Origin of the sequence: Acidovorax sp. Leaf191, from assembly GCF_001424425.1 — a bacterium.
GTDB lineage: Bacteria > Pseudomonadota > Gammaproteobacteria > Burkholderiales > Burkholderiaceae_C > Acidovorax.
Genome location: NZ_LMPT01000007.1, coordinates 1 through 84828, shown reverse-complemented (window position 1 = coordinate 84828; position 84828 = coordinate 1). Strand labels below are relative to the sequence as shown.

General features: G+C 66.0%; 78 protein-coding genes and 1 pseudogene. 41 read left to right on the top strand and 38 right to left on the bottom strand.

Annotation, left to right across the window (positions count from 1 at the left end; genetic code table 11):
* The 3 genes from ASG27_RS07530 to ASG27_RS07520 form a co-directional block, all read left to right on the top strand.
* The coding region (locus ASG27_RS07530; protein ID WP_200912410.1) for a dihydrodipicolinate synthase family protein at nucleotides 1–534 on the top strand (534 nt) is incomplete at its 5' end.
* 120 nt (nucleotides 535–654) lie between these two features.
* Nucleotides 655–1116 (top strand): nuclear transport factor 2 family protein, encoded by a 462-nt coding sequence (locus ASG27_RS07525; protein WP_056414869.1) that lies wholly within the window; start codon nucleotides 655–657, stop codon nucleotides 1114–1116.
* An 81-nt stretch (nucleotides 1117–1197) separates the two neighbouring features.
* Nucleotides 1198–2157, top strand: a complete 960-nt coding sequence (locus ASG27_RS07520) for a 2-hydroxyacid dehydrogenase (RefSeq protein ID WP_056414866.1) — start codon at nucleotides 1198–1200, stop codon at nucleotides 2155–2157.
* Nucleotides 2158–2227: 70 nt separating this feature from the next.
* Here ASG27_RS07520 and ASG27_RS26580 read toward each other — a convergent pair whose 3' ends face one another.
* From ASG27_RS26580 to ASG27_RS07505, 6 genes are all read right to left on the bottom strand, one after another.
* Entirely contained in the window at nucleotides 2228–2641 is a 414-nt protein-coding gene (locus ASG27_RS26580; RefSeq protein ID WP_156370784.1) for a hypothetical protein, read from the bottom strand.
* Nucleotide 2642: 1 nt separating this feature from the next.
* Nucleotides 2643–3530 (bottom strand): DUF6402 family protein, encoded by an 888-nt coding sequence (locus tag ASG27_RS26575; protein WP_156370782.1) that lies wholly within the window; start codon nucleotides 3528–3530, stop codon nucleotides 2643–2645.
* A 275-nt stretch (nucleotides 3531–3805) separates the two neighbouring features.
* The gene (locus tag ASG27_RS25840) at nucleotides 3806–4591 is read right to left on the bottom strand and encodes an NPP1 family protein (RefSeq protein ID WP_082486008.1); all 786 of its coding nucleotides are present in this window, start codon (nucleotides 4589–4591) and stop codon (nucleotides 3806–3808) included.
* A gap of 330 nt (nucleotides 4592–4921) precedes the next feature.
* A complete protein-coding gene (locus ASG27_RS07515) occupies nucleotides 4922–6871 on the bottom strand; it encodes an acid phosphatase (RefSeq protein WP_056414863.1) in 1950 nt (649 codons plus the stop codon).
* Between the two features lie 324 nt (nucleotides 6872–7195).
* Nucleotides 7196–8485 (bottom strand): M20/M25/M40 family metallo-hydrolase, encoded by a 1290-nt coding sequence (locus tag ASG27_RS07510; RefSeq protein ID WP_056414860.1) that lies wholly within the window; start codon nucleotides 8483–8485, stop codon nucleotides 7196–7198.
* Between the two features lie 87 nt (nucleotides 8486–8572).
* On the bottom strand, nucleotides 8573–9460 hold the full coding sequence (locus ASG27_RS07505; protein WP_056414856.1) for a LysR family transcriptional regulator: 888 nt from the start codon (nucleotides 9458–9460) through the stop codon (nucleotides 8573–8575).
* A gap of 96 nt (nucleotides 9461–9556) precedes the next feature.
* Between ASG27_RS07505 and ASG27_RS07500 the strand changes: the two genes are divergently transcribed.
* From ASG27_RS07500 to ASG27_RS25835, 8 genes are all read left to right on the top strand, one after another.
* Entirely contained in the window at nucleotides 9557–9967 is a 411-nt protein-coding gene (locus ASG27_RS07500; protein ID WP_056414852.1) for a nuclear transport factor 2 family protein, read from the top strand.
* Between the two features lie 115 nt (nucleotides 9968–10082).
* The gene (locus tag ASG27_RS07495; RefSeq protein WP_056414849.1) at nucleotides 10083–10424 is read left to right on the top strand and encodes a TA system antitoxin ParD family protein; all 342 of its coding nucleotides are present in this window, start codon (nucleotides 10083–10085) and stop codon (nucleotides 10422–10424) included.
* Between the two features lie 23 nt (nucleotides 10425–10447).
* Complete coding sequence (locus tag ASG27_RS07490; RefSeq protein WP_056414846.1) at nucleotides 10448–11089, top strand: zeta toxin family protein; 642 nt, start codon at nucleotides 10448–10450, stop codon at nucleotides 11087–11089.
* Between the two features lie 217 nt (nucleotides 11090–11306).
* Entirely contained in the window at nucleotides 11307–11837 is a 531-nt protein-coding gene (locus tag ASG27_RS07485) for a MarR family winged helix-turn-helix transcriptional regulator (RefSeq protein ID WP_056414845.1), read from the top strand.
* 85 nt (nucleotides 11838–11922) lie between these two features.
* On the top strand, nucleotides 11923–13404 hold the full coding sequence (locus ASG27_RS07480) for an efflux transporter outer membrane subunit (RefSeq protein WP_235503975.1): 1482 nt from the start codon (nucleotides 11923–11925) through the stop codon (nucleotides 13402–13404).
* Nucleotides 13405–13604: 200 nt separating this feature from the next.
* The gene (locus ASG27_RS07475) at nucleotides 13605–14972 is read left to right on the top strand and encodes an HlyD family efflux transporter periplasmic adaptor subunit (RefSeq protein WP_056414842.1); all 1368 of its coding nucleotides are present in this window, start codon (nucleotides 13605–13607) and stop codon (nucleotides 14970–14972) included.
* Nucleotides 14973–14984: 12 nt separating this feature from the next.
* Nucleotides 14985–16628 (top strand): DHA2 family efflux MFS transporter permease subunit, encoded by a 1644-nt coding sequence (locus ASG27_RS07470; RefSeq protein ID WP_056414839.1) that lies wholly within the window; start codon nucleotides 14985–14987, stop codon nucleotides 16626–16628.
* A gap of 367 nt (nucleotides 16629–16995) precedes the next feature.
* Complete coding sequence (locus ASG27_RS25835) at nucleotides 16996–17154, top strand: DUF3309 family protein (RefSeq protein ID WP_007856361.1); 159 nt, start codon at nucleotides 16996–16998, stop codon at nucleotides 17152–17154.
* A 105-nt stretch (nucleotides 17155–17259) separates the two neighbouring features.
* Here ASG27_RS25835 and ASG27_RS07465 read toward each other — a convergent pair whose 3' ends face one another.
* The 5 genes from ASG27_RS07465 to ASG27_RS07445 form a co-directional block, all read right to left on the bottom strand.
* The gene (locus tag ASG27_RS07465) at nucleotides 17260–17832 is read right to left on the bottom strand and encodes an EF-hand domain-containing protein (RefSeq protein WP_056414836.1); all 573 of its coding nucleotides are present in this window, start codon (nucleotides 17830–17832) and stop codon (nucleotides 17260–17262) included.
* Nucleotides 17833–17973: 141 nt separating this feature from the next.
* Entirely contained in the window at nucleotides 17974–18351 is a 378-nt protein-coding gene (locus ASG27_RS07460; RefSeq protein WP_056414834.1) for a PH domain-containing protein, read from the bottom strand.
* A gap of 51 nt (nucleotides 18352–18402) precedes the next feature.
* Nucleotides 18403–18864 (bottom strand): YiiD C-terminal domain-containing protein, encoded by a 462-nt coding sequence (locus ASG27_RS07455; protein ID WP_056414831.1) that lies wholly within the window; start codon nucleotides 18862–18864, stop codon nucleotides 18403–18405.
* Nucleotides 18861–19385 carry an NUDIX hydrolase gene (locus ASG27_RS07450; RefSeq protein WP_056414828.1) on the bottom strand — a complete coding sequence of 175 codons (525 nt, stop codon included), beginning with the start codon at nucleotides 19383–19385 and terminating at the stop codon, nucleotides 18861–18863. The genes ASG27_RS07455 and ASG27_RS07450 overlap by 4 nt, the downstream gene beginning before the upstream one ends.
* Before the next feature lie 79 nt (nucleotides 19386–19464).
* The gene (locus ASG27_RS07445; RefSeq protein ID WP_056414825.1) at nucleotides 19465–20355 is read right to left on the bottom strand and encodes a LysR family transcriptional regulator; all 891 of its coding nucleotides are present in this window, start codon (nucleotides 20353–20355) and stop codon (nucleotides 19465–19467) included.
* A gap of 162 nt (nucleotides 20356–20517) precedes the next feature.
* Between ASG27_RS07445 and ASG27_RS07440 the strand changes: the two genes are divergently transcribed.
* The 6 genes from ASG27_RS07440 to mmsB all read left to right on the top strand — a co-directional run bounded on the left by ASG27_RS07440 (nucleotide 20518) and on the right by mmsB (nucleotide 26434).
* Nucleotides 20518–22041: a CoA-acylating methylmalonate-semialdehyde dehydrogenase gene (locus ASG27_RS07440; RefSeq protein ID WP_056414821.1), complete on the top strand. Its 1524-nt coding sequence runs from the start codon at nucleotides 20518–20520 to the stop codon at nucleotides 22039–22041.
* Between the two features lie 311 nt (nucleotides 22042–22352).
* Nucleotides 22353–22700: a lysozyme inhibitor LprI family protein gene (locus ASG27_RS07435; RefSeq protein WP_156370780.1), complete on the top strand. Its 348-nt coding sequence runs from the start codon at nucleotides 22353–22355 to the stop codon at nucleotides 22698–22700.
* 192 nt (nucleotides 22701–22892) lie between these two features.
* A complete protein-coding gene (locus ASG27_RS07430; protein WP_056414819.1) occupies nucleotides 22893–24059 on the top strand; it encodes an acyl-CoA dehydrogenase family protein in 1167 nt (388 codons plus the stop codon).
* Between the two features lie 322 nt (nucleotides 24060–24381).
* Nucleotides 24382–24900: a TfoX/Sxy family protein gene (locus ASG27_RS07420; RefSeq protein ID WP_056414812.1), complete on the top strand. Its 519-nt coding sequence runs from the start codon at nucleotides 24382–24384 to the stop codon at nucleotides 24898–24900.
* 60 nt (nucleotides 24901–24960) lie between these two features.
* Entirely contained in the window at nucleotides 24961–25362 is a 402-nt protein-coding gene (locus ASG27_RS07415) for a DUF488 domain-containing protein (protein WP_056414809.1), read from the top strand.
* Nucleotides 25363–25540: 178 nt separating this feature from the next.
* Nucleotides 25541–26434, top strand: coding sequence for a 3-hydroxyisobutyrate dehydrogenase (gene mmsB / locus ASG27_RS07410; protein WP_056414807.1), 894 nt, complete (start codon nucleotides 25541–25543; stop codon nucleotides 26432–26434).
* Nucleotides 26435–26630: 196 nt separating this feature from the next.
* On the opposite strand, the gene ASG27_RS07405 is transcribed toward mmsB, so the two are convergent.
* Nucleotides 26631–29282: a toll/interleukin-1 receptor domain-containing protein gene (locus ASG27_RS07405; protein ID WP_056414804.1), complete on the bottom strand. Its 2652-nt coding sequence runs from the start codon at nucleotides 29280–29282 to the stop codon at nucleotides 26631–26633.
* 288 nt (nucleotides 29283–29570) lie between these two features.
* On the opposite strand from ASG27_RS07405, the gene ASG27_RS27130 reads away from it, so the two are divergent.
* The 7 genes from ASG27_RS27130 (at nucleotide 29571) to ASG27_RS07370 (ending at nucleotide 38147) form a co-directional block, all read left to right on the top strand.
* Nucleotides 29571–29963 (top strand): DUF2946 family protein, encoded by a 393-nt coding sequence (locus ASG27_RS27130; RefSeq protein ID WP_056414801.1) that lies wholly within the window; start codon nucleotides 29571–29573, stop codon nucleotides 29961–29963.
* A 184-nt stretch (nucleotides 29964–30147) separates the two neighbouring features.
* On the top strand, nucleotides 30148–32328 hold the full coding sequence (locus tag ASG27_RS07395; RefSeq protein WP_082486037.1) for a TonB-dependent receptor: 2181 nt from the start codon (nucleotides 30148–30150) through the stop codon (nucleotides 32326–32328).
* Nucleotides 32329–32448: 120 nt separating this feature from the next.
* Complete coding sequence (locus ASG27_RS07390; RefSeq protein WP_200912408.1) at nucleotides 32449–34053, top strand: ABC transporter substrate-binding protein; 1605 nt, start codon at nucleotides 32449–32451, stop codon at nucleotides 34051–34053.
* Entirely contained in the window at nucleotides 34050–35015 is a 966-nt protein-coding gene (locus ASG27_RS07385; RefSeq protein ID WP_082486005.1) for an ABC transporter permease, read from the top strand. The genes ASG27_RS07390 and ASG27_RS07385 overlap by 4 nt, the downstream gene beginning before the upstream one ends.
* Complete coding sequence (locus ASG27_RS07380) at nucleotides 35012–35860, top strand: ABC transporter permease (protein WP_056414795.1); 849 nt, start codon at nucleotides 35012–35014, stop codon at nucleotides 35858–35860. Before ASG27_RS07385 ends, ASG27_RS07380 begins: the two co-directional genes overlap by 4 nt.
* The gene (locus tag ASG27_RS07375; RefSeq protein ID WP_056414793.1) at nucleotides 35857–37335 is read left to right on the top strand and encodes an ABC transporter ATP-binding protein; all 1479 of its coding nucleotides are present in this window, start codon (nucleotides 35857–35859) and stop codon (nucleotides 37333–37335) included. Before ASG27_RS07380 ends, ASG27_RS07375 begins: the two co-directional genes overlap by 4 nt.
* On the top strand, nucleotides 37332–38147 hold the full coding sequence (locus ASG27_RS07370) for a glutamine amidotransferase (protein ID WP_056414790.1): 816 nt from the start codon (nucleotides 37332–37334) through the stop codon (nucleotides 38145–38147). Before ASG27_RS07375 ends, ASG27_RS07370 begins: the two co-directional genes overlap by 4 nt.
* A gap of 30 nt (nucleotides 38148–38177) precedes the next feature.
* Here ASG27_RS07370 and ASG27_RS07365 read toward each other — a convergent pair whose 3' ends face one another.
* From ASG27_RS07365 to ASG27_RS27975, 6 genes are all read right to left on the bottom strand, one after another.
* Entirely contained in the window at nucleotides 38178–41813 is a 3636-nt protein-coding gene (locus tag ASG27_RS07365) for an EAL domain-containing protein (protein WP_056414787.1), read from the bottom strand.
* Nucleotides 41814–41828: 15 nt separating this feature from the next.
* Nucleotides 41829–42230 (bottom strand): response regulator, encoded by a 402-nt coding sequence (locus ASG27_RS07360; protein ID WP_056165663.1) that lies wholly within the window; start codon nucleotides 42228–42230, stop codon nucleotides 41829–41831.
* Entirely contained in the window at nucleotides 42227–44077 is a 1851-nt protein-coding gene (locus ASG27_RS07355) for a PAS domain S-box protein (protein ID WP_056414783.1), read from the bottom strand. Before ASG27_RS07355 ends, ASG27_RS07360 begins: the two co-directional genes overlap by 4 nt.
* A gap of 560 nt (nucleotides 44078–44637) precedes the next feature.
* A complete protein-coding gene (locus tag ASG27_RS07350) occupies nucleotides 44638–45537 on the bottom strand; it encodes a hypothetical protein (RefSeq protein WP_156370778.1) in 900 nt (299 codons plus the stop codon).
* Between the two features lie 413 nt (nucleotides 45538–45950).
* On the bottom strand, nucleotides 45951–47210 hold the full coding sequence (gene icd / locus ASG27_RS07345) for an NADP-dependent isocitrate dehydrogenase (RefSeq protein ID WP_056414779.1): 1260 nt from the start codon (nucleotides 47208–47210) through the stop codon (nucleotides 45951–45953).
* Nucleotides 47211–47284: 74 nt separating this feature from the next.
* Nucleotides 47285–47662, bottom strand: coding sequence for a hypothetical protein (locus tag ASG27_RS27975; protein ID WP_442854085.1), 378 nt, complete (start codon nucleotides 47660–47662; stop codon nucleotides 47285–47287).
* Between the two features lie 245 nt (nucleotides 47663–47907).
* On the opposite strand from ASG27_RS27975, the gene ASG27_RS07340 reads away from it, so the two are divergent.
* Nucleotides 47908–48396 (top strand): DUF192 domain-containing protein, encoded by a 489-nt coding sequence (locus ASG27_RS07340; protein WP_056414777.1) that lies wholly within the window; start codon nucleotides 47908–47910, stop codon nucleotides 48394–48396.
* A 97-nt stretch (nucleotides 48397–48493) separates the two neighbouring features.
* Here ASG27_RS07340 and ASG27_RS07335 read toward each other — a convergent pair whose 3' ends face one another.
* Together ASG27_RS07335 and xseA are read right to left on the bottom strand one after the other, a co-directional pair.
* The gene (locus ASG27_RS07335; RefSeq protein WP_056414774.1) at nucleotides 48494–49075 is read right to left on the bottom strand and encodes a superoxide dismutase; all 582 of its coding nucleotides are present in this window, start codon (nucleotides 49073–49075) and stop codon (nucleotides 48494–48496) included.
* A gap of 245 nt (nucleotides 49076–49320) precedes the next feature.
* Entirely contained in the window at nucleotides 49321–50649 is a 1329-nt protein-coding gene (gene xseA / locus ASG27_RS07330; protein ID WP_056414770.1) for an exodeoxyribonuclease VII large subunit, read from the bottom strand.
* 362 nt (nucleotides 50650–51011) lie between these two features.
* Between xseA and ASG27_RS07325 the strand changes: the two genes are divergently transcribed.
* The 6 genes from ASG27_RS07325 to adk all read left to right on the top strand — a co-directional run bounded on the left by ASG27_RS07325 (nucleotide 51012) and on the right by adk (nucleotide 55594).
* Nucleotides 51012–51656: a MotA/TolQ/ExbB proton channel family protein gene (locus ASG27_RS07325; protein ID WP_056414768.1), complete on the top strand. Its 645-nt coding sequence runs from the start codon at nucleotides 51012–51014 to the stop codon at nucleotides 51654–51656.
* 171 nt (nucleotides 51657–51827) lie between these two features.
* On the top strand, nucleotides 51828–52262 hold the full coding sequence (locus ASG27_RS07320) for an ExbD/TolR family protein (protein ID WP_056414765.1): 435 nt from the start codon (nucleotides 51828–51830) through the stop codon (nucleotides 52260–52262).
* A gap of 178 nt (nucleotides 52263–52440) precedes the next feature.
* The gene (gene lpxK / locus ASG27_RS07315; protein WP_082486004.1) at nucleotides 52441–53511 is read left to right on the top strand and encodes a tetraacyldisaccharide 4'-kinase; all 1071 of its coding nucleotides are present in this window, start codon (nucleotides 52441–52443) and stop codon (nucleotides 53509–53511) included.
* Between the two features lie 98 nt (nucleotides 53512–53609).
* Nucleotides 53610–53792, top strand: coding sequence for a Trm112 family protein (locus ASG27_RS07310; protein WP_056165650.1), 183 nt, complete (start codon nucleotides 53610–53612; stop codon nucleotides 53790–53792).
* Nucleotides 53789–54616 (top strand): 3-deoxy-manno-octulosonate cytidylyltransferase, encoded by an 828-nt coding sequence (gene kdsB / locus ASG27_RS07305; protein WP_082486003.1) that lies wholly within the window; start codon nucleotides 53789–53791, stop codon nucleotides 54614–54616. Before ASG27_RS07310 ends, kdsB begins: the two co-directional genes overlap by 4 nt.
* 321 nt (nucleotides 54617–54937) lie before the next feature.
* Nucleotides 54938–55594 carry an adenylate kinase gene (adk, locus tag ASG27_RS07300; protein WP_056414764.1) on the top strand — a complete coding sequence of 219 codons (657 nt, stop codon included), beginning with the start codon at nucleotides 54938–54940 and terminating at the stop codon, nucleotides 55592–55594.
* A gap of 232 nt (nucleotides 55595–55826) precedes the next feature.
* On the opposite strand, the gene ASG27_RS07295 is transcribed toward adk, so the two are convergent.
* The 3 genes from ASG27_RS07295 to ASG27_RS07285 form a co-directional block, all read right to left on the bottom strand.
* The gene (locus ASG27_RS07295) at nucleotides 55827–56297 is read right to left on the bottom strand and encodes a DUF6152 family protein (RefSeq protein ID WP_056414761.1); all 471 of its coding nucleotides are present in this window, start codon (nucleotides 56295–56297) and stop codon (nucleotides 55827–55829) included.
* Between the two features lie 92 nt (nucleotides 56298–56389).
* On the bottom strand, nucleotides 56390–56812 hold the full coding sequence (locus tag ASG27_RS07290) for a hypothetical protein (protein ID WP_056414758.1): 423 nt from the start codon (nucleotides 56810–56812) through the stop codon (nucleotides 56390–56392).
* A 51-nt stretch (nucleotides 56813–56863) separates the two neighbouring features.
* Nucleotides 56864–57796 carry an asparaginase gene (locus tag ASG27_RS07285; RefSeq protein WP_082486002.1) on the bottom strand — a complete coding sequence of 311 codons (933 nt, stop codon included), beginning with the start codon at nucleotides 57794–57796 and terminating at the stop codon, nucleotides 56864–56866.
* A gap of 112 nt (nucleotides 57797–57908) precedes the next feature.
* Here ASG27_RS07285 and lexA point away from each other — a divergent pair, with 112 nt between their 5' ends.
* The 3 genes from lexA (at nucleotide 57909) to ASG27_RS07270 (ending at nucleotide 60550) form a co-directional block, all read left to right on the top strand.
* The gene (lexA, locus tag ASG27_RS07280) at nucleotides 57909–58583 is read left to right on the top strand and encodes a transcriptional repressor LexA (protein WP_056414752.1); all 675 of its coding nucleotides are present in this window, start codon (nucleotides 57909–57911) and stop codon (nucleotides 58581–58583) included.
* 132 nt (nucleotides 58584–58715) lie between these two features.
* Entirely contained in the window at nucleotides 58716–59222 is a 507-nt protein-coding gene (locus ASG27_RS07275; RefSeq protein WP_056434589.1) for a hypothetical protein, read from the top strand.
* 320 nt (nucleotides 59223–59542) lie between these two features.
* The gene (locus tag ASG27_RS07270; RefSeq protein WP_056414746.1) at nucleotides 59543–60550 is read left to right on the top strand and encodes a D-2-hydroxyacid dehydrogenase family protein; all 1008 of its coding nucleotides are present in this window, start codon (nucleotides 59543–59545) and stop codon (nucleotides 60548–60550) included.
* Between the two features lie 283 nt (nucleotides 60551–60833).
* On the opposite strand, the gene ASG27_RS07265 is transcribed toward ASG27_RS07270, so the two are convergent.
* The 4 genes from ASG27_RS07265 to ASG27_RS07250 form a co-directional block, all read right to left on the bottom strand.
* Nucleotides 60834–61961 carry a branched-chain amino acid ABC transporter substrate-binding protein gene (locus ASG27_RS07265; protein ID WP_056414743.1) on the bottom strand — a complete coding sequence of 376 codons (1128 nt, stop codon included), beginning with the start codon at nucleotides 61959–61961 and terminating at the stop codon, nucleotides 60834–60836.
* 130 nt (nucleotides 61962–62091) lie between these two features.
* Entirely contained in the window at nucleotides 62092–62844 is a 753-nt protein-coding gene (locus ASG27_RS27490; protein ID WP_235503974.1) for a hypothetical protein, read from the bottom strand.
* Nucleotides 62844–63278, bottom strand: coding sequence for a DNA polymerase III subunit chi (locus ASG27_RS07255; protein WP_056414740.1), 435 nt, complete (start codon nucleotides 63276–63278; stop codon nucleotides 62844–62846). The genes ASG27_RS27490 and ASG27_RS07255 overlap by 1 nt, the downstream gene beginning before the upstream one ends.
* 19 nt (nucleotides 63279–63297) lie before the next feature.
* Nucleotides 63298–64887, bottom strand: a complete 1590-nt coding sequence (locus ASG27_RS07250; protein WP_056414737.1) for a leucyl aminopeptidase — start codon at nucleotides 64885–64887, stop codon at nucleotides 63298–63300.
* A gap of 45 nt (nucleotides 64888–64932) precedes the next feature.
* On the opposite strand from ASG27_RS07250, the gene lptF reads away from it, so the two are divergent.
* From lptF to ASG27_RS07220, 6 genes are all read left to right on the top strand, one after another.
* Complete coding sequence (lptF, locus tag ASG27_RS07245; RefSeq protein ID WP_056414734.1) at nucleotides 64933–66039, top strand: LPS export ABC transporter permease LptF; 1107 nt, start codon at nucleotides 64933–64935, stop codon at nucleotides 66037–66039.
* Nucleotides 66036–67142, top strand: coding sequence for an LPS export ABC transporter permease LptG (gene lptG, locus ASG27_RS07240; RefSeq protein ID WP_056414872.1), 1107 nt, complete (start codon nucleotides 66036–66038; stop codon nucleotides 67140–67142). The genes lptF and lptG overlap by 4 nt, the downstream gene beginning before the upstream one ends.
* A 29-nt stretch (nucleotides 67143–67171) precedes the next feature.
* Nucleotides 67172–67549 carry a sirohydrochlorin chelatase gene (locus ASG27_RS07235; RefSeq protein WP_056414731.1) on the top strand — a complete coding sequence of 126 codons (378 nt, stop codon included), beginning with the start codon at nucleotides 67172–67174 and terminating at the stop codon, nucleotides 67547–67549.
* 71 nt (nucleotides 67550–67620) lie between these two features.
* On the top strand, nucleotides 67621–68562 hold the full coding sequence (locus ASG27_RS07230) for a CysB family HTH-type transcriptional regulator (RefSeq protein WP_056165626.1): 942 nt from the start codon (nucleotides 67621–67623) through the stop codon (nucleotides 68560–68562).
* Nucleotides 68563–68715: 153 nt separating this feature from the next.
* The gene (locus ASG27_RS07225; protein WP_056414728.1) at nucleotides 68716–69867 is read left to right on the top strand and encodes a pyridoxal phosphate-dependent aminotransferase; all 1152 of its coding nucleotides are present in this window, start codon (nucleotides 68716–68718) and stop codon (nucleotides 69865–69867) included.
* A gap of 10 nt (nucleotides 69868–69877) precedes the next feature.
* Nucleotides 69878–70294, top strand: a complete 417-nt coding sequence (locus ASG27_RS07220) for a hypothetical protein (RefSeq protein WP_056414724.1) — start codon at nucleotides 69878–69880, stop codon at nucleotides 70292–70294.
* 114 nt (nucleotides 70295–70408) lie between these two features.
* On the opposite strand, the gene ASG27_RS07215 is transcribed toward ASG27_RS07220, so the two are convergent.
* The 11 genes from ASG27_RS07215 to ASG27_RS07165 all read right to left on the bottom strand — a co-directional run bounded on the left by ASG27_RS07215 (nucleotide 70409) and on the right by ASG27_RS07165 (nucleotide 84505).
* Nucleotides 70409–71314, bottom strand: coding sequence for a DMT family transporter (locus ASG27_RS07215; RefSeq protein WP_056414721.1), 906 nt, complete (start codon nucleotides 71312–71314; stop codon nucleotides 70409–70411).
* Nucleotides 71315–71797: 483 nt separating this feature from the next.
* Nucleotides 71798–73333 carry a RimK family protein gene (locus ASG27_RS07210; protein WP_056414717.1) on the bottom strand — a complete coding sequence of 512 codons (1536 nt, stop codon included), beginning with the start codon at nucleotides 73331–73333 and terminating at the stop codon, nucleotides 71798–71800.
* Nucleotide 73334: 1 nt separating this feature from the next.
* Entirely contained in the window at nucleotides 73335–74453 is a 1119-nt protein-coding gene (locus ASG27_RS07205) for a GNAT family N-acetyltransferase/peptidase C39 family protein (RefSeq protein ID WP_082493164.1), read from the bottom strand.
* Nucleotides 74454–74659: 206 nt separating this feature from the next.
* Nucleotides 74660–74998: a hypothetical protein gene (locus ASG27_RS07200; protein ID WP_056414712.1), complete on the bottom strand. Its 339-nt coding sequence runs from the start codon at nucleotides 74996–74998 to the stop codon at nucleotides 74660–74662.
* Between the two features lie 176 nt (nucleotides 74999–75174).
* Nucleotides 75175–75879: a two-component system response regulator KdpE gene (gene kdpE / locus ASG27_RS07195; RefSeq protein WP_056414708.1), complete on the bottom strand. Its 705-nt coding sequence runs from the start codon at nucleotides 75877–75879 to the stop codon at nucleotides 75175–75177.
* Between the two features lie 7 nt (nucleotides 75880–75886).
* Entirely contained in the window at nucleotides 75887–78658 is a 2772-nt protein-coding gene (locus ASG27_RS07190) for a DUF4118 domain-containing protein (RefSeq protein ID WP_056414705.1), read from the bottom strand.
* 45 nt (nucleotides 78659–78703) lie between these two features.
* Nucleotides 78704–79276 (bottom strand): potassium-transporting ATPase subunit KdpC, encoded by a 573-nt coding sequence (kdpC, locus tag ASG27_RS07185; protein WP_056414702.1) that lies wholly within the window; start codon nucleotides 79274–79276, stop codon nucleotides 78704–78706.
* A gap of 10 nt (nucleotides 79277–79286) precedes the next feature.
* Nucleotides 79287–81386 (bottom strand): potassium-transporting ATPase subunit KdpB, encoded by a 2100-nt coding sequence (gene kdpB / locus ASG27_RS07180; RefSeq protein ID WP_056414699.1) that lies wholly within the window; start codon nucleotides 81384–81386, stop codon nucleotides 79287–79289.
* Between the two features lie 9 nt (nucleotides 81387–81395).
* Nucleotides 81396–83201 carry a potassium-transporting ATPase subunit KdpA gene (gene kdpA / locus ASG27_RS07175; protein ID WP_056414697.1) on the bottom strand — a complete coding sequence of 602 codons (1806 nt, stop codon included), beginning with the start codon at nucleotides 83199–83201 and terminating at the stop codon, nucleotides 81396–81398.
* 1 nt (nucleotide 83202) lies between these two features.
* Nucleotides 83203–83301 (bottom strand): potassium-transporting ATPase subunit F, encoded by a 99-nt coding sequence (locus ASG27_RS07170; protein ID WP_056414695.1) that lies wholly within the window; start codon nucleotides 83299–83301, stop codon nucleotides 83203–83205.
* Nucleotides 83302–83530: 229 nt separating this feature from the next.
* Complete coding sequence (locus ASG27_RS07165; protein WP_056414692.1) at nucleotides 83531–84505, bottom strand: magnesium and cobalt transport protein CorA; 975 nt, start codon at nucleotides 84503–84505, stop codon at nucleotides 83531–83533.
* A gap of 173 nt (nucleotides 84506–84678) precedes the next feature.
* Between ASG27_RS07165 and ASG27_RS27970 the strand changes: the two are divergent.
* Nucleotides 84679–84828 (top strand): annotated as a pseudogene (locus ASG27_RS27970) (TorF family putative porin); the annotation flags it as partial.

Genomic DNA, 84828 nt, shown 5'->3' with positions numbered 1-84828 from the left:
GTGGCCCAGGTGTGCAACAGCGTGAAGTTCGGCGTCATCGTCTACAACCGCGACCGCACCAAGCTCACGGCCAACTCCCTGGCCATCCTGGCCGACCGCTGCCCCAACCTGATCGGCTTCAAGGACGGCGTGGGCAACATCGAGACCATGTCTTCGATCTTCATGAAGATGGGCGACCGCTTCTCCTACCTGGGCGGGCTGCCCACGGCCGAGGTCTATGCGGCTGCCTACAAGGCGCTGGGCACGCCGGTGTATTCGTCCGCCGTCTTCAACTTCATCCCCAAGACGGCGATGGAGTTCTACAAGGCGGTGGCAGCGGACGACACCGCCACGCAGCACAAGCTGCTCAAGGAGTTCTTCATGCCCTACCTGGCCATCCGCAACCGTGTGGAAGGCTATGGCGTCTCCATCATCAAGGCGGGCGCCAAGATCGTGGGCCACGACGGCGGCCCGGTGCGCGCACCGCTGACGGACTTGAAGCCCAGCGAGATGGAAGAGCTCAAGGCGCTCATCGACAAGCTCGGCCCGCAGTAATACCCACGCCCCCCCAGAAACAGGAAATCCCCCGCGTCCGGCCGTGCACGGACGCGGGGTTCTGTAGCGGCACGCCTTTGCACTCTTCATCCATCACACATAACAACGGAGACAGACAAGATGTTCAGAACGCTCATTCTCGCCACGGCCACCATCGTGGCTGTCGCGGCCCTCGCGGGCTGCGCCAACCACGCACCCGCCACGTCGTCGGCATCGGCCGAGCAGGCCGTGGCCGCTGCGGCCGAGCGCCTGCGCATGGCCATGATCGACCCGACGCCTGCGGCCCTGGCCCAGCTGGTGGCTGATGACCTGAGCTACGGTCACTCTGGCGGCCGCGTGGACACCAAGGACAGCTTTATCGGTGACCTCGTGGCCGGCAAGTCGGACTTCGTAACCATCGCCATCACCGAGCAGACCATCAAGGTCGTGGGCAACACCGCCATCGTGCGCCACACGCTGACGGCCGACACCAACGACTCAGGCAAGCCCGGCAAGGTGCAGATCAAGATTCTGGGCGTGTGGCAGGATCAAGGCGGCACCTGGAAGCTGCTGGCCCGCCAGGCCGTGCGCGTCGCGGCTTGAAGCCCAGACCCGACCAAGGGCCGCCGATGCGGCCCTTTTTTCTTTAAGGGCCGTTTGCGCCCACCATTCTTTCCCGTACCCATGACCACCACCGCCCTGCCCCGCATCCTGCAAATCGGCCGCCTGCCCCTTCCTGCGCTGGAGACAGAACTGGCCGCCCGCTACCACGTCACCTGCCTGGCGGACCAGGCCGACCCGGCCGGCTACTTGGCGTTGCGTGGGGCGGAGTTTTCGGGCGTGGTCACCACCGCATCCATCGGGCTCCAGGGCGAGGTGATTGCCGCCCTGCCCCACCTGCAGGTCATCAGCAGCTTCGGCGTGGGCTTCGACGCGCTGGACATCGACGCCGCCAAGGCGCGCGGCGTGCAGGTAGGCTACACGCCCGGCGTGCTCAACGACTGCGTGGCCGACATGGCCTTCGCGCTGATGCTGGATGTGTCGCGCGGCATCGCCGCCAGCGACCGCTTCGTGCGGCGCGGCGCATGGACGCAGAGCCGCTTCGCCCTGGGCAGCCGCGTCTCGGGCAAGCGCCTGGGCATCGTCGGCATGGGCCGCATCGGCCAGGCCGTGGCCGAGCGCGCCAGTGGGTTCCGCATGGAAGTGGGCTACCACAACCGCCGCCGCGACCCCGGCATCGCGCAGCAGTACTTCGAGTCACTGGTCGAACTGGCGCGCTGGGCCGACTACCTGGTGCTCACCGTCGCCGGTGGACCGGCCACGCGCCATCTGGTGGACAGCACTGTGCTGCAAGCGTTGGGCCCGCAAGGCTTCCTCATCAATGTGGCCCGCGGCAGCGTGGTGGATGAAGCCGCATTGATCGATGCGCTGACACACCGCCGCATCGCCGGCGCCGGCCTGGACGTCTTCGAGGACGAACCCCGCGTGCCCGAGGCATTGATGGTGCTCGACAACGTGGTGCTCACGCCCCACACCGCCAGCGCCACGCACGAAACCCGCCGAGCCATGGCCGACCTGGTGCTGGAGAATCTTGACGCGTTTTACACACAGGGCGCGGTGAGCGTGCCCGTGCCTGGGACTTGATGCAACAAATCAGCGGTTTGGATCCTGTGTCAGCTGGGTTTTTGCATTCTTTTATAGAGCGATCGCCTGCCTAAACAGCAGGCTTCTTTGTGTGGGATATTATCCACCCCCAAAACATTGCCGTCAACAGCAGAAATCCGCCGAATAAAATAGAGGCGATGAGTTCATCGGGAGATGGATTCAAAACAGCACCGTTATGCAAGTAAGTCTCTTCGCGAGGATAAATTGCCAGCGAATGAATACTTATAACAGACCCAAGCAAACCACACAGCCCAACAATTATTCTGGAAAATTTTACCGCCAAAACTAGGGAAACCATCAAACCTGCAAATCCCATACCAGATAATATCAAAAGAAATTGCTGAAAGCCGAATGCACCAAAATGCTGACCGATAACATCATGCACCACACTCCAAGCCAACCAACCAAAAATAAAAACAATCGCAGAAATTATCAACAGTAATAATTTTAAAATTTTGATCATGCTATATTTCTACCAAAATGGGGCGAGGTAGATTTTTTTGATAGACGTCAGAAAATATTATAAAGTCCCCACCTCGACCATGTCTTTCACGCCACAATCGAAATTGCCTATTTTCGACATAACTCATTCCCACATGAAAGACAGATGCCGAAGCACCCTCTCGGCCCCAATAGCCTAGAGGCTCATCCTCGGTGTTAAAGTCATAGCTATCCCGCACATAAAAATTCAATCTTTCAATGGATATTCTATGACTTTTCTGGTTCGGCATAGCGCCGGCAAGAGGCTCCGCAGTTCCACTGACTGCAACATGCATGGTGAAAGCCGCCAGGCCACAATCAAGTGGATCCACTCCGCCACCGTAGGCGACCGCTACAGAATTCAAATGGCTCGTTTCATGTAGCACAACAGCACTTTCAGCTTGGCCAATTTTTTCTTTGCCGTTAGTCAAAAAATGCTGACGTTTTAGAACTCGCCTCAATTCTTTCAGTGCCAACGCCGTATTAAGTCGTCGCTCGAGCGTGGAAATCGCCACATTGGCACGGGTAAATCTCCGAACCCAGTCCATCTTTACTATAGCTGTATCAAGATGCTGGCTTGGAACCGTGAGAAAATCCTTATCTCCCGCGCGCCAGTTCTCGGGCAATACGAATTTCGGAGAGGCAAACCATCGCCTCATTAATGCAGCACCTACGCCAGCCTGCATCTTTTTCTCCATGACCTCGGGAATTTCAATCAATTGAAATTGGTCGAAGCAGGCACTTTGACTTTTTGCGGTATAAGCTGCTTCAGTAGAAATAGTTCTGGAAACTGAGGCATAAGAACTCCGCAATGCATCGTATGCATCTTTTTTTACGGAAGCAAGTGTACCCTCCGGCATGTAATTGGCCATATTTTCTGGGATAATCGATAATCACAATGCCAATTCAAGATTTCGCATCAACAGTCGCACATTGCTGCAGTCAGCGCTGGGCAGCAAGACGCCCATGCAGGTCATGAAAAAGTAGTACCAGGAGCGCCCGGATCCAACCGACCGCATACTAGAAAATAACTGGCAGCAATCGCCGAAGCCACGCCACAGCGGCCTGCCAGCCAACGCAAATGGTCGCACCCAAATAAAAATTTGGCTGATATTAAATATTCATTAATATGAATTTACTATCACGACTAATTGACATCGAGCGGTTGAAATCGACTTTCCCACGCCTTGTCAAGACTGTGTTGAAAGGTACTATCTTTGAACGGAACAATCGCCGCCCCGAAATCAGCATCGGAGAGGGCCTGGCGAGCAGCTGGTGTCAGTCGAGACCAGGCAATGGCGGGTTGAGAGCCGCCCAGATGGTCCGTATAGGTCAAGCTGTGGTTGAAAGGGAAATCTGTCTCTGTGTATTTCACCAGTGGCCTCGACCCGTAAAGAGGTGGACGGAAAAGCGTTTGATACCCGCCATGTGCCGAGTAAGAAACTGCATTGATTTGGGCTTGCGAAGAACATTGGCTCAGCCAAACGACGACGGCCTCCCAATCATGGGTATGTCCCTGACCGAGAACAACGATATCCTTGGGAAAATACCATGCATACATGACAGCACATTCATTGTGGTAAGGCTCCGCCCGAACATATACCTGGCCAATGCTTTGTGAACACCCCCCATTGACGGGATAGGTAGGACGCAAACCCCGGCCTACATTGCCGTATGCATCCACGGCAGGGTACGGTACACAGCCTCCATCCACAAAAAGCCTGGGCTTGAAAGTGGCTTCAAACTCATCCACGCTCTCCGGGAAGCTCACAATTTGGTTATGGGGCAGGCTATGAAAATAGACCGATGCTCCACCGTCTTCAAAAAATTCGTCGGCTTCGTCCAATCCACTTTGCGCGTGCGCGGCTCCACAAGACATCGCCGCGATACATGCGGAAAATATAATTTGGGTAAAATTGCGATTTTTGACCATGATCCGCCTCCAAATGAAGTGGTGTAGGAAAATTCAGGGCTCAAGCATCCCGGATAAAAACCGGCCAAATCTTATAAGCAATCCATCAATATTTAATATTCAAGATCAACCTACTCATACCATTAAATACTCTTTTCAAGCCCGACGACAGCTACATTAACCATAGGTCCCGCATCGCAATGCGCTGCGCTGCACGGCGGGTCCATAGCAGGTCACCACCCACCTACCAACGGATTCGCCCCACTGTGCGTGCGCCCTGCAGCCAATTCAATTTCAAACTACAACCATCCCGCCGATGGGGCTGCGCGCGAGAGGGTGATAGCGACAAACTCAGGATATGGCGTCTATGTGCAGCTGCACCGAATCATTCAGGTACACCGGCGTCACCTTGAAGCCCTTGACCGTGACCGAGCCGAACGTGCCACGCACCATGCTGCCCCGCACGATGGTGATGGTGGAGCCCACTGCGGGGGTGTAGCCCGCCCGGAAGCTGACCACCAGCGAACCTGCAAGCGTCGCGGGGCCGCTGGCGTTCAGCTGGCCCGCGCCGTTGGCGCCCAGTCGCAGGTCCAGCGTGCTGCTGCCGCCTTGGGTGTACGCACCGCCAATGACCACCGCGGAGGCTGCGTTGCTGATGAAGGTGCCGCCGCTCAGGTACACGTCGCCCTTGCCTGCTGCATTGGCGGAGTCCGCCTGCACGGCGCCAGCCGCGACCTCGGTGCCACCGGTGTAGGTGTTGGCCCCTGACAGCGCCAGCGTGCCGCTGCCGCGCTTGGTCAGCTTGCCGGCGCCGGCAATGTCGTTGCGCCAGGTGTCCAGGGCGTGGAAGCCGCCTTGCGCGGCGTCCATCGCCACCGCCACATCGCCGTTGAAGTTGCCGTAGCCGTCGCCTGCCGCAAACAGGTTCAGGCGCCCCCAGCCTTCGGCGTCGTCCATCACCGGGTAGCCCGAGGCGATGGCCGTCGTCTTGAGCACCACGCGGCGCTGGCTGGCATCCAGGTACGGAAAGCGGGTTTCGAGCAGCACTTCTGCGCCCTTGGGCACCACGGCAGCGCGCGTGGTGTCGCCGATCGGTGCGAAGCCGAAGGTCATGCGGCGCAGGTACTCGGCCTTGTTCGTGGCGCGGTCGGCAAAGCGGTCAGTGCCCACGGGCTGCGAATGTGCGAACTGCTGGAACTCGGCGGGCGTTTTCGCGCCGACGGCAGCCATCAGCGTGCCGCGGGCCTGCGCCAGCGCGGCGGCCTTGCGCGGGGCGTTCACGCCGGTGGCGATGCTGGCGGCAGCCACGGCCTGGCCGTGGATGCGGCCGCTGATCACGTCCAGGGGCGAATGCATGCCGGCCAGGATGCGGCTTTCGCCCAGCTCCAGCCCACGGGCGAGCATTTCCTGGAAGCGTTCGGGCACCACGTACGCCATGGCGATGGCGTCGCGCACGCCCTCGGCCGTGTGGCCGCTGGTGAAGCCGCCATCGGTGGCGGGGGTGGTGCTCTTGGCGGGGCCCAGGGTCGGCAGCACCATCACGCTGGCGCTCCAGCGCCAGGGGCGTGCGTATTTGTAGAACCGCTTGGCAGGTTCGGTGGAGCCGTTGTCGCCGATGCCCCCCAGAAAGTCCACCACCGTGCCGAAGCTGGTGTTGGCACTGCCGCCCACGCCCACGTTGTTGCCGATGTCGTTGTATACGACGCTGGTCGCGTCGGTCGGAACGTTGTTGATGGAGGTGGTCTGCTGCGCGGCGGTGCGCCACGCGCTGGTGAGCGGGCCCAGGCCATCGGTCACGCTGTAGCCCTTGCCACGGCGGTCATCCAGGTAGGCCTGTTGTTCCTGCGCGGCGGTGCGGCGCGTGGTGGCATCCACCACGTACTGGATGTTGCGGGCATGCACGTCCCGGTTCAGCACCGTGCCGTCCGTGGCGTCGCCCGGGATGCCGCTCCAGCTCGATGGGGCAATGGCCGGGAAGGTGCCGTTGGCCGGGGCAGTCACGCCGGCGTCCACCAGCTGGGTGCTCGGCTTCCAGATGTCGAGGAACCCGCCCAGCACGCGCACCCCCGCGTTGGTCGCCAGCGTGGCGTAGCGCGCGTCGCCGCGCTGGTTGGTGAATGCGAAGTCGACGAACGGCGGGGTGCTGGCCTCGTTGGGCACGGGGGCCGTATCGGCACGGCCCAGGCCGACGGGTGCTTGCGGGGCGGCCGGTTCTGCGTCGCCTCCCCCTCCACAGGCGGACAGGGCCAGGGCGGCGGCAAGGGCAATGACAAGGGGGCGGTAGGTGGGAAGCTGCAACATGGCGGAGGACACGGGTTGGACGGGCAAAGGCGGTCGCTGCAAACAGCGCCGGTGCAGGCCCACGCGGGCCGGCTGCGTCGCACTGTAGAAACGGCCCATGACACTTGCGTGACGGCTGCTGGACGGTCAAACGGGTGTCATGTGCAGCTGAAACCCACGCCTGCAGAGGGCTGCCGGGGCGCGCGCCCGTCCCCGCGCTTCTTCGATGGCCTACAAAGCGCTTTTGGTGCACCCAACAAAGAATAAAACCCCGCAAGTCGCGACGACTGCGGGGTTTTCAGCGGCAGGCCGACACGCCGACAGGCCGGCAGAGCGGCCGCGGCGTTACTTCACGGCACCGCGGGAGATGTCCATGATCATGCGGGTGGCCAGGTACAGGCGCGGCACGATGGTGTTGACCTGCACGTACTCGGCGTCATTGGAGTGTGCGCCGTAGCCCGACAGGCCCATGCCCTCCACCACCGCGCCCTTGGTCTTCAGCGCCGCAAAGGCGGCATCGGTACCGCCGCCCGTGGCCTTTTCAACCACGTTGAGCGGCAGGCCCAGCTCCTGGTAGATGACCTTGCCGTAGCCGGCCACTCGGCGCGATGCCTCGCTCGCTTCGAGCGGCGGGCGGCGCACCTCGAACTTCACGTCTACCTTGGAGGCCGGCAGCAGCTTGGCCTTGACCTTCTCCTGCAGCGTCTTTTCCAGGCCGTCGAAGTCGGACACCTTCAGGGCACGTGCATCGGCCTGGGCGGTGGCCTCGGCCGGGATCACGTTGCGGTTGGTGCCGGACTTGGACACCGTCCAGTTGAGCTTGAGGCCTTCGTCGTTCTTCGACAGGTCCTTCATCTGCAGCAACTGGTGCGACAGCTCGTACAGCGCGTTCACGCCGTCTTCGGGCTTGGCGCCCGCGTGCGATGCCTTGCCCTGCACCGTGAGGTAGGCCGCGCCGATACCGCTGGTCGCCAGGCGCAGCGAGCCATCGGTGCCGCCGCCTTCAAAAGAAAACACCGCGTCGTGCTCGGCCGCCACGCGGGTGATGGTGCTGCGCCAGCCGGGCGAGCTGATTTCCTCGTCGCCATTGATCAGCACCGTGAGGGTGCCGTAGTCCTTGAAGTTGAGCTTTTGCAGCAGGGCCACGGTGTGGATGATCAGCGCCACGCCCTGCTTGTCGTCCGAGATGCCCAGGCCGTAGGCCTTGTCGCCCTCGATGCGAAACGGCTGGGCCTTGAGCATGCCCTTGAGGTACACCGTGTCCATGTGGGCGATGAGCATGATCTTCCGGGTGCCAGTGCCCTTGAACACGGCCTGCACGGCGGGCCCCACCTTCTCGGGCGTGTCGTCCAGGCGGTAGATGTCGCTGGTCTGCAGCACGTCCACCGTGCCGCCCAGTTGCTTGAGCTGGCTGGCGATGCGCTCGGCGATCTGGTTCAGGCCCTCGATGTCCTTGCTGCCCGATTCGATGTGAACCAGGTCGCGCAGCGTGTCCAGCAGCGGCTGCTGCTCCTTCTGGGCCAGGGCATGCACATCCGCCACGGGCGCGGCCTGGGCTGCGCTGGCGCACAAGGCCAGTGCGATCGATGCGATCAACGGACGGACGAAGGACGGAGCGGAGTGCGGGTGTTGCATGGTGCGGCGGGGCCTGAAAAAAGGAAAAGCCATTATGGAGCGTTGCAACGCCTGTTTCAAACATTTCGGCCGCTTGCAACGCCTGTATCACACCACCGGTTCGCCGGCCGCCACAAGGTCGGCCCACAGCTGCGGGCCGATGCGCGGCGCATGGTGGCGCAACTCGAACAGCCACATGGCATACAGCGGCAAGGCTTCGGCCAGCCGAAGCGCTGCCACCTGCGGCGCGGCGGCGCCCAGCAATGCGGGGTGTGGCACCACGGCCAGCAGGTCCGACATTGCCACCAGGTTCAGCAGGCTGGCGAAATCAGGGCAGCGCACTGCCATGCGTGGCGCGGGCATGCGCCGCACGCGGTGTGCCTCGGTCAGCACATCCACCGGCCCGCTGACGCTCGGCCCCACGCAGGCCCAGGCCGCGCCCTGGAGCTGCGCGAGCGACCGGGCTTGGACCAATGGATGGCGGCGGCGCGCGTAGACCAGCGGCTGCAGGTCGTACAGCCGCCGGGCGGACACGTCCGCATGGTCGAACTTGCGCGGCCGGGGCGCAATGACCGCGTCGAACCGCCCCTGCAGCAATCCGGCCAGCAAGCTGCCCTCATCTGCCGTCGCCATGGCCAGCGAACGCCTGCCTTGCGGCACGCACCAGCCCCGGTACAGCACCGGCCCGCACACTATGGCTGCAGACGAGGTGAGCCCCACGCGCAGCTGGTGGCGTTCCGCCGTGCCTGTGCCCAGCCGAGGCAGCGCGTCGATGCGCTCTCCGACTGACGCCGCCTCCGCCGACACCGCTCGGGCCAAGTCGGTGGGCAGGTAGCGGCGCCCCTGCCGCACGAGCAGCGGGGCGGCAAAGTGCGCCTGCAGCGACTTCATGCCCTGGCTGATGGCCGGTTGCGACACGCCGCAGGCCAGCGCGGCCCGTGCAAAGCTGCCGTGTTCGATGATGGAACGCAGGTACTCAAGGTGGCGAAGATACATAAGCCGCATTTATGTATGGAGCCCCATTGTCGCTTGCCGGACGGCGCAGACGGCGCGAAGCTCAGGCATCCATCCCACCCCAGCGAGATACACCCCGTGACCCAGCAACCGATTGACACCGTACGCACCTACCTCGGCCACCTGCATGCGAGCAACACCGAGGGGCTGATCGCCTGCTTCGAGCCCGATGGCGTGGTGCACTCACCCTTTCTCGGCACCATGCGCGCCAGCGACTTCTTCAAGAAGCTGGCCCAGGCCTCCAGCGGCAGCGTGATCACCGTGCTGGACCTGTTTGGCTCGGTGCTGCCTGGCGCTGACGGGGGCGCCGTGCGCGTTGCCGCCTACTTCCGCTATGACTGGACGCTGAACGACGGACGCGAGGTGACCTTCACCTGCGTGGACGTGTTCACCTTCGGTGCGGGCAGCGCGCTCATCCGCGACATGAACATCGTCTACGACACCCACCCCCTGCGTGAAGAGGTGGGCGACAAGTACGCGCCGGACTGATGCGCGCGCTTGGGCCCAAGCTTGGGCGGTGGACGCTGCGCACCGCGCGCGGCGTGCTGGGCGGCGTTGCGGCTTTAGCCTGATTGGCGCAAAATGCGCCAATCAGGAGACCACCATGTCCGCCACCGCCTTTTCTTCCGTCAAACTCCCCGCGCACCTGGTGGAGCAGGCCCGCCAGGCCGCGCAGCCCATGCGCCGCTCGGTGGCCAGCCAGATCGAATACTGGGCCACGCTGGGGCAGGTCGTGGAACACACGGGTTTGAGCGTGTCGGAAGCCCGCAGCGCCATCGAACAGTACGAGGCGGCAGCCTTGCGGCACAACACCCTGGCGGCCCCGGCGTCGGTGGACGCCCTCACCGCCCGCCTGCTGGCAGCCCAAACACGCGGCACGCTGGCCCAGCGGGTGCGTGAGGTGGTTCAGGAAAACCAGACCAAGGCCGGCGCCACCGCCGCTTGACAGCCGGATGGCGTGATGGCTTGATGACTTCTTCGCAGTCTCGCTCTTCACCACCCGGCATCGCCACCCCAGCCCGCTGGTTCCACCTGCTGGCCGGCCCCAACGGCGCAGGCAAATCCACGCTGTACCGCGCGCTGGTGCGCGAAGGCATCCTGGGCCCGCCGCTGGAATTCGTGAACGCCGACCTGCATGAACAGGCCCACCTGCAGCACATCGCCGACCCCGAGACCCGGTCCGAAGCCGCCCGACAATGGGCCGATGCGCGCCGGGCCACGCTGCTGCGCAAAGGTGCTGATTTCGCCAGCGAGACCGTGTTCTCGCACCCCTCCAAACTCACGCTGATTGAAGACGCCCAGCGATGCGGCTACACAGTGGCCCTGTACATCGTGGCGCTGGACGACCCGGCACGGCTGCTGCCCCGCGTGGCGCAGCGCGTGCGCGAAGGCGGGCACGCCGTGCCGCCAGACCGCATCCTGGCGCGCTACCCGCGCACCATGGACAACCTGGCCCTGGCCGTGCGCCGGGCCGACGTGTCGTACCTGTATGACGCTGCCGAAGCCATGGACACCGGGCCACAACTGGTGGCGATGTGTTCCCCCACGCAGACCACGCCGCTGGTCACACCGCTGCCCGCATGGGCCCGGCGCCTGGTCGAGCACCACTAGCTGGTTGAGGCGCCGGCCCTCTGGGGGCGTCAACGGCGGACTGCGCCGAGCGTGGGCGGCCAACATCAGGCTAAAAATCTGCCCCTACCGCTTGACCACATTGCGCCAGCAGCTATTCATTTCATAGCAAATCGGCCGCACAAAAAATCCCTCATGCCGTTGTGGGCGTTTCTCATTGCCAAGACAATCATTGTCTAGTCAATTAAATTCCCTACCCATGACATCTCAGCCTTCCGATTCTTCCGCCCAAGGTTTCTACAGCCCCAGCCACCTGGAGCCTGAGGAAAGCGTGGGCTACCTGATGCGCAAGGTGATGTCGTCGATCCGCACGCAGGCTGACGCGCAGCTGTCTACGCACGACCTGACGTATGCGCAGTGGCTGCCGTTGTTCAAGATCTCGCGCTGCGACCAGACCACCGTGGCCAGCCTGGCGCGGGACCTGGAGACCGACCCGGCCTCGATGACCCGCGCGATGGACCGCCTGGAGGCCAAGGGCCTGGTGGTGCGCGAGCGGTCCACCACCGACCGCCGCGTCGTCCGCCTGACGCTCACGCCCGATGGCGACCAGGTCGCATCGCGCGTGCCGGCGGTGCTGGCCGACGTGCTCAACGTCCACCTCAGCGACTTCAGCCACGCGGAGTGGCAACTGCTGCTGAGCCTGCTGCGCCGGATGCTGGTGAACGGCAAGCCGCCTTCAACGGCGTCAACGCCTTCAACGCCGGCTGCATCTTCGGCGCCGTCAGCATGAAGGAACGCCCGGGGCCTTGACCCCACCGATGCAACCGCCTTCGCCCTCCTCCATACAACACACCAAAACCATTCTGGAGAACCCCGTGACCACCACCGCCACCACTCCCCTGCCCTCGGTCCGCTCTGCCTTTGCCGCCCATTTCGCCGTGTCGGCACTGGCCCTGGCCGCCGCCATCCTGCTGGTCGGCTGCGCCAGCCCCGGCGCGCCGCACACCCCGCTGGCGCAGACCACGCCCGCCGCCGTGGGCCTGAATGCATCCACCGCCAGCGCCACCGCCGCACCCAGCCAGTGGTGGACCACGCTGGGCGATGCACAGCTCAACACCCTGATCGAACAAGCCCTGCAGGGCAGCCCCAGCCTGGCCGTCAGCCGCGCCCGGCTGGAGCAGGCGGTTGCCCTGAGCCAGGTGCGCGAAGCGGCCAACGGCCCGCAGGCCAACCTGGGTGTGGATGTGACCCGCCAGCGCTACACCGCCAACGGCCTGGTGCCCGCGCCCATCGCCGGCAACACCTACAACAGCGGCACGGTGCAGGCCACGCTGTCGTGGTCGCCGGACTTCTTCGGCCAGCATGCGGCAGAGCTGCAGGCCGCGCTGGGCCAAGCCCGCGCTGCACAGGCCGATGCGGCCGCCGCCGCCAACACGCTGGCCGCGCAGGTGGGCCGCAGCTATGTGGCGCTGGCCCGGCTGGTATCCCAACGCGACGTGGCCGCCCGCGCCCTGGCGCAGCGCGAAGAGCAGCAGCGCCTGACGCAGGAACGCGTGTCCGCCGGCCTGGACAGCCAAGTCGAGCTGACGCAGGCCCAGGCCGCCGTGCCCGACGCACGCACCCAGATCGAAGCGCTGGAAGAACAGATCACCCTGGCCCGCCGCCAGATCGCGGTGCTGAGCGGCCAGGCGCCCGATGCGCTGCCGACGCTGGCCCCGCAGTTGTCCCAGCTGCAGCGCAACACGGTGCCGGACGTGCTGGGCGCCGACCTGCTGGGCCGCCGCCCCGACGTGGTGGCCGCACGCTGGCGCGTCGAAGCCGCCACGCAGGGCGTGAACAGCGCGCGCAGCGAGTTCTACCCCAACATCAACATCGCAGCGTTCGTCGGCCTGAACTCGCTGGGCCTGGACAATCTGTTCAACGCCGGCTCGCGCCAGATGGGCGTGACCCCGGCGCTGCGCCTGCCCATCTTCGACGGCGGCCGTCTGCGCGCGCAGCTGGGCGGCCGCCAGGCTGAACTGGACGCCGCCATCGCCCAGTACAACGGCGCGGTGCTCGATGCCGTGAAGGAAGCCGGCGACGCCATGGCCTCCATCCAGTCGCTCACCCGCCAGCAAACGCTGCAGGACGACGCCGTGGCCAGCGCCGAGAAGGCCTACCGCTTTGCGCAAGAGCGCTACCGCGCGGGCCTGGGCAACTACCTGGTGGTGCTGTCCACCGAAAGCCAGGTGCTGGCCCAGCGCCGTCTGGCCGTGGACCTGCGCGCCCGCCAGATCGATACCCGCCTGCAGCTGATGAAGGCGCTGGGCGGCGGCTGGACGGATGACACGGCAGTCCTGCAGACCGCGGCGCGATAGACATCCACTGAGGCTGCATGCATGCCGGTCCCCCAACCGTTCACGCTGAGCCTGTCGACGCGCCGCGCAAGGCTTCGACAGGCTCAGCCCGAACGGTCGGGGTGACGCCCGAACGCTGACCAGCGCAACAGCCCCGAGCCTGCCCCGAGCCTGCCCCCTACAAAAACCACATAACAACGCATTCCTGAAAGACCACTGCCATGAGCGAACCCCTTGCCACCCCCAAAGCCACCAACCCCGCCCGCCGCCGCGGCCTGACCGTGATCGCCGCTGCCGTGGCGATCGCTGCCATCGCCTGGGGCGGATGGCACTGGGCCAACGGCCGCCATGTGGAGACCACCGACAACGCCTACGTGGCCGGCAACGTGGTGCAGATCACGCCCCAGGTGGGCGGCACCGTCGTCTCCATCGGCGCGGACGACACCGACTATGTCAAGGCCGGCCAGTTGCTGGTCAAGCTCGACCCTGCCGACGCCCGCGTGGCGCTGGAGCAGGCCGAGGCCCAGCTGGCGCAGGCCGTTCGCGAAGTGCGCACGCTGTTCGCCAACAACTCCACGCTGAAGGCCCAGGTCAGCCTGCGCAGCGCCGACCTGGCCCGCGCCCAGGCTGAAGCCGCACGCCTGCAGGACGACGTGACCCGCCGTGCCCCGCTGATGGCCAGCGGCGCTGTGGGCAAGGAAGAGTTCCAGCACGCCACGGCCCAGTTCACGGCCGCCAAGAGCACCGTGGCCGCCGCGCAGTCGGCCGTGGTGGCCGCGCAAGAGCAACTGGCCGCCAGCCAGACGCAGACCGAAGGCACCTCCATCGAGCAGCACCCCAACGTGCAGCGCGCCTCGGCCCGCGTGCGCGAGGCCTATCTGGCCGTGCAACGCGCCCAACTGGTCGCGCCGCTCGACGGCCACGTCGCCAAGCGCGGCGTGCAGGTGGGCCAGCGCGTGCAGGCCGGCGCACCGCTGATGACGCTGGTGGCCCTGAATGATCTGTGGGTGGACGCGAACTTCAAGGAAAGCCAGCTGCAAAGCCTGCGCATCGGCCAGCCCGCCGAGCTGGAAGCCGATGTGTACGGCACCAAGGTCAAGTACCACGGCACCGTGACCGGCCTCGGTGCCGGCACCGGCGCAGCGTTTGCGCTGCTGCCCGCGCAGAACGCCACCGGCAACTGGATCAAGGTGGTGCAGCGCGTGCCCGTGCGCATCGCGCTGGACGCCAAGCAGGTGGCCGAGCACCCGCTGCGTGTGGGCCTGTCGATGGAAGTCAAGGTGGACACGGCCGACCAGAGCGGCAAGACCCTGGCCGACACGCAGCGCTCCACCCCCGTGGCCGCCACCGCCGTGTTCGACGAGCAGTTCAAGGCAGCCGACGATGAAGTCGCGCAGATCATCGCCGCCAACCTGGGCCGCAGCAGCAAGGCCGCCGTGGCCGCGGCGTCGCCCAGGGTGAGCGCGGCTGGCACAGGCACTGCAAAGGCTCCGGCACTCGCCACGACGCTCCCTGCGCCCCGTGTCGAAAAACATGCGTCAGCCCCCGCAGCGTCGTCACAGCCACTGCAGTCGCCAGCGGTGCAGTAAGCCGGGGTTCGCATGACTGCCGCCAACCCCACTGCAGACACCGCAGGCCAGGCCCCCGCCGCGCCAGCGGCCCCTGCTGCACCGCCGCCTTCGGCCCCCTCGGGCCCACCGGCCGCGTACCCGCCACTGCAGGGCACCGCCCTGCTGCTGGGCACGCTGTCGCTGTCGCTGGCCACGTTCATGAACGTGCTGGACTCGTCCATCGCCAACGTCTCCATCCCCGCCATTGCCGGCGACCTGGGCGTGAGCCCCGGCCAGGGCACCTGGGTCATCACCAGCTTTGGCGTGGCCAATGCCATCTCGGTGCCGCTCACCGGCTGGCTCACGCAGCGCTTTGGCGCCGTGCGCCTGTTCACCATGAGCGTGCTGCTGTTCGTGCTCACCTCCTGGCTGTGCGGGTTCGCCTCGTCGCTGGAGATGCTGGTGTTCTTCCGCGTGCTGCAGGGCCTGGTGGCCGGGCCGATGATCCCGCTGAGCCAGACGCTGCTGCTCGCCAGTTACCCCAAGGCGCTGGCGGGCACCGCCCTTGCCCTGTGGGGGGTCACCACGCTGGTCGCGCCGGTGGTGGGGCCGCTGCTGGGCGGATGGATCACGGACAACATCTCCTGGCCCTGGATCTTCTACATCAACGTGCCCGTGGGCCTGCTGGCCGGTCTGCTCACCTGGGGCATCTACCGCAAGCGCGAGACGCCGATCCGCAAGCTGCCCATCGACACGGTGGGGCTGTCCCTGCTGGTGCTGTGGGTCGGTGCGCTGCAGCTCATGCTCGACAAGGGCAAGGAGCTCGACTGGTTCGCCTCCGGCGAGATCGTCATCATGGCCGTGGTGGCCGTGGTCGCGTTCGCAGTGTTCCTGGTGTGGGAGCTGACCGAAAAGCACCCGGTGGTGGACTTGAAGCTCTTCAAGGGCCGCAACTTCACCTTCGGTGCACTCGCGCTGTCGGTGGCGTATGCCCTCTTCTTCGGCAACGTGGTGCTGCTGCCGCTGTGGCTGCAGCAGTGGATGGGCTACACCGCCACCTCGGCCGGCATGGCGCTGGCGCCGGTGGGCGTGTTCGCCATCCTGCTCACGCCACTGGTGGGCAAGAAGGTCGGCCAGTGGGACCCACGCCGCATGGCCACGGGCGCGTTCATCGTGTTCAGCACGGTGCTGTGGATGCGTTCGCAGTTCACGGTGCAGACAGACTTCATCCACATCCTGATCCCCACCCTGCTGCAGGGCGCGGCCATGGCGTTCTTCTTCATTCCGTTGACGACGCTGACCTTGGCAGGCATCCCGCCCGAGCGCATACCGGCGGCTGCGGGGTTGTCCAACTTCGTGCGGATCACCGCCGGCGCCATGGGCACGTCGATCGCCACCACGCTCTGGGAGAGCCGCGCCGCCATGCACCACGCGCACCTGACCGAAGGGCTGGTGCAAGGCCAGGGGGTGTTCGGGCAGACGCTGGACAACCTGACCGCATCGGGCCTCACGCAGATGCAGGCGCTGGCGCAGATCAACCGGCTGATCGACCAGCAGGCCTTCACGCGGGCTGCCAACGACATCTTCCTCGGGTCGGCGTTTTTGTTCCTGCTGCTCATCGGGCTGATCTGGCTGACCAAGCGGCCGCCACGGGCCGCGGGCGGCGGCGCGGCCGACGCCGGTGGGGCGCACTGACAGCGGGGCCTGCGCCCGCAGTGCCACAGCGCGAAGAACCGGCCCCCAGGCCGGTTCTTTTTTTGGGGCCACGCATCGCGCGGCAACTGCAGGGCTCGCCGCACGCCACGCTGACGACTCAACTCCAAAATGATCGCTACCGCTTGCCTGGATTGCGCGAGCAGCTACCCCATTGATAGCAATCACATGGCCGTTCGCCCAGCGAGCAACGGCAGATGCCATCCTCGCCCGCGGGCCGCCACGCGCCCCTGCAATCCCACACTCCCTGTCGGAAATTCCTGACCCGGGAGCAGGCGCAGCACCTTCGGTCACCTACAGGGTACGGGCCCAACAATGCATTCACCGTAACCCATAACAAGGAACTGCCATGTCGCTCTCGCTGATTCTGCTGATTGTCCTGATCCTCATCCTCGTTGGCGCACTGCCAACCTGGGGCCACAGCCGCTCGTGGGGCTACGGACCCAGCGGTGGTATCGGCCTCGTGGTGTTGATCCTGGTGATCCTGCTGCTCATGGGCAGGATATAAAAGTGCGGCACCAGGGTGGCGCGGGCGGATAACGCCCGCAGCATCCCGTTGTCACACCTTCCAGAAAAACGCGGCCCTCGGGCCGCTTTTTCGTGGGCGCTGTACTTACACCGTGCCCACGCGCTTTTCTGCGCCGGCGAACGCGGTGGTGAACGCTGCGAACTCGTTCTGGTTCACTACGCCATTGGCATCGCCACCCTTGTCCATCAACTGAAGCACCGCTTGCGAGAAATCGGTGCCCTGCTTCTGGATCGATGTGCTGGCCATGCCCTTCAAGAACTCGTCGTGCGAAATGCTGCCGTCCTTGTTGGCATCGAAGCCCGCCGTGATCTGCTGCTTTTGCGCATCGTCGGCGCCAAAGCGGGTCAGGATCTCCTGAAAGTCCTGCACCGACAAGGACGAGCCATTGCCGGCAAGACCTGCACTTCCCCCGCTCTGCGCGCCACCGCGCTGGACGGCACCCAAGGCGCCATCAAGCTTGCCTTGCGACACCAGAATGCCCTTGCCGGCGAACCCGGCCAGCGCCTCGGCCTGCGGGCTGAGCGTGACGACCGCAGAGGGCTGCGCATCGGCCGTCTCGCTGCTGCGGCGCGTGGCCGCTGCCTTGGAGGATCCGCCCGAGGCGGCGTTGAAGACCATCGACGCGACGGACGCCAGGCCGGAAATGAGAGGTGACATCGCCATGAACTCCTGTGTGGCGACACCCCGGTGCCGTGGGACGACCATCGACGGGCCACCGTTTCGCCTTGCCCCGCCAGGGTACCCGCACCGTGCACCTGGCAAAGGCCTGAAAAGCGGCGACATCGCCCCCCACCTTGCCTACTTGAGCACGTAGCCCGCCAGCACCGACTGCACCTCGTAGATGCTGAGCCGCTTGTTGAACTGCTTTTGAAACGGCGCGGCGCTGCCCGATATCCAGATTTTCAACTCGGCATCCAGATCGAAGGTTCCGCCGGTCTCGATGCTGAAGTGCGTGATGCTCTTGTAGGGCAGCGAGTGGTATTCGACCTTGCTTCCCGTCATGCCCTGCTTGTCCACCAGCACCAGCCGCTTGTTGGTGAACACGAAGTAGTCGCGGATGAGCTGGTAGGCATGCTCCACCACCTCGCCGGGCGCGAGGATGCGCCCGAACTCTTCCTGGATCTTCGCTGCATCGATCTTGGATGCATTGCCCATGACGCCGTCAAAAAGTCCCATCGTGTTCTCCTGCTGTTGTGATGTCCCGGTGGCCCGTCAAGCCCCGGCCCTTCAGGCCAGCGACTGGTAGCCCTGCCCGAAGGCGACGAACTCGCCCTCCAGCCGCCCGGCGGGCTGGCCCTCGTAGTGCAGCACCGACGTCTGCACGATGCGCCCGATGCCCTTGCGCTGCAGCATGCGGGTGAAGGAACTCCACACCGCGGCCGACGGGGCGTCGGCCAAGGCAGTGAAGGTGCCGGCCATGGGCGCCAGGTAGTCCATGGTGTTGCGCTGGATGACCAGCCGGCTGCCCAGCCCTTCGGCCGACAGCCGCACATGCAGCATGCTCCACGCGGCCAGGATCGCCACGGCCGACGCGCTGCCGCCGAACACCGTGTCGCGGTGGTTGATGTTGGGCGCCAGCGGCGCAGTCAGCACCACGCGCTGCGGTGATGCGTCCACCACCGACACGCCCATGGCACGGGCCAGGGGGATGTGGTCGTGCAGGTAGGACTCCAGGTCGCGAGGATTCATGCGGGGGCTTTCGGGTCGGTGGGTGCGAGGGCCGGGTCGCGGTGCACGAAGTGCGGCACAGGGCCAGGCACGTCACCCAGCGTTGCCAAGGCTTCGCCAAGGAAGGCCGGGCGCAGGTCCAGTTGGGCCAGGCTGGCACGGGCAAACCACGCAAACTCCAGCCCGCGATGGCCTTCGGCGCCCACATACGGGCCGGGCGTCTGGTCCAGAAGGCTGCCGGGCTGCGGCTGGGCGTGCAGGTACAGACCCATCTCGTGGTAGTCCACGCCGCCATAGGCAAAGAAGTTCTCGACCACGCAGGCCAGCGCGCCCGGCTCCACCGCCACGCCCAGTTCTTCGTGCATCTCGCGCACCAGCGCTTGGGCGGCGCTCTCGCCCGGCTCGATGCCGCCGCCGGGCAGTGCCCAGAACATGTCGCCTTCGGCACGGTGCAGCAGCACCTGCCCGGGCCGGGTGATGACTGCCGCTGCCCGCAGGCGAATGCGCGGCGCGATGGGGGTGGACGGTGCTGTTGGGTTCATGCCGCCGATCCTATCGCGGCATGGTGACAGGCACCGTGTGCGCGACGCGGGCCGGGCCCGACAGCGACGTGCGCCCGGCTCAGTCGGGCAGCAGCAAGCCCTGCTGGGCGGCCACCGTCTCGCGCAGAAAGGCCCAGGTGGCCTGCATACGGGCCACGTGCTTGTTCTCTTCAGGCATCGACATCCAGAACGTGCGGGTGAAACGCGCCGTGCCGGGCAGCACCGCCGTGAGCGCCGGGTCTTGCGCCGCAACGAAGGCCGGCAGCACTGCCAGCCCGGCACCGGCGCGCACCGCCTCGTACTGCGCCAGGATGCTGGTGCTGCGCAGCGCAAACCGCGCGGGGCGGTGCAGCTCGTCCAGGATCTGCAGCTCTTTGGTGAACAGCAGGTCGTCCACATAGCTGATGAAACTGTGCCCTTGCAGGTCGTCCGCCGTGCGGATGGGCGCATGGCGGGCCAGGTAGCTGCGCGTGCCGTACAACTGCAGCACGTAGTCGGTGAGCTTGACCACCAGCACCGCCCCGCGCGCAGGCCGCTCCAGCGATATCACGATGTCCGCCTCGCGCCGCGACAGGTGCACCAGGCGCGGCAGGGCCAGCAGGTCCAGCACCAGGCCCGGGTGCTCCAGCGCAAAGTGCGCCAGCTGCGGCGCCAGCACCAGGTTGCCGAAGCCTTCCGTCGTACCGATGCGCACCAGGCCCTGCAGGCCCTGGCGCGCGCCGGGCGCGGCGTTCTCCACCGCCAAAAAGGCGGCCTCCATGGCCTCGACCTGGGGCTGCAGCGCGCGGCCCGCCTCGGTCAGCCGGTGGCCCCCGGCCTCGCGGGCGAACAGGGCCGAGCCCGCCTGCTTTTCCAGCGCCTGGATGCGCCGCGCCACCGTGGTGTGGTCCACGGCCAGGCGGCGCGCAGCGCCCACCAGCGTGCCGGCGCGGGCCAGCTCCAGGAAGTAGCGCAGGTTGTCCCAGTCCATAAGCCCTCTCTGTACGGCGTCTCGCGAGGCCCATCGCTCGCGACCGATCTGCATTTTTGCAAACCTTGTGCGCAGTATTGTCTATTGTATTCACAAATTTGCACAGCTACCATGTGCTGGTTACCCGCTGCGGCGCCCTATTCCATTCAGGAGACAACACCCATGAACGCACCCACCTCGCAGGCCGTGCTGGCCCCCACCGTCAAGCTGCTGATCGGCGGCCAGTTCGTCGAGTCCAAGACCACGGAGTGGCGCGATGTGGTCAACCCCGCAACGCAAGAAGTGCTGGCGCGCGTGCCGTTTGCCACGGCCGACGAGATCGATGCCGCAGTCGCCTCGGCCAAGGAAGCCTTCAAGACCTGGAAGAAGACGCCCATCGGCACGCGCGCCCGCATCTTCCTCAAGTACCAGCAACTGATCCGCGAGAACATGGCCGAGCTGGCCGCCATCCTCACCGCCGAACAAGGCAAAACCCTGCCCGACGCCGAAGGCGACGTGTTCCGCGGCCTGGAAGTGGTCGAGCACGCCGCCAGCATCGGCAACCTGCAGTTGGGCGAGTTGGCCAACAACGTGGCCGGTGGCGTCGACACCTATACCCTGCTGCAGCCGCTGGGCGTGTGTGCGGGCATCACGCCCTTCAATTTCCCGGCCATGATCCCGCTGTGGATGTTCCCGATGGCGATCGCCACCGGCAACACCTTCGTGCTCAAGCCCTCCGAGCAGGACCCGATGGTCACCATGCGCCTGGTGGAGCTGGCGCTCGAAGCCGGCGTGCCTGCGGGCGTGCTCAACGTGATCCACGGCGGCGAGATGGCCGTGAACGCGATCTGCGACCACAAGGACATCAAGGCGATCAGCTTCGTGGGCTCCACCAAGGTCGGCACCCATGTCTACAACCGCGCCAGCCTGGCTGGCAAGCGCGTGCAGTGCATGATGGGCGCCAAGAACCACGCCATCGTGCTGCCCGATGCGAACAAGGAGCAGACCCTGAACGCCCTGGCCGGTGCGGCCTTCGGCGCTGCAGGCCAGCGCTGCATGGCGCTGTCGGTGGTGGTGCTGGTGGGCGAGGCGCAATACTGGATCCCCGACCTGGTGGCCAAGGCCAAGACGCTGAAGATCAGCGCCGGCACCGAAAAGGGCACGGACGTGGGCCCCGTGGTGTCTTGCGCCGCCAAGGACCGCGTCGAAGGCCTGATCGCGCGCGGCGTGGCCGATGGCGCGAAGCTGGAGCTCGATGGCCGCAACCCCGTGGTGGCCGGCTTCGAGAAAGGCAACTTCGTGGGCCCCACGGTGTTCAGCGGCGTCAAGCCCGGCATGAGCATCTACGAGCAGGAAGTCTTCGGCCCCGTGCTGTGCCTGTCGGCCGCGGCAGACATCGACGAAGCCATCGCCTTCATCAACGACAACCCCAACGGCAACGGCACCGCCATCTTCACCCAGTCGGGTGCCGCGGCGCGCAAGTTCCAGGAAGAGATCGACGTGGGCCAGGTCGGCATCAACGTGCCGATCCCCGTGCCGGTCCCGCTGTTCTCGTTCTCGGGCTCGCGCGCGTCCAAGCTGGGCGATCTGGGCCCGTACGGCAAGCAGGTCGTGCTGTTCTACACGCAGACCAAGACGGTGACCGCGCGCTGGTTTGACGACAGCACCGTGTCGCACGGTGTGAATACCACGATCAGCTTGAAGTAAGTGCTGCCGGGGGTTGGTACGTGCCACGTGCCATGCTGGCCGCGACCCAGACACCCGTTCATGCTGAGTGGGGGTCGAAGCGCTGCGCAGGGCTTCGACGGGCTCAGCCCGAACGGATGTGAGATGGCGGCCGGTGTGACAACACCCGGACCAACCCCAACCCAACCGCGACCGTTCAGCCTGAGCTTGTCGAAGGCCCCCATGCTGCGCAACGACGGTGTTAAAACCAGGCCATGCAACTCCACCTGCCAAAGATCAAAGTGCCTGCCTGGGCCTTCGCTGTTGTGCTGCCCTGCTCGGTGCTCTTGACCATGCCGCAAGCCCACGCCCAGGCCGGCGCTGCCTGCAACCCCGGCGGCACAGTGCCAGAAACCAATGCCTGCGCCGTGCAAGCCTTCCAGGCGGCGGACACCGAGATCGCCATCCTCTACGGCGACGTGATGCGCGCCCTGTCGGCCCACGAGCGGCCCCAGCTGCGCCAGGAGCATTCGGCCTGGCTGCGCGAGCGCACCACGCGCTGCAAGCAGTCCACGCGCAGTGCCGAGTCAGAGCCCACAGGGCCGCGCGTGTACCACGAGTGCCTGACCGCCGAGACCCAGGCGCGGCGCAAGGCGTTGATGCGCTGGCTGACGCTGGACCACCCTTCCGCCAAGCCATGAAAGCCATGCGCACCATGGATTCAGAGCCTTAGAACTCGACATACCTGTTCGGGCTGAGCCTGTCGAAGCCTCGCGCGGCGCACCGTCCCTTCGACGAAGCTCAGGACAGGCAAGCTCCGCGTGAGCAGTGCATTTGCGCAAACCCTGTCCCCCAGAAAAACACAACGACAACCAGCGACCCCGAGACACACCATGGACTTTGAACTCACCGAAGAGCAGCGCGCCTTTGCCCAGACCGCACGCGACTTCGCCCAGGCGGAGCTGGCACCCCACGCCGCGCACTGGGACGAGGAAGGCATCTTCCCGCGCGAGGCCATCGCCAAAGCCGGCGAACTGGGCTTTTGCGGCCTGTACGCGCCCGAGGCGGCCGGCGGCCTCGCGCTGCCCCGGCTGGACGCCACGCTGGTCTTCGAAGAGATGGCGGCGGTAGACCCATCGACCACCGCCTTCATCACCATCCACAACATGGCCACCTGGATGCTGGGCACCTGGGCCACGCCCGCGGTGCGCGACCACTGGGGCCCGCTGCTCACCACCGGCGAAAAGCTCGCGTCGTACTGCCTGACCGAACCCGGCGCGGGCTCCGACGCGGCCTCGCTCAAGACCCGCGCCGAACAGGTGGGGCACGAGTACGTCATCAACGGCAGCAAGGCCTTCATCAGCGGCGCGGGCGCCACCGACGTGCTGGTGCTCATGGCCCGCACGGGCGATGCAGCATCGGGCGCAGGCGGCATCAGCGCGTTCGTGGTGCCGGCCGACGCGCCGGGCATCAGTTACGGCAAGAAGGAACAGAAGATGGGCTGGAACAGCCAGCCCACGCGCACCATCAGCTTCGACAACGTGCGCATCCCCGCCGACCACCTGCTGGGCCGCGAGGGCGAAGGCTTCAAGATCGCGATGAAGGGCCTGGACGGCGGCCGCATCAATATCGCCACCTGCTCGGTGGGCGCGGCCCAGGGCGCGCTCAACGCCGCCCAGCAGTACATGCAGGACCGCAAGCAGTTCGGCAAGCCGATCGCGAGCTTTCAGGCGCTGCAATTCAAGCTGGCCGACATGGCCACCGAACTCGTCGCCGCGCGCCAGATGGTGCGCCTGGCCGCGAGCAAACTGGACGCCGGTGCGCGCGACGCATCCACCTATTGCGCCATGGCCAAGCGCTTTGCCACGGATGCGGGTTTTACCGTCATCAACGACGCACTGCAGCTGCACGGCGGCTACGGCTACATCCGCGAATACCCGCTGGAACGCCTGCTGCGCGACGCCCGCGTGCACCAGATCCTGGAAGGCACGAACGAGATCATGCGGGTGATCATTGCGCGGCGCATGCTGGATGGGGATGCGACGGAGGCGATTCGATAGCTGGTGAAAATACCGCTCCATGACACACAGTCCCGTCCGCTATTCTCACTTTCCACGCTTTGAGGAAACCACGCTGCCGCGATGTCCGGGGTGCCAATCGGAGCGACTGCAGGCAGGGCATCTTCATATGGGCGAAGGCGCGGGCGAGTTCATTCCGGCGGGATACAAGTGGAAGTTTTTTCGGGCGTCTTATGGCGTGGCTGTTCACTCGAACCAATTCCAGATGTGCAAAGACTGCGGCTTGCTCTTCCGGCACGAAGACCCGCGCGCTCTCCAATCCTACATAGACCGCAACGCCAAGACCTGAACACCCGGATACGCCATGCCCGCCCGCCCCCTCTCCGACGAAACCCTGCACCTGATCGACGCCGTGCGCACGGCGCTCGCCCAATGCAGCGATGTGGAAGAACGCCCGCTGTTCGGCACCCACGCGTTCTTCGTGGAAGGCAAGATGTGCATTGCGGTCAAGGGCGAAGAACTGCTGGTGCGCCTGCCGCCCGAACGCCATGGCGAGCTGCAGGAGATGCAAAACACCCGCGAGCTGTCGCCCGGCGGGGGCATGAAAGGCTACTTCTGGGTGGAGCCCAACGGCTACTCCACGCGGGCGCAGTGGAGCTTCTGGGTCGACGAAGCCCTGGCGTACAACCCGCTGGCCAAGGCCAGTCCGCGCAAGAAACGCGCGCCCGCCGTGGCAGCCGGTAAGGCGGCAACCACCGCTGGCAAGAAGCCAGCCGCCAAAGCGGCCGCCAAGAGTGCGGGCGCGAACAAGCCGCCAACGAAGACCGCGGCAACGAGGACAGCTGCAGCCAAGAAGCACAGCATCTTCGAAGCCGACGACTGAGCCGCCCTCGCCCCGCGCAAGCACACTCCATCACCTCCAGCCCACCCCGGAGCCACCACCATGCCCATCCGCATCGTCCGCCTCGGCACCCCGCGCGCCACCGGGGAAGGCACCCGCATCGGCACCGTGCGCCGCCCGCCGCGCGGCGTGCCCAAGGCCGAGTTCGCCAGCCGCGACTATTACGACGTGTGGTACCCGCTGCTCGCCCCCACGCAAGAGCTGATGACCCAGGGCCAGCAGGTCCCCGCAGGCCCCGAGGGCAACAAGGATTGGCAGGCGTTCGTCCAACATTACCGCAAGGAGCTGGCCCAGCCCGAGGCCAGCCGCACATTGGACCTGCTGGCCGCGCTGTCGCAGCACAGCGCGATGTCGGTGGGCTGCTACTGCGAGCACGAGTCGCGCTGCCACCGCTCGGTGCTACGGGCCGAGCTGCTGGCGCGCGGCGCCCGTGTGGAGGGCTGAGCTTGAAGCTTCTTCGGCCTCTACCGCTGAATAGGTAAGCGCCAGCAGCTACAAATTTGATAGCAAGCCTTTTCTAACCAATCACACCGTTCTGCACGGCCCCGCCATCCCAGGCGTTGCCAGCATCACCCTTACCCCCTGACCCCCTCATCACAACGACATCAAGGAGCAACACAGCATGAAGATCGCATTCATCGGCCTCGGAAACATGGGCGGCCCCATGGCCCTGAACCTGCACAAGGCCGGCCACGACGTGGGCGCCTTCGACCTCTCCAAACCCGCCTGCGATAAGCTGGCCGCTGACGGCGTGCGCATTGCCGCCGACGCCGCCACCTGCGTGCTGGGCGCCGAAGTCGTCATCAGCATGCTGCCCGCCAGCCAGCATGTGGAATCGCTCTACCTGGGCAACGACAAGCAGCCCGGCCTGCTGCCCCAGCTGGCCGAGGGCGCGCTGGTGATCGACTGCTCCACCATCGCCGCCGCCACCTCGCGCAAGGTGGCCGGTGCGGCCAAGGCCCGCGGCCTGGCCTTCATCGACGCCCCCGTCTCGGGCGGCACCGGCGGCGCCATCGCCGGCACGCTGACCTTCATGGTGGGCGGCGACACCGCAGCGCTGGAACGCGCCCGCCCCATCCTCGAAAAGATGGGCGCCAACATCTTCCACGCAGGCGACGTGGGCGCCGGCCAGACGGCCAAGATCTGCAACAACATGCTGCTGGGAATCCTGATGGCCGGCACCAGCGAAGCCATCGCACTGGGCGTCGCCAATGGGCTGGACCCCAAGGTGCTGAGCGAAATCATGCGCCGCAGCTCGGGCGGCAACTGGGCGCTGGAGAAGTACAACCCCTACCCCGGCGTGATGGAGACTGCGCCTGCAAGCAAGGGCTATGCGGGTGGTTTTGGGACGGATCTGATGCTCAAGGACCTGGGCTTGGCGCAAGAGAACGCGGCGGCGGTAAAGGCCGCCACGCCGTTGGGGGGGATGGCGCGAAATCTGTATGCGGTGCACAGCTTGGCTGGGCATGGGGGACTGGATTTTTCCAGCATTATTAAAATGGTGCAGAAGGGGTAATCGCTCTTCCTTTACAGAAAAGCGCCAGCGTCTGCTGGCGCTTTTATTGCAATGGTCGATTTCAATAAATTAATTCAAATAATCAGTGCGAAATTGAATTTTTTCATTACCACAAGAAAAGACGATAGGAAATTTGCCGCAATTATTTAACGCCAATTAACCATTGCCAGAAAATCTATCAAACTACAGCATTCAATCAAGATGCGAGCGCTTGATTAGCAAAAGCGACAAGATCGGGATCCTGCAGATTTTTATCTACGATTTCCGCCCCTATCTCCCACGCTAACTTTTTTCTCAGCTGCCGATGAGCCCATGGAGCACGATTTAGCTGCTCAACGGCGGCTCCGACATTTCCCTTAGCCAACTCGTATCGGACGCGAAGTTTTGCAAGGAGGGCGCCATGAGACTTTGCTCCTTTGGACTCATCCGCGATAGATTGAATGTGTTTGATGTCTACATCCACCGAATGGAAGAGTTTCGTATCGGTTTTTACGCGAAGCTTGATCTCAGCACGCATCACATAACCTCCAACTTTCCCCGGAGCCCTGTGCACCGCAGCGTCTGCCCACCGCATAGCCTCTGAAAAATCCTTCAACGCCGCAAAATAGTGAGCACGCCTCAGATTGGTAAAGTCCGACTGCTCACGACGGTCAGCAATCTGCAACTGCGCGAAAAGATCTTCAAGTTCCTCATCTGCCGCTAAACGGGGAAGATTTTGTTTGCCGCGTTCAACGAGACACTGGATCAGCACATCGAGAATGAATGGGTTTCCAGGATTTCTCTCCAGAGCGTCGCGAGCATATCGCTCCGCCTCCTGATACTCCTCCCGACCCACCAAGAGTTGCGCCAATTCCCTGAGTGCGTGGACGTCGCGAGCATTGAACTTCAAAACCTCGACGAACTCTGCTTCGGCCCTCTCGTAGCTGCCATTCCATCGATGCTCGAAACCTTGAATAAAATGCACGTGACGAGCCGCCTGTGTGGTACCGATCTTGTTCAGTTCCTCAATCGCACGTGCAAGGCTCTCGGCTCCTTCGGTTCCGATACGAACTGAAGCCATTCCAAGAAGTCGCAAGGATTCCACCACAGCCTCATTGGTGAGCGTGTGTCGCTTGTCGAGCGCAGCCATCGCGAATCGAACAGTGTCAGGGTAGCGCTCCCTGTCGTAGTTGCTACGCGCCACCCGCAGGTAATGGGAGCCTACAACTGCCCTTTCGCCGAAAAGGTCAGATACACGCTTTCCCATGGCAATAGAGTTAATCAATGCCACATCGATAGTTTCGAACGATATCTCGTCTTCATCCTGGTAACTGGAAGTAATTCCAACTAAACGCCTCCGGGCATCCGCGACGAACTCCTCTGTTTCAGTCGCAAATTGTTTACGGAACCGAGCCCTCCTGAAATATGAAGCGATGCGAAGGTGGTCACCTTCGGATTCCAACAGGCCCAAACTAACGAGTCTCGTTACTGATTCGGCGATCTCCTGATCATGCCCACCGCAAATTTCAAGCAGATCTGTTGGATCTATCGCATTGAATTCATCGAACAACGCCAACAGCTTCTTTGCGGTGGACGTAAGCGCTAGACCCTCGACTAAGCTAACGGACAAACCGCGCAGTGCCTCCATTAGTTCTCTGGGATTCGCTTCGACCGCAGCCCGGCCCGAAGAAGCAACGTATTCAGCAGCTGTCCAGATCATTGCGGGATGCCCGCTTACTTCGCCGCGCAAGAAATTCAGGAACTGTGGTTCGAGATCGTCAAACTCCAGATGCTCCAATGCGAACGTCCAAACGCGGGCAGACTCTTCCTCGGTTAGACCTTCCACTTTGAAGAAGCCAACATTCTCCGCCCGCCTCTGAGCAGCGACGCGTGGCAATCGCTTGGCGCAGATCACGAGAGTAGGCCGCTTGTTCGTCAAACCTTTCAGAAGCGCGGCCAGGTCCTGCTGAGGGTTCCCGTCGTCGTCCAGGATGTCGTAGTCGAATCTTAGCCAGACAAACATTCTTTGCTCATCTATTAATCTCAATAGTTCACAGGTCTTCTCGACTAGCTCATCTCGACTCATCGCAGCCGACTCATCGAAGACGCTACGGGCTTCGGCAGTTGTAGGCCTCCGCCAAGCGAAATACATCTTTCGATAGGCTTCAAGAACCCCTTCGCCATCCGCAACGGATATATCAATTCCACTCACGTCACGTCCGGGGAACAGCGGTTCCAGAGTACGCGTGCCTACAGTTCGTTTTCCAATCCCGTCAACTCCACTCAAATAAATGGCCTGAATCGGTAGCCGAAGATCTGCGATTCGCCGTTCCATCTCGCCTTGCAATTTGCTCCGCTGTACGTATGGTTTCGGCTTGACGCCTCGCTTGGTATCAAGCTCTACAAGCTTGGAACGAATTAAGTTGGTGATGCGAACGGGATTGGATGTGCGAACGAAGACGCGCATCCTCAGCCATTCGGGGAGCGCTTCCGCCTGCGTCCCATCAACAATGAAAGCGACAACCCCCCCCAGCTTGCCCGCATACAAGAGATGCTGGGCGATCTCCAACTCAGACTTTACCCACTCTGAACTCATCGAATGAGCAGACGCGATCAGGACGAAGAGATCGGATCGTCCCAAAGCGGCGGTGATTTCCCCAGCGCTGTAATTACCTTCTTCAAATGTGTGGCTGTCGATCTCCCACCTCGCCGCAGAAACTGCTTTGACGACCTGTTCAACCAGTGGCTTGTCGATGCTGGAATGCGATACGAAGGCTTTTGCGAAATTTGCCATGACTCCTCCAATGTTTGAAATCTGCGCTTTGTGCTGGACGCCCCACTCGAAAATCGTAGCGATATCGGGGCACATGAAAGGTCATTATGGATGGTCTATGGCTCGTTCCGAAGTGAAAAATGACATGCACGCACCACCTCATCCAAGAGAACATCAACAAGTATGCGGGCATCGATGCCCAGCAATAGTTAACTTGAGTTCACAGCCGAAGATGGAGAATTTTGCCTCGGGAGACAGGCTACTGATCACAAAGATTCTTATTCAGCCCCAGATTTCTCGCCGCGCTGAGTAGCGAATATCCAAACCCGTTCTCACTTACCCACCAAGCTACCACCCGCACTTGAGTATGATTCGCATCCCCTCATGCTGCGCAGCACCATCCCCGCCCTACCTCTCCACATCGTGCTTCTGCTGGTGGCGTTTTTCAACGCCTTGGCGGGCGTGCCTCTGCATGAGGCACGGCACATCCAGGAGGTAGTAGCCAGCGCCACGGCATCGACAGCCGCAGGCGATGTGGATGCGTATGCCACAGACACCCCAGCCACGGGCGAGCACAGCGAAAGCACACCCACCACCTGCGCCTGGTGCCTGAGCCACGCACTGGAGGCGGGCCTGGCACATGCACCGGCGGCCGGCCAGCTACCGCTTCCCGCAACACCCAGCACACTCAGGCCGCAAAGCGCAGACCCGTTCACGGTCCAGCAAGTGCGATGGCCGTTTGCCGCACGCGATCCTCCGCCAGCCCAGCGGGCCTGACACGCGTCAGGCCCTAGCCAGCTCGCGCTCTCAAGCGCACCCCCTCTTTTTTCAGCCATGTATTCACCCCGCCGGGGTGGGTACGGGCACGCGGCTTTGTGCGCCCGCCTTGACCACTTGAATCAGGCGGGTGTGGGCCACGTTGCTCCTGGCTTTGCATTCATCGCTTTTGGACTGGTTTGCCATGCGTTCTTCGTCTTCTTTTCTTTCGTCTACACGCCCAGCGGCCTTGCCACGCCCCAGGTTGTCGGCCGTGGCGGTTGCGTCGCTCTTCGCCTCCATCAACCCCGCCTTCGCCGCAGACGGCGATGGGATCACCACACCCACCCTCTCCGCCGTCGACGTCGTCGGCCGCAGCGCCTCCGGCGCCTACTACGCCGACGAGGCCGAGGGCGCCAAGACCACCCTGCCGCTGCGCGAGCTGCCGCAATCCGTGCGCGTGATGTCGCGCCAGACGCTCGACGACCTGGGCGCCACGCGGCTGGACGATGTGCTCGACTACGTGGGCGGCGTCTCGCGCCAGAACAGCTTTGGCGGGCTGTGGGACAACATCGCCATCCGGGGCCTGCCGGGCAACGAGAACACGGGCATGGCGACCTTGCTCAACGGCTTTTCGTCCAACCGGGGCTTCAACGCGCCGCGCGATCTGGCGGGTGTCGAGCGCATCGAGTTCCTCAAGGGCCCGGCTGCCGCGCTGTACGGCAGCAGCGAGCCGGGCGGCACGCTCAACATCGTGAGCAAGAAGCCGCTGTGGAAGGCCGCCCACTCGGTGGAGGCCTATGCCGGTAGCAACCGCCTGGGCCGCGCGGCGCTCGATACCACCGGGCCCATCAACGATCGGCTGGCGTACCGCCTGAACGTGGCGGTGGAAGACCGGGGCAGCTTTCGCGACCATGTGGATGCGCAGCGCCAGGTGGTGGCCCCCGCGCTGACCTGGAAGCTCACGCCCGACACGGTGCTGGAGTACACGGCCGAGTTGCTGCGCCACGCCACGCCGCTCGACCGGGGTGTGGTGGCGGTCAACAACCGGCTGGGCGCCATCCCCGTGAGCCGCTTTCTGGGCGAGCCGGCCGATGGCGACGTGACCGTGCGCAACCAGACGCACCAACTGGTGCTGTCCCACGAATGGAACCCCGACTGGCGCAGCCGGGCCGGGCTGTCGTACCGCGAGACGGGCCTGGAGGGCTTTTCGACCGAGCCCACCGCGCTGCGGCCCGACAACCGCACGCTCACGCGCCAGCGCCGCTACCGTGACTTCCAGTCCGACGACATCGCGCTGCAGGCCGAGCTGCAGGGCACGGTGCGTGCCGGTGCGCTGGAGCACGAGGTGCTGGCGGGTGTGGAGAGCTTTCGTTTCAGCATGGATTCGCTGATGCTGCGGGCCAACCCCAGCACGGCCGCGCCGTATGCCATCGACATCCTGAACCCGGTGTATGGCCAGCCCCAGCCCACGCCGGGTCGCAATACCGACACGCTGGAAAAGCAGCGCAACACCGCGCTGTATCTGCAGGACACCATCAAGCTGGGTGCGCAGTGGCGCGTGATGGCCGGCCTGCGCGCCGACAATTACGACCAGTCGCTCAACAACCGCCTCACGCAGCGCACCACCGCGCAGAGCCCCTCGGCCGTGTCGCCCCGCCTGGGCGTGAGCTGGCTGCCCACCGATGCGTGGACGGTGTACGCCAACGCGGGCCGTTCGTTCCGCCCCAACACCGGCTCCGACGTCGCAGGCAATGGCTTCGACCCTGAAAAAGCCCGCGCGCTGGAGCTGGGCGCCAAGTGGGAGAGCAGCGACAAGCGCATCGGCGCCACCGCCGCCCTCTTTGACATCCGCAAGCGCAACGTGCTGACCAGCGACCCGGCCAATGCCGGGTTCTCGGTGGCCGCCGGCGAGGTGCGCAGCCGCGGGCTGGAGCTGGACCTGGCCGGCCGGCTCGACGCGCACTGGCGCGTGAACGCCAGCCTGGTGCTCAACGACGTGAGCATCGCCCGCGACAACCTGCTCGAAGTCGGCGGCCGGCTGTTGAACGTGCCCCGCATCAACGGCAGCGTGCTGGCCGTGTACGAAGACACCCTGGCCAACGGCCAGCGCTACGGCGTGGGCGGCGGCATCACCCACATGGGCAAGCGTCTGGGCCAGGCGCGCACGCAGGCAGAGGCCAATGCGGGCGCGGCCAGCTTCGATCTGCCCAGCTACACCACCGCCAAGCTGGTGGCGTACTGGCGCCTGAGCCCCACGCTGAGCGTCACGCTCGACATGGACAACCTGTTCAACGCCAAGCACTACACCAGCTCGTACAGCCGGGTGTGGGTCACGCCAGGCACGGCGCGCACCCTCACCGCAGGCCTGCAGGCCAAGTTCTGACACCCAGCTGCTTCCCAAAATACCCGAACCGTTCACTGGGCGCAGTCGAAACGCCGCGCGAGGCTTCGACAGGCTCAGCCCGAACGGATTGGGGTATGGAGTGATTCGGCGCGAACCCGTATGACGACATTGCACCAGCACCACACCTTGATTTCCGAAGAGTCCCGCATCACCCGGCGCAGCACCCTGCAGTGGCCTGCCGCTGCGCTGGCCGGGGCCGCCCTGCCAGCGCTGGCCCAGGCTCAGCCGAAAGCGCCCCATAGCACCACCCCGCTGCGCATCGTGGGCCCGTGGGAGATCAGCGGGCTGGCGCCTGCGCAAAGCGGCTACATGTTCACCCGCCTGCAGGTCGCCGAAACGCTGATGGGCGCCGGCGATGATGGCCGCCCCGAAGGTGCGCTGGCCCAGCGCTGGCGCACCTCGGCCGACGGGCTGGCGTGGCAGTTCGACCTGCGCCCGGGCGCACGGTTTCACGATGGCAGCCCGGTGACGGCCGCTGCCGTGGTGCGCTGCCTGCAGGACGCGCAGGTGCCGCCCGCGCTGCTCAGCCATGCGCCTATTGCCGGCATTGCAGCGCAGGGCGATCACACCGTGGTGGTGCGGCTCAACCGCCCCCACGCCGCCCTGCCCGCCCTGCTGGCGCACAGCAGCACCATGGTGCTGGCACCGGCCAGTTACGGGCGCGGCGGCAAGGTGCAGTCCATCGTGGGCAGCGGGCCCTACCGCATTGCGGTGCTGGTGCCGCCGCAGCAGGTCGAGACGGTGGTGTTCGACGGCTTCGACGGGCCCCGGCCCGCCATCGCCGCCGTGCAGTACCTGGCCGCCAGCCGGCCCGAAACCCGGGCGCTGATGGCCGAAGGCGGCCAAGCCGACCTGGGCTACGGGCTGGACCCGGCCAGCCTGCGCCGGCTGCGCCGCCACCAGAAGGTGGGGCTGGCGTCGGTCACGCTGCCGCGCACCGTCATCATCAAGCTCAATGCCGGCCTGCCCGCGCTGCGCGACGTGCGCGTGCGACAGGCGCTCAGCCTGGCCATCGACCGGGGCGGCATCGCCCATGCGCTGATGGGCGACGAGAACCTGGCCGCCACCCAGTTGCTGCCGCCCACGCTGGCCGCCTGGCACAACCGGGCGCTACCCCCGCTGCGGCACGACCCCGAAGCCGCCGCGCGCCTGTTGCAGGACGCAGGCTGGCAGCGCCATGGCGACGGCCTGCGCAGCCCTGACGGCCAACCGCTGGCACTGAGCATCCGCACCTTTCTCGACCGGCCCGAGCTGCCGCTGATCGCCACCGCGTTGCAAGAGCAGTGGCGCCTGGCCGGCATTGCCGTCAAGGTGAGCATCGGCAACTCTGGCGACGTACCGCTGGGCCACCGCGACGGCAGCCTGCAGCTGGCACTGGCCGCGCGCAACTACGCCAACGTGCCCGACCCCACCGGCACGCTGGCGCAGGACTTTTCGGCCCAGGGCGGCGACTGGGGCGCCATGGGCTGGCACAGCGACGCCGTGGTGCAGTCGCTGCAAGAGCTCGCCCGCACCGCCGCCACGCCCGAGCGCGCCACGCTGCTGCGCCAGCGCATCACCCACACCCTGCAGGACGAGCTGCCCGTGATCCCCGTGGCCTGGTACCGCCAGCACGTGGCCGTGAACCCGCGCGTGCGCGGCGTCACGCTGGACCCGCTGGAGCGCTCCTACCGCATCACTTCCATGGAATGGCAAACGACATGACCCGCCCGCTCAACCCTTTGTGGGCCCTGGCCGCGCGCCGCCTGGCGCAGGTGGTGGCCTTGGCGCTCATCATCGGCACGCTGTGCTTTTTGATGGTGCGCTCGCTGCCCGGCGACCTGGCCACCCGCATCGCGGCGGGCCGCTACGGCTACGACCTGGTGAGCAATGCCGCCGCCGACACGGTGCGCGCCGAACTGGGGCTGAACCAGCCCGCCGCCTGGGCCCTGCTGCACTGGTGGCGCGACATCGCGACGCTGAACCTGGGCCTGTCGCTGGTCACGCAAGCGCCGGTGTGGGAAGAAGTGGCTCACCACCTGGCCGCCACCCTGCGGCTGTCGGCGGCCGCGCTGGGCCTGGCCTTCGTCCTGGGCGTGCCCATGGGCCTGTGGGCCGGCCTGCGGCCTGGCGGCTGGGTGGACAAGACCAGCTGGGTGCTGAGCGTGGTGCTGCGCGCCACGCCGCCGTTTTTGCTGTCGGTGCTGCTGATGCTGCTGGTGGCCGTGCACTGGGGCTTTCTGCCTGTGGCGGGCGATGAAAGCCACGCCAGCCTGGTGCTGCCCGCGCTGACACTGGGCCTGGGCCTGGCCGCCGGGCTGGCCCGCGTGACGCGCGCGGCCATGCAGGACGTGGTGCAGTCGCCATCGTTCGAGTTTGCCCGCACCAAGGGCCTGTCGGACCTGCAGGCGCTGGTGCGCCATGGCCTGCGCAATGCGGCAGTGCCTGTGGCAGCCTACCTGGGCGTGCAGGCGCTGTTCTTGGTGGAGGGCGCGGTGGTGGTGGAGACGCTGTTTGCCTGGCCCGGCATCGGCCACGCGCTGGTGCATGCCGTGTTCGGACGCGACATTCCGATGATCCAGGGCGCGGCCCTGTGCATGGGGCTGCTGTTCGTCACGTTCAACCTGGTGGTGGATGCGGCCTGCGTGGCGCTCGATCCGCGCCATGCCAAGGGGGTGTCGGCATGAGCGCGATCCCCACGCCTTCCACGATGCCGATGGCACCTGCGCAGGGCCTGCCCCGCCCCCGCGTCCGCTGGCGCACGGCTCTGGGCCTGGTGCTGCTCGGGCTGCTGGCTGCGTTTGCAGCGTTGGGCCCCTGGCTCATCGGTGCCAGCCCGGTGGCGCAAGACCTGCGCAACCAGCTGGCACCGCCCAGCGCGCAGCACTGGCTGGGCACCGACGTGCTGGGCCGCTCGGGCCTGGCGCGGCTGGCGCATGCGGCGCAGCTGTCGCTGGGCATGGCGCTGCTGGCGGCCTTCAGCGCGGCCATTCCCGGCACGCTGCTGGGCATTGCGGCCGCGTGGCGCGGGGGCCGCACTGAGCGGGCGCTGGTGATGCTGTCCGACGCGGCGCTGGCCATACCAGGCCTGCTGCTGGTGCTGCTGATCGCCGCCATCGCGCCGGGCCAGCTGGCTGCGCTGTACGTGGGGCTGGCCCTCGCGCTGTGGGTGGAGTACTTCCGCGTGAGCCGCGCCGTGGCGCGCCCCGTGCTGGCGGGCGAAGCGGTGCAGGCGTCGCGCCTGCTGGGCTTTGGGCGCGGCTACGTGCTGCGCCGGCACCTGCTGCCGGCGCTGGCGCCCACGCTGGGCACGCTGCTGGCCTTCAGCACGGCGCAGGCCGTGCTGTCGCTGGCGGCCTTGGGATTCGTGGGCGTGGGCATTCAACCGCCCACCCCCGAGCTGGGCTTGATGATGACCGAGTCGATGCCCTACTACCAGGAAGCGCCGTGGCTCATCGCCGCGCCGGTGGCGCTGCTGGTGTGCCTGGTGGCGGCCATGATGCTGCTGCAACCCGAGCGGGAGACTGCATGACCACCACCATCTCGTCATCACCCGCCCTGCTGGCCGTGGACGGCCTGGGCATTCAGGTCAACGGCAGGCACCTGCTGCGGGACATCGCGTTCACGCTCCAGCCCGGCGAAGCGCTGGCCCTGGTGGGCGAAAGCGGCGCGGGCAAGTCGCTGCTGGCCCAGGCCATCATGGGCAACCTGCCGCCCGCGCTCAAAGCCACCGGCAGCATCACCATCGAGGGCACCACCACCCGCGCCGACGACGCTGCAGCGCGGCGCGCGCTGTGGGGCCGGCGGCTGGCGCTGCTGCCGCAGGAGCCGTCGCTGGCGCTCAACCCCCTGACCCGGCTGGCCCCCCAGCTGGCCGAGGTGCATGCGCTGCTGCATGGCCAGGGCTGGCCGCAAGCGAAGGGGCTGGCCCAAGCCCAGCTGGCTGCAGCGGGGCTGGGCGAGGCAACGCAGCACTACCCCTGGCAGCTGTCGGGCGGCATGGCCCAGCGCGCGGTCGCGGCCATCACCCTGGCCGGCGGCGCGCAGGTGCTGATGGTGGATGAGCCCACCAAGGGCCTGGATGCCCATTGGCGCGACCGCACGATCGACCTCTTCCGCGGTGTGCTGGCCGCGGGTGGCTGCCTGCTGACCATCACGCACGACCTCGCGGTGGCCCAGGCGCTGGGCGGCAAGGTGATCGTGCTGCGCGAAGGCCAGGTGGTGGAGCATGGCGACATCGCCACCGTAGCCACCCGGCCATCGCACCCCTTCACCCGGCAGTTGCTGGCGGCAGATCCCGCGCGGTGGGATGCCTTTGCGGCGCCCACGCCTGGAGACACCGTGGTGCGGGCGCGCGGCATTGCCAAGTCCTACGGTGGCCGCAGCCTGTTCGCAGCCATGGACCTGGACCTTCACGCTGGCGAACGCATCGCCGTGCAGGGCCCGAGCGGCACCGGCAAGAGCACGCTGGGCAATGTGCTGCTGGGCCTGCTTGTGCCGGACACCGGCAGCGTGCAGCGCGCGCCGCAGCTGCGGCCGCATGCTTTTCAAAAGCTCTACCAGGATCCGGTATCGTCGTTTGCGCCGCACGCCAGCCTGGCGCAGTCGCTGCGCGATGCGGCCCGCCTGCACGGCCACGCCTGGGCTGCGGTGCTGCAGCGGCTGCAGCAGCTGCGCATTCCCGAAAGCCTGCTCGCACGCAGGCCCGAGCAGGTCTCTGGCGGCGAGCTGCAGCGCATCGCGCTGGCGCGCGTGCTGCTGGCACAACCCGCGCTGCTGTTCGCCGACGAGCCGACATCGCGGCTGGACCCCATCACCCAGCAGGAGGCCTTGGGCGTGCTGCTGGCGGCGGTGCGGGAGACCGGCGCCGCGCTGATGCTGGTGACGCACGACGAGCACATTGCCGCGGCGGTCGGCACGCGGACGCTGGATTTTTCCGCGAACGCCAGGGCAGCGATGCCGCGCGCACCTGCGGCTGCCGGGGTGCTTCACAATGCAGCGCCATGAGCCACCCTGTAGAAGCATCCCCTGTGCCAGCGTCCACCGCCCCAGCGCTGTGGATCATCAAGACCGGCGCGGCCCCGGCGCCTTTGCGCGCGGCGCATGGGGACTTTGAAGACTGGATCGCACAGGGCCTGCGCGCGGGCCCCGGCGGCAGTGCGCTGCAGATCCGTACCCTCGACGCGCGGGCGCTGCCCGAATGGCCTGCGCAGGACGAGATCGCCGGGGTGGTCGTCACGGGCTCTCCGGCCATGGTGACCGACCGGGAGGCCTGGAGCGAACGCACGGCGCAGTGGCTGGTCCGGCTGGTGCAAGGCGCCACCCCGCTGCTGGGCATCTGCTACGGGCACCAGCTGCTGGCGCACGCGCTGGGCGGCGAAGTGGCGCACCACCCGGCGGGCCTGGAGATCGGCAGCGTGGCCGTGCAGTGCCTGCCCGCAGCCGCAGGCGACCCGTTGCTCGGCGGGCTGCCCCGGGAGTTTGCGGCCCACACCGTCCACGAGCAATCGGTGCGGCGCCTGCCGGCTGGCGCAGTGCCGCTGGCCGCCAACGCCCACGAGGCGCACCACGCCTTTCGCGCCGGGCCCTGTGCCTGGGGCGTGCAGTTCCACCCCGAGTTCAGCCAGACGGTGATGCAGGACTATGTGCGGCTGTTCGCGCCGTCGCTGCACCGCGGCGGGGTCGATGTGCAGGCGCTGCACGCCGCGGTGGCTGCCACCCCGGCCGCCAACGGCCTGCTGGCGCGGTTTGCGAGCCTGGCACAGGGTTCTGGCTCTGGCTCTGGCTCTGGCTCCGCGTCGCAGAGTCAGGCGGGCTGAGCCACACCCCTCACCAGGGGCGGCGTCAGGTCAGAGCGACGGCGGCGCCGGGTGCGCGCCCAGGAACTGCTGCTCGAACGCCTCGACCGGCAGGGGGCGGCTCAGCAGGTAGCCCTGGATTTCATCGCAACCCAGCAGTGCCAGGCGGCGCAACTGGTCCTGTGTCTCGACCCCTTCGGCCACCACGTTGAGCGCCAGCGAGTGCGCCAGGTTGATGATGGTGGACACCAGCACGTGGCCTTGCGAGGTGGTGTCCATGCCCATGACGAAGGACCGGTCGATCTTGAGCGTGTCCGCGGGCAGCGTGGCGAGGTAGCTCAGCGACGAGAAGCCCGTGCCGAAGTCGTCGATGGCCACGGTGATGCCCATCTCGCGCAGCGCGTGCAGGCTGCGGCGGCTGTGCTCCACATCGTCCATCACCATGCTTTCGGTGAGCTCGAGCTCCAGCCCCGCACCGGCGCCGGCATCGAACGCTAGGGCCTGCCGCACTTCGGCGATGAAGTTGCGGTGGCGCAACTGCAGGGCCGACACATTGACCGCCACGCGCAGCGCCGTGTGGCCCGCGTGGCGCCAGCGCTGGTTGTCCTGCAGCGCCTGCTGCAGGGCCCAGCGGCCCACGTCGTAGATGAGGCCGGTCTCCTCCAGCACCGGGATGAAGAGCCCCGGCGGCACCAGGCCGCGGCGCGGATCGTTCCAGCGGATCAGGGCTTCGGCGCCCACGATCTGGCCGTCCGCCAGGCGCTGCTTGGGCTGATAGTGCAGCACGAACTGGCCCTCTTCCAGGGCCTGGCGCAGGCGCCCTTCCAGACTCAGTGTCTCGGCCACGCGGGTGTTCATGCCCGCGGTGTAGAACAGCAGGCTTTCTGCCGATGCCTTGGCCTTGTTCGCCGCGGCCTCGGCGTTGCGCAGCAAGGCCTCTGCATCGGCGCCGTCCAGCGGGTACAAGGCCACGCCGGCCTTGGCGGCCATGCGCAGTTCGGTGTCGCCCAGAACGAAGGGCGCATCAAAGCAGCTGCGCATCAGGTGGTCCACCGCCAGGGCAACGGCATCAGCGTCGCGGGCGTCGGTGACCGAGATGCCAAAGCTGTTGATGCCGATGCGCGCCACGCCATAGGCCTCGCCAGCGGCTTTCTGCAGCCGCTCGCCCACCTGCCGCAGCAGCTCATCGCCCCGCTGGCGCCCCAGCGTGTCGTTGACGAAGCGAAACCGGCTGATGTCCATGAGTGCCAGGCCCTGCAGGGCCCGAGAGCCCTCGCGGCAGCGCAGGTGCTGGGCGCTGCGCTCCAGGAACAGCGTGCGGTTGGGCAGGCCGGTGATCTCATCGTAGAAGGCCAGGTAGCTCAGGCGCTCTTCCTTGTCGAGGTGGTCGAGCGCAAAGCCGATGTCGCCGGCCAGCTCCATCAGCAGCTTGACCTCGACCGCGTCGAAGAAGCCCACTTCTTCGGAGAACAGCGCGAGCACGCCCACCACCTTGTTCGCCACCATCAGCGGCAGCATGGCCAGCGATGCCACGCCGTGCTGCGCGAGCAGGTCGGGCAGCACGATGCGGGGGTCGCCGCGCACGTCGTCGCACACCGCCGGCTGCCCGGTACGGGCCACCTCGGCGCTCAACGCCTCGCCCGCGGTGGGCTGTGCGTACAGGCCCAGCCGTTCCCGCACGCGCACCAGGAACTCGGGCTCGGCGCCGGCCAGCGCCACCGGCACGAGCTTCATCTGCGCCTCGTCCACGCGGCCCACCCAGGCGATCTTGAACTGCCCGGCTTCCACGGCCACGCGGCAGGCGCCCTGAAAGAGCTCTTCACGGTTGCGAACGCGCACGATCAAGGTGTTGATGCCGCTGAGCATGGCGTACACGCGGTTGAGGCGCTTGATCTTGCGCTCGGCCTCCTTGCGCTCGGTGATGTCCTCGCCCAGTGCCGCGACGCCCGTGACCTGGCCGCCCACGGACCGCAGGACGGTGTTGTTCCAGTGCACCAGCCGACGCTCGCCCGAGCGGGTGACGATTTCGTTGTCGTAGTGCCAGGTCGAGGACCGCCCCGCCAGCACGTCGGCAAACACCTGGCGGATGTGCGTCTGCTCGGGCGGCAGGAACAGCGCGAACCAGCTTTGGCCCGCCACCTCCTCGTGCTGCCAGCCGGTGAGCTTGAGCAGGTAGTCGTTGCAGTAGGTGACGCGGCCTTCGTTGTCGAGCATGACGGAGATCATCTCGACCTTGTCCAGCATGTCGTTGAAGCGCCGGTCGCTCTCGCGCAGGGCCTCTTCGGCGCGCTTTTGTACGCTGATGTCCTGGATGGTGTTGAACCAGCGGAACTTCTCGGGCGCACCGTCTTCGGGAGGCAGGGGCTCCATCACCTGGCGCAGGTGGAGCAGCGCGCCATCGGCACGCACCAGCCGGTAGGTGAAATCCATGCGCACGCGTTGCCGCCCGGCCTGCTGGGCCCGTGCGCGGTACAGGGGCTGGTCGTCGGGGTAGACCCGGGCCAGCCACTCGCGGGCCGACTGCGGCATGGCCTCGGGCGTAACGCCCAGCATGGCAGGACAGGTATCGGGCCAGCTTTCGAAGACGCCATCGCGCCCGCTGATCACGTGCGTGATCTTGGCCAGCACCTGCGCGCGGTGCAGGCCGGCCTCGCTGGCCCGCAGTTCCTCGATGACGCGCTTGCGCTCCAGCACCTCCAGCTGCAGCCGGTCCGCGTGCCGCTGCACCTCGGCGTAGAGACTGCCGTTTTCATAGATGCGGCCCACCTGCGCGCCCAGGATGGACAGGATCTTTTCATCCTCAGCACTGAACTCCGCTGCGCCCAGCTTGTTGACCAGGCACAGCCAGCCATACGAAAACGACAGCGAGGTGATGGGCGCGATCACCGCGGTGTGCAGGGCCGGGTAGCCCGCAGGCAGCCCCACGGACCGCGGGTCGCCGCCAGCTTGCACAAACCGCTGGGCGCGGCGCTGGGCGCGCACCTGCCCGAGCAGGCCGTGCGAGACCACCGGCAGATCCGGCGCACCGGTGGTGGCGGCCTCGATGCCGCTGGTGCACACGAGCGATGCGTGGATGTCCTTGCGCACCACGCACAGCACCACATACTGCGCCCCCACCAGCTCCCGCGCGCCACGGCAGACGTTGGCCAGCAGCACCTGGGGGTCGCGCTCGGAGGCCAGTTGCAGGTTCAGGTCGGTGAGCGCCGCCAGGCGGCGGTTCATGACTTCGAGCTCGGCCACGTTGCCGTTGAGCTTGTCGGTCATCAACTGCAGGTGCTGCGTCTGGAAGCTGCGCTCCAGATGTGGTGCCGGCGGGGCCACCTCGGTCAGCGCCTGCTCGATGGCCGCCAGGATGTCCTGCGGCTCGCAGGGCTTGGCCAGCACCTGGCGCACGCCGCAGGCTGCCGCGAGGTTGCGGGCCTCCTGCTCGCGGTAGTGCGCGCTGTAGAAGATCACCTGCGTGCCGGCCAGTTCGGGGTCGGCACGCATCTGCCGCACGAACTCGAAGCCGTCCATCGTGGGCATCAGGATGTCGGAGATCACCAGATCGGGCCGCTCGGCGCGCACCATGGCCAACGCCTGGGCGCCATCGGACGCCTCCAGCGCCTGGTGGCCGCTGTGCCCCACCAGCGTCACCACCAGCGCCCGGTTCACCGGGATGTCGTCGACGACGAGAATCTTGGCCATGCGCGCTCCGCCGTGTCAGGCCGCGCCTGGCGGTGAGTGGAAGGACGGGCCGAGAAACGCCTCGATCTGGCGCACGAAGGTCTCGGGCGTGATGGGTTTGGAGAGGTGGTCGTCAAAGCCCACCTCCAGCGCCTTCTCGCGGTCGCCGGGCATGGAGAACGCCGTCACCGCGACCAGGGGCACCACGCGCCAACTGGAGTTGGAACGCAGGTTGTGCGCCACCTCATAGCCGTTCATCACGGGCATCTGCAGGTCGCACAGAATCACGTCCGGCCCCTCGGCCAGGGCCATCGCCAGGCCCAGCGCACCGTTTTCTGCGGCCAGCACGCGGTGGCCCGCGTCCTCCAGCAGGTAGATGACCAACTGGCGGCTGGCCTCATCGTCCTCGATGACCAAAATCGTGGCTCTCTGTGTCATGCGCTGCTCTCCGGAATTTCCACGGTAAAGACGCTGCCCTGACCTTGCGTGCTTTCAAAGTCCACGCTCCCGCCCAGCGCCTCGGCCAGCTTGCGGCTCAGGTGCAGGCCCAGGCCCGTGCCCTCCTGGTGCCTGCGCTCCGCCGTCTCCACCCGGGAAAAAGCCTCGAACAGGCGCGACTGCTCTTGCACAGGGATGCCGGGCCCGGTGTCCCGCACGCTGACACGGACCGTGCGCCTCGTGGCCTGGGTGGCGGTCTCCAGCGTCACGTCCACGCTGCCCCCAGACGTGAACTTGATCGCATTGCCCACCAGGTTGATGAGGATCTGGCTGACCGCCCTGCGGTCGGTGTACAGCGGCACGGCACCCGGGGGCAGGTGCACGGCAAAGGCCAGGCCCTTGCGCCGGGCCTCGGGCTCGAGCGTGGCGGCGACTTCTTCGACCAGGCTGCGGCCGTCGAGCGCCTCCAGGTTGAACGATGCCTTGTTGGCGCTGAGCTTGGCCACGTCCAGCAGGTCGTTGATGAGCGACAGCAGGTGGCGCGCTCCGGTCTGCACGATGCGCAGCTGCTTGTCCTGCTCGGGGTTGAGCGGGCCGGGCAGCTGCATGATCAATGTGCCGGTGAAGCCGATGATGGCGTTGAGCGGGGTGCGCAGCTCGTGGGACATGCTGGCCAGGAAGCGGTCTTTGACCAGCGCCGCATTTTCAAGCTCCAGATTCTTCTCGCGCAGCGCCCGCTCGATGAGCTTGCGCTCGGTGACATCGCGGATCGCGCTCGACACGAACAGGCCCTCCTCCGTGTCGAGCGGGCTCAGGCTGATCTCCACCGGGAACTCGCTGCCGTCCTTGCGCAGGCCGTACAGGTCGAGCCCCGCGCCCATGGAGCGGGCGCGCGGCTCGGCGAAGAAGCCGTGGCGGTGCTCGGGGTGGCGCTGCGCGAACCGGCGGGGAACCAGGAGTTCGACCGGCTGGCCCAGCAGTTCCTCGCGGCTCCAGCCGAACAGCTTCACGGCCTGCGAGTTGACCAGCACGATGCGCCCGTCCCGGTTGACGATGACCATGGCGTCCGGCGCCGCTTCCAGCAGGTCCTTGAACTTCTGGTCGGCCCGCTTGCGGTCGGTGATGTCGCGGATGGCCGTCATCGCCATCGTGCCTTCCTCGGTGACGAGCGGGCTCAGGCTGATCTCCACCGGGAACTCGTCCCCGCCCTTGCGCAGCCCGTACAGCTCCAGCCCCGCGCCCATGGTGCGCGTGCGCGGCTGGGCAAAGAAGCCGCTGCGGTGGCCCAGGTGCGCTCCGCGGTAGCGGTGGGGCAGCAGCGTCTCGATCGACTGCCCGATCAGCTCCGACCGCACATAGCCGAACAGGCGCTCGGCCTGCGAGTTCACGAGCACGATGCGGCCGGTCACGTTGACCATGACGATCGCATCGGGCGTGGATTCGAGCAGGTCGCGAAAACGCGCTTCCAGCAGCTTGGCATCCCGCTGCACCTTGAGCTGGGTGACGTCCTTCTTGCTCGACAGGAAATAAAGCACTTCTCCGTCCGCATCGCGCACCGCCTTGGTCGAGACGTTGACGTGCACGAGCGAGCCATCCTTGCGCCGGCGCACCGACTCGTGCACGGTGGTCGAGCCGCGCAGCGCCTGGGCGCGGATGCTTTCTTCCTCCCGCACCTGGTCGGCGGGCACGATGAGCTCGGCAATGGGCCGGCCCCGGGCCTCGGACTCGGTGTAGCCAAAGATCGCCTCGGCCGCCGCATTCCAGTGGAGCACTGCGCCCTGCGGGGACAGCACCAGCAACGCATCGGGGTTCTGTTCCCAGTATCCGACCGAAAAATCAGATCCCATTGAGCCCTCCGGGCGATCGGTCCGTCATTTGCAGGCAGGTCGTGCCAGCAGGTGCGCTGGCAGCCATGAACGGCCGTCGAAATGTTCGTTGTGTGCACGGCCTGCCGGGGTGCATGCGCAGGCCGTGCCCCTGCCGAAGCGGCAGGTCGAAATCATCTTAGAAGCATGCCGCAGAAATGCCAACCCGCAAATGTCCATGCCAGCGTGTCACGGGGCAGGGATTGCCTGGCTTGCGCCCACCCGAAAAAAGCCCCTGTGGCCGGCAACGGCAACAGGGGCTCATCGGTGCGTGGCACCTGCACAAGGCGCAGGGCAGCTTACATGTGGTCGATCATGACCTCAGTATCGTCTTGCAATTTATGCCCAGCTTGGTGCTGACGTGCTTGCAGGTGTTCGATGGAACAGATTCTGGAACAGGGGCGGCGGAACGCGGTGGAACGAGCTCTCGCGGGTGGGTGTTTTATCGCCTGCTTCAGCGGGCCATCAAGCAGCCCTCACAGACCAGCCCCGCGAGGAAGCTGATCCATGGTTCTCTGAGCGAGGGCCGAGGCCCTCATTGATTACCAGCCGCGCCAGGCCTTCACTTGGATGGCCACCGCATTGGCGATGGCGTTGTGGGTGCCCAGCGTTGGGTGCAGACCCTCGTGGGTTGCACCGGGGCTCATTGGCACGGCGCCGTTGGACCAGTAGTTGACGCGGGCGGCGTAGCCTGGGTACACGGCGTTGACAGCATTCACCCCGTTCGTGATGCCACGGTTCACACCTGTGAAGTGGGTCGTCAATTGGTTGTACTTAGCCTGCACTTGTGCGACGCTCGCAAGCGGTGGGGAAGGGGTCAGAAACGCAGCGATTGCGTCTTCTGGCACTACGTACGGCGCCTCGATCACAACCAGTCGGCGACCTTCGGCCGCCAGGGCTAGGCCCAGGGCGGCGATGCGCTGGCCGGTCTTGTCTTCGGAGTCGTAGGCGCTGTTTTCGGGGATGCCCTCGTTCACACCATCGTTGCCACCCAAGTGGATGATGACGGTATCAGCTTGGATGGCTGCCGCGTGCTGCACCAGCGTCAGGCCGCCGAAGGGATACAGAGTGCCGGCAGGGTCAGTGGAGAGGTCCGGGCGCACGCCGTTCATCATGCCCCAAAGCGTGCTGGCGCCGAACTGCTGTGCGTCATAGTCCGACGAACCGGCGCCCTGATGGATGCGAAGCGCAAGGTTGTAGTCGCTCGGGCTGTTGCTGTAGCCTGGGTAGCTAACGTATTGCGACACCACCGAACCTCTCGGGATGTTTGCGGTAGTGGCGTTGCGGCCAACGTTGCCGCCATCTCCGATGGAGTCGGTGTAGACGGCAATCTTCTTGGGAATAATTTGGGCGTGTAGCGGGCTGGCCAGCGCGAGGGCCGATACGGCAGCGGCAACACCCTTCAACAACGAGCGACGGGCGAAAGAACTAAGGATATTCACGCAGACTCCTCCTAAAAGTTGAGTAGGCATTAGGTGAATTTCTGCGACATTTGGTCAAGACGAATTACGCCGACTAAACACAAATAACTCTCACTTACAGCTCTGCGGTTGACGTAGAGCGATCTGGCCTTACCTGAGGCTGCGAGCAAGTGCACACAGTCCAAGGGTGGCTTGGAGCTGAGCCCGAACCCTATGCACCTGGCATCTCCACCACCCGGCTGCAGCGCGGTCACGAGCTGAACTCGCGCCTTTAGTTGTCGACGTGGATGAAAAGTACGTCCTCCACCAGACCGCACAGCCGCGGCAGCAGGACAGGCACCCAGAACGCCGGGGTCGCTCCAGAAGCTATGTGCGCCGGGCTTCAGGTAGAAAGCATTGGCTCGCGAGCACCGGCGATCTCGATGCCCATGCGTTCACATGTGGTCGATCATGACCTGCCCGAAGCCGGAACAGCTCACCTGCGTGGCACCTTCCATCAGGCGGGCGAAGTCATAAGTGACCTTCTTGGAGCCGATGGATTTTTCGAGCGAGCTCAAAATCAGGTTGGCGGCCTCGACCCAGCCCATGTGGCGCAGCATCATCTCGGCCGACAAAATTTCGGAGCCGGGGTTCACGTAATCCTTGCCCGCGTACTTGGGCGCCGTGCCGTGTGTGGCCTCGAAGCACGCCACCGAGTCGGACATGTTGGCGCCCGGCGCAATGCCGATGCCGCCCACCTGCGCCGCAAGTGCGTCGGAGATGTAGTCGCCATTGAGGTTGAGCGTGGCCACGACCGAATACTCGGCAGGCCGCAGCAGGATTTGCTGCAGGAAGGCATCGGCGATGCTGTCCTTGATGGTGATGTCCTTGCCCGTCTTGGGGCTCTTGAGCCTGCACCAGGGGCCGCCGTCGATCAGCTCCGCACCGAACTCCTTTTGCGCCAGGGCGTAGGCCCAGTCGCGGAAGCTCCCTTCGGTGTACTTCATGATGTTGCCCTTGTGCACGATGGTCACGCTGGGCTTTTCATTGTCGATGGCGTACTGGATGGCCTTGCGCACCAGGCGCTCGGTGCCTTCGCGCGAGACGGGCTTCACGCCCAGGCCGGACGTATTGGGGAAGCGGATCTTCTTGACGCCCAGTTCCTCGCTCAAAAACTTGATGAGCTTCTTGGCCTTGTCGGATTCGGCTTCGAACTCGATGCCGGCATAGATGTCTTCGGAGTTCTCGCGGAAGATCACCATGTTGGTCTTCTCGGGCTCCTTGAGCGGCGAAGGCACGCCCTTGAAATACTGCACCGGGCGCAGGCAGACGTACAGGTCGAGCTCCTGGCGCAGTGCCACGTTGAGCGAGCGGATGCCCCCGCCCACGGGCGTGGTCAGCGGGCCTTTGATGGAGACGACGTATTCGCGCAGCACCTGCAGGGTTTCGTCGGGCAGCCAGACATCGGGGCCGTAGACCTTGGTGGCCTTTTCACCGGCGAAGACCTCCATCCACCGGATCTTGCGCTGGCCGCCGTAGGCCTTGGCCACGGCGGCGTCCACCACCTTGATCATCACGGGCGTGATGTCGCGTCCGGTACCGTCGCCTTCGATGAACGGGATGATGGGCTGGTCCGGCACATTGAGCGACATGTCGGCGTTGACCGTGATCTTCTGCCCTTCGGCGGGCACGGTGATGTGCTGGTAGCTGGTCATGAAACGGTGGTCTCCAGTGGAAGCTGACAGGAATCAGCAGGTGATGCCTTGCCGGCATTCAGAACCGAACAATTCTAATGACAAAAAAAATCGCAAAAGACCCTGTCAACGCGCCCGCCACTGCTATCGTTGCGAGTGGAGCTGTGCGATTTTTGCGCATGGCCCTCAACCCTTCGTTCAACAACACTGGAAACGGCATATATGAAAAAACTCCTCGCTGTCCTGGTGGCTGGCCTGTTCGCTGCAGGTGCTTTTGCACAGGCACCCGCAACGGCTCCAGCCCCCGCTCCTGCCCCCGTCGCCGCACCCGCAGCTGCAGCACCGGCCCCCGTAGCGAAGACCAAGGCCGCCCACACGGCCAAGAAGAAGACCGGCAAGAAGGTCGCCAAGAAGAAAACCGCCCATAAGGCAGCCTGATCTGGGCCTTCAGGGTCCTCTCCGGCCCTGAACACCACCTCGAAATCGCCCGCATTTGCGGGCGTTTTGCTTGGTGGGCCGCACGGCGGGCTTGCGGCACGCCCAGCGTTTTGCCAGCATGCGCGCCCTGCCGTGGAATTTTTGCGGCCCGGGCGCCTCCATCGTCAGGCAGGCGCGCTGGCTCCAGCGGCCTGCTTTATTCAGCCCGTGCAGCGCCACTGCACGCAACCCCTGCCCCATACTCTCGCCGTCCAGTCCTGTTGAACCGAAAGCATCTCCCATGAAGACACCGCTGTTTGCAATCGCCGCCGCTGCACACCCCACGCTGGCGGCCACCCTGTTGCTGGCCCTGGGCCTGGTGAGCACTGCGGCCACGGCCCAGGAGGGCCCGCAGCTCAACCTGCAGCGTGTGGAGCTGACGTCGGGCATGCACCGCATCGATGCCCAGGTGGCGGCTACGCCGGAGCAGCGCCAGACCGGGCTCATGCACCGCAAGGAGATGCCCCAGCACGAGGGCATGCTGTTCGTCTTCGAGCAGCCCGCGCAGCAGTGCTTCTGGATGAAGAACACCCTGCTGCCACTGACGGCCGCCTTCGTGGCCGACGACGGCACGGTGGTGAACCTGGCGGACATGAAGCCGCAGACGCTGGACTCGCACTGCTCGGCCAAGCCGGTGCGCTATGTCCTCGAGATGAACCAGGGCTGGTTCGCCCAGAAGGGCATCAAGGCCGGTGCCAAGCTCAACGGGGCCCCGTTTCGCCGCCAGTGACGCGAGCGGCCCGCGCACCATGAAAAAAGCGGCCCCGGGGCCGCTTTTTTTGTGGGCCCCGCCGCGCGATGCAGCGGGATGGCCTGATCGCGACGGATCAGGCGAAGTTGGCTTCCGCGAACTTCCAGTTGACCAGCTTGTCGAGGAAGGTCTCGACGAACTTGGGACGCAGGTTGCGGTAGTCGATGTAGTACGCGTGTTCCCACACGTCGACCGTCAGCAGTGCCTTGTCGGCGGTGGTCAGGGGCGTGCCAGCGGCACCGGTGTTGACGATGTCGACGCTGCCGTCGGCCTTCTTCACGAGCCAGGTCCAGCCCGAACCGAAGTTGCCCACGGCGCTCTTGACGAAGGCTTCCTTGAATGCAGCGTAGCTGCCCCACTTGGCGTTGATGGCTGCTGCCAGCGCGCCCGATGGCTCGCCGCCGCCTTGGGGGGCCATGCAGTTCCAGAAGAAGGTGTGGTTCCAGATTTGCGCAGCGTTGTTGTAGATGCCGCCGCTGGACTTCTTGACGATCTCTTCGAGCGTCAGGTTTTCGAACTCGGTGCCCTTTTGCAGGTTGTTGAGGTTCACCACATAGGCGTTGTGGTGCTTGCCGTGGTGGTACTCCAGCGTTTCCTGGCTGTAGTGCGGTGCCAGGGCGTCGATGGCATAGGGCAGCGGGGGAAGGGTATGTTCCATGGTGTTTTCCTCGTGGTTTGAAATTCTGGGATGCATGCCACCTGCAGCGCTCACCTCGGCAATGCAGTCGGACACAGCGCGAAAGGGGCATTGTAGGAACATCGGATGACCTGTGCAGGCTCCTGCCCGGCCCCGCCCCCAAAAAGCTTCAGATGGCGCGCACGTCCTACAGCGGCGACCGAACCTGCTGCCCTCACTGCGCCATCACGCGCCCTGTGCCGCGGGCCGGGCACCCACCCACGGGCCTACAGCAGGCGGGGCTGGGCGGCCACGGTCACATCCACCGCTCCATCGGCCAGCGTGGCGCGCAACGCATCGCCGGGCTGGGCCTGCCGCACGCTGGTCACGGCGTGGCCCTGGGCGTCCGTCAGCAATGCGTAGCCGCGCTGCAGCACCAGCCGCGGGTCGAGCAATTGCAGCCGCAGGGCTGCGCGGTCCAGCCGCTCTGCCTGCTGGCCGATGCGGCGCTGCATCTTGACAGGCAGATCGGCCTGTAGCGCCTGCTGGGTCTGCGCCAGCCGCTGCAATTTCAGGAGCATTCCGTGGCGCATGTGCTGCGACAGACGCGCCAGTTGCAGTTGCTGGCGTGCGACGAGGCCCGAAGGGCGCCCCAGGCGGCCCGCGGCCTGGTCCAGCCGCTGGTGCCGGCTGTCCAGTTGGCGCTGCAGGCTGTCTTCCAGGCGCTCGGCCATCAGGTCCAGCGCCCCCAGCCACACGGCGCGCGGCTGGGAGACGAGTTCGGCGGCCGCCGTGGGTGTCGGCGCGCGCAGGTCCGCGCAGAAGTCGGCGATGGTGAAGTCGGTTTCGTGGCCCACGCCGCAGACGAGTGGCACCGGGCTCTGGACGATGGTGCGCGCCAGTTGCTCGTCGTTGAACGACCACAGGTCTTCCATGGCGCCCCCACCGCGCACCAGCAAGATCGTATCGATGGGCGGCGTGGTGCCGTGATCGGCCCCTGGCGCTTGCCCCGCCTGCGCGAGCCGATACAGTTTTGATAGCGCCGCCACCAGCGATGCAGGCGCTGCACCGCCCTGCACCTGGGCCGGGACCAGCACCACCGGGATGTGCGGCACGCGGCGGCGCAGTGCGGTGACCACGTCGTGCAGCGCCGCTGCGCCGAGCGACGTGACCAGCCCGATGCCGCGCGGCATCAGGGGCAGCGGGCGCTTGCGGGCGGCGTCGAACAGGCCCTCGGCCTCCAGCTGTGCCTTCAGGCGCAGGAACTGCTCGAACAGGGCGCCCTGCCCTGCACGCTGCATGCTTTCGACAATGAACTGCAGGTCGCCCCGGGCCTCGTACACGCCGATGCGCCCGCGCAGCTCGACCAATTCACCATCGCGCGGCGAAAAGTCAAGCAGGCTGGCGGCACGCCGGAACATTGCGCAGCGCAACTGACCGTTCGCGTCCTTGACCGAGAAGTAGCAATGACCGCTGGATGCGCGCGAGAAGCCCGTGATCTCGCCGCGGACCGCGACAGGATTGAACCTTGCCTCCAGCGCATCAGCAATGGCGCGGCACAGCGCGCCAACTTCCCAGACGCGCGGCGTCGCAGCGAGGCCTGGACGCTCAAGCATCGGCCACAGCGGGGTTTGGCGGCGTTGTCACCGGGGAAGTACTCCACAGAACGGAGGGAGCGACCGTAACGCCGGCCAAGCCTGCGCAAAATGGCCGCATAGCACGGTTGCACGTGCAAGCTGTTGATTTATAAGGATTTTTCACTGCACAATTTTTCATCAATCTGTTGCAATCACGCAGCGACGCCACTTTGCGGGCTGCCGGGGACGGGTTTCCCACAAAGTTATCCACAGTTTTTGTGGGTGAGCGGCAGGCCGTGGTGGGCGGGCAGCAAGGTAACTGTTTGTGACGCAAACTGGCGCCGGAGGGGGCGGGAAGCTGGGCCATAATCGCCGATTGCTTCATCTGCGCGGAGAGAGATTTGCTGTCCATCATACAAGCCGCAGGCTGGCCGATCTGGCCCCTGATTGCGTGTTCCGTCCTGGGACTGGCGCTGATTTTCGAACGTTTCCTGGCCCTGAAAACCGCCCGCGTCGCCCCGCCCAAGCTGCTGGATGAAGCGATCACGGTGTCCTCCAAGGCCATTCCCACGCCCGACGTGGTGAACCAGCTGGCGCAGAACTCCGCGCTGGGCGAGGTGCTGGCCAGCGGCCTGCGCACCATCAACAGCAACCCCCAGTGCAGCGAAACCGACCTGCGCGCCGCCATGGAAGGCACGGGCCGCGCCGTGGCGCACCGGCTGGAAAAGTACCTGGCAGCCCTGGCCACCATCGCCTCTGCCGCGCCTTTGCTCGGCCTGCTGGGCACGGTGATCGGCATGATCGAGATCTTCGGCTCGCAGTCTGGTGGAGGCGGTGTCGGCCAGGCGATGGGCGGCGGCAACCCTGCCCAGTTGGCGCACGGCATCTCGATTGCGCTGTACAACACGGCGTTCGGCCTGATCGTGGCCATCCCGGCACTGATCTTCTGGCGCTACTTCCGCGCCCGCGTCGATGCTTATCTGCTCACGCTGGAGCTGGCCTCCGAGCAGTTCGTGCGCCACATCCTGCGCCTGCGCAAGAAGTGAACTCCCCCTTGAGACGCCATCGTTCCATTCCCCCGTTGTTCAGCGCTGAGCACCAGGGGCCAATGGATGCCGCCGGTGCAGCGGGGCGGCCATTGAACGGCGGCCGCTCGCAAGGGCCGCGCCGGTTTCCAAAGCCCGCTGTCACGGCGTGCAGCAGATTGGATCGTTGACATGAACTTTCGCCCCCGCACCAAGGAAGAGCCCGAGATCAACCTGATCCCGTTCATCGACGTGCTGCTGGTGGTTCTCATCTTCCTGATGCTGACCACCACCTACAGCAAGTTCACCGAGCTGCAGCTCACGCTGCCGGTGGCCGACGCCGAGCAGCAGCGCGACCACCCCAAGGAAGTCATCGTGTCCGTGGCGTCGGACGGGCGCTATGCCGTCAACAAGACCGGCGTCGAAGGCAAGAGCGTGGACGCCATTGCGCAAGCCCTGCGCACCGCGGCCACCGCCGGCCAGGGCAGCGTCGTGATCATCAGTGCGGACGCGATGGCGCCGCACCAGTCCGTGGTGTCCGTGATGGAAGCGGCCCGCCGCGTCGGGCTGACGCAGATCACGTTTGCCACGCAGTCCTCCGCAGCGGGGCGCGCGGCCAGCCGCTGACCCGCATGGCGGGCTGGGTGCCAACGGTTCTCGATCTGGCTGCGGGCTCGCCTGAGCGCCATGGGCTGAAGGCCCCCCACCCAGTGCACCGCAGCGCCCCCCATGCAACCCTAGGCGCCACAAGCCGGAACGCCAGGGCCCAGGCCTTGCCCCGCCGCAACGCGGCCGACAGCACACCATGAGCCGGCCGCCCGGGCAACCAGCGCCCGCCCCCTCTTCTCTCACTTCCTCATCACCCCGCGCACAGCCCGTTCCTGCCGCGCAAGGCCTGCAGAAAGCCTGGCAGTCACGCGGCCCCGTGGCCTGGGCGCTGTGGCCCGTGTCGATGGTGTACCTGGCCTTGGTGTCGCTGCGGCGCTGGCTGTACAAGGCCGGGGTGCTCGCCTCCAGCCATCCGGGCCGGCCCGTGATCGTGGTGGGCAACGTGATTGCTGGCGGTGCCGGCAAGACCCCCGTGGTGATCGATCTGGCCCGGCACCTGCAGTCGCGGGGGTTGCGCACAGGGATCATCTCGCGCGGCTATGGCCGGCGCACCACCGATTGCCGCGAGGTGCGTGGCGACAGCCTGGCCGCCGACGTCGGCGACGAGCCTGCGCTCATCGCGCGCCATCTGGCGGCCAACGCCCACGCCCCCGTGCCGATCTTCGTGGCGCGGCAACGCACTGAGGCGGCGCACGCCCTGCTGGCGGCTTACCCCGAGACCCAGGTGATCATCTGCGATGACGGCCTGCAGCACCTGGCGCTGCGCCGCGATGTGGAGATCTGCATCTTCAACGACCAGGGCATCGGCAACGGCTTCCTGCTGCCCGCGGGCCCTTTGCGCGAGCCGTGGCCCCGGGCGGTGGACATGGTGCTGTACGCCGGCCATGCGCCTCCCCGCAGCGACGCGCCCGGCTTTCGCCTGGACCGCCGCCTGGCCGACTACGCGCTGCGCGCCGATGGCAGCCGGGTGCCTTTGCCGGACCTGCGGGGCCAGCCCCTGCACGCGGTCGCCGCGGTGGCGCGCCCGGGCGACTTCTTTGCCATGCTGCAAGCGCAAGGGCTGGCGCTGGCGCATGCCGAGGCACTGCCCGATCACTATGATTTTGATAGCTGGCAGCGCTTACAGGACAAGCGGTACCTGCTCATTTGCACTGAAAAAGACGCCGTCAAACTCTGGCCGCGCCACCCCGACGCGCTGGCGGTGCCGCTGCAACTGCACATCGATCGGGAATTCTTCAGTGCACTGGATGCACGCCTGCCGGTCTGAGCCGCAGCCTTGATGCAATACCCTGATCACGGCGCTGCCCCACCGCTATCATCCCCGCCTGCCTGCCCGACGAACGCCCTTTTCCCGAGAGCCACACCATGGACCCCAAACTGCTTGAACTGCTGGTCTGCCCCGTCACCAAGGGCCCGCTGACGTACGACCGCGAGGCGCAGGAACTCGTCTCGCGCAGCGCACGCCTGGCCTACCCGGTGCGCGACGGCATCCCGGTGCTGCTCGAAAACGAGGCCCGCACGCTGACCGACGAGGAACTGGAGCGGTGAGCGCGCTGCCCGCCACGCTGCCTGGAGGTGACGAGGCCTTCACGGTGCTGATCCCGGCGCGCATGGCGTCGAGCCGCCTGCCCGACAAGCCCTTGGCAGACATCGGCGGCCTGCCGATGGTGGTGCGGGTGGCGCAGCGCGCCGCACACAGCGCCGCGAGCCGCGTGGTGGTGGCCGCAGACGATCCGCGCATCCTCCAGGCCTGTGCCCAGCACGGTGTCGAGGCCATCCTCACCCGGGCCGACCACGCGAGCGGCAGCGACCGCCTGGCAGAAGCCTGCACCCAGCTGGGGCTGGACGGGGATGACATCGTCGTCAACGTGCAGGGCGACGAACCCCTGATGGACCCGGCCCTCATCGACGCAGTGGCCGCCCTGCTGCCCGCGCGGCCCGAAGCCAGCATGGGCACCGCAGCCCATGCACTGGCCACGTTGGCCGACTACTCCAACCCCAATGTGGTCAAGGTGGTGCTCGATGCCCGAGGCCTGGCGCACTACTTCAGCCGCGCGCCCATCCCGTGGGCACGCGACCATGCAGGCACGGCCTGGTGGCAGGACGGCGCCGCGCAAGCGGCAACACCCGGCGTCGCCGCACTGGCGGGTTTTGCGCCGCTGCGCCATGTGGGCATCTACAGCTACCGTGCGGGTTTCCTGCGGCAGTTTCCCACCCTCGCACCCGCGCCGACCGAGGCGGTGGAGGCCCTGGAGCAACTGCGTTCCCTGTGGCACGGCCACCGCATTGCCGTCTATCTGGCCGGGGAAGCACCAGGCCCCGGCGTGGACACGCCGCAGGACCTGGAGCGCGTGCGCGCGCTTTTCCGCTGACCCCCGGCTCGCTGCGCTGACGCGCGTGCGACTCGCCGGGGTGGTGCCCACCGAACGCGTGCGCCGTATCCACCCCACCCTGGCAGACCACGGTGCAGAGCCGCCCGGGCCCTGAGCTGGCAGGGATGCGGGCCCCCAGGAAAACACGCCCATAAACGGTGCGCCGTGTAAGTCAGGGCAAGGTTGTCACATGCTATCCTCGACTGTAACGAGAGAGAGCATCGCACCCCGGGAGTACTCTGGCCACCGCTGACTTCACGCGGTGGCCTTGGCGCGCCCCGGCCAGCGGCGCCACCCGATTTCTAAACTTCGAGGACTTCCATGAGACTGATTCTGTTGGGCGCGCCTGGCGCCGGAAAGGGCACGCAAGCCACGTTCATCTGCCAGAAGTACGGCATCCCGCAAATCTCGACCGGCGACATGCTGCGCGCCGCCGTGAAGGCTGGCACGCCTCTGGGCCTGCAGGCCAAGGCGGTGATGGATTCTGGTGCCCTGGTCAGCGACGACATCATCATCGGTCTCGTGAAGGAACGCATCACCCAGCCCGACTGCGCGCAGGGCTTCCTGTTCGACGGCTTCCCCCGCACCATCCCGCAGGCCGACGCAATGAAGGCGGCGGGCGTCAAGCTCGACTACGTGCTGGAGATCGATGTTCCCTTCGACGCCATCATCGAACGCATGAGCGGCCGCCGCTCGCACCCGGCCAGCGGCCGCACCTACCACGTCAAGTTCAACCCTCCCAAGGTGGAAGGCAAGGACGACGTGACGGGCGAAGAACTGATCCAGCGCGAAGACGACAAGGAAGAGACCGTCAAGAAGCGCCTGCAGGTGTACAGCGACCAGACCCGCCCGTTGGTGGACTACTACAGCAACTGGGCCAAGGCCGAACCCGCTGCCGCCCCCAAGTACCGCGCCATCAGCGGCACGGGCAGCGTGGACGAAATCACCACCCGCGCGCTGCAGGCCCTGGCCAGCTGACCACCACAGCGACTGGCAACGCGGCGCGCACGGTCTGCACGACCGAGTAGCGCCGGCACTGACCGCAGCCCAACGGCGCCTTGACACCAAGGCGCCGTTTTTCTTGGGGGGTAGTAAAAGCGCTTGTGCACAGCCTCGTCAGGCCCACCTGTCAGCACAGTTACCTGCGCCGCTGCGGACTTGCCGGCTGGGGCATCAAGGCCCGCAGGCTGGCTGGAACGCGCTCCAGACTTTATGCGGGCCCCGAGCGCAAGCCGTACGCCTTGCCATCCACGAACAGATACTCGGCCCGCAAGACGGCGTCGCCCTTCTCGTCCCGCAGGGTAAAGCCCACCACCGACACGGCTGCACCGGCTTGGATCTGCGGCACCTGCCAAGCCTGCATGCGCGTCAGGGGTGCCAGTTCCACCTCCCACTGGCGGTCCTTGCGCGTGGGCAGCACCGCCTTGGCCAGCAAGGCCTTGCCGTCCACCGGCGCGGTCTGCGCGGGCACCGCCCGCTGCGCCAGGTCGGCGGGCAGCTTCAGCCCGGCCGGAATCTCCAACTGCAGCTCCGCGTGCGGGTTCTGCCAGCGCACGGACTTCACCGTGCCTTCCAGATAGATCGGGCGGTCCGCGTCGAAGCTGCTCCAGCCATGGTGCGCATGCGCGGCCAGCGGCAAGGCGGAGGCTGCCACCAGGAGATGGCGTCGTTGCAGGGTCATCAGGGCTCTCCTTCGAAGATCAATCAGGGAACACAACGGGGGTGCGCACGCTGCAGCAGCCAGACTGCCCAGCCATCGCGGCGCGGCATGCGCTACAGGTAGGCGATCCAGCGGCCACACACCACCACGGCCAGCCAGATGACGGTGGAGACCAGCATCTGCACCTTGGCCACGCCGTCCAGGCGTGCCAGCGAACCCCGGCCATGGAACCACGCCGCGTTGCAACCCGCAAGCATTAACAACAGCATCTTCAAGGTGAATGCGCGGCTGCTGAGCAGTTCGGCGGGCTGGGTGGCGAACATCAGCAGGCCCGAGGCCGCAGCCAGCAGGAAGCCGCACAAGGCCACCGACAGGCTCAGCCGGGCCAGGTCCTTGACCGGCAATGCGGCGCCGCGGCCGAACACCCGCAGCTCCAGCAGCACCAGATTGCCCAGCAGCAGTGCAATGCCGACGATGTGGACCACCTCCAGCGCCGGGTAGGCCCAGGCGTGGGCCTTGAGGGAGGCAAAGAGCATGGCCGCGGCGCCTGGGGGCTTGTAGTGTGTTGTGGACTGCTCGGCCGCGCGTCAATGCGAGAGCAGGTCCAGCATCAGCGAGATGCGCGCCTTGACGGGCGAAAGCCCCCGCGAATCCGGCAGGGCATCGCCCGGCTTGGGCAGCACCCGGCCTTCGGGACAGCGGGTGGAGCGCACCACGCGCACGCCCACATCCTGCGCCTTGAGCAGCGCGGCCTCGAGCGCATGGTGGATCGTGCCGTTTCCGGTACAGGCCACCACCAGGCCCTGCACGCCATCACGCACCAGCGCGTCCACGATGGCGCCGCTTGCACCTGCATGGTTCAGGAGGATCTCGACCCGCGGCCACACGGCGGCATTCGCTATCTTTTCAATAGCTAATGGCGCTTTCTCAGCGTGCGCCAGAGGCCAATCCTGCACCAGGCGGACCCGGCCCTCCTCCACCCACCCCAGCGGCCCGGCGTCGCCGGAGCTGAATGCATGGACGCGGTACGGATGCACCTTCTGCACATGGCGCGCGCCATGCACCTCACCCGCCGCCACCGACACCACACCCTGCGCGCCCTGCGTGGTGGCCACGGCCACCGCGTCCAGCAGGTTCTGCGGGCCATCGGGGGTGAGTGCGCTGGCAGGGCGCATGGCGCACGTCAGCACCACAGGCTTGGACCGCGCATCCAGAACCAGGCTCAGAAACCACGCGGTTTCCTCCAGCGTGTCGGTACCGTGGGTGATGACCACGCCCTGCACGGCGGGGTCCTGCAACAGCTGCGCGCAGCGCACGGCCAGCGCCTGCCACACCGACATGTCCATGTCCTTGCTGTCGAGCTGGGCCACCTGCTCGGCCTGCAGGGTGGCGCCGCCGGCTGCCAGGGTCAGCCCCGGCACGGCGGCCAGCAGCTGCTCCACGCCCACCTGGGCGGCCGTGTAGCCGATGTTGTCGCCGGCCTGGGCCGAGGTGCCCGCGATGGTTCCACCTGTGCCCAAAACCACAATTTTTTGCCCACTCACTTGCGTACTCCGAAAAACTGGTGAAAAATACAGTTACTGGATTAAAAAACAGTTGTTCGCCACTGCAGCGTCTCCACCGGAAACCACCATGCTCGACAACCCGAAACTGACCGCCCGCCAGCAGCAGATCCTGGACCTCATCCAGACCGCCATCGCCCGTACCGGCGCGCCCCCCACCCGCGCAGAAATCGCGGCCGAGCTGGGCTTCAAGTCGGCCAACGCCGCCGAAGAGCACCTGCAAGCGCTGGCCCGCAAAGGCGTGATCGAGCTGGTCAGCGGCACATCCCGCGGAATCCGTCTGCGCAGCGACACGGTGCGCTCCATCAATGCAGCACGCGGCAGCCAGTTCAGCCTGCCCATCCCGGGCCTGTCTCAGCTGGTGCTTCCGCTCATCGGCCGCGTGGCGGCGGGCTCGCCGATTCTCGCGCAAGAACATGTCGACCAGACCTACAGCGTGGAAAACAGCCTGTTCCAGCACAAGCCCGACTACCTGCTCAAGGTGCGCGGCATGTCCATGCGCGACGCCGGCATCATGGACGGCGACCTGCTGGCCGTGCAGTCCACCCGTGAGGCTCGCAACGGCCAGATCATCGTGGCCCGCCTGGGCGAGGACGTCACCGTCAAGCGCCTGCGCCGCACGGCCACCGCCATCGAGCTGCTGCCCGAGAACCCCGACTACCCCGTCATCGTGGTCCAGCCTGGCGAGCCCTTTGAAATCGAAGGCCTGGCCGTCGGCTTGATCCGCAACACCATGCTCATGTAGAGCGCCCTGCCTGGCCGCGCCGCAGGTGGCGGGCGTTTGGCGTACCGGCACAACGTCGGTACGCCAGCCCTGCGGTGCCGGTTGTCATTGCAATCCTGCCTATGTCCAACCCCCGACTTTCGGAGTTTTCACATGGGAATTGCCTTGTCCACCCTGTCCGCCGCCCTGCCCCATTCGCTGCAGAATCTGTCGCGCTGGCTGCACAACCTCGTCCGCCTGGACGAAGCCCCACGCGCTGGCGCCCCGGCTTCATCACCACCTGCCAGCGCCAACCCGCCGGGCGAGCATGGCACGCCGGGCCATGGCGGGCCTGCCGGCGATCAGCGCAGCGCTGGGTCGCCCCGCCTGCGCCCTTTGCGGGGCAACTGGCCCTTCACCGTCCAGCCGACTCCACCCGAGCCCAAGGCCTCCGCCGCCCGCACCTCCGTGGCGGCCAACCGGTCGTTTCTGTCTGTACCCTGCGGCAGCAGCCGTGATGCATTCATGGCGTCCATCGCATCCAGCGCGCTGCCCCCACGGCCCGTGCCGGCCGTGCGCAAGGTATCCCACGCCAGCGGCCGCCTGGTGATCGCAGGCCGCATGGCCGACGTGTGTGCAGAACTCGACCGCATGGCTGCGTGCGAGGCGCTCCAAGCGTAGAAAGATCATCGCTGCCCAGGCCGGCGGCTGGCGGCCGGCGCTCCGGTGCCGCACCGGCCTTGGGCTTGCAACCCGCACAGGGTGCTGCAAACAGTGCCGTCGCGACGCGGCGTGCTGTGAGCACTGGCACCAAAAAACGCTGACAACACCTGCTTCGTGGCCGCGGTCGGCTCTGCTGCACTCGCCAGACTTGCGCAGCCCATCCACTCCGTGCGGCTGCGGCAGCCGCCGCGACAATCCGTCACCAAAAGCTGGCGTTTTGGGCCGCCCGAAGACCTGCCAGTGCAGTGCGGCGCTGCGTGCCAAGGCACAATGTCGGGATGAACATCGTGATTCTCGACGACTACCAGGATGCAGTGCGCAAGCTCCATTGCGCCTCTCGGCTCGACGCATACACAGCCAAGGTCTACACCAACACCGTCAAGGGGCTGGGTCAACTTTCCGTCAGACTCAAGGATGCAGACATCATCGTCCTGGTCCGCGAGCGCACGCAGATCACGCGGCAGTTGGTGGAAAAGCTCCCCCGGCTCAAGCTGATTGCGCAGACCGGCAAGGTCGGCAGCCACGTGGACGTGGCCGCCTGCACAGAACGCGGCATCGCCGTGGCAGAGGGCATCGGCTCGCCGGTGGCTCCTGCAGAACTGACATGGTCGCTGGTGATGGCCGCCATGCGCAGGCTGCCGCAGTACATCTCCAACCTCAAGCACGGTGCCTGGCAGCAGTCGGGCCTCAAAGCGGCCTCCATGCCACCCAACTTCGGGCTGGGCAATGTGCTGCGCGGCAAGACGCTCGGTGTCTGGGGCTACGGCCGCATCGGCCAGCTGGTGGCGGGCTATGGGCGCGCTTTCGGCATGAACGTCCGCATCTGGGGCCGCGAAGCGTCGCGTGCGCAGGCCCTGACGGACGGCTACCAGGCAGCCACCACGCGCGAAGAATTCTTCGCGCAGTGCGATGTGATCTCGCTGCACCTGCGCCTGAACGATGAGACACGCGGCATCGTGTCGCTGGAAGACCTGTCCTGCATGAAGCCCACGGCCCTGCTGGTCAACACCTCCCGCGCGGAGCTGATCGAGCCTGATGCCCTGATTGCCGCACTCAACCGCGGCCGCCCTGGCATGGCAGCGGTCGACGTTTTCGAAAGCGAGCCCATATTGCAAGGCCATGCCCTGCTGCGGCTCGAGAACTGCATCTGCACGCCGCACATCGGTTATGTGGAGCAGGACAGCTACGAGCTGTACTTCGGCGCTGCGTTCGACAACGTGGTGAATTTCATCAAGGGCACGCCCACCAATATCGTGAATCCCGGATCGCTGCAGGTGCGCCGCTGAGGCTTTGGTGCGCGCCCTGTTCGGTAGACGGGTGACCAGGGTCGCACCCAGGCGGCCTCTGACCGGCCCCACACTGAATCTCCAGCCTTGACCGGTCGCGGTGCAAGCCCGCATACCGGGATCATCACCGGGCCTGCATTGCGCCGCCAGGCATCGGGCATCGATCAGTGCCGCACACGGACACACCACCCATAAAAAAAGGCTTCCATGAAGGAAGCCTTTTTTGCGCCTGCCGGTGCAGCACTGAATGCTGCACCAGACAGAGAAGGGAAGCCGCTCTGAATTACAGAGGCGTCTTCTTGCCGTCCTTGTAGTTGTACAAGGTGATGGCGGGGTTCTTCATTTCGCCATTGGGTTCGAAGGCGATCGTGGAGGTCACGCCCTTAAAGTTGGACTTGAGCAGCTCGGGGGTGTAGACCTTGGGGTCGACCGAGTTGGCACGCTTCATGGCGTCCACGATCAGGTACGTGGCGTCGTAGGTGTAGGGGCTGTACACCTGGAACTGGTTGGGGAACTTGGCATCGTACTTGGCCTTCCAGGCGGTACCGCCAGGCATCTTGGCCAGCGAAGAGCCGCCTTCAGCGCAGATCACGTTGGCCAGGGTCTTGGCACCGGCAGCCAGCTTGGCGATTTCCGACGTGCAGACGCCGTCACCACCGAAGTACTTCACGTTGCCCATGCCCAACTGTTCCAGCTGACGCAGCATGGGGCCGGCTTGTGGGTCCATGCCGCCGAAGAAGATGGCGTCAGGGTTCTTGGCCTTGATGGCGGTCAGGATCGCCATGAAGTCGGTGGCCTTGTCGGTCGTGAACTGCTCGTCCACCACCTTCATGCCCTTGGCGGCTGCGGTCTTCTTGAACACGTCTGCCACGCCTTGGCCGTAAGCGGTACGGTCATCGATGATGGCGACGGTCTTGAGCTTCAGGGTGTCCACAGCGTAGAACGCCAGGCCAGCGCCCAGGGCGTTGTCGTTGGCGATGATGCGGAACGTGGTCTTGTAGCCAGGCTTGGTCAGGTTGGGGTTGGTGGCAGCACCGGTCACGTGCGGGATACCGCAGTCGTTGTAGACCTTGGAAGCGGGGATGGTGGTACCGGAGTTGAGGTGGCCCACAACGCCTGCGACCTTGGAGTCGCACAGCTTTTGTGCGGCAGCGGTGCCTTGCTTGGGGTCGGCAGCATCGTCTTCGGCCTGCAGCTCGAACTTGATCTTCTTGCCACCGATGGTGATGCCTTGAGTGTTCAGCTCTTCAATGGCCATGCGGGCGCCATTTTCGTTGTCCTTGCCGTAGTGGGCTTGGGCGCCGGAAACCGGAGCCACGTGGCCGATCTTGACCACCTGCTCTTGTGCAGAGGCCACACCAGCAGCAGCCGCGATAGCAGCAACCACGGTCAGTTTCAACTTCAATTGCATATCAATCTCCAGTAAAGATAAACGCTGAGAATGTTCTTGTGTCTCAACGCAGGGGAACATATCGCAATTTACGGGCCAGATCATTAGGGAACACGATTAAATGTGGGGGAAACCACAGGGGAATACCCTGTTAACCCTTGGGCGCCACAGGCGCGCCACTCGCCAACTCATCGGCCACGGCCTCGTACACCGCGTGGCGGACCACCGATTCGATCTCTTCGCGCAGCCGCGGCAGCACCGATCTTGTCTGCTCTTGCACCACTGTGGCGATCGCTTCGCGCAGACGTTGATCCAGCACAACGTCGACACGCTGCATCACGCGGTGCACCATGTATTCCTCGAAGCCATCGGGCAGCGCGCGGGCCGCAGCGGGTGGCGCCACCATGGCGCGGGGCGCACTGGCAGGCGGCGGCGCGGGCGCATCGACCGCGGGCAGCCGCCGGGTGAGTACACCCGCGCTGGCAGCCGCTGCCAGCGGGCTTGCCGCGGTGTTCGCATTGGCTGATGCCACTGGCGCAGACGCGGTCGCTGACGCTGACACCCCTGCAGACCCGGAGGCCGCTGCTGGAGCGGGGATCGATGCCGGCACGGGTGCCGGTGCCGGTGCAGGCCGCTGGGTCATCACCGCGGGCGGTTGCGCGCTGGGCAACGGCGGTCGCACGGCAGACACCTGCACCGCAGGCGCAGCAACCCCCGCTGCGGCGGGCCGCACCACCGGCGGCAAGGGCGACGAGACCACCGTGGTGCGCCCGGCTGCAACCGGCGAAGCAGGCGCAAGGGGCGCACCGGGCGCCCCGTGTGCAGGCACGGCATCCGGCGTTTGCACCACTTCGGTGAGCGTGGGAACAAAGCGGGGCGGCGTGCGAGGGGGTTGCTGTGCCATCAGCCGGCTTTCAGCACGAGGTCGTGGCGGGTGATGGCGTAGCCGCGCGATGCATAGTGCTTCCAGCGCGCCCGTGCCTGCATGCGGTCCGACTCATCCTGCGCACTCACCACCTCGACCAGGCGGTCGAACCGGCCGAAGCCTTCGGGCACTTCGGCATGCAGATTCAGCAGCACCTCGTGGTGCGCAGCGGTGCGTGCGTCAGCGGCCAGCAGCACGGGCGATGCGTGCACCAGTTCTTCGTCGGCGTCGTCACGGCAGTGCGCCACAAAGTCCTGCGGTGCCAGCGCCCAGAGCATGCGGTCGAGCGCCACCAGGGTGTCGGCGGGCGCCGAGATCACCAGGCGCGCGCCGCTGCGCTGTACCTTGCGCGCAAACCGGCATGCGTACGCCAGCTTGTCGGGGGCATTGAAGTGAAAGGCGACTTCGGTCATGCGCTGTGCCCTGCAGGACTCAGGCGCCGCCGGCCTTGGCCGTGCGCCGGGTCGACGCGGGCTTGGCGGTGGCGGCGCGCGGCGCACCAGCGGCTGCAGCGGCCGATTCGGGCCTGGCAGCCTTGGTCACCTTGGTCACCTTGGTCACCTTGGCCGCCTTGCCGGCGGTCGCGCCGGCTTCGTTCAGCAGGTACTGCACCAGCAGTCCCACGGGACGGCCGGTGGAGCCCTTGGCCGCCCCGCCCTTCCAGGCGGTGCCGGCAATGTCCAGGTGTGCCCAGGGCAGGTCGCCCACATACTTTTGCAAAAACTTGGCTGCGGTGATGGATCCGCCCGCGCGGCCCGCCACATTGCCCATGTCCGCAAAATTGCTCTTGAGCCCGTCGGCGTAGTCGTCGTCGAGCGGCATGCGCCAGCACAGGTCCTGCGCGGTGTCACCCGCGTCCTGCAGCGCTGTGGCCAGCGCATCGTTGTTGGCAAACAGCCCGCTGCGCACACCGCCCAGGGCGATCACGCAGGCACCCGTCAAGGTGGCGATGTCCACCACGGCGGCGGGCTTCAGGCGCGCGGCATAGGTCAGTGCATCGCACAGCACCAGGCGGCCTTCGGCATCGGTGTTCAGGATTTCGATGGTCTGGCCGCTCATGCTGGTGACCACGTCGCCGGGCTTGACCGCGCGGCCGTCGGGCATGTTCTCGCAGGCCGGAATCAGGCCGACCACATTGATGTCGGGCTGCAGCTCGCCCAGCGCGCGGAACACGCCCAGCACGCTGGCGGCGCCGCACATGTCGAACTTCATTTCGTCCATCTCGGCCGCGGGCTTGATGGAGATGCCACCGGTGTCGAAGGTGATGCCCTTGCCCACCAGCACCACCGGTGCCTTGTCCTTGGCCGCACCGCTGTAGCGCAGCTCGATGAAGCGCAGGGGCTCTTCCGAGCCGCGCGCCACGGCCAGGAAGGCGCCCATGCCCAGGCGGGCGACTTCCGCCGGGCCGTGCACCTTGCACTGGATGCGCGGCAGCTTGGCCAGGGTCTTGGCGGCATCGGCCAGCAGGGTCGGCGTGGCGTGGTTGGCGGGGCGGTTGCCCCATTCGCGCGCAAACTCGACACCCGAGACCAAGGCCACGCCAGTATCAAAGGCCTCGCGCACGTCAGCCGCGCTGTGCACGCCCACCACACAGCGGCTCAACGCACGCGCCTCCACCTTGGACTTGGTGGTGGTGTAGACATAGCTGGCCTCCGCCACCGCCTGCACGGCGGCATTCACGGCCCCCGCCTGTGCCTTGCCGGCAAAACACACGACCACGCGCTTGGTCTGCGGCGCCTTGATGGCGCCGCCCACGGCCAGCAGCGCCTGGCGCACGGCACGGGCCGCACCGTCGCCCGCGCCCAGCAGGATCAACCGGCGGGCGGCGGTGCCGGCGGCCTGGTAGAGCTGCAGGCTCTTGCCCGCCTTGGTGGCCAGATCTCCATTCTTGAGCGCCTGCGCAGCCAGGGTGGACAGCGCGTCCTTCCCGGGCTTGAACCCCTCGGGGATGAGCGCGATCAGCAGATCGCATTTTTCCGACGCGGCCGCAGTGAGTTCAAGGGTCTTGAGATCAAAGTTCATAATCGATGTTTTCCTTTTTCAGCGTGCTCTACAGGCTGCGAGCCAATGTTATTCGATTCATCCATCCGCAAGGAGCTGGCGCGCAGCTTCGGTGCGACGCTCGTGGTGCTGGTGACCGTGGTCATGACCATGATGCTGATCCGCACCCTCGGCCAGGCCTCCCGGGGCAGCGTCAGTCCATCCGATGTGATGCTGGTCATGGGCTTCACCGTCCTCGGGCAGCTGCCCACCATCCTGAGCCTGAGCCTCTTCATCGCCGTGGTCGGCACGCTGTCGCGCATGTACCGCGACAGCGAGATGGTCATCTGGTTCGCCAGCGGCCGCGGCCTCATCAGCCTGCTCAAGCCCCTGGTGCGGTTTGCCTGGCCGGTGATGGCGGTGGTCGCCGTTCTTTCGCTGCTGGTCTGGCCCTGGGCCAACTCGCAGATCCAGGAACTCAAGACCCGCTACGAGCAGCGCAGCGACATCGACCGCATCGCGCCGGGCGAATTCCAGGAATCCTCCAACGGCAGCCGCGTATTCTTCATCGACAAGGAAAGCGCGGACACGCAGACCGGCAACAACATCTTCATCGCTGCCACCGACGGCACGCGGGAGTCCGTGACATCGGCGCGCAGTGCGCGGCTGGAGACCCAGAACGGCGAGCGCATGGCCCTGCTGACGGACGGCCAGCGCCTGGAGACCACGCGCGACAAACCCGGCGTGAAGGTGAGCGAGTTCTCCGAATACGGCACCCGCATCGGCTCGGCGCCCTCGGGGTCGGCCGAAGAACTGTCTGTCAAGACCCGCGCCACGCATGAACTGGTGATGAACCCCCTGCCCGCCTTCCAGGCCGAACTGGGCTGGCGCATCGGCCTCGCGCTGGCGGCCCTGAACTTCGTGGTGCTGGGCCTGGCCGTGGCCAGCGTCAACCCGCGGGCCGCGCGCAGCACCAGCCTGGTGTTTGCGCTCTTTGCCTTCATCGTCTACTACAACCTCATGACCCTGGGGCAAAGCTGGGTCGGGGCCGGCAGGCTCGGCCTGGCCAGCTTCATGGTGCTGCTGCACGGCGGCATGCTGGTGGCGTCGCTGCTGGTGCTGGCCGCGCGCCACAACCAATGGACCATCCGCCGGCTCTGGCAGGCCGGCCCGAAGCCCCGGAGCGCCCCATGAAAACCATCCGCCGACTCATCCACCGCGAAGCCCTGCTGGCCGTCACCTTCGTGACCGCCGGGTTCCTGGCCCTGTTCTTCTTCTTTGACCTGGTGGACGAACTGCGCTGGGTAGGCAGGACGGGTGCCGAGGGCTACCAGCTGTCGCACGCCTTCCTGTTCGTGGTGCTCAGCATTCCCAGCCACCTGTACGAACTGCTGCCCATCACGGTGCTCATCGGCACCATCTTCGTGATGGCGCGCCTGGCGCAAAGCTCGGAGTTCACCATCATGCGCACGAGCGGCATGGGCCCGTGGCGGGCGCTGCGCACCCTGCTGACGCTGGGCGGCGTGTTCGTGCTGTTCACGTTCGCGGTGGGCGACTACATCGCGCCGCTGACCGACCGAGCGGCCCAGCTGGTGAAGGTGCGTTACCTGGGCCGCCTGACCACGGGGGCCACCGGTGCGTGGCTCAAGGAGCGCCAGGAAGACCACTCCTTCGCGGTGAACGTGCGCGCACTCACCCCGAACGGCGGCATGCTGGACGTGCGCATTTTTGAATTCGACGGCAAGGGCCGCCTGGCATCGCAAACACGTGCCGCCTCCGGGCAGTTCGGGCCCGATGGCGCCTGGGAGCTTGAAAAGGTGCAGCGCAGCAAGTTCGAGCAGCGCGGCACCGACGGGGCCCGGGTCGAGCACCTGGACACCCCCACGCTGCAGTGGCCCACGCGCATCAGTGCCGACATGGTCGCTGCCTCGCTGCTCAAGCCCGACCGCATGGCCACCATCGACCTGTTCCAGTACATCCGGCATCTGGACGCCAACGGACAGTCCGCCCAGCGCTACGAGATCGAGTTCTGGCGCAAGGTGTTCTACCCGCTCTCGTGCCTGGTGATGGTGGTGCTGGCCCTGCCTTTTGCCTACCTGCATTTCCGCTCGGGCGGCATTGCGGGCTATGTGTTCGGCGGGGTGATGGCGGGCATCAGCTTCTTCCTGCTCAACAACGTGTTCGGCTACGCAGGCAACCTGCAGAATTGGTCGCCGTGGCTGACCGCCGCCGCGCCCGGGCTGATCTACTCCGTGCTGTCCCTGGCCGCCTTCGGCTGGCTGGTGCTCAGGCGCTAGCTGGCCCCCTTGAAACACACCACCCTGCCATGAGCCTCAGCGCCATCATCCTGTTCGCCCACGGATCGCGCGACCCCCTGTGGCGCGCGCCCATGGAGGCCGTCGCCACCCGCATTGCCGCCGCCCACCCCGAGCGGCCCGTGGCCTGCGCGTACCTGGAGCTGTGCAGCCCCAGCTTGCCCGAGGCCGCTGCCCAGCTGGTAGCGCAGGGTGCCGCGCAGGTCACCGTAGTGCCGATGTTTCTGGGCACGGGCAAGCACGCGCGGGAAGACCTTCCGGTGCTGGTGCAGGCGCTGCGCAGCGCCCACCCCGTCACGCAATTCCATGTGCAGCAGGCCATCGGCGAAGACCCGCGCATGACCGCCCTGATGGCCGACATTGCCTGCGAGAGCCCCGCCGAGCGATAAATCCGGCAGGGTCGTCTGATTTCTTTAGATGGTTGCAGCATAATGATGCAACTCTTTAGGCGATATCAGATATGAATCTGCACCAATTCCGTTTTGTGCAAGAGGCCGCGCGGCGCAACCTCAACCTGACCGAGGCGGCCAAGGCCCTGCACACCTCCCAGCCCGGTGTCTCCAAGGCCATCATCGAGCTGGAAGAAGAATTGGGCGTGGACATCTTCGCGCGCCATGGCAAACGCCTCAAGCGCATCACCGAGCCGGGCCAGCACGTGCTCAAGAGCATCGAAGTCATCATGCGCGAGGTGGGCAACTTGAAGCGCATCGGCGAGCAGTTCAGCGCGCAGGACAGCGGCACGCTCAGCATCGCCACCACCCACACCCAGGCCCGCTACGTGCTGCCGGTGCCGGTGGCCCGCCTGCGCGAGGCCTACCCCAAGGTCAACATCAGCCTGCACCAGGCCACGCCGCACGAAGTGGCGCGCATGATCATCGACGAGGTGGCCGAGATCGGCATGGCCACCGAATCCCTGGCGGACTACCCAGAGCTGGTCACCCTGCCCTGCTACGAATGGCAGCACGTGCTGGTGGTGCCCACCGACCACCCGTTGGCGCAAAAGGAACGCATCGGCCTCGATGACCTGGCCCACGAAGCCCTGATCACCTACCACCCCTCCTTCACCGGCCGCGGCAAGATCGACCACGCCTTTGCCGCCCGCAAGCTGCAGCCGCGCATCGTGCTCGAAGCCATCGACTCGGACGTGATCAAGACCTATGTGCGCCTGGGCCTGGGCATCGGCATCGTGGCCGAGATGGCCATGCGCGACGACCCGCTGGGCGATCTGGTGGTGCGCCCCGTGGGCCACCTGTTCGGCCAGAGCGTGGCGCGCGTGGCCTTCAAGCGCGGCGCCTACCTGCGCAACTTCGTCTACAAGTTTGCCGAGCTGCTCAGCGACCGCCTGAGCCGCGAACTCATCGCCCGCGCGATGACCGGCCATGTCAACGACTACGAACTTTGAAACACCCCCTGAGCCGCTTCGCGGCTTCCCCCTCCAGGGGGACGCCGCCGGTGGCCTGGCAAAGCCAGTTCCAAGGCGTCCGCTGGCTTGGCCTGCTCCGCGGCCTTCGGGCCGACAAACGCCGCGCTGATTTCCCATGATTGACACCACGCGATGAGCACTCCGTCCTTCCCCAGCAAGTTGCCCAACGTGGGCACCACCATCTTCACCGTGATGTCGGCACTGGCCGCAGAGCACCAGGCCGTCAACCTGGGCCAGGGCTTTCCCGACTTTGAATGCGCCCCCGAGCTGGTGAACGCCGTCACGGCGGCCATGCAGGCCGGCCACAACCAGTACCCGCCCATGCCCGGCGTGCCGGTGCTGCGCGAAGCCGTGGCCCGCAAGATCGAAACGCTGCATGGCCGGGCCTACCACCCCAACACCGAGATCACCATCACGGCCGGCGCCACGCAGGCCATCATCACCGCCATCCTGGCCGTCGTGCACCCGGGCGACGAGGTCATCGTGCTCGACCCCTGCTACGACAGCTACGTGCCCAACATTGAACTGGCGGGCGGCAAGGCGGTGCGCGTGCCGCTCACGCCCGGCAGCTTCCGGCCCGACTTCGACAAGATCAGCGCGGCCATCACGCCCCGCACCCGCGCCATCCTCATCAACAGCCCGCACAACCCCAGCGCCACGATCTGGACGGCCGAGGAGATGCGCCAGCTCGAGGACCTGCTCGCTCCCACCGACATCCTGCTCATCAGCGACGAGGTGTACGAGCACATGGTGTTCGACGGCGCCGAGCACGAAAGCGCCGCGCGCTTTCCGGGCCTGGCGGCGCGCGCCTTCATCGTGTCGAGCTTTGGCAAGACCTTCCACGTCACCGGCTGGAAGGTCGGCACCGTGGCGGCCCCTGCAGCGCTGACGGCCGAATTCCGCAAGGTGCACCAGTTCAACGTGTTCACCGTGAACACGCCCATGCAGCACGGCCTGGCCGCCTACCTGCAGGACCCGGCGCCCTACCTGCAGCTGCCCGCGTTCTACCAGGCCAAGCGCGACCTGTTCCGCCAGGGCCTGGCGGATTCGCGCCTGAAGCTGCTGCCCAGCACCGGCAGCTACTTCCAGTGCGTGGACATCTCTGCCGTGAGCGACTTGAACGAATCGGACTTCTGCCAGTGGCTCACCCGCGAAGTGGGCGTGGCGGCGATTCCGTTGTCGGCGTTCTACGGCGACGGATTCGACCAGCGCGTGGTGCGGTTCTGCTTCGCCAAGAAGGACGAGACGCTGCGCGCCGCGCTGGAGCGGCTGCGCAAGCTGTGAGGGGCTGACCGTGGCTGCACTGAATTTTTCGGCCCCGCGCATCGTGGCGCCGACGCCGGCCAACAAGCTGTTGCCGTTTGAAAAGGCGCTGCTTGATGCCACGGCTGCCGCACTGCCCTCGGCGGACGCCCGCTTGCTGGCGCAGCAGGTGCTCTGCATCAACAACATCCGCCGCGTGTCGGACTGGAAGCAGATCGAGCTTTACAGCAAACGCTGGCTGTGGCACCGGTGGCCAGCGGGCGTGCTGTTTGTCCGCAAGGAAAAGTTTCGCCTGGCCTCCGTGTCGTGCCGGTTCGGCGTCAAAGACGCGCACATCGAGGTCTGGGCGGTGGATGGCCATGTGTCTGCGCTCAGCGCCTCCACGGGCCTGAGCGGCCTGTCCATCGCCGGGCCGCTGAGCATCCTGGCGGTAGATCCGGGCGTTTAGAAAACCCGAATCTCATAAAAAAGGGCTGTACCGCGCTCCCAATGGGCGCCAGCAGCTACTAAATAGATAGCAAACACCTGCACAGCCCCGCAGGTGCCGGCAGCGCCGGCCCTCTCACCGGCCAGTCTGCCTGGCCAGCCACACCCCCGCAGCCGCCAGCGCCATGCCCGCCAGCGCCCAGCCGCTGAGCGTCTCTCCAAACACGGCCCAGGCGATCAGCGCGGTCGTGGGCGGGGTCAGGTAGAACAGGCTGGCCACGTTCACCGCGCCGCCGCGGCGGATCAGCACATTCAGCAAACTGACGGCGCCCAGGGACAGCACCAGCACCAGCCAGCCCAGCGCGAACACGAACTCACCGCTCCATGTGATCGCCATGGTTTCAGTCGCATAGGCCAGCACCGCCATGGCAACGGCACACGGCAGGTACTGGATCACCGAGCCCGTGCGCAGGTCGAACGAGGGGCAGAACCGCTTCTGGTACAGCGTTCCCGCCGTGATGCCCAGCAGCGCCACCAGGGCGGGCAGCAGCATGCCCGCCAAGGCACCGGCAGGCACGGTCGCCACCTTGCCCGCCACCACCAGCGCCACGCCGCTGAACCCCAACCCCAGCCCAACCCACTGCGCGGGCCGCACCTTCTCGCCCAGCAAGGCGCCCGCGACCAGCGCGGTCAACAGAGGCTGCAAGCCCACCACCAGCGCCGTGATGCCCGACGGCAACCCGTGCCCGATGGCCATGAACACCCCGCCCAGGTACACGCCATGCACCAGCAGGCCCGACACTGCGATGTGCCCCCAGGCCCTGCCTGCCGGGGGCCAGGGCGCGCGCGCCAGGGCCACCACGGCCAGCATGAGCACGGTGACGATGGCAAAGCGCAGCCCCAGGAAGGTCAGCGGCTCGATGTAGGGCAAGCCCAGCTTGGCACCGATGAAGCCCGTGCTCCAGAGCGCGACAAACAACAACGGGGCGATTGAATCCAGCGGATTCGAGACGGGGGACTGGTGGGGTGTTGCCTGGGTCATGGGGGGCTGAAGATCAAGCGCCCGCCTGCAGCAGCCACACTGGATTTGGGAGGATGCCAAGGCAGCGGCAGTGCGGCAGAGGGCCCGCCAATCATCGCACCGTCTGCCGGCCACGGGGGCTGCGCCCGCATGCCCTGGTCGCAGACCCATTCACCAACCAGGCACAAGCAACTGCCATGGCAGCCATGATGAACCAGCCCCAAGCCCCCGCCGTGCCCACACCTGTGCGGGCTGCGCGGCAAAAAGGCGCAGGACTGGCGTCTGTTGGTGAGCGCGGCACAGACACAAACCAAGAAAACAGAAAAAGCGGCCTCCCGCGCATCCACAAAGCGCTATATGCTACTTATTTGATAGCAAATCAATCACACACTGCCGCGTCCCCACTGAAGAAAGAGCGGGTGTGAGCAGCCCCACCATCCGCCCACACCCTCCCTTTGCAATCGGGCCAATGTCGGGTGCCGACCCGCCAACGGACAACACGCGCTAGCCCGCAGCCACCGCCAGGCCCAGGGCGGGCTGGTGATCCAGGCCGCCCACCACGCGGCTGTTGCTGAAGCGCTGCTCCACCTGCCTGAGGAAATGGGTGAGCAGCAAGCGGTACAGGCCATCGCCCAAGGCTGCGTCCTCCACCCCCACATCGAGGTTCGGGTTGTCGTTGATCTCGATCACGTACACCCCGGACGCCGTGGCCTTCAGGTCCACGCCATAGAAACCATCGCCCACCAGGCGGGCAGAGCTGACAGCCGCCGCCAGCACCTGCGGGGGCACCTGGTCCAGCGGTATGGCCTGCACCCGGCCCTCGGTGTACTTGCCATTGGCCGTGTGTTGCAGGATCTGCCAGTGGCCGTCGCACATGAAGTACTTCGCTGCAAAGATGGCCTGGCCTGCCAGCACGCCGATGCGCCAGTCGAAGTCGGTGTACATGAACTCCTGCACGAGGATGATTTCCGACTCCTTGAGCATGTCCCGGGCGATGCCATGCAGCTGTTCAAAGTTCTCCGCCTTTTTCACACTGCGGCTGAACGCACCGTCCGGCACCTTCACCACCACCGGGTAGGCCAGCCGGTGCTGCATGTCGGCCAGCGTGCGGCGGCTGACCATGTGCGTGAGCGGGGTGGCAATGGCATGCTCGCGCAGCAACTCCGCCAGAAAAGCCTTGTTGGTGCAGCGCAGGATGGACGCGGGGTCGTCGATGACCGGCATGCCTTCCGCCATGGCTTTGCGCGCGAACTGGAAGGTGTGGTGGGTCACGGCCGTGGTCTCGCGGATGAAGAGTGCGTCAAACTGGGTCAGCCGCGCCAGGTCCTTTTTTTCGATCAGTTCCACGGCAATGCCCATCTCCTGCCCCACATCGACCAGCTTGCGCAGGGTCTTGAGGTTGGACGGCGGGAGACGATCGTGCGGGTCGTGCAGCACCGCCAGGTCCATGCGCGGCTGGGGCATCGCGATCATGGGGCGCCAGCTACGCCGTGTGTACTGGAGCAGGGCTTGCACGAAGACCTCGTCGCGCGCGGCATCGACATCGCGCAGGTCCAGCGCCTGCAGGCCACCGATCTGCCAATGGGCCGACTGCTCCTGCCTCTCCAGCGTGACCTCCATCAGCGGGCAACGGAACAGCTCGAAGCTTTTGCGAGCCAGCGCAGCAAGTGCCGGGTCGTCCATGATCCCGAAGAAGACATGCAGCGTCAGCGTGTTCACCGAGCGCGGTATCTCCTTGAGCGGGCCAATCAGCCGGTTCAGCTGCGCCAGCGCCGACGGCTCGAGGCGTTTGCGCTGCAGGCTCAGGATGGTGTCCACACTGGGCGTTACGCGGTCACCACGCGCCTCGGCCAGCAGCGAGCAGTAGTAGCCCATGCTGAGGTAGCCGTAGCTCCTGCACAGGTTGGTGACCTTGCGCACGCGCCCACGGTGCAGCGGCTGCTCTGCAACGAATTGCTCTGCCGTGATGACCTTGATGTCGGGCTGGCTCCATCGAAAGTCGGCCAGTTTTTCCACCACGATGACATGTTCTGAGGACAATTTATTTCTTTCCAGAAAGGATGACGGCCGCAGTGCGCCCACGGCGCCCATACCTTGCGACTTTCTTGAATTCACTCCAACTGATGGACACACCGCCGTCCGGGTCACCGGAACGTGCCATGGGGTCCAGCAGGCGAAACACCGCACCGTCGAAACCGGTGATGACCACCCAGTGCGGCGTCTTCTGCCGGTGCAGGCGCCACAAGCTGATGAGCACAATGGGCAGGCGCCCCGCCCGCAGCTGCTCGATCACGCTGTCGGGCGACACGGGCCGCGCATGGATCGGCACCTGGCGCGCCTCCAGTGCCGCCCTGAAGTCGTTCTCCACCAACTGGATCACGTCCTTCTTGCGGGGGTCGCGCACGCTGTCCATGAACAGCGATGCACCGGCAGCCGCATACACCGACACCTCAAAGCCGTGGGCCAGCGCGGCATGCGCCAACCCGAAAGGCCCACACCCGCCATGGCCTGCGGCCATGAACACCGTGGTGGCCTCGCGCCACAGGCGGATCTCGGCCGCCTGGTTCACCGGCATGGCCGGGTCCATGGCAGACATCGCCATCAGCAGCGCACAGGGGCCGCAGGTGAAGTCCAGCGTCTGCGCGTAGTGGCGCACCTGGTACGACTCCGCCGCCTGGGCCAATGCGCCATCGAACAGGTCCTTCTGAAAGCACAGGGCCTGTTCGCCATCCTCGTAGTAAGCGGTTTTGCAGCCGGTGTGCACAAAGCCGTGGCGCGCGAACAGACGGTGCGCCGACAGGTTGCCAGCCCTGCTCTCCAGCCGCAGCACCGCACAGCCCGCATCACGCGCATCGCGGATCGCCGCAGCCAGCAGCCCACTGGCCACGCCCGCGCGCCGCTCGGACGGTGCCACCGCTATGGAGTACAGGCGTGCCACGGAAGATCCTTCGCGGCGCAATACCACGCAGGCCCCACCCAATGTCTGTCCGGATCGGACCACCAGCACGCGGGCCGAGGGGCTCAACAACAGACGCCCCCAGCTCCTGCGCGAAATCCTGTCGCTGGAGAACGCGGCGTTTTCCAGCTGCTCCAGTGCGGGTAAATCTGCAGGGCCCGCCGTTGCGACGCCCCGCTCATCCGTCGATGGTGGTCGCTTCACGGGCAGTCCCCACGGGGCCGGTGCGCCTTGCGGTCAGACAGCTTCAATGCCATCCACCCCACCCCGATCGGAACCACGAGCACCATCACGGCCAACAACAATGCGATCCAATCAACCATGGCGCAGCAGCTCCTGGCGCATGCCGCACAGGGCGCTGCGCACAAAGCCAGCCTCAATGATTGGGCACCGCTGCGCGCTGCAATGGTTCAGTGGCATGAAAGTGCCCCCGCGCAAGACCCGCTGGCCGCGCAGCCAATCTCGAGCTGCGGCAGGCCAGAGGCCAGGCAACGCTTGGCACTCTCCAGGTCGCGCCGCAGGATGTACAAAGTGCCCTTGGCCGTGTGGCGGGGCACGTCGAGCGCCAGGCTGTATCCGCGCAGCTGCTGCCCGAGCACGGCCTGCAGCCTCGCGCGCAGGCTCTGCCCATCGGCATACGGCGTGGTGAACGGAACCAGCACCAACCCTGTGGGATCGCCATCACTCTCCCCCAGAGGCAACAGGTAAACCCGGTGCAAGCCCATACTGGGGCAACTCTTCATCAGCATGTTTTCACCACACGGAGCCCCCGGCAGGGGCACTTGTGGCCGGTGTTGAACATGCTGTCAGTCTAGGAAATCCGGCGTAAATCGTTCGTAAAAAATGCGGGGGCGGACATCAAATCGCTGTCAATCCAGCGGGGCTCCCCACGCATGTGCGCGGGTGCGCAGGGCTGGCGCCAGCCCTACACCGCCAGGCGGTATCCCACCCCCGACTCGGTGAGCAGATGGCGGGGCTGGGCGGGGTCGGCCTCCAGCTTTTGGCGCAGGTGCCCCATGTAGATGCGCAGGTAGTGGCTCTGGTCCGACCGCATGGGCCCCCACACCTCGCGCAGCAGCTGCTTTTGGGTGATGACCCGTCCCGCATTCGCCACCAGCACCATGAGCATGCGGTACTCGGTGGGGGTCAGGTGCACCTCCACACCCGCCTTGCGCACCAGGCGCGCACTGCGGTCCACCTCGACATCGCCGAAATGGAACACGGGCTCCGCCGCCTCCTGCACCAGCCCGTTGCCGGTGGCGGCGCGGGGCCTGCGCAGGTTGGCCCGCACCCGCGCCAGCAACTCGCCGGTGCCAAAGGGTTTGGTGAGGTAGTCGTCAGCACCCGCGTCGAGTGCCGCGATCTTGTCGGTCTCATCGGTGCGTGCGGACAACACGATGATGGGCACGGCGGACCAGCCCCGCACATCGCGGATCAGCTCCACCCCATCGCCATCGGGCAGCCCCAGGTCCAGCACCAGCAGGTCGGGGTGGCGGGTGCCTGCGGCAGAAAGGCCCTCGCGCAGGGTTCCCGCCTCGTGCACCTGCCAGCCCTCGGCCTCCAGCGCGCTGCGCACAAAGCGCCGGATCTGCGGCTCGTCCTCGATCACCAAAACGGTACGTATCTGCATTGTTTTCTCAAGGGGCAGAAACGCCCCGCTCCATCTCGCTCAAACCGGGGTCGGGCGGCGGCTCGCGCCGCGCCAGGGTCACCGTGAATTCTGCCCCGCCCCCTTCCCCACTGGCGGCAGAGATCGCACCGCCATGCGCTTGCACGACGGCCTTGCAGATCGCCAGCCCCAGACCCACGCCCGGGGTGGCGGATTCCGCCTGGCCCCGGGTGAATTTTTCAAACAAAGTGTGCTCTTTGCCACGCACCGAGGCGGGCAGGCCCGGGCCATGGTCCCGCACCTTCAGCACCAGCATGTTGTCGGTGGTGGATGCTTTCACCACCACCGGTCCCGCGCCGTATTTGGCCGCATTCTCCAGAAGGTTGACCAGCACGCGCTCGATGAGCACGGGGTCGAACTCCACCAGCGGCAGGTCGGCGGGCACCTCGGTGCGCACAGGCATGTCGCCCAGCGCTGGTCGGGCGGCCCGGATGGCAGAGCCGACCACCTCTTCCACCGACTGCCAGTCCCGCCGCAGATGGACGCTCTGCCCCGACACATCGCTCTCCAGGCGCGCCATGTCCAGCAGGTTGCTGACCAGCGCATTGAGCTGGTGCGCCTGGCGCACGATGGCCTTGGCCACGGTGCCTGTCTCTTGCGGCGGAGCGACCTGCAACGATTCGGCGAGCGTGATCAGGGCCGTGAGGGGGGTGCGCACATCGTGCGATACCGCGCCCAGCAAGGCATTGCGCAGGCGTTCAGACTCCATGTCCACCACGGCCTGCTGCGCAATGTCCACGTAGTGCACCCGCTCCAGGGCAATGGCGATCTGCCGGGCCAGGGTGTCGAGCTGTTGGGCCTGCTCGGGGATCAGCAGCCAGCGGGGCTGCGCAGGCTCCAGCGCCAGCACACCACGCACGCGCATGGGGGCCTTCAGCGGCTCATAGCGCCAGGCCTGCGCGGCCAGGGTGTTGGTGGCCAGGCCCGCGCTCTGCCCCTGGCGCAGCGTCCAGTCCGCCACGCTTTTGTCAAAGCCCGGCGGCACATCGTCGGGGTATTCAAGACGGTCCGACGCGTCCAGCGCCACCACCACGGCGCGGCCCCCGAAGTGCCCCTGCACGGCCGCCGCGCCGATCTCGATGACCTGGCTGGTCTCCAGCGCCGCTGACAGCTCGCGCGTCAACTCAAACAGCGACTGGGCCCGCCGCTCCCGGCTGATCGACACCCCGGCGGCAAACCGCAACCCGGCCGTGAGCTGCCCCACCAGCAGCCCCACACCCAGCATCACCGCAAAAGTGACGACGTACTGCACATCGCTCACCGCGAACGACAGGCGCGGCGAGACGAAGAAGAAGTCGAACGCCAACACATTCAGCAACGCTGCCATCGCTGCGGGCACGCGCCCAAAACGCATGGCCACTGCGACAACCCCCACCAGGTAGAGCATCACGATGTTGGTGAGCTCCAGCAAACCATGCAGCGGTGTCGCCAGCACCGTGACGGCAATGCTGGCGCCCAGCGCCCACAAAAACCCTTGCCAGCGATAACGCCCTGCGCCGGGCTCGCCCGCATCCCCGTCATCATCCAGGCCGATGTTGCGGTCCCACAGCGCCCGAGGCAGGCGCCGCGAGCTACCCGCATGCGCTGCCTCGACGATGTCGAGCGAAGGCGCCCGTTCGGCCAACTCGCGCGCAACACCCTTGGAAGTGAAAAGTTTGCGCCAGCCCGCCCGCGCGGCGGGGCGCCCCAGCACCAGGGTGGCGCAGTTCAGATGCAGCGCCTGCGCCGCCAGGGCCGGCGCCACGCGGTCGCCCGTGAGCACGGCCGTCTCGGCACCCAGCTCCTGCGCCAGTTGCAGCACGGCCAGAATCCTGTCGCGCTGGGCTGCGCCCAGGCGCTGCAGCCTTGGCGTCTCCACATAGGCGGCATGCCACTTCACATTGAGCTGCCCCGCCAGGCGGGCGGCTGTGCGCACTGTCTGCGCCGCGTCTTCGTGGGGCCCGACACAGGCCAGGATGCTGCCCGAGGTGTTCCAGGCACTGCCCACGCGGCTGCCGGAAGCGCCCGACTGCTCCACCCGCCAGCCCAGCACATCGTCTTCCACGTGCTCCGCCGTGCGCCGCAGCGCAATCTCCCGCAGGGCGATCAGGTTCCCCTTGCGGAAAAAGCTCTGCGCCGCACGTTCGGCCTGCTGGGGCACGTAGACCTTGCCAGCGCCCAGGCGGGCGATCAGCTCGTCGGGCGTGGCATCGACCAGCACAACTTCGTCGGCGTTGTCCAGAACGGTGTCGGGCACCGTTTCGTGCACACGCACACCGGTGATGGCCCCCACCGTGCCGTTCAGGCTCTCCAGATGCTGCACATTGAGTGCCGTCCACACGTCGATGCCGGCAGCCAGCAGCTCCTGCACATCCTGCCAGCGCTTGGCGTGGCGGGAACCCTGCACGTTGGAATGCGCGAGTTCATCCACCAGCAAGATGGCAGGCTTGCGGGCCAGGGCCGCATCCAGATCGAACTCGGAAAGCGTCCTGCCCCGGTACTCCACCTGCTTCAGGGGCAGCGACTCCAGCCCCTCCAGCAACGCAGCGGTTTCCGCGCGACCATGGGTTTCCACCACGCCGATGAGGATGTCGCGCCCCGCGCGCCGCTCGCGCTGCGCGGCACTGAGCATGGCCCAGGTCTTGCCGACCCCGGCATTGGCACCGAAGTAGATGCGCAGCCTGCTCCGCTGGGTCTGCTCTTCCTGGGCGCGCAGTTGCGCAATCAAAGCATCGGGGTCGGGGCGCTGGATGTCAGTCATGCATCAACAAGTATCGGTGCCAAAAGTCAGAGCATGTCACGCATGTCAGCGCAAGCCGTCGAGCGCCAGGTTCAGCGCCAGCACGTTCACCCGGGGTTCGCCCAGCAGCCCCCACAGCGGCTGCTCCGCGTGCTTGCCAATCACGGCATTCACGCTGGCCACCGGCAGGCTGCGGGCCCGCGCCACGCGCCCTGCCTGGTACTGCGCCGCAGCCAGGCTGATGTGGGGGTCCAGGCCACTGGCCGAGGCCGTGACCAGATCCACCGGCACGGGGGCCGTGTTGCCAGGGTCGGCCGCGCGCAGGGCTTGTACGCGCGCCTTCACGGCATCGGTCAGCGCCGGATTGAGCGGCCCCTGATTGGAACCGCTGGACGCCGCCGCGTTGTACGGCATGGGTGCCGTGGCCGATGGGCGGCCCCAGAAATGCCCGGGGTCTGAAAAGTTCTGACCGATCAGCGACGAACCGACGGTCTGGCCATTGCGCTGCACCAGGCTGCCCGCTGCCTGCTGGGGAAATACCGCCTGGGCGGCGCCCGTCACCGCCAGCGGATAGAGCAGCCCGGTCAGCACGCTCAACAAGGCAAACAGCACCAGCGCGGGGCGAAGAATGTTTTTCATCAGAATCTCCTCAGATCAGCCCGACGGCCACCAGTATCCAGTCAATCAGCTTGATGCCCACAAACGGCACCAAGAGCCCGCCCAGCCCATAGATGGCCAGGTTGCGACGCAGCAGCGCCGCCGCACCCACCGGGCGGTAGCGCACGCCGCGCAAGGCCAGGGGAATCAGGAACACGATCACCAGCGCATTGAAGATCACGGCCGACAGGATGGCGGACGACGGACTTGCCAGCTGCATGACGTTGAGCGCGGACAGCTGCGGGTAGGTGGACACGAAGATGGCCGGCACGATGGCGAAGTATTTCGCCACATCGTTCGCGATGGAAAAGGTGGTGAGCGAGCCGCGTGTCATCAAGAGCGCCTTGCCGGTCTCCACCACTTCCAGCAGCTTGGTGGGGTTGGAGTCCAGGTCCACCATGTTGCCCGCCTCCTTGGCGGCCTGCGTGCCGCTGCCCATGGCCACGGCCACGTCGGCCTGGGCCAGCGCGGGGGCGTCGTTGGTGCCGTCGCCGGTCATGGCGACCAGGCGGCCTTCGGCCTGGTACTTGCGGATCAGCTCCAGCTTGTCTTCGGGCGTGGCTTCGGCCAGGAAGTCGTCCACCCCCGCCTCGGCCGCGATGGCCGCTGCCGTGAGCTTGTTGTCGCCGGTGATCATCACGGTCTTGATGCCCATGCGGCGCAGCTCGATGAAGCGCTCCTTGATGCCCGCCTTGACGATGTCCTTGAGCTCGACGATGCCCAGCACATGGCTGCCCTCGGCCACCGCCAGGGGCGTGCTGCCGCGCAGGGCCACCTGGTCGGCAGCGCTCATGACATCCTGGGGCATCTTGCCGCCCAGGGCTTCCACATGCTTGGCCAGTGCCAGCACGGCCCCCTTGCGCAGCATGGTGAGAGCAGATTCCGGCTGCCCCTCGGCTGCGGGCAGGTCCACACCGCTCATGCGGGTCTGGGCTGTGAAGGGCACCAGCGTGACGCCCTGCGGGTTCTGTCCATCCACGCCGGCGCGGCGGGCCAGCTCCACAATGCTGCGGCCTTCCGGCGTTTCATCTGCCAGCGACGCCAGCAAGGCGGCGCGCGCAAGGCGCTCTTTGGACACACCCGGCGCAGGCAGAAATGCGCTGGCCTGGCGGTTGCCGTGGGTGATGGTGCCGGTCTTGTCCAGCAGCAGCACGTCCACGTCGCCTGCGGCCTCCACGGCCCGGCCCGAGGTGGCGATCACATTGGCCTGCATCATGCGGCTCATGCCAGCCACCCCCACGGCGGACAGCAGGCCGCCAATGGTGGTGGGGATCAGGCACACCAGCAGGGCCACCAGCGCGGTCAGCGAAACCACAGTGCCCGCGCCCGACGCCTGCACGCTGAAGATCGAAAACGGCAGCAGGGTCACGGTAACGACCAGGAACACGATGGTCAGCGCCACCAGCAAAATGGTGAGCGCGATCTCGTTGGGCGTCTTCTGGCGCTTGGCGGCTTCCACCATGCCGATCATCCGGTCGAGGAACGACTCGCCCGGGTTCACCGCCACGCGCACCACCAGCCAGTCGGACAGCACCCGGGTGCCGCCGGTCACGGCAGAAAAATCGCCACCGGACTCACGCACCACGGGGGCCGATTCTCCGGTGATGGCGCTCTCGTCCACCGAGGCCACGCCCTCGATCACCTCGCCGTCCAGCGGGATCACATCGCCAGCCTCCACCAGCACCACATCGCCCCGGCGCAGGTTGGTGGCCAGCTCGGGCAAGAACGCAGCACCGTGCACAGGCTCCTTGAGCTTCTTGGCCCAGGTTTCCTTGCGCAGCCCACGCAGCGAGGCGGCTTGCGCCTTGCTGCGCCCTTCCGCCAGCGCTTCGGCAAAATTGGCAAACAGCACGGTGAACCACAGCCAGACCGTGATGGCCAGCACAAACGCCGGGCGCATGCTCGCATCCTCAGGCGCATTGAGTGCATGCAGCCACAGCAGCGTGGTGAAGATGCTGCCGATGTACACGATGAACATCACCGGGTTGCGCCACTGCACCAACGGACTGAGCTTGGCCAGCGCGCCCCAGAGCGCGGTCTTGATCAACGCTGCATCCAGCAGCGAAACGGAAGAAGTTTTTTTCTTGGTCATTGCCATACCTCACTGAACCCGGAGCATCAGGTGCTCCACCATCGGACCCAGGGCCAGGGAGGGCACGTAATTGAGAAGACCCACCAGCAGCACGGTGCCGATCAGCAGCGTGACAAACAAGGGACCGTGTGTGGGCATGGTGCCCGCCGTGACTGGCAAGCGCTTCTTGGCCGCCAGCGAACCCGCAATGGCCAGCACCGGCACGATCACGCCGAAACGGCCCAGCCACATCGCCAGCCCCAGCAGCACGTTGTAGAACGGCGTGTTGGCCGACAGGCCCGCAAAGGCGCTGCCGTTGTTGTTGGCGGCAGACGTCAGCGCATACAGAATTTCAGAGAACCCATGCGCGCCCGGGTTGGCGATGCCCGCCCTGCCCGCGTCCGTGGCCACGGCAATCGCCGTGCCCACCAGCACCAGAATGGGCGTGACCAGGATGGCCGCCGAGGTGAGCTTCATCTCACGCACCTCGATCTTCTTGCCCAGGTACTCCGGTGTGCGGCCAATCATGAGGCCCGCCATGAAGACGGCGAGGATGGCAAACACCAGCATGCCGTAGAGGCCCGTGCCCACACCACCAAACACCACTTCGCCCAGCTGCATCAGCACCAGCGGCACCATGCCGCCCAGGGGCGTGAAGGAGTCGTGCATGGCGTTCACGGCACCGCATGAGGCGGCAGTGGTCACGGCAGCGAACAGTGCCGACGCATTGATGCCGAACCGCACCTCCTTGCCTTCCATGTTGCCGCCCGCTTGCAGGGCGCTGGCGGTTTGCTCCACGCCCAGCCCCACCCATTGCGGATTGCCGACTTTCTCGGCGGAAACCACAGCGATCACAGCCACCACGAACATCACCGTCATGGCCGCCAGGATCGCAAACCCCTGGCGCTGGTCGCCCACAACGCGGCCAAACGCAAAACACAGCGCGGCGGGAATCAGGAAAATCGCCAGCATCTGCACGAAGTTGGTCAGTGCCGTCGGGTTCTCATAGGGATGGGCGGAATTGGCATTGAAAAAGCCACCGCCGTTGGTGCCCAGCATCTTGATGGCTTCCTGCGATGCCACCGGGCCCATGGCCAGGGTCTGGGTGTTGCTTGTCCTGGCTTCCATCACCGGTGCGCCATCGCCGCCCACCACCGGCTGGCCCGATGCGTCGAGCTTGGGCACTTCATAGGCCGTTGTCTCCAGCGTCGCCACATCCTTGTAGGCGTCAAAGTTCTGGATCACGCCCTGCCCGACCAGCACGATGGAAATCACGAACGCGATGGGCATCAGCACCCAGGCCGTGATGCGCGTGACATCGGCCCAGAAGTTGCCCACAAAGCCCTGGCCATCGGTGCTGCGCGCTGCAAAACCGCGCGCCAGCGCAAACGCCACGGCGATGCCGGTGGCCGCCGAGAAGAAGTTCTGCACCGACAGGCCCAGCATCTGCGTGAGGTAGCTCATGGTGGACTCGCCGCCATAGCCCTGCCAGTTGGTGTTGGAGACAAAGCTGATGGCGGTGTTGAACGAAGAATCGCCCGACACTGCGGCCATGCCCTGCGGATTGAGCGGCAGCAGGTGCTGCAAACGCTGCAGGCCATACACCGCAAAAGCGCCGATGGCATTGAAAGCCAGCAGCGCCAGCGCATAGTTGCGCCAGTGCATCATCTGATGCGGTGCGACCCCGGCCAGTTGGTACAAAGGCTTTTCGATGGCATGCATCCACCTTGGCAGGCGGCCATCACAGACTGCAGCCAGCCATTTGCCGAGCGGCCACGCCAGCACGCCCAGCACGATCAGGAAGAGCCCCAGCAGGCTCCAGGCAGAGGTATCCATCTCAGAACTCCTCCGCGCAGATCAGCGCAAAGACCAGGTAGGCCAGCAGCACCAAGGCCACGATGGCGCCAAAGCCGTAGAGCATTTCCATGCCGATCATGAACGCTCCCCCTTGGCCGGACCGAACTTGCCCAGCAAAACCACGGCCTCAGCCATGACCACCCACAACGCCGCCAGCGCGGCAATCCATAACACGTCCATCGACAACTCCTGCATCAAAACGTATGTTTGATTCTCAGAAGGTGGCCGTAAAAAGTGTGCACAGGTTATGGAGCGCGCCGTAAAAATGGCGTAAAAATGCCTGCCCGGTCGGCAGATCGCAGACGGGTCTACAACCAGCCTGCCTTGCGAAAGCGGTAGTACAGATAGCCACAGGTGCTGGCGATGAGCGCGAGCGCAGCCGCGTAGCCATAGCGCCATTTCAGCTCGGGCATGCTGTCAAAGTTCATGCCCCAGATGCCCGCAAACGCCGTGCACACGGCAAACAGGCTGGCCCAAGCGGCCAGGCGCTTGACGACCTCTCCGTCCTCGATGGTGACCATGGAGAGGTTGACGTGGATGGCGGTGCCGATCGTGTCGCGAATGGAATCTATGGAGGTGTTGATCCGGCTCAGGTGGTCCACCACGTCACGAAAGTACTCCTGCGAGCCCATGCAGATCTGCGGAACACGCCCGCCATGCAGCTTGGCCGCCCCTTCCAGCAACGGGGCCACCGCATGCTTGAGCACCGTGAGGCGCTGTTTGAGTTCGTACAGCCGCCGGATGCTGGCTCGCGCAGCGCCCTGCGTAAAGATCTGCTGCTCGATGGTTTCCAGCTCCACCTCCAGCGCATCGATGACCGGGAAATAGCGGTCCACCACCGCATCCATGAGTGCGTACAGCACGAAGCCCGGCCCATTGCGCAACAGCTCGGGTTCCTGCTCGCAGCGCGCACGCACATCCAAAAATCCACGTTGACTGCGGTTGCGCACCGACACCACATAGTTCTTGCCGACAAAGACATTGAGCTCACCAGGCCGTGACACCGGATCGGCAGCACCGCTGGATTCGAGCAAGTGCAGCACCACGAAGAGAGAGGAAGCGTACTCCTCGACCTTGGGCCGCTGATGACCATGCCGGGCATCTTCTACCGCCAGTGGGTGCAGGCCGAACTCGGCCTGCAGTTCATCCAGCTCCTGCGGGGTCGCATCCTGCAGTGCCACCCACACGAAACACCCTGGCAGCGAAACGTGCTCGCTGATCTCGCTGACAGGGATGTCGGCCAGCTTGGTGCCGTCCTCGTACACAACACAATTGATCAACACCGCAGCACCCCTTGCAACACTGAAATGGAAGATGCAAGCAATCTTGCCATTGCCACAACGCCCCAGATCCACGGGCTTGCGCAACATTTACGGCGTGGGCTGCAAATTTTGCGAACTTTATACGCGGGCTTTTCTACGCTTGCGCTCTTGTCTTTTTCTCCACAATTGTTGCCATGAATCCCGCCTCTCACAAAGTACTCGCCGTCGCCCTGCTGGCCGCGCTCCCCATGCTGGCCAGCGCCCAGCTCACCGGCAACGTCAGCCTGACCACCAACTACAAGTTCCGTGGCCAGGACCAGGACGCCTCCAAGGCCAAGGCCGTC

What these genes read in the sequence shown, in the direction of transcription:
- ASG27_RS07525 (WP_056414869.1), top strand. Translation starts at nt 655, where the DNA reads ATGTTCAGAACGCTCATTCTCGCCACGGCCACCATCGTGGCTGTCGCG.
- ASG27_RS07520 (WP_056414866.1), top strand. Translation starts at nt 1,198, where the DNA reads ATGACCACCACCGCCCTGCCCCGCATCCTGCAAATCGGCCGCCTGCCC.
- ASG27_RS26580 (WP_156370784.1), bottom strand. Translation starts at nt 2,641, where the DNA reads ATGATCAAAATTTTAAAATTATTACTGTTGATAATTTCTGCGATTGTT.
- ASG27_RS26575 (WP_156370782.1), bottom strand. Translation starts at nt 3,530, where the DNA reads ATGGCCAATTACATGCCGGAGGGTACACTTGCTTCCGTAAAAAAAGAT.
- ASG27_RS25840 (WP_082486008.1), bottom strand. Translation starts at nt 4,591, where the DNA reads ATGGTCAAAAATCGCAATTTTACCCAAATTATATTTTCCGCATGTATC.
- ASG27_RS07515 (WP_056414863.1), bottom strand. Translation starts at nt 6,871, where the DNA reads ATGTTGCAGCTTCCCACCTACCGCCCCCTTGTCATTGCCCTTGCCGCC.
- ASG27_RS07510 (WP_056414860.1), bottom strand. Translation starts at nt 8,485, where the DNA reads ATGCAACACCCGCACTCCGCTCCGTCCTTCGTCCGTCCGTTGATCGCA.
- ASG27_RS07505 (WP_056414856.1), bottom strand. Translation starts at nt 9,460, where the DNA reads ATGTATCTTCGCCACCTTGAGTACCTGCGTTCCATCATCGAACACGGC.
- ASG27_RS07495 (WP_056414849.1), top strand. Translation starts at nt 10,083, where the DNA reads ATGTCCGCCACCGCCTTTTCTTCCGTCAAACTCCCCGCGCACCTGGTG.
- ASG27_RS07490 (WP_056414846.1), top strand. Translation starts at nt 10,448, where the DNA reads ATGACTTCTTCGCAGTCTCGCTCTTCACCACCCGGCATCGCCACCCCA.
- ASG27_RS07485 (WP_056414845.1), top strand. Translation starts at nt 11,307, where the DNA reads ATGACATCTCAGCCTTCCGATTCTTCCGCCCAAGGTTTCTACAGCCCC.
- ASG27_RS07475 (WP_056414842.1), top strand. Translation starts at nt 13,605, where the DNA reads ATGAGCGAACCCCTTGCCACCCCCAAAGCCACCAACCCCGCCCGCCGC.
- ASG27_RS07470 (WP_056414839.1), top strand. Translation starts at nt 14,985, where the DNA reads ATGACTGCCGCCAACCCCACTGCAGACACCGCAGGCCAGGCCCCCGCC.
- ASG27_RS25835 (WP_007856361.1), top strand. Translation starts at nt 16,996, where the DNA reads ATGTCGCTCTCGCTGATTCTGCTGATTGTCCTGATCCTCATCCTCGTT.
- ASG27_RS07465 (WP_056414836.1), bottom strand. Translation starts at nt 17,832, where the DNA reads ATGTCACCTCTCATTTCCGGCCTGGCGTCCGTCGCGTCGATGGTCTTC.
- ASG27_RS07460 (WP_056414834.1), bottom strand. Translation starts at nt 18,351, where the DNA reads ATGGGACTTTTTGACGGCGTCATGGGCAATGCATCCAAGATCGATGCA.
- ASG27_RS07455 (WP_056414831.1), bottom strand. Translation starts at nt 18,864, where the DNA reads ATGAATCCTCGCGACCTGGAGTCCTACCTGCACGACCACATCCCCCTG.
- ASG27_RS07450 (WP_056414828.1), bottom strand. Translation starts at nt 19,385, where the DNA reads ATGAACCCAACAGCACCGTCCACCCCCATCGCGCCGCGCATTCGCCTG.
- ASG27_RS07445 (WP_056414825.1), bottom strand. Translation starts at nt 20,355, where the DNA reads ATGGACTGGGACAACCTGCGCTACTTCCTGGAGCTGGCCCGCGCCGGC.
- ASG27_RS07440 (WP_056414821.1), top strand. Translation starts at nt 20,518, where the DNA reads ATGAACGCACCCACCTCGCAGGCCGTGCTGGCCCCCACCGTCAAGCTG.
- ASG27_RS07435 (WP_156370780.1), top strand. Translation starts at nt 22,353, where the DNA reads ATGCCGCAAGCCCACGCCCAGGCCGGCGCTGCCTGCAACCCCGGCGGC.
- ASG27_RS07430 (WP_056414819.1), top strand. Translation starts at nt 22,893, where the DNA reads ATGGACTTTGAACTCACCGAAGAGCAGCGCGCCTTTGCCCAGACCGCA.
- ASG27_RS07420 (WP_056414812.1), top strand. Translation starts at nt 24,382, where the DNA reads ATGCCCGCCCGCCCCCTCTCCGACGAAACCCTGCACCTGATCGACGCC.
- ASG27_RS07415 (WP_056414809.1), top strand. Translation starts at nt 24,961, where the DNA reads ATGCCCATCCGCATCGTCCGCCTCGGCACCCCGCGCGCCACCGGGGAA.
- mmsB (WP_056414807.1), top strand. Translation starts at nt 25,541, where the DNA reads ATGAAGATCGCATTCATCGGCCTCGGAAACATGGGCGGCCCCATGGCC.
- ASG27_RS07405 (WP_056414804.1), bottom strand. Translation starts at nt 29,282, where the DNA reads ATGTGCCCCGATATCGCTACGATTTTCGAGTGGGGCGTCCAGCACAAA.
- ASG27_RS27130 (WP_056414801.1), top strand. Translation starts at nt 29,571, where the DNA reads ATGCTGCGCAGCACCATCCCCGCCCTACCTCTCCACATCGTGCTTCTG.
- ASG27_RS07395 (WP_082486037.1), top strand. Translation starts at nt 30,148, where the DNA reads ATGCGTTCTTCGTCTTCTTTTCTTTCGTCTACACGCCCAGCGGCCTTG.
- ASG27_RS07390 (WP_200912408.1), top strand. Translation starts at nt 32,449, where the DNA reads ATGACGACATTGCACCAGCACCACACCTTGATTTCCGAAGAGTCCCGC.
- ASG27_RS07385 (WP_082486005.1), top strand. Translation starts at nt 34,050, where the DNA reads ATGACCCGCCCGCTCAACCCTTTGTGGGCCCTGGCCGCGCGCCGCCTG.
- ASG27_RS07380 (WP_056414795.1), top strand. Translation starts at nt 35,012, where the DNA reads ATGAGCGCGATCCCCACGCCTTCCACGATGCCGATGGCACCTGCGCAG.
- ASG27_RS07375 (WP_056414793.1), top strand. Translation starts at nt 35,857, where the DNA reads ATGACCACCACCATCTCGTCATCACCCGCCCTGCTGGCCGTGGACGGC.
- ASG27_RS07370 (WP_056414790.1), top strand. Translation starts at nt 37,332, where the DNA reads ATGAGCCACCCTGTAGAAGCATCCCCTGTGCCAGCGTCCACCGCCCCA.
- ASG27_RS07365 (WP_056414787.1), bottom strand. Translation starts at nt 41,813, where the DNA reads ATGGCCAAGATTCTCGTCGTCGACGACATCCCGGTGAACCGGGCGCTG.
- ASG27_RS07360 (WP_056165663.1), bottom strand. Translation starts at nt 42,230, where the DNA reads ATGACACAGAGAGCCACGATTTTGGTCATCGAGGACGATGAGGCCAGC.
- ASG27_RS07355 (WP_056414783.1), bottom strand. Translation starts at nt 44,077, where the DNA reads ATGGGATCTGATTTTTCGGTCGGATACTGGGAACAGAACCCCGATGCG.
- icd (WP_056414779.1), bottom strand. Translation starts at nt 47,210, where the DNA reads ATGACCAGCTACCAGCACATCACCGTGCCCGCCGAAGGGCAGAAGATC.
- ASG27_RS07340 (WP_056414777.1), top strand. Translation starts at nt 47,908, where the DNA reads ATGAAGACACCGCTGTTTGCAATCGCCGCCGCTGCACACCCCACGCTG.
- ASG27_RS07335 (WP_056414774.1), bottom strand. Translation starts at nt 49,075, where the DNA reads ATGGAACATACCCTTCCCCCGCTGCCCTATGCCATCGACGCCCTGGCA.
- xseA (WP_056414770.1), bottom strand. Translation starts at nt 50,649, where the DNA reads ATGCTTGAGCGTCCAGGCCTCGCTGCGACGCCGCGCGTCTGGGAAGTT.
- ASG27_RS07320 (WP_056414765.1), top strand. Translation starts at nt 51,828, where the DNA reads ATGAACTTTCGCCCCCGCACCAAGGAAGAGCCCGAGATCAACCTGATC.
- lpxK (WP_082486004.1), top strand. Translation starts at nt 52,441, where the DNA reads ATGAGCCGGCCGCCCGGGCAACCAGCGCCCGCCCCCTCTTCTCTCACT.
- ASG27_RS07310 (WP_056165650.1), top strand. Translation starts at nt 53,610, where the DNA reads ATGGACCCCAAACTGCTTGAACTGCTGGTCTGCCCCGTCACCAAGGGC.
- adk (WP_056414764.1), top strand. Translation starts at nt 54,938, where the DNA reads ATGAGACTGATTCTGTTGGGCGCGCCTGGCGCCGGAAAGGGCACGCAA.
- ASG27_RS07295 (WP_056414761.1), bottom strand. Translation starts at nt 56,297, where the DNA reads ATGACCCTGCAACGACGCCATCTCCTGGTGGCAGCCTCCGCCTTGCCG.
- ASG27_RS07290 (WP_056414758.1), bottom strand. Translation starts at nt 56,812, where the DNA reads ATGCTCTTTGCCTCCCTCAAGGCCCACGCCTGGGCCTACCCGGCGCTG.
- lexA (WP_056414752.1), top strand. Translation starts at nt 57,909, where the DNA reads ATGCTCGACAACCCGAAACTGACCGCCCGCCAGCAGCAGATCCTGGAC.
- ASG27_RS07275 (WP_056434589.1), top strand. Translation starts at nt 58,716, where the DNA reads ATGGGAATTGCCTTGTCCACCCTGTCCGCCGCCCTGCCCCATTCGCTG.
- ASG27_RS07270 (WP_056414746.1), top strand. Translation starts at nt 59,543, where the DNA reads ATGAACATCGTGATTCTCGACGACTACCAGGATGCAGTGCGCAAGCTC.
- ASG27_RS07265 (WP_056414743.1), bottom strand. Translation starts at nt 61,961, where the DNA reads ATGCAATTGAAGTTGAAACTGACCGTGGTTGCTGCTATCGCGGCTGCT.
- ASG27_RS27490 (WP_235503974.1), bottom strand. Translation starts at nt 62,844, where the DNA reads ATGGCACAGCAACCCCCTCGCACGCCGCCCCGCTTTGTTCCCACGCTC.
- ASG27_RS07255 (WP_056414740.1), bottom strand. Translation starts at nt 63,278, where the DNA reads ATGACCGAAGTCGCCTTTCACTTCAATGCCCCCGACAAGCTGGCGTAC.
- ASG27_RS07250 (WP_056414737.1), bottom strand. Translation starts at nt 64,887, where the DNA reads ATGAACTTTGATCTCAAGACCCTTGAACTCACTGCGGCCGCGTCGGAA.
- lptF (WP_056414734.1), top strand. Translation starts at nt 64,933, where the DNA reads ATGTTATTCGATTCATCCATCCGCAAGGAGCTGGCGCGCAGCTTCGGT.
- lptG (WP_056414872.1), top strand. Translation starts at nt 66,036, where the DNA reads ATGAAAACCATCCGCCGACTCATCCACCGCGAAGCCCTGCTGGCCGTC.
- ASG27_RS07235 (WP_056414731.1), top strand. Translation starts at nt 67,172, where the DNA reads ATGAGCCTCAGCGCCATCATCCTGTTCGCCCACGGATCGCGCGACCCC.
- ASG27_RS07230 (WP_056165626.1), top strand. Translation starts at nt 67,621, where the DNA reads ATGAATCTGCACCAATTCCGTTTTGTGCAAGAGGCCGCGCGGCGCAAC.
- ASG27_RS07225 (WP_056414728.1), top strand. Translation starts at nt 68,716, where the DNA reads ATGAGCACTCCGTCCTTCCCCAGCAAGTTGCCCAACGTGGGCACCACC.
- ASG27_RS07215 (WP_056414721.1), bottom strand. Translation starts at nt 71,314, where the DNA reads ATGACCCAGGCAACACCCCACCAGTCCCCCGTCTCGAATCCGCTGGAT.
- ASG27_RS07200 (WP_056414712.1), bottom strand. Translation starts at nt 74,998, where the DNA reads ATGCTGATGAAGAGTTGCCCCAGTATGGGCTTGCACCGGGTTTACCTG.
- kdpE (WP_056414708.1), bottom strand. Translation starts at nt 75,879, where the DNA reads ATGCAGATACGTACCGTTTTGGTGATCGAGGACGAGCCGCAGATCCGG.
- ASG27_RS07190 (WP_056414705.1), bottom strand. Translation starts at nt 78,658, where the DNA reads ATGACTGACATCCAGCGCCCCGACCCCGATGCTTTGATTGCGCAACTG.
- kdpC (WP_056414702.1), bottom strand. Translation starts at nt 79,276, where the DNA reads ATGAAAAACATTCTTCGCCCCGCGCTGGTGCTGTTTGCCTTGTTGAGC.
- kdpB (WP_056414699.1), bottom strand. Translation starts at nt 81,386, where the DNA reads ATGACCAAGAAAAAAACTTCTTCCGTTTCGCTGCTGGATGCAGCGTTG.
- kdpA (WP_056414697.1), bottom strand. Translation starts at nt 83,201, where the DNA reads ATGGATACCTCTGCCTGGAGCCTGCTGGGGCTCTTCCTGATCGTGCTG.
- ASG27_RS07170 (WP_056414695.1), bottom strand. Translation starts at nt 83,301, where the DNA reads ATGATCGGCATGGAAATGCTCTACGGCTTTGGCGCCATCGTGGCCTTG.